The sequence below is a fragment of the Roseateles sp. UC29_93 genome, assembly GCF_042695725.1.
GTDB classification, from domain to species: Bacteria; Pseudomonadota; Gammaproteobacteria; order Burkholderiales; family Burkholderiaceae_C; genus Roseateles; species Roseateles noduli_A.
Genome location: NZ_CP170545.1, coordinates 3,749,682 through 3,858,348 on the forward strand (window position 1 = coordinate 3,749,682; position 108,667 = coordinate 3,858,348).

Below are 108,667 nucleotides of genomic sequence, written 5' to 3' on the forward strand. Positions count from 1 at the left end.
TCCAGTACGACGATCCCAACGGCAACCGGAGCTGCTCGAGCTTCGACCTCTCGCGCAATGTGGAGACCGTTCGCGTCGAGGGACTGAGCGCCTCGATCACCTGCGCGGCGGTACTTGCCGGCACGGTACCGGCCGGTGCGCGGAAGGTCTCGTCGCAATGGCATCCAGACTGGCGTCTGGCGAGCAAGACGGCGGAACCCCGTCGCATCACGACCTTGGTCTTCAATGGCCAGCAGGATCCGTTCAACGGCAATGCCGTGGCCAGCTGCGCGCCCGCGGATGCGAAGCTGCCGGACAACAAGCCCATCGTCGTGCTGTGCAAGCGCGTCGAGCAGGCGACGACTGACGAGACAGGAGCGCTCGGCTTCAACGCGACGCTCCAATCGGGAGTTCCGGCACGCGCGACGAGCTGGACCTACAACGCCACGGGTCAGGTCTTGATCGAGACTGATCCGCTCAACCGGGTGGTCGTCACCAACGAGTACTACGCCGACACGACGGGCGATCACACGAAGGGCGATTTGAAATCCTCGAAGAACGCCGCAGGGCATCTCACGACCTTCACGCGCTACGACGCCTATGGCAAGCCGCTCGAGCTTGTCGATGCCAACACGAGCACGACGACTTACGCCTATGACCTGCGCCAGCGGCTGACGTCGGTGACGACTGCAGGCTCGACGACCAGCTACGAATACTGGCCCACCGGTCTGCTCAAGAAATCGTCTCAGCCCGACGGCAGTGCCGTGAACTACGAGTACGACGACGCGCATCGGCTTGTCGCCGCCTCTGACACGCAGGGCAACCGAATCGAATACACGCTCGACCAGAGCGGCAATCGGACCAACGAGGTCGCCAAGGATCCGCAAGGAGCGCTCAAGCGGACGATGAGCCGCGCGTTCGATGCGCTGGGTCGTGCACAACAGACGACGGGGAGGGAGTAAGCCATGAACGTGATCAAGAGGCACGTGAAGTGCCGGTGCACACTCGCGCCCATCGTGGCTGCATTCATCGGCGCGATCGGGCTCAACGCGCATGCCGCGACGCTGCCGCCTCCGCCCGTGTCACCCGCACCGGTCACCGACTACGAGTACGACGCCAAGGGCAATCCGACCAAGGTCATCAAGGCCAAGGGCGTGAGCGGCTTCGGCTTCGCGACCACCAACGCGTACGACCCGCTGGACCGGGTCAAGACGAGCACGGATGCGCGCAATGGCGTGACGCAGCTCGGCTACGACGGCATCGATCAGCTCAAGCAGGTCACCGATCCGCGCAACCTCATCACGAGCTACCAGCGCAACGGCCTGGGTGATCTCAACCAGCTCGTCAGCCCGGACACCGGCACGGCCAACAGCACCTACGACGCGGTGGGCAACCTGCTGACTCGCACCGACAGCCGCGGCGTGCTGGCGACCTACACCTACGACAACCTGGACCGCCTCAAGACGGCTGTCTATTCCAAGGCGGGCCAGGCCAGCGTGAGCTACGGCTGGACCTACGACGAGACTGGCGGCACCTTCACCAACGGCATCGGCCGCCTCACGACCGCCAGCTTCCCCGGTGGTTCGACCAAGTACGCCTACGACGCACTGGGCCGGGTGACCACGGTGACCCAGGCGGTCAGCACGGTCGTCAGTACCACGCGCTACGGCTACGACGGCGCCGGCAACATCACCAGCATCACGTATCCCTCGGGTCGTGTGCTGACGATCAGCTACGACCATGGCCAACCTACCGGACTGAGCCTGGCCAAGGACGCGAGCAGCGCTGCCAAGCCGCTGATCAGCCAGGTCCAATGGGAGCCCTTCGGCCCGGCACGGGCGTGGCTGTTCCACCTGAACAGCGCAACGAAGAGCTACGAACGGGTCTTCGACACCTACGGTCGGCTCGTGCGTTATCCGCTGAACGGGGTGGTGCGCGACATCACCTACGACGCAGCGGATCGCATCGTCAGCTACACGCACCTGGACGCGACGACCGGCGAGGTGACGGCGGAAGCGCAGGCGATGAACCAGAGCTTCGGCTATGACGAGCTCGGCCGGCTGACAGGCATCGTCACCCCGGCCAACGCCTGGAACATCGGCTACGACGCCAATGGCAACCGCACCGCGGTCACGCTCAACGGCGCGGCGCGGAGCTATGCCACGGAGACGACGAGCAACCGGCTCACCGGCATCGACAACCCGACGCGCAGCTTCGGCTACGACGCCGCAGGCAACACGCTGAGCGACACGGGGCTGGGCTACACGACCACGTACGGGCTCGACAACCGGCTGGCCTCGCTCACGAGCGCGGGCGTCACGACGACCTACAACTACGACGCCGGCGGACAGCGCGTGCGCAAGGTGACGGGCACGTCCCGCCCGCACTACGTCTACGACCAGAACGGGCAACTGCTCGGGGAATACAACAGCTCAGGCGGTGCGTTGCAGGAGTTCGTGTGGCTGGGCAACACGCTGATCGCGGTGTTGACCAACTCGACGACGACGGAGCCACGGGTCTACTACGCGTACTCGGACCACCTCAATACGCCGCGCGTGATCGTGAATGCTGCCGGCGACGTCCGCTGGCGCTGGATTGCGGAGCCCTTCGGCACCACGGCAGCGGAGACGATCCCCAACTCGCTCGAGAACCTCGTCGTCAACCTGCGCTTCCCCGGTCAGTATTTCGACAAGGAGTCGGGGCTGAGCTACAACTACTTCCGGGACTATGACGGGACGACGGGACGCTATGCGCAGAGCGATCCGATCGGGCTCACGGGGGGCGCGAATACCTACTCCTATGTGGAGAACCAGCCGACCCAACTCGTTGATCCGAACGGGAAGGTGGCCGTTCCAGTGCCGTTTGCTCCAATGCCGGCTCTTCCAGCATTGGCGGTGCCGGCTGCGTCTGCGGCTGGCCTGGCCTTGTCGGGTTGGATCGGATGGGAAATCGGCAATGTCGCCAATCCATACATTCAACCGTATCTGGGAAAGATTTCAGATGCCGTGGTCGAATGGGATTACGAGCGTAAGCAGAAACAAATCGACAATGAAAACTACCATCGAACTTGTGATCGTCCCCTCCGCCGAACCTAACGCCCTGCGAAGAAGCACGCTGGGCGTATCGACAAGCGCGCAGCTGTCAGCGCAAGCGCCAGGACTGGGAGGACCGCTGGGGTACTGAAGAGAGCAAGGCACCTCATGACAGGGCGTTGGCGAATGTGAAGAATCGACTGAAGAATGCCGCCGATGCCATCAAGAACTTTTGCAAGTGCGAGAACTAATGACCTTGGCTGAAGTGCTTCTCCGATGCAGCAAGACAGGCGCATGGGCGGGCGAAGAGATTCAGGACCTGTCGCAGCGAAACTTCTTGAACGACACGCCGCTCCATACGGTGTGTTCATGGGGAGAGCTGGAGCCGGTGGCCGTCCTTTTGGATCATGGCGCCGATGTGAATGCGCTAGGCGATCACGGAAACACTGTGCTGTTCAATGCGATTGGCGGGCGCAATCCGGAAGTGATCAAAGTCTTGATTCAGCACGGCGCAGATCCACGAATCAAGAATGACTGGGGTTCGGATGCCGTCCTGTGCGCCAAGGATGTATCGGCGCCACCTGCCATCGTGGCGGCGTTGATGGAGACCAAGAAGGGACGGGCGAAGCGTTGAAATCCCTCCGGCGAATCAGCATGGCGAGCGCGCTACTTGGCGGCGTAGGTCAGGGTATGTCGATCGCCGCGGCATGCACGAGCTATCTGGTCCTGAGGAAAGCCCTCGCGCGAGGCTCGTGCATCAGCCCATGAGCCCGTCGCCGCGCCGCGCCCTCATCGGCATCGTGTTCGGCGTGGCCCCGTTGCTTTCGGCCTATGGGCAGCAATCGGGTCTTCCCGCCGAGCGGGAGATCCCTTCAGGCCAGGCGGCCAATTGTTCGATGGTGCAGGTACCCACGGACGCCGCCGTGAACATGAGTCACGGCGCGTATCTGTTCATCTATCCCAAGACGCTGGGCTCCGCCTACTCCGGTTGTCAGATGGTCTGGGACGAGCAGGGGCAGATCATCTTCGTCCTGCGCTTCCAGGCCGGAAAGTTGGCGCGAATGCAGGCGCGGGAGGAAGAGGGGGCGAGCAGGCGCCTGGAATGCCGGTATCGAAACGAAGCGCTGCTCCGCGGTGAATCCGAGGATTGCCCGGACTATGAGGCGTTGGCGACAGGCTTTCACACGGTGAGCGCAGACACGCTCAAAGTACCCAACGAGCGAGATCCGCGACGCAAGTGAATCACCGCGAGGTGACGGCAAAACCTGACCCCGCGCAGGGCGGGTTAGCTCCCGCGCGATTCGCCAGAGTCCGGTTGGATGTTCACCATTCTGGACAAGATGGGCCGGAAATGTCTGGAATGGTGAACATGCCGAGCAAGCGGCGAGGTCACCAAGGTTGCGTTCTCAGCACGTGCGTAGCGCTTGGTGCCACGGTGACGCGCAGGCTTCTCAGCCCTTCACCCCACCCGCCGTCAGCCCCGACACGATCCACCGCTGCGCCAGCAGGAACACCGCCGTGATCGGCAGTCCCGACAGGACCGCCGCGGCCGCGAAGTCGCCCCACAGGAAGCGCTGGTCGTGCAGGAAGTACTTCGACCCGACCGCCAGCGTGAGGTTCGATTCCTCGCGCAGCAGCACCGACGCCACCGGGTACTCGATGATGCAGCCGATGAAGGCCAGCACGAACACCACCATCAGGATCGGCACCGCCATCGGCAGCAGCACCAGCCGGAACGCCTGCCAGTGCGACGCGCCGTCGACCTTGGCGTTCTCCTCGATCTCCACGGGGATGGTCTCGAAGTAGCCCTTGATCGTCCAGATGTGCGTTGCCACGCCGCCCAGGTAGGCGACGATCACGCCCGCGTGCGTCTCGATGCCCAGCCACGGCACGAAGGTGCCGATGGTCTCGAAGATCGCGTAGATCGCCACCAGCGCCAGCACCGCCGGGAACATCTGCAGCAGCAGCATGCTGTTCAGGATGCTGGCCTTGAACGGGAACTTCAGCCGCGCGAAACCGTAGGCCGCCGTCGTCGAGATCGCCACGATCAGCACCGCCGAGATCGTCGCCACCTTGATCGAGTTCCACAGCCAGGTCAGCACCGGGAAGGGCGGCTGCACCAGCGAGCCGTCCGCCGCCTGGTACGGAATGCCCAGCGCCAGCTGCCAGTGCTCCAGGCTGATCGTCGTCGGGATCAGGCTGCCGGTGGCGAAGTTGCCCGGCCGCAGCGAGATCGACACCACCGCCAGCAGCGGGAACAGCGTGATCGCCAGGAACACCCACAGCAGCACATGCGCCGCGATGACGCGCCAGCGCGCCTGTTTGCCTCGAACGATGGCCATGTCGTGTCCTTGTCCTTCGGCCGCGTCAGCGGTTGGCGTTGCGCATCAGGCGCAGGTTGAGCAGCGACATCCCCGCGACCAGCACGAAGATCAGCGTCGAGATGGCCGCGGCCAGGCCGAAGTCCGTGCCCGAATCGCGGAAGGCGATGCGGTACGTGTAGCTGACCAGGATGTCGGTCTGCCCCGCGGGGATCTTGGTGGACAGGTAATCCGGCCGCCCGTCGGTCAGCAGCGCGATCAGCACGAAGTTGTTGAAGTTGAAGGCAAAGGCCGAGACCAGCAGCGGCGACAGCGGCTTGATGATCAGCGGCGCCGTGATCTTGAAGAAGTTGGTCAGCGGCCCCGCGCCCGCGAGCGCCGAGGCCTCGTACAGGTCCGAGGGGATCGCCTTCAGCAGCCCCGTGCACAGGATCATCACGTACGGATAACCCAGCCACACGTTGACGATCAGCAGCATCGTCCGCGCCAGCGACGGGTCCGCGAACCACGCCGGCCGCACGCCGAAGAGCGCGTCCAGGATCGCGTTGATCTCGCCGAAGTTCTGGTTGAACAGGCCCTTGAACACGAGGATCGAGATGAAGCCCGGCACCGCGTAGGGCAGGAACAGCAGCGTGCGGTAGGTCGTGCGGTAGCGCAGGTCCTCCCAGTTCAGCAGCACCGCCAGCATCATGCCGATCGCCGTCGCGAAGACCACCGTCAGCAGCGAGAACACCACCGTCCAGCCGAAGATCGACAGGAAGGGACCGCGGAACTCCGCGTCGAACAGCATGCGCTTGTAGTTCTGCGCGCCGACCATGACCTTGTAGCCGGGCGCCAGGTGCGTGCCCGCCGCCGCGCCCTGGCCTTCGTAGTAGCCGGTGGTCGCGTCCGGGCGGAAGAGGGCGCCGTCGGCGACACGCTTCAAGCTGCCGTCGGACTGCTCCTCGAAGTGGGGGCGGATCGGGCCGAACTCGCGCAGGCCGAGGTAGCGCAGCGTCGAGGCGTCGCCCGCGCCGCCGGTGGCCGCCGTGCCGCCGCTTTCGCCGGGCAGCCGCAGCCGCAGTTGCGCCAGCGCCTGGCGGTGCTCGACCAGTTCCTTCAGCGTGAGCGCGGTGCCCAGCGTCGCGTCCGCGGGTCCGGTCGCCTGCATCGCGACGTCGACCGGCTTCGTGCCCTGACGCAGCGCCAGCGGCGGAGAGACGAATTGCGCCGTGCCGTTCGACGGGTCGCGCAGCACCACGCGGAAGTCGCTGCCGGCGCCGTGCACGCTGTAGTCGCGCACGGCCTCGAGCGCCGTGTCGTGCTGGTCGAGCAGGAACTCGCGCACGCGTTCCTGGCTCAGCAGGTGGGCCGACGAGTAGTTGGTGAAGCCGATCTGCGTCGTGTAGGCGAGCGGGAACGCGATGAACAGCAGCATCCCGGCCACGCCGGGAAGAGGTAGCGGTAGGCGAAGCCGGCCTTCGACAGATAAACCGCGAAGCCCGTGCCGAAGAGCAGCAGCACGCCCAGCGCCCAGCTCGTCAGCCCGGCCGCGTACAGCATGAAGACGAGGTACAGCGCCGCCAGCGCGATCACGGCCATCGTCGGCCAGTACAGCGCCTGGGTGATCCGGTCGAGCGCGCCGGGCGCCTGGCGCGTGTAGGCCTCGGACAGCGGCGAGCCGGGCAGGGCGGCGGCCCTGGAACTGGACAGGGCGCCTGACGGTGCCGGAGTCGATGCGGTCGTGGCGTTCATTGCTTCAGCAGCATCCGGCCCGACGCGCCGTCCAGCGCGTCCTTGGGGCTTTGCAGGCCGTTGGTGATCGCCTCCAGCGCCGCGTCCATCGCGGTCCAGAAGCGTCCCACCTCGGGGATGTTGGGAATGGCCTCGCCGGCGCGCGCGTTCTCCATGCTCGCGCGGATCAGCGGGTTCACCGACAGCTGCTGGTAGAAGGCCTTGTTGGCCGGCACGCCGATCGGCACGTCGGCGTCGAGGACCTTCAGCGAGGCGGGGCGCATCAGGTGGTGCTCGATGAACTCGCGCGCGAGGTCCTTGTTCTTCGACGGCGCCGAGATCATGCAGCCCAGCACCCCGACGAAGGGCTTGGACGGCTTGCCCGCCACCACCGCCGGGATCGGCGCGACGCCGATGTCGATGCCGGCCTTGCGTGCGTTCTCCCAGGCCCAGGGACCGGAGATCATCATCGCGACCTCGCCGCGCGCGAAGCCCGATTCCATCTCGGAGTAACGCGCGCCGCGCGGCATCACGCCCTCGGTGATCAGTCGCTCCAGCATTTGGCCCGCGGCCAGCGCACCGTCGTTGTTGACCTTGACCTGGCGCGCATCGAAGTCGCCTTGCGCATCACGTCCGAAGATGACGCCGCCGGCGCCCGCGAACATCGGCCAGGTGAAGAAGCTCTTGTTGTAGTCCCACAGGATCGCGTGCTTGCCGCGCTGGCGCAGCTGCTTGTCGACGGCGATCAGTTCATCCCAGGTCGCGGGCGGCTTGCTCACCAGTGCCTTGTTGTAGATCAGGCCGGTCGTCTCGATCGCGATCGGGTAGCCCCACAGGCGGCCCTGGTAGCGGAAAGCCTGCCACGCGGCGGGCTCCACCTCATCCTGCAGCGCCTTGCGCGGCTGGACCGGCGTCAGCAGCCCGGCCTTGGCCCATTCGCCCACGCGGTCGTGCGGCCAGCAGAAGACGTCCGGCCCCTTGCCGGCGCCCGCGGCCTGCGTGTATTTCTCGGGCGCGTCGACCGGGTGCTCGACGACGACCTTCACGCCGGACTCGCGCTCGAAGGCGTCACCGACCTTCTGCAGCCCGTTGTAGGCTTTGTCGCCATTGATCCAGACCAGCAGCTTCGGTGCGGTCTGCGCGGCGACCTTCTCGCAGCCGCCAAGCAGCGCGATGGCGGCCACCGCTGCAAATGCGCCGCGTGCCAGCGCCGAGCGCGCGGTCGCGCTCTTCACGGAACGCGTCATGCCGGCGCTCCGAGCCGCTTGAACGCCAGGCCCTGCGCGTCGAAGAGATAGCAGAGGTCCGGCGGCAGGTGCAGCTGCAGGGTGTCGCCGGCGCGCACGCGCGTCCTGCCGTCGAATTCGCAGGTCAGCGCGTCCTCGACGCCCGGATAGGCGCAGTACGCATGCGTCACGCCGCCCAGCGATTCGACGAAGGTCACCGTGCTGGCGATCAGGTTGGCGTCGCCGCCGACCTCGAAGTGTTCCGGTCGCAGGCCCAGCGTGACCTTGTCGCCGGCCTTCGCGCGCGACGCGTCGACGCGCGTGCGGATCGTCGCGCCGTCGCCGAGCCGCAGCGTCGCGTGGTCGGCGCCGGCGCTCACCACCTCGGCCTCGATGAAGTTCATCTTCGGGCTGCCGATGAAACCGGCCACGAAGAGGTTGTCCGGATGCTCGTAGAGTTCCAGCGGCGTGCCGACCTGCTCGATGGTGCCGGCGCTCAGCACGACGATGCGGTCCGCCAGCGTCATCGCCTCGACCTGGTCGTGGGTGACGTAGACCATCGTGGTCTTCAGGTCCTCGTGCAGCTTCGCGAACTCGTAGCGCATGCGCACGCGCAGCGCGGCGTCGAGGTTGGACAGCGGCTCGTCGAAGAGGAAGACCTCGGGCTTGCGCACGATCGCGCGGCCGATGGCCACGCGCTGGCGCTGCCCGCCGGACAGGTCCTTGGGCTTGCGCTCCAGCAGGTGCTCGATGTGCAGGATCGCGCGCGGCGTAGCGCACCGCGCGGTCGATCTCGTCCTTGGGCACCTTCGCCAGCTTCAACCCGAACGCCATGTTGTCGTACAGGTTCATGTGGGGGTAGAGCGCGTAGCTCTGGAACACCATCGCGATGCCGCGCTCGGCCGGCGGCACGTCGTTGACCAGCCGGCCGCCGATGCGCAGCTCGCCGCCGGTGATGTCCTCCAGGCCCGCGATGGTGCGCAGCAGCGTCGACTTGCCGCAGCCCGACGGACCGACGAAGACCATGAATTCACCGTCCCGGATCTCCAGGTCGATGCCATGCAGGATCTTGGTCTCGCCATAGGCCTTGGCCACGGCTTGCAGCTTCACATCCGCCACGGGGTGTCTCCTTGTTTGTAGAGAATATACATGCCAGACCAGCAATTCACAACGCGGACTCGCCCCGCGTTGAATCGATGAATCTCATTAAATCAACAGCTTGCGATTGAATTCGGGATTACCCGATGTAGTGAAACTACATTCCTGTGAACGCCTGAGAGATACTTCGAACCATGATGACCGTCTTCCCAGAGGCCTTGTCAGCGGGCCGCCATGAGCCGCTGGGCGCCACCGTCCGCGACGGGGGCGTCAACGTCGCGGTGTTCTCGGCCCACGCGACGGGCGTCGACCTGTGCCTCTATGACGAGACCGGGACTGTCGAGCTGAAACGGTATGCGCTGGACGAGCCGGTCGACGGCGTGTGGACCGGCTTCCTGCCCGGCGCGCGGGCGGGCCAACTCTACGGCCTGCGCGCGCACGGCCCGCACGCGCCGCGCGAGGGGCACCGCTTCAACGCCGGCAAGCTGCTGCTGGATCCCTACGCGCGCGAGATCGTCGGCGAGTTCCGCAACCTGCCCGAGGACCACGGTTATCCCTTCGGCCATCCGGACGGCCCGCTCGCGCTGGACGAGCGCGACAACGGCGCGACCGCGCTGAAGGCGCGTGTCGCCGCGCCGCCCGCCGGCTCGAGTCCGCGCGCCAATGCGCCGCGTCATGCGCCGCGCGAGGTGGTGCTGTACGAGGTCCATGTGAAGGGCTTCTCGATGCGCCATCCGCAGATCCCGCAGGCGCTGCGAGGCAGCTATGCCGCGCTCGCGCATCCGGTGGCGATCGCGCACTTCAAGCGACTCGGCGTGACCACGCTGTCGCTGCTGCCGGTGCAGTTCGCCGTCGACGAGCCGCACCTCTTCGGCACCGGCCTGCGCAACTACTGGGGCTACAACACGCTGGGCTTCTTCGCGCCCGATCCGCGGCTGGCCTCCGCCGCCGTGCGTCACGACCCGACCGCCGTCGCCGCCGAGTTCCGCGGGATGGTCCGGGCGCTGCACGAGGCCGGGCTGGAAGTCGTGCTCGACGTCGTCTACAACCACACGCCCGAGGGCAATGAGTGGGGCCCGACGCTGTCGCTGCGCGGGCTCGACCAGAAGAGCTACTACCGGCTGCAGGCCGACGATCCCTCGCGGATGGAGAACCTGACCGCCTGCGGCAACACCGTCAACGTGGAGCACCCGCGCGTCGCGCAGCTCGTGCTGGACTCGCTGCGCTTCTGGGTCGGCGAGATGGGCGTGGACGGCTTCCGCTTCGACCTCGCGCCGGTGCTGGGCCGCACGGCGGCGGGGCACGATCCGCAGGCGTCGTTCTACACGGCGCTGCGGCAGGATCCGCTGCTCTCCCAGGTGCACCTGATCGCCGAGCCCTGGGACGTCGGGCCGGACGGTTATCAGCTCGGACGATTCCCGGGCCGCTTCATGGAATGGAACGACAAGTTCCGCGATGCGGCGCGCGGCTTCTGGCTCGGCCACGGGCCGGACGGCACGATGATCGGCCGCGCCGAATTCGCGCGGCGCTTCAGCGCGTCGGGCGATGTGTTCCATCCGCAAGGGCAGGGCGGCGAGCGGGCGGCACGTTCGCCGCTGGCCTCGATCAACTTCCTGGCGGTGCACGACGGCTACACGCTGAACGACCTCGTCAGCTACAGCCGCAAGCACAACCAGGCCAACGGCGAAGACAACCGCGACGGCCGCGACGGCGAGCTGTGCGGCAACTTCGGCGTGGAAGGGCCGACCGACGATCCCCACATCCGCGAGGCCCGTGAACGCGCCCGGCGCGCGATGCTCGCGACGCTGCTGCTGTCGCAGGGCACGCCGATGCTGTACTCGGGCGACGAGTTCGGCAACGGGCAGGGCGGCAACAACAACGCGTACTGCCAGGACAACGAGATCGGCTGGCTGGACTGGCCGAACGCCGACGAGGCGCTGATCGCGTTCACCGCTGAGCTCGCGCGGCTGCGCCGCACGTACCCCTTGCTTCATCACGCGCGCTGGTTTGCCGTGCCGCAGGCCGATGAGACCGATAAGGCCGATGAGGCCGAGGCCGCACCGTACACAGGCACAGGCGCGATCGACCGCCCGGCGTTGCGCTGGTTCCATCCCGATGGACATGCGATGCGCGATCCGGACTGGCGCGATGACGAAGCGCCGGCGCTCGCCGCCCTGCTGAGCGATGGCCGCGAGCGCCTGCTGCTGATCGCCAATCCCTCGGCGACGCCCCGCCGCTTCACGCTGCCGGCCGCCGCGGCCCATGCAGCCCATGCGGCCCATGCAGCCGGCGCGATCGTGTCTGCCGGCGCGTGGCGCCTGCTGCTGGACAGCAGCGGCGAACTCACGGCCGCACCCTTGGGCGACGATGCCTTCACCGCGCTCACGGCGCCCGCGCGCAGCCTGCTGCTGTGCATCGAGAATTCCGCAGAACCCCTCAGAGCGACACCATGACGATCGACCTCCACAAGCGCCAATCCGGCGTGCTGCTGCACGTCACATCGCTGCCCGGCCCGAACGGCGCCGGCGACTTCGGGCCCGGGGCCTACCACTTCGTCGACTGGTTGCAGTCGGCCGGCCAGTCGATCTGGCAGTGGCTGCCCAGCACCCCGATCGGCCCGGGCGAGAGTCCCTATCAGGGCGTGTCGGCCTTCGCCGGCAATCCGTGGCTGGTGGCCCTGGAGCCGCTGGTGGCCAAGGGCTGGCTTGCACAGCCGGTGCCGCCCGAAGGCGGCTTCGATGCGGCACGCGTCGATTACGGCCGCGTGCTGCCGTGGCGCGAGCAGCAGCTGCGCGCCGCCGCGCAAGGCTTCTTCACGACGGGCGCCGCCACCGACCGCGCCGCCTATGAACTCTGGTGCGTGTCGCAGCGCGACTGGCTGCAGGACTACGCGCTGTTCATGGCGATCCGCTCGCGACGCGACGGGCAGGGCTGGTGGGACTGGCCGCGCGACCTGGCCGCGCGCGAGCCGCGCGCGCTCGTGGCCGCCCGCGAGCAGTACGCGGACGAGGTCGCGTTCTGGCAGTTCGTGCAATGGTGCTTCGACGTCCAGGTCGGCGCGCTGAAGGCCTACGCGAATGAACGCGGCGTCCACATCATGGGCGACCTGCCGATTTTCGTCGCCCACGACAGCGCCGATTGCTGGGCCCGTCCCGACCTGTACGAGTTCGACGAGCACTTCCAGCCCACCGTCGTCGCCGGCGTGCCGCCGGACGCGATGGCCGCGACCGGTCAGCGCTGGGGCAATCCGATGTACCGCTGGGACAAGATGGCCCACGAGCACTTCGCGTGGTGGACCGCGCGCGTCAAGCGCATGCTGAGCTCGGCGGACGTGTTCCGCATCGACCACTTCCGCGGCTTCGCGGCCTACTACGAGATCCCCGCCGACAGCCCCGACGCCACGCGCGGTGTCTGGAAGACCGGTCCGGGCAAGGCGCTGTTCGACGCGATCGCGAAGTCGCTGGGCCAACTGCCCATCGTGGCCGAGGACCTGGGATTCATCACGCCCGACGTGCATGAGCTGCGCGACGCGCTGGCCTATCCCGGGATGAAGATCCTCCAGTTCGGTTTCGGCGGCGACGGCGGGCACGAGTTCCTGCCGCACAACTGGCCGCGCGCGGCCGTCTGCTACACCGGCACGCACGACAACGACACGGTGCGCGGCTGGTGGAACCAGGCCAGTGCCCACGAACGCGCCTACGTCGCCGCCTACCTGGCCTGCGGCGACCACGACATCCACTGGGCCATGATCCGCGCCTGCGCGAATTCGGTGGCCAACGTGGCGGTCTATCCGCTGCAGGATGTGCTGGGCCTGGACAGCGCCCATCGCATGAACATCCCCGGCACCCTCGGCGGCAACTGGGAATGGCGCTTCACCTGGGACATGGTCGGCGCCGAGCCGGGCCGCGTGCTCGGCCTGATCGCCGCGACCAGCGGGAGAGCCCCTATTGCCGGCGCCGGGCTGCCGGAGTGAAATCCTCTGAAACCGCTTTCATGAGAGCCTAGGGAAAGCGAGGGCGGTGATTGCGGGGGCTTGACCCTCACAATCCAATTCCCGAGAGACAACGTTGTCATCGATTGCCTGGGCGCTGTGGCGCACCGGGCGGCGGACAGCGCAGAGGAGCCGCCGATGAGCACGACCGAGATCTTCCTGATCGCCATGGCGATCATCTTCACCGTCCCCTACCTGGTGTGGCGACTGGGGGGCACGGACTACTTCGCGCCGTTGGTCGTGGTGCAGATCATCACCGGCATCCTGCTCGGCCCGGGCGTGCTCGGCCGGGCCTTTCCCGAGTACTACCAGTTCGTCTTCAACCCGTCGGTCGTGCAGTCGCTCAACGGCGTGGCCTGGTGGGCGGTGATGCTGTTCGTGTGGATCGCCGGCATCGAGCTCGACCTGAAGAAGGCCTGGGCGCATCGCGTCGAGAGCGGCATCACCGCCGGCCTGGCGCTGGGCGTGCCGATGGCCTTCGGCTCGGCAGCCGCGGTGGTGCTGCTGGGCATGGGATCGCAGTGGATGGGCGCGCAGGCGCAGACCTGGCAGTTCATCGTCGGCGTCGGCATGGCGTGCGCGGTGACGGCCCTGCCCATCCTCATCCTGCTGATGGAGAAACTCGAGATCCTGCGCCAGCCGATCGGGCAGCGCATCCTCCGTTACGCCAGCCTGGACGACATCCTGATCTGGGCCGTGCTCGCGATCATCCTGATGGACTGGTCGCGGGTCGGCAAGCAGGTGTTGTTCCTGGCGGCATTCGCCATCGCGACCGTGCTGTTCCGGCGCCTGATGCGCGCCATCCCCGCGCGGGACCGCTGGTACGTGGGGCTGATCTGGCTGGCGGTGATCGCGTTCGGCGCGGACTGGTCGGGGCTGCACTACATGGTCGGGGCGTTCCTGGCCGGTGTCGTGATGGATGCCGAATGGTTCGACCAGGCGCAGATGGACGCGCTGCGCCATCACGTGCTGCTGGTGATCATGCCGGTCTTCTTCCTCAGCACGGGCCTGCGCACGCAGTGGGGACTGGAGGGCGGCGCGGTGTTCGCGGCGGCGGCGCTGCTGCTGGCGGCGTCGGTCAGCGGCAAGCTGCTGGGCACGCACGTGGCGGGGCGCATCCTGCGATGGGCGCCGGGCGAGGCCGGCATCATCGGCTGGCTGCTGCAGACCAAGGCGCTGATCATGATCATCTTTGCCAACGTGCTGCTGGACAAGCAGATCATCACCAGCGAGACCTTCACCGCGCTGCTGCTGATGGCCGTCGGGTCGACGATGCTGACGGTGCCCGTGGTGGCGCCGCGGCTGGCGCGGATCAAGGAGCTGGTGTTCCGCGCCAGTTGAGGAAGGCAGGCAGAATCCCGGCGTTGTCGCCTGACGAGAGTCTGCCTTGATCGATCACCTCGACCACCTGGTCCTCACGACCGCCCATGAGGCGGACTGCATCCGCTTCTATACCGAGGTGCTGGGCATGCGGCTGGAGCGCTTCGTCGGCGGCACGCCGCCGGTCACGCGCCAGGCCCTCCTCTTCGGCCAGCAGAAGATCAACCTGCATGTGAAGGGCCGGGAGTTCGAGCCCAAGGCGCACACGCCGGTGCCGGGCGCGCTGGACCTCTGCTTCATCGCATCGATCCCGCTGGATCAGGTCATCGAACGCTTGAACGCGCTGCAGGTGGCCATCATCGAAGGGCCGGTGATGCGCACCGGCGCGACGGGAAAGATCCGCTCGGTCTACCTGCGGGATCCCGACCTCAACCTCATCGAGATCTCGGAACTGGCGGAACCTGCGCCGAGCTCCTGAAGCGCTTGGCGCTTTCGGCGCTCTCTGCGCTGTGGGCGTTCCCGGCGCGGGCCTTGCGGCTCGCGGCGCTTCAGTGGGCCATCATCGCCGCGTGCGCCAGGGTCGGCATGTGCGTCAGCATCGAGGCCGGCGGCACCATCGCGGCCTGGGCCGCGGCGCTGACGACCACCGCGGCCGTCGCCGACCACGGCAGTCCGACGCGGGCCTCGGCCAGCAGGCGGGCCGGCACCTCCATCAGGTGCGGGACGATGCTGAGGGACTCGTCCGCGCGGGCGAGCTCGATCTCCTGCGCCGACATGCCCACGAACACGTGCGCGAAGCCCTGCTCGATGGCATCCAGCGCCGCTTCCGTGGCGCGGCGCCAGCGCTTCACCGCGGCGACGTCCGCGCGGGACGCGGCTTCCGGGATGGACCACCGCGTGTCCCCGCCCGTCACCGCACGCGCGGCGTTGAACGCGTCCACCACGCCCGCCGGTCCGCCCAGGCGGGCGTCCAGCACCTGCATGGCGATGACGCACGCCAGCTCGCGCTGGTGATAGGGGACCATGACTCGTTCCAGGATGACTTCGTAGCGACGCATGACGGGTTCCTCGGTGGCTCGGCTGCTGAATGGGAAGGATGAGAATACTGGATGAACGTACAGTATTCAATCGCGATCCTGGGGGTAGCTGCCACGCGCTGGCAGGATGGAGCGCAGGAGGGCCGCAGGAGGGGGAACCGCAGCACGCCCGGGGGGAGGCAGGATGAAAAAAGCCCCCGCGCGGAGGACCGCGCGGGGGGCTCTTGGCGCCCTGTCGGGGGGAGCGGCCGGGGCCGCTCCGGAGGGCTCCAGGCCTTACTTCAGGCCCGCGCCCATCGCCTTGGACAGCGAGGCCGTCGGATCGTCCCCGAGAACTCCCAGAAGAACGCGCCGCCGAAGCCCCTGGACTTCACGTAGGCCATCTTGATGGCGATCGTGGCGGGCGTGTCGAAGCTCCAGAAGGTCGAGCCGTTGTAGATCCACTGCGCCTTGCTGACGTCGTCGATCCGGCTGGTGTAGCCCTGCAGGTTCTTCAGGACCTTGTAGTCCTCGTTGCCCGCCTCGTAGGTGCCGGGGGCCGGCGTGCCGCTCTGGTACAGGCCGTTGTTGACGTTGGGGACGTTGGTCCAGCCGCGGCCGTAGAAGCCGATGCCGACGTTCAGCTTCGAGGCCGGGACGCCCTTGTCCAGGAAGGCCTGCATCGCGTCGTTGGTGTTGTACTTCTTCACGTCACCGGTCGACGGATCGTTGGCCGGCGCGTACAGCGCCGAGTGGAACCCGGTGATCGTGTCCCAGCCGCCGTGGAAGTCGTACGTCATCACGTTGATGAAGTTCAGGTACGGATGGATCTGGTCCGGGTCATAGGCCCGCACCTTGTCCACGCCCGCGCCCGACGCGATCGACAGCAGCAGGCCCGGACGCACCGCGTCCAGCTGCTTGCGGAACTCGGCCAGCAGGCCGGTGAAGTTGGCGCGATCCTCGGCCGTGCCGCAGGCCAGGCCGCAGGCGTTCGGGTACTCCCAGTCGAGGTCGATGCCGTCGAACACGCCGGCCGCCGCGCCCGGGCCGCCCGCGCCGTCCGTCACCGGCACGTTGCCCTTGATGTAGGCGTCCACGCAGCTCTTGACGAAGTTGACCCGGTTCTCCGGACGCGCCGCGCTCGAGAAGCCGCGCGACCAGGTCCAGCCGCCCAGCGAGATCAGCACCTTGATCTTCGGATACTTGGCCTTGAGCTTCTTGAGCTGGTTCCAGCTGCCGCGCAGCGGCTGGTCCCAGGTGTCGGCCACGCCGTCGACGCTGAGGTCGGCGCCGTAGGACTTGCCGTAGTCGGCGAAGGCGTCGCCGCCTTCCCCGGTGGACTCGTTGCTCGGGATGATCTTGCCGACTTCGCAGACGTTGTTGCGGACGTTGCCGAACGCGTAGTTGATGTGCGTCAGGTTGGCCGCCGAGCCGCTCGTGTCGATGTTCTTGACGTGGTAGTTGCGGCCGTAGATGCCCCACTGCGCGAAGTAGCCGAGCAGCACCTTGTCGCCGGCGGTCTGCGTGTCGGTCTTCACCGTGATCGGCGCCGACGGCTGCGACGAGCCGGCCTGGTTGAAGGCCGAGACCGTGAAGGTGTAGTTCGTGTTGGCCGTCAGGTTGGTGACGCTGGCGCTGGTGGCCGCGCCCTGCGCGACCTGCGTCGAACCCTGGTTGACGCGGTACTGCACCGTGCAGTTCGGGCCCGCGGCGACGGCGTTCCAGGCCAGGTTGACGCTGGTGGCCGTCTTGGACGGCGAGCTCAGGCCCGAGGGCGTGGCCGGCGCCGCGGCGCAGGTGCCGTTGCTGGCGGTGCTGGTCAACAGCGTGCTGCTGAGGCCGGAGACATTGCCCGCCTTGTCCTTCGCGCGGACCTGGTAGCTGTACGAGGTCCCCGCCGACAGGCCGGAGTCGGTGTAGCTGGTCGCCGTGGGCGACGCGATCAGGGAGCCGCCGCGCAGCAGCTCGTAGTTGTTGACGCCGCTGCCGGCGTCGGTGGACGCGCCCCAGCTCAGCGTGATGCTGCTGCTGGTGATGCCGCTGGAGGTCAGGCCCGAGGGCACGGTCGGCGGCGTGGTGTCGGTGCCGCCGCCGGTGCAGGCGCCCAGCGACTTCCACACGTCCCACTGGCCGGAGTGGGTGGCGGGCGCTTCGTTCTGCGTCCACCACTTGGCCTGGTAGGCGATGTTGTTCTGCTTGGCGAAGCTGTTGGAGGTGCCGGTGTAGATGCCGGACGCCGACCATTCGGGCACGTTGGTGCAGTCGTAGGCGTGCGCGGTGCCGGCGGCCATCGCGGCGGCCAGGGCGATGCCGCCGAGGCGGACCATCTGTCTCTTCATGTCGATCTCCTGTGGGTCAAAGGGTGGTGGTGGGGAGGTCCGGGAGGCCGGCGCCGATGTCGTTCATCGCGTGGCCGAAGTCTTGGCGGAGGTCTTCGCCGCCGCCGCCGCCGGTGCTGCGGCAGGCACCGCGCCGCGGCGCGCTTCCTGCGCCAGCGCATAGCTGCGGCCGTTCACGGTGACGGTCCAGTTGCTGGGCATCGTCGACGGCAGGAAGTAATTGATCGTCAGCGTCACGCTGGCGCCGGGGGTCAGGCTTTGCCACGACGGCAGCTTGAAGCTGGCGCGGTGGAAGTCGTTCTTCAGCCCGCCGATGTTGTTGCCCGCGGGGTTCGAGCCGTTGCTGATCACCGTGAGGCCGAATCCGCTCTGGTCCGTCACCGTCGACGGGATCGCGGTGGGGACGTCGAACTGGAACTCCGTGCCGCCGGGCAGCGTCGTCGTGCTGTTGTTGGTCAGCGTGAGCTTGGGCGTGATCGGGTAGTTGCTGTCGCCGAGTGCGAAGCCGCCGAGCGCGTACGCGATGTCCAGCGTCTCCGCCGGCAGCGCCGCCGAGCTGAGGCGGTTGCCGTAGGCCGGTGCCGTCTTCAGCTTGTTGTAGAGCGCGCTCGTCAGCGTGTTGCCGATGAAGTACTCGTTGCGTGCCGTGTCGAAGGCGTAATCGCCGGCGAACTCCCAGAACATCACGCCGCCGATGCCGCGATCGGCCACGTACTGCGCCTTCACGCCGAGCGACTGCTCGTCCTCGGTGCTGATGAAGACCTTCTTCTGCGCGTTCCACAGCCACGGCGCCACCAGCGTCGCGTCGTAGTTGCGGACGTAGGTGCCGGTCAGCTGGTCGGCCGGGTTCGTGGCCGGGTTCAGGCCGTAGGCGGCGAGGTAGCTGCCCGGGCGGCCCGACGCGAGGTTCATCGCATGCCACATCGGGTTGGAGCCGGCGGGCACTTCCTTGCTGGAGACGTCGAGGTCGTGCCAGAGGTTGTCGATGCCGACGGCGCCGTTGCCGCACTTCTGCACGGTGCCGCCGCCGGTGCCGGCGGGGCACTTGCTCTGGTCGGGCAGGGCCGCCTGGCCCCACAGGCCGTTGGTGCCGCCGGTCACGCCCTGCCAGCCGCGGGTGTAGTACGGCACGCCGATGTTGATGCGGCCGGCCGGCATCGCGCCGCGGAAGTAGTGGTAGGCCCAGTCGGTGTTGAGGTAGCCGATGCGCGCGTACTGCGTGGCGGTGTAGTAGCTCCACGCGGTGAGCTCGCCGTCCTTGCCGTCGTCATACAGCGCCGCGTTGGGACCGACGAATTGATTCCACGCCCCGTGCAGGTCGTAGCTCATGATGTTCACGTAGTCCAGGTACTGCGTGACCTGGAAGGCCTCCATCCCGCGCAGCAGGTAGGCGGAGGAAGGCGCCGCGATCGTGAGCAGGTAATGGCGCTGATCGGACTGGCTGGCCGCGTCGAGCTTCGCGCGCAGCGTGCGCATCAGCACGACGTAGTTCTTCATCAGCGCGCCGCGCCGCGCGTTGCTGATGGCGAAGTCCACCGGGTTGCCGGCGTTGTTCATGCTGGTCGGGTACTCGTAGTCGATGTCGACGCCGTCGAACCCGTACTGCCGCAGGAAGGCCACCGCCGAATCCGCGAACGCGTTGATGCCGGCCGTGTTGGTCGAGCCGTCCGCGTTCGTCGTCATCGTGTAGAAGCCGCCCCGTCTCGGCCCAGCCGCCGACCGAGATCAGCGTCTTGACGTTGGGGTACTGCTTCTTGAACTTGTTGAGCAGGTTGAAGTGGCCCTTGTACGCATAGGCCGGGTCCATCTCCGCGCCCGCGATGCCGGGCCAGGTGAGGCCGGTGGCGGGGTTGGTCGCGTCGGCGGTGTTGCCGACGGAAAGCTTGTTGGCCGCGTCCACATGCGCGAACGCGTAGTTGATGTGCGTGACCTGACCCCACGGGATCTGGTGCGCCAGGAACGCGGGCTGACCGGTCTTGCCGGTGCGCCAGCTGGTGAAGTAGCCGATGATGCGGCGCGGCTTGTCCGCGCCCATCTTCTCGCGGCCCTGGTCGTCGTAGACCTTGCAGTAGGCGGGCGCCGTGCCGGCGGTGGTGGCGAGGCCCTCGGGGCGGCAGCGCTCGTCGCCGGTGACCTGGCCTTGCACGGTGATGCGCAGCGCGGCGGTGTCGGTGGTCGCGCCCTTGTCGTCGGTGGCGCGGGCGGTGATGTCGGCCACGCCGGCACGCGCGGTCCAGCTCACGCTGAACGGCGCGGTGGTGTCCTCGGCGACCAGCGCGCCGTTGACGTAGAAGCCGACCTTGGCGACGGTGCCGTCGCTGTCCCCGGCCGTCGCGGCCAGCGTCACGGTGTCACCGGCGGTCGGCGAGGTGCCCGCGGTCGGCGCGCTCAACGCCACCGTCGGCGGCTTGTTCGTGCCGCCGCCGCCGCCCTCGCAGGCGCCCAGCACCTTCCACACATCCCATTGCCCGGAGTTCGTCGCCGGCGGGTTGTTCTGCGTCCACCACTTGGCCTGGTAGGCGGTGCTGCTCTGCTTGACGATCGCATTGCCGCTGTACGCGGTGGCGGCATTCCAATCGGCGACGCCGGTGCAGTCGTAGGCCATCGCCGAGGTGCTGGCGACGGCCAGCACCATCGGCATCAGCCACGGCAGCATCGGGTGGGGACGGGCGCAGGGACGTTGTCTCATCGGGGGGGCTCCTGACGGGTGGTCGTTATGGACGTCTTGCGGACGTCTTGTGGTCGTCTTCGCGAACTGCAGGGATGAGCGCCGCCGCGCCGGGCGACTGCGGACGCAGCGCGGCGGAAACGGTCAGGGCTCGGAAGAAAAAGCGCCGGTCGGTTCAACCGGCGAAGGCGGCGGCCGCTCGGGCCCGGCCGCCGGGGACCGGCCTCAGGCGGCTGTCAGGCCGGCCACTCGGGGGCGGCGGGGCGGATCAGCGGCGCCGCGGCCGGAACGGGTCCGGCGGCGCGGTCGGCGGTACGAAGAAAGGCGCGTGCAGACATGGCAGTCACTCCCTGGCTTGTCGACGTGCGGTCCGCGGGCTGATCCCGGCGGACGGCGTGCGGTTTGCAACCGCGGCGTCTAGGAGACCAATACCGCTGCTGATCTCATAGTGGTATGCAATGTAGATACCACTAACGTCTGCATCATTCAGGTTAACCCTCAAGACCTGCGTAACGTGTCGTAATGGTGTCGTCAAGAACGTGTATGGACGTCAATTCAGGCAAATCAAAGGGAAAACCGGTACGACCGGAGAGGTCGACAGGAAAAACCAGTGTGGGACCAATTCTTGCCACGCGCGGTCTCCCGACCGGCTGCTAGGGAGGCAAAGGGGGACGCGCCGAGGAGGCGCGATAGCGTCGGAACTCAGCGCTCGACGCGCGACCACAACCCGTCGCGCAGCAACTCGTGCGGCAGGAAGCGGGCCTTGTAGGCCATCTTGTCGCTCTGCGCGATCCAGTAGCCCAGGTAGAGGTGGGGCAGGCTCAGGTCGCGGGTCTGACGCAGCTGCCACAGCACGTTGTAGGTGCCGTAGCTGACGTTGGGCTCGGGCTCGTAGAAGGTGTAGACCGCCGACAGCCCGTCACCCAGGATGTCGAGGATGGAGACCATCTTCAGCGCGCCATCGGGCTCGCGGAACTCCACCAGCCGCGAGTTCACCCGGCTCTGCAGCAGGAACTGCGTGTACTGGTCGACGCTGTCGTGGTCCATGCCGCCGCCGCTGTGACGGCCGGCCTGGTAGCGCAGGTAGAGCTGGTAGTGCTCGTCGCTGTAGCCCAGCCGCATGACGCGGGCCTGCAGCGCCTGGTGCTGCGTCCAGGCGCGGCGCTGGCTGCGGTTGGGCTGGAAGTCCGCCACCGGGATGCGCATCGGCACGCAGGCCTTGCAGCCGTCGCAGTAGGGACGGTAAGTGAACATGCCGCTGCGCCGGAAGCCGGCGGCGACCAGGCTCGAATACGCGTCGGCGTGGATCAGATGGCTCGGCGTGGCGACCTGCGAGCGCGCCTGGCGGTCGCTGAGGTAGCTGCAGGGGTAGGGCGCAGTCGCGTAGAACTGCAGCTCGGCCAGCGGGAGTTCCTTGGGGTGCGTCACGGGCTCTGGGGCTCGGGGGCTTGGTGGCTCAGGGCGGGTCGTTCTGGGAGTCGCTCAAAGAGTCGCTCAGGCCCAGGTGGGCCCACAGGCGCGGATGATAGGACCAATCCCCGGGCGCAGGCAGGCCGGCGTGCGCGGCGAGGTGCGCCTCGAACGCATCGCGGGTGACCGGCGCCGCGCCCAGCGAGGCGAGATGCGCCGTCTGCTGCTGGCAGTCGATCCAGGGGATGTCGAATTCCCGGCACAGGCAGATCAGCGCCGCGAGGGCGATCTTGGACGCGTCGGTCCTGCGCATGAACATCGATTCGCCGAAGAACATCCGGCCAAGGTTGACGCCATACAGGCCGCCGACCAGTTCGCCGTCCATCCAGGTCTCGACCGAATGCACCGTGCCTTCGCGCGCCAGCTGCAGGTAGGCCTGCTGCATCTCCGGCACGATCCAGGTGCCGTCCTGGCCGTTGCGCGAGGTGCTGGCGCAGGCCTTGAGCACGGTCTCGGCGGCGTGGTCGACGCGGATCTCGCAGCCCGGCGTGCGGATGAACTTCGCCACCGTCTTGCGCAGCGAGCGCGAGAGCTTGAAATCCTCCGTCCGCAGGACCATGCGCGGGTCGGTGGTCCACCACAGGATGGGCTGGCCTTCCCCATACCAGGGGAAGATCCCCCGGGCGTAGGCCGCGCGCAGGCGGGCGGGCCTCAGGTCGCCGCCGGCCGCGAGCAGCCCCGGAGCGTCGCTGCGCGGCCCCAGCGCGCGGCGGGTCGGCGGGAAGTCCAGAGAGTCATCGTCGAGCCAGGGGATCATCCGCTTCATGGTAGCGTGCCGCCTTCGTTCCACGCCCGTCGGCGCCCCCCTCGTTCCCATGATCACCCTCTACGGCATCCCCAACTGCGACACCGTCAAGCGCGCCCGCGCCTGGCTCGACGAGCAGGGCCTCGCTTACCAGTTCCACGACTACAAGAAGCAGGGCGTGCCCGCGGCGAAGCTGCCGCAGTGGATGGCCGAGCTCGGCTGGGACAAGGTGCTGAACCGCGCCGGGACCACCTGGCGCAAGCTGGATGACGGCGCCAAGGCCGGCGTGACGGATGCGACCAGCGCCGCCGCGCTGATGGTCGAGCAGCCGAGCGTGATCAAGCGCCCGGTCGTCGAATGGAACGACGGCCGGCTGAGCCTGGGCTTCTCGCCCGAGCTGTTCGCGTCGCACGCTGCTGAAGCGGCGAAGACGGCGAAAACGGCGAAAACGGCGAAACGCTGATCGGAGGCCCGCCATGTTCACCGGTATCGTCCAAGGCATCGCGCAGGTCGCCGCCATCACTGACAGGGAAGGCCTGCGCAGCTTCACGCTCGACTTCCCCGAGGGCTTCTGCCAGGACCTGGAGATCGGCGCGTCCGTCGCCTGCGACGGGGTCTGCCTGACCGTCACCGCCCTGAAGGGCGATCACGAGGCCGACTTCGACGTGATGCTCCAGAGCCTGAACCTCACGGCGCTGGGGCAACTCGGCGTCGGCGGCCGGCTCAACGTCGAGCGCGCCGCCAAGGAGGGCGCCGAGATCGGCGGCCACCCGCTGTCGGGCCACGTCGATTTCATGGCGAAGGTCGAGTCGATCCGCCGCCCCGCCAACAACCACGTGATCCGCATCGCCGTGCCGGCGCCGTGGATGCGCTACATCTTCGCCAAGGGCTACATCGCGGTGAACGGCGCCAGCCTGACGGTGGCCGAGGCCGGCCGCAACGCCGACGGCTCGGGCTGGTTCGAGGTCTGGCTCATCCCCGAGACGCTGCGCATGACCACCTTCGCCGACAAGGGCGAGGGCGCGCCGCTGCACATCGAGATCGAGCGCCAGACGCAGGTGATGGTGGATACCGTCCGGGACGCCGTCGCCGAGAAGATCGGCGCGCTGATGCCGGCGCTGAAGCTGTTCGCGCAGGAGCGGGGCCTGGACCTCGACGCATAGCCCGCGCGGTCGGCGGCACGGTCGGCGGGCTCGCCATCGCGAGGTCGACGCATAGTCGATGTCCCCGCATTCGCCATCCCTACAACACCAGATGACCTAAGTCATGCGCGCGGCGCGGAGCGCCCGCGCGTCGACTGAACGGAAGTCCCCGCGGCCCCCTCCGGCCGCGCGCGGACCGCGGCCCCCGGGAGGGGCTCCGCCGACTTTTCCCGTGTCCATCGGCCCTCGCGACGCTCCCCGCCAAGCCGCGCCGTTGCTCGCTTTGCCGGGGGCAGGCCTTGCCGTGCGGTGTGCGTCGACAGCAGGCCGTGCGACGTGTGGAACGCGGGCGTGGCGGATTGCGCAATCCGCCATCCCATCAACGTGGGAGGCGCCCGTACCACCACGATGGGGGCCTCGCTTTTTCGCCGGGAGGCGCCTAACAATCCGCGACATTCCTTTGAAATCGTTGGATTTCGGTACACACGCGTTAGGGGAAACGAATGTTGGCCAGAGGCCTGATGGTTGCCGGATTGCTTGCCGCCTCGATCGCGGCGCTTGCCCAGGTGCCTTACGTGTTCAGCTACAACCCGGGCCCGTCCCGCGGCACGAAATGGATGGCCAAGGCCTCCGACGGCAACGCCGAAGGCGCGGCCTCGGTGGTCTCGTCCTCGCCGCGTCCGGTGTGGGCGCGGGTCTGCTACACGATCGGCCCCTCGGACAGCACCGTGTCGGTCTACACCCAGACCCGCAATGAAGAGGCGCGCGCGTTCGAGATCGCCTGGGGCGGGTGCAGCGACGTGTTCGGTACCAGCATCTGGATCGGCAATCCGCACGGCCAGCCGGTCGGCGGCTATTACGGCGTCGCGCCGGCCACGCCCCTCGATTGATCCCTGAGTTCCCGGCTCCGTCCGGTCGGGTCCGGGCGGGGCATTGCGTCCGTTGCCCGCGTCCTTGTCGTCGCCAGCAGTCGCTCGCTGTTGCTTGTTGTCGCTCGTTCTTGTTGCTCGTTGTGAGACGTCGTCCCGGACGTCGTTAGAAAACCTGGAGGATTCCATGCTTGCCACTTCCCCTCTCGTCTCCTCGTCCAGCCTCGTGCTGAAGTCCGCCCTGATGCTGTCCCCGCTGCTGCTGGCCGGTTGCCTGGCTACCGCGCCGACGATGGGCGAGAACAAGGGCACCGTCTCCGGCGCCGCCGGCGGCGCGACCGCCGAGAACCAGAACAGCAAGCTCGAGCATTGCGACGAGACGCTGGGCACGCTGGCCATCTTCGAAGACACCAACGCCCCGTGGTGGTCGCAGCTGCGCGACCGCCAGCTGGGTTCGACCACGCCGGTGCTGCGCCTGATGGTCCAGCAGTCCAACTGCTTCGTGATCGTGGAACGCGGCCGCGCCTTCGCCAACATGGAACGTGAGCGCGCGCTGATGCAATCCGGCGAAGTCCGCTCGGGCAGCAACTTCGGCCAGGGCCAGATGGTCGCCGCCGACTACACGATGAGCCCCGAGATCCAGTTCTCCGGCAAGACCGGCGGCGGTGGCGGCGGCATCGGGACCGGCGCGATCGGCCTGCTCACCGCGGTGGCGGCCAACGTCAGCACCAACGAGGCGTCCACGACGCTGCTGCTGGTGGACAACCGCTCCGGCGTGCAGATCTCCGCCGCGGAAGGCACGGCCAAGAACTTCGACTTCGGCTTCGGCGGCGCGAGCTTCTTCGGCAATGCGGCGATCGCCGGCGGCGCCTACGGCAAGACGCCGCAGGGCAAGGTCATCGTGACCGCGTTCGCGGACTCGTACAACCAGATGGTCAAGGCGCTGCGCAACTACAAGGCGCAGCAGGTCAAGGGCGGGCTGGGGACCGGCGGCCGCCTGGGCGTGCAGGGCGGTTCGACCGCGGCGTCCAAGGAAGTCGACCAGGCCGCCACGCCCGCGAAGGCGGCACCGAAGCCGGCCGCCAAGCCGGCGGCGAAGAAGCCCGCAACCACCACGACGCCGCCGACGACGAAGTGATGCGTTGAGGGAGTGCGGGGGGGTCGGGAGACCGGCCAACTGCGCTACGCCAAGCGCGGGCTCTCCACGCAGCAGGGGGCGTCCCTCCGGGAACCCCCAGCAGCATTCCGGCCCCACCTGCAGCGGCTGACGGCCCCGTTTTTGGGGCCGTGGCGAGCGGGGTGGGGCTTTGCTTTTGCCTCTATTGCTTCTGGATGTCGGCGCGCAGGCGCTCTTCCTGCTCGCGCAGTTCAGGCGTGAAGGCGTCGCCGAAATCCTCGGCTTCGAAGATCTGGCGGATCTCGATGTCGGACTCGGTCATCTGCGGGTTGGGGCACTTCTTGACCCACTCGATGGCCTCCTGCAACGAGGCGCATTGCCAGATCCAGTAGCCGGCGATCAGCTCCTTCGTTTCTGCGAAGGGACCGTCGATGACCTGGCGTGCCTTCCCGGAGAAACGCACCCGCGCGCCCTTGCTTGTCGGATGCAGCCCTTCGCCGGCCAGCATCACGCCGGCCTTCACCAGCTCCTCGTTGTACGCGCCCATCGCGGCAAGCAGTTCGGTGCTGGGCATCTCGCCCGCTTCGCTGTGCTCGTCCGCCTTGACGATGACCATGAATCGCATGTCGGTCTCCTGATGCAGTCCTGAAAATGAAAGAGGGTGGACGAACCATTGAACGAATGGCGCGTCTCACCCTCATGACGTTCGGCGGGCCCCGCTTTCGACATGGTCGACAGCGGCCCCGCCGTTCTTTTCAGTGGCGGATCGATGGGTTCCGCAGTCGCCCGATCACGCGGCCAGCAGTTGGCGCAGCACGTAGGGCAGGATGCCGCCGTGGCGGTAGTACTCGACCTCGATCGGCGTGTCGATGCGCAGGATCAGCGGGACGCGGCGCTCCGGCGCGACGCCGTCGGCCGCACGGATCACCAGCGTCGCCTCGGACTGCGGCTTGATCTCGTCGCCGAGCTGGATGTCGATGACCTCGTCGCCCTTCAGTCCCAGCGATTCCCAGGAGTCGCCCGGGCGGAACTGCAGCGGCAGCACGCCCATGCCGACCAGGTTGGAGCGGTGGATGCGCTCGAAGCTCTTGGCCACGACCGCGCCGATGCCCAGCAGCTGCGTCCCCTTGGCCGCCCAGTCGCGGCTGGAGCCGGTGCCGTATTCCTCGCCGGCGAAGATCACCGTCGGCGTGCCGGCGGCGATGTAGCGCATCGCGGCGTCGTAGATGAACATCTTCTCGCCGCCCGGCTGGAACAGCGTCAGGCCGCCTTCCTCGCGCGCGCCGTCGAGCTTGGCCGGGATCATCAGGTTCTTGATCCGGACGTTGGCGAAGGTGCCGCGCATCATGACTTCATGGTTGCCGCGGCGCGAGCCGTAGCTGTTGAAGTCGGCCTTGAGCACGCCCTGCGCCTTGAGGTAGGCGCCGGCGGGCGAGACCTCCTTGATCGAGCCGGCCGGGGAGATGTGGTCGGTGGTGATGGAGTCGCCGAACAGCGCCATGATCCGCGCGCCCTTGACGCCGACTTCCTGTGCCTCGGGGATCTGCGTGAACTTGCCGAAGAAGGGCGGCTGCGCGATGTAGGTGCTCTTGGGCCAGCCGTAGACCTGGCCGGTGCTGCCCTTGATCTTCTCCCACAGCTTGCCGGGCTCCGACTTGACCTTGCCGTAGTTGGACCGGAAGGCGTCGGGGTTGAGCGCCAGCTTGAGCAGCGCATGGATCTCGTCGCTGGTCGGCCAGATGTCGCCCAGGTAGACCGGCTTGCCGCCCGTGCCCAGACCGACCGGCTCGGTCATCAGGTCGCGCGTCACGTTGCCGGCGATGGCATATGCGACCACCAGCGGCGGGCTGGCCAGGAAGTTGGCCTTGATGTTGGGGTGGATGCGGGCCTCGAAGTTGCGGTTGCCCGACAGCACCGCGGCGCAGACGAGGTCGTTGCCGGTGATCGCCTCGTTGATCTCGGGCGTCAGATCGCCGGCGTTGCCGATGCAGGTCGTGCAGCCGTAGGCGGCCACGGAGAAGCCCAGCTTCTCCAGGTAGGGCAGCAGGCCGGCGTTCTGCAGGTATTCGGTGACGATGCGCGAGCCCGGCGCCAGCGAAGTCTTGATGTGCGGCTGGACCTTCAGGCCCGCCTCGACCGCCTTCTTGGCCAGCAGGCCGGCGGCGAGCATCACGCTCGGGTTGGACGTGTTGGTACAGGACGTGATCGCGGCGATCAGCACGTCGCCGTTGAAGATGTCCAGCCCCTTCTGCGTGCCGCCGAGCGGGAAGGACTTCGGCAGCTTGTCGACGGGTTGGTTGAACCCGTTCTCCGCGACCGGCTTGGTGAACAGCGAGGCGAAGGTCTTGGCCAGGTCGGTGATGACGATGCGGTCCTGCGGGCGCTTCGGGCCGGCCAGCGACGGCACCACGGTGCCCAGGTCCAGCGAGACCACCTGGCTGAAGCGGATGTCGCCCGCCTTGGGGACGCCGAACAGGCCCTGCGCGCGGAAGTAGCTCTCGAAGGCCTCGATCTCGTCGGCCGTGCGGCCGGTGCCCTTGAAGTAGTCGATGGTGCGCTCGTCGACGGGGAAGAAGCCCATCGTCGCGCCGTACTCGGGCGCCATGTTGCCGATGGTGGCGCGGTCCGGGACGGTCAGCGAGGCGGTGCCCTCGCCGAAGAACTCGACGAACTTGCCCACGACCTTGGCCTTGCGCAGGATCTCGGTCACGGTCAGCACCAGGTCGGTGGCGGTGACGCCCTCGCGCAGGCGGCCCGACAGCTCGAAGCCGACGACGTCCGGCGTCAGGAAGTAGACCGGCTGGCCGAGCATGCCGGCCTCGGCCTCGATGCCGCCGACGCCCCAGCCCACCACGCCGACGCCGTTGATCATCGTCGTGTGGCTGTCGGTGCCGACCAGCGTGTCGGGGTAGTAGACGGTGTCCGCGCCGCTGCCGGTCTTGTGCACGCCGCGGGCCAGGTACTCGAGGTTGACCTGGTGGACGATGCCGAAGCCGGGCGGCACGACGCCGAAGGTGTCGAAGGCCTGCATGCCCCACTTCATGAACTCGTAGCGCTCGCGGTTGCGCTCGAACTCCAGCTTCATGTTCAGGTCCAGCGCCTTCGGGCTGCCGAAGTGGTCGATCATGATCGAGTGGTCGACGACCAGGTCGACCGGCACCAGCGGCTCGATCGTCTTGGGATCCTTGCCCTGGGCCTTGGCGACGTTGCGCATCGCGGCCAGGTCGGCCAGCAGGGGCACGCCGGTGAAGTCCTGCAGCACCACGCGGGCGACGACGAAGGGGATCTCCTCGTTGCGGGGCGCGTTGGGCTGCCAGTTGGCGAGCTGCTCGACATGCTCCGCGGTCACGCGCTTGCCGTCGCAGTTGCGCAGCACCGATTCGAGCACCAGCCGGATCGAGACCGGCAGCTGGTTCACGTTGGGGAAGCGCTCGGCCAGCTTGGGCAGCGAGTAGTACTTGCCGCTCTTGCCGGACGCGGTCTTGAAGCTGGCGACGGTGTTGGCGAATGCATGGGGCATGGCTGACTCCTTGGCTTGGGGGTCCTGGCGCGCTCCTGGCCGTCGAGGAGGCGGGACGGTTTCTCTTCGGTCGGATGGGGATGGGATATCGGGGCTGATTGTGGCCTCGGGCGGCGGGCTTGTGATGACTCCTTCGGGCGAGCTTGTGCGAGGGCGCAACGACCCCTCGCGAGGCCCCCGCCGGAGGGGAGCGGGCATGCGGCTTGCATCAATGTCCCCAGTCCGGGCGGGGGGTGAGGCATTGGCTAACATCGCCGGGGACTTCCAGGCCGCCGGCACCCTGGCCGACAAGAACTGACCCCGGGGCGCTTCCGACCAACATTCTTTCGTAGCTTTCCGGACGAGGAATCCATGGATCAGGAACTGTTGTCGCCCACCGCCAGCGCCGCCCCCCGCGCGGCCGAGGTGATCCCGGAGGTCGCCGGCGCGCCGCCGCTGCCGCCGGCGGGGCTGACGCTGCTGCAGCGTCTGTTTTCCGCCTACCCCGGCAGCATGGGGCTGCGACTCGGGCACTGGTCGACGCGGCTGGGCCGGCAGGCGCAGCAGCCGGCCGAGTTCACGCTGGTGCTGAACGACCCCACCGCGCTGCGGCGCCTGCTGCTCGGCCGCGACCCCTTGCGGTTCGCCGAGGCCTACTTCACCAGCCAGATCGACGTCGAAGGCGATTTCTTCGCCGCGCTCCAGCTCAAGGACCACCTGCCGGACCTGACGCTTTCCTGGAGCGACCGCCTGCGCCTGGCCGTGCGGCTGCTGGCCCCGCCGCCGCCCGCGACCGACGCCGAGCTGCGTTCGGGCGGTGTGCGCCGCCACACGCGCGCCGAGAACAAGGCGGCGATCGCCTTCCATTACGACCTGTCCAACGACTTCTATGCGTTGTGGCTGGATCCGGCGATGGTCTATTCCTGCGCCTACTACGAGACCGACGACACGGCGCTGGCCCAGGCCCAGTGGTCCAAGCTGGATCACATCTGCCGCAAGCTGCGGCTGCAGCCCGGCGAGGAACTGCTGGACATCGGTTGCGGCTGGGGCGCGCTGGTGATGCATGCGGCGCGACATTACGGCGTGAAGGCCACGGGCATCACGCTGTCGGAACGCCAGCTGGCGCTGGCCCAGGAGCGCATCGCCGCGGCCGGGCTGCAGGGGCAGGTGGAGGTCCGCCTGTGCGATTACCGCGACATGACGGGACAGTTCGACAAGATCTCCAGCGTCGGCATGTTCGAGCATGTCGGGCTGAAGAACCTGCCGACCTATTTCGCGAGTGTGAACCGGCTGCTCAGGCCGGCGGGCCTCTTCCTCAACCATGGCATCACCCATGAGGAGGAGGGGTGGGGGCAGGCCTTGTCGTCGAAGTTCATCAACCGCTATGTGTTCCCCGATGGCGAGCTGGACCGGGCGAGCAACGTGATGCGGGTGATGGAGCAGGAGCAGTTCGAGCTCCACGACGTCGAGGCCCTGCGCATGCACTACGCGAAGACGCTGCGTGCCTGGGTCGCGAAGCTGGAGGAGGGCCACGACCAGGCGCTCCAGTACGTGGACGAAGCGCACTACCGGATCTGGCGTCTCTACATGGCGGCATCGGCGCTGGAGTTCGAGACCGGCGAGCTGGGCCTGTACCAGATCCTGGCGAGCAAGCGTGATGGCGGCCCGGCCCCCGTGCCGTTGACGCGCCGCTACATGTACGACGCCCGCTGACCGCATTCCCAAGGCCCGAGGTCAACGTGCGCTTGTGGGGCCGGAATGGTGCTGGGGGTCCCTGGAGGGGCGCCCCCTGCACCGTGGAGTGCCCGCGCCAGGCCTCCCGAAGTTTTCCCGGAGCTCGACCAGGTGCCCGCGCTTGGCCTGCCGAAGTTTTTTTCGGACCGCATTTAAGTCGCCCCGCCGACCGGTCGTCCTGTGAGTGGGAGGGCAGCTCAAGCCCTTCGATCAACGAAGCGCCCCCGCGCTTGCCCACACTCTCAAGGAGCGAACACCATGTTGAGCCTGCACACCAATGCCTCGGCCCTGTCGACCCAGAACTCGCTGAGCTCGACGCAGAAGAGCCTGGCCACGTCGATGACCCGTCTGGGGACCGGCTTCCGCGTCAACTCCGCGATGGACGATGCCGCCGGCCTGCAGATCGCCACGCGTCTGGATGCCCAGACCCGCGGCATGGCCGTGGCCCAGCGCAACACGCAGAACGGCATCTCGATGCTGCAGACCGGTGAAGGCGCGCTGAACGAAGTCAGCAACATCCTGCTGCGCATGAAGGACCTGGCCACGGAAGCCTTCTCGGCCTCCTCGACCGCGACCGACAAGACTGCAATGCAGGGCGAGTACGACGCGCTCGGCACCGAGCTGACCAACATCGTCAAGAACACGTCCTTCGGCGGCACGCAGCTGTTCTCGGACGGCACGACCATCGACGGCACGCTGGGCAAGATGTCGGCTGCGATGAGCTTCCAGATCGGCGCCTCGGCCGGCGAATCGATGTCGGTGGACGTCAGCACGCAGCTGACCGCGCTGACGACCGCGCTGGGCACCGTCTCGACCCAGTACAACGCCACGCCGGCTGCCGGCACGGAACTGTCGGCCACGACGAACACGCTGCTGACCACCATCGGCGGCGCGATCGACAAGGTCGGTGAACTGCGCGCCTCCTTCGGCGCCGCGGCCAACCGCCTGGACCACGTCTACAACAACCTGCAGAACATGAGCACCAACACGGCCGCCGCCAAGGGCCGGATCATGGACACGGACTACGCGGCCGAGTCGTCGACGATGACGACCAAGCAGATGCTGATGCAGTCGGGCACGGCGATGCTCAAGCAGAGCAACAGCATGTCCGGCCTGGTCATGTCGCTGCTGGGCTGATGACCGCGGGGCGCGCCGCGCGGCGCGCCCGACGACATCGACGCGAGGGCTGGACGGCAACGTCCGGCCCTTTCCTTTTTCAACGGCAGCCGGAACGGCCGCACGAGGCGGGGGCACATGGCGGGATCGACATCGAATGCCGGCGCGGTCGGCGGCGTGAGCGGCATCGGCGCCGTCGGGCGGCTGCAGGCGTCGCTGCGCGATGTCGGCGGACTGACGCCCGGCGCGGTGCTGCGTCTGTCCGGCGGCGGCGACCGCAACGGTGGCGGATCTGGATGGCGGCTGGAGTCGCTCGACAGCGGCGAGATCATGACGCTGATCGAGCCGCCGTTGGACGACCTGCTGCCGGGCGACCAGGTGCTGCTGCGCGTGCGGGCGGTGGTGCCGCGGATGGAGCTCGAAGTGATCGAGCGCCGGCGGGATCCCGCCAACGTCGGTGCAGGTCCCCCCACGCCGGGCCTGCCGGGGTGCGTGGCGATGGTGCAATCCCCAGCGCCTGGGGGCAGCTGTCCGCCTTGCGGGTGGACCTGGCGCAATGGCGGCGGCAGCTCTTGACCGCGATCGTCGAGACCCCGCCGGCGCGCACGCCGGCCGGATTGGTGTCGGCCTGGACCCTGGCGCTGGCGCACGGCCAGGTGCCCGTGGGACCGGGCGGTGAGCCGCTGTGGCTGCTGCCGATTCCCTATTGGATCCGGCGAGAGGGCCGGGACCCTGGCGACCCGCCAGCGCGGCCTGCCGGCACCGGATCGTCGGCCCGCCATGACGACGCGCTGCATGCGCCTGCCGCATCCGCGCCCGGCGAGGAGCCCGCGCTGAGTCTCCTGCTGCGCTGGCGCGGAGAGGCGGTCGGCCTGCAGCTCCAGGGCACGCGCGCGGCGCTGGCGCTGACGGTCCTGGCCGAGCACGAGCACGTGCTGACGGCGCTGCGCGGCGAGTTGCCGCGCGTGGTCGCGGCGCTGGTGCGGGCGGGCTTCCGTCTGCGCCGCCTGGGCTGGCGCAGGCAGCCCCTGTGGGTGCCGGTGGATCCGTCGCCGCCGATGCGTTCTGACGCGACCTTGCTGACGGCGGCGGCCGAACTGGTGACGGCGCTCGGATAGACCGATGGGCTGTCAAGGCTGGCCTGGGCGGTGTGGCGCGCCGGCAGCGTTACCCGCCTTGAGGGGGAACGTGCGTTGACCGGCCTCCGGTCGGCGCGCAAGATGCCTCGTCATGGGGATCCGTCATGACGAAGTCAGGAACTGGCGGACGGCGGTCGAGCAGGGCGCCTTCGGCGTCTGGGACTTGAACCCGCCGCTGGAACTGGTGCATTACTCGCCGCGCTGGAAGGAGCACCTGGGCTTTCCGCATCCGGACCAGCCCGACAGCACGGCGTTCTGGCGCTGTCGCGTCCATCCCGAGGACCTCGAGCCGATGATGCTGTCCTTGCGGGCGCACTTCGACGGCTTCACCGACACCTACGAGCAGCGCTTCCGCCTGCGCAGCAACGGCTCCGGCTACCGCAGCGTGCTGTCGCGTGGCCGGGTGGTGCAGCGCGATCACCGCGGCAACGTGCAGCGGATGCTGGGCACGATGGTGGACCTGACGGTGCGGCCGTTCACGCCGTATCAGGATCGCTCCCTGGGTGAGCATCAACCGATCGGCGCGCTGGGCTGCACGCCGTTCCATGCGCTGCTCGCGTTGAGCCGCGCGGAGGCCGCGGCGCATGAGCCGCTGCCGGACGATGACACGGGACAGCTGCTGGACCAGTTGGCGGAGATCCTGGCGGTGTCGTTCAGGCAGGTAACGACGGTGCCCTGAGTCGACCCTCGCCCGAGCCTCTCCCGCAAGCAAGAGAGGGAGAACCCACCTCAAGTCACCGGCGCCGGATTGAACAGCACCAGCGCGTTGTGCAGCTTGTGATGTTCCGCCCAGGTCTTGCGGCCTGAGGCCACATCGAGCATCAGCCGGAACATCTCCCAGCCCATTTCCTGGATGGACTTCTCGCCATCGGCGATCTGGCCGGCGTTGATGTCCATCAGGTCGTGCCAGCGGCGCGCCAGGTCGCTGCGCGTCGCGACCTTGATCACCGGGCATTCCGCCAGGCCGTAGGGCGTGCCGCGGCCCGTCGTGAAGACGTGCAGGTTCATGCCCGCGGCCAGCTGCAGCGTGCCGCAGATGAAGTCGCTGGCCGGCGTGGCCGCGTAGATCAGCCCGCGCTGCTCGCGCGTCAGCTTGTTGCCCGGCGACAGCACGCCCGAGATCGCCGAGCTGCCGCTCTTCACGATCGAGCCCATCGCCTTCTCGACGATGTTGGACAGCCCGCCCTTCTTGTTGCCCGGCGTCGTGTTGGCGCTGCGGTCGACGCTGCCGCGCTCCAGATACGCGTCGTACCAGGCCATCTCGCGCACCATCGCCTCGGCCACCTCCGGCGTGCTCGCGCGCGAGGTCAGCTGCGCGATGCCGTCGCGGACCTCGGTGTTCTCGCTGAACATCACCGTCGCGCCCGCGCGCACCAGCAGGTCGGCGCAGAAGCCCACCGTCGGATTCGCGGTCACGCCGGAGAACGCATCGCTGCCGCCGCACTGCACGCCGACCACCAGCTCCGACGCCGGCACCGTCTCGCGGCGACGCTGGTTGAGGCGCTCCAGATGGACGGTCGCCTGCGTCATCACCGAATCGATCATCGACATGAAGCCGACGTGCTTCGCATCCTGCAGGCAGACGACGTCGAGCGCCTCGGGAGTCGCGGACTCGCCGCGCTGATCCGCGATCGGGATCACGCCCGGCGGCATCAACCGCTCGGGCTGCAGCTTCTCGCAGCCGAGGCTGACGACCATCACCTCGCCGCCGAAGTTCGGGTTGAGGCTGATGTTGCGCACCGTGCGGATCGGGATCACCGCGTCCGGCGCATCGATGGCGACGCCGCAGCCGTAGGTGTGCTCCAGGCCGACGACGTCGTCGACATTCGGGTACTTCGGCAGCAGCTCACGCTTGATGCGGTCCACCGCGAACTCGACCACCCCCGACACGCATTGCACCGTCTGCGTGATCGCCAGGATGTTGCGCGTGCCCACCGAGCCGTCCGCGTTGCGGTAGCCCTGGAAGGTGTAGCCCTCGAGCGGCGCCTGCGCGGGCGCCTTCACCGTGGCCATCGGCAGGCCCTCGAGTTCACGCGCCGGCGGCATGCGCAGCAGGCGCTCGTGCACCCAGCTGCCGGCCGGGATGTCCTGCAGCGCGTAGCCGATCGGCACGTTGTAGCGCAGCACCGCCGCGTCGGCGGGCAGGTCGACCAGCGCGACCTTGTGGCCCTGCGGCACGTGGTTGCGCAGCACCAGCCCGGAGGCCAGCACCGTGCCCTCGGGCAGTCCGCCGTCGTTGGCCACGATGGCGACGTTGTCGGCCTCGTGGATCTGGATGGTCAGCGGGGAGGTGATCATGGCGGTGTCCTGGGTCGATTCAACCTGGGGAAATGGGGAAAGGGCGAGGGCGCGGTGCTCGGCGCCCTCGCGTCCGGACGTTCAGACGGGCTTCAATTCGACGCGCTTGATCTCGCCGACGATGAGCAGATAGCTTGCCACCGCGATCAGCGCATGCGCGCCGACGAACACCAGCGCGCCGTTGAACGACTTCGTCGTCTGCACGATGTAGCCGATCACGATCGGCGTCACGATGCCGGCGACATTGCCGAAGGTGTTGAACAGCGCGCCCGACAGGCCGGCGATCTCCTTGGGCGAAGTGTCCGACACCACCGCCCAGCCCAGCGCGCCCAGGCCCTTGCCGAAGAAGGCCAGCGCCATGATGCCGACGACGACGGCCTCGATGCCCACGTAGTTGCACGCGATCATCGACGTCGACAGCAGCATGCCGACCACGATCGGCAGCTTGCGGGCAAAGGTCAGCGAATGGCCGCGGCGCAGCAGCCAGTCCGAGATCACGCCGCCCAGCACGCCGCCGGCGAAGCCGCAGATCGCGGGCAGCGCCGCGACGATGCCGGCGTTCAGCAGCGACATGCCGCGCTCCTTGACCAGGTAGATCGGGAACCAGGTCAGGAAGAAATAGGTCAGCACGTTCACGCAGTACTGCGCGATGTAGACGCCCATCAGCATGCGGTTGCCCAGCAGTTGCTTCAGGTAGCCGAGCTTGGGTCCCGACGCGGTCTTGGCCTTGCCGCCGCCGGACAGCAGCGCGCCGCCGGACTCGATGTGCTCGCGCTCCGCGGCCGTGATGGTCGGGTGGTCGGCGGGACTGTTGTGCATCGTGCGCATCCACACCACGCTCATCACGATGCCCAGCGCGCCCATGAAGTAGAAGACCTCGGACCAGCCGATCGCGTGCACGATCCACGCCATGATCGGCGCGAACAGCACGGTGGCGAAGTACTGCGCGGAGTTGAAGATCGCCGACGCCGTGCCGCGTTCCTTCACCGGGAACCAGGCGGCGACCATGCGGCCGTTGGCGGGGAAGGAGGGCGACTCGGCCAGGCCGACCATCAGCCGCATCAGGAACAGCGCCGACACCGCCAGCGGCAGGCCGAACAGCATCGCGTCCATGCCCATGTGGTGCACGCTGCCCTGCAGCATGGTGAACAGCGACCAGAGCAGGATGCTCCAGGCGTAGACCTGCTTGGCGCCGAACTTGTCGAGCAGCCAGCCGCCGGGCAGTTGACCCAGCACGTAGGACCAGCTGAAGGCCGAGAAGATGAAGCCCATCTGGACCGCGTCGATGCCCAGTTCCTTGGACAGGACGGGGCCGGCGACGCCGACCGTGGCGCGGTCCGCGTAGTTCAGGACGGTCACGGCGAAGATCATCGCCAGCACGCCGAAGCGCGCGCGGCCGATGCCGGTCGTGGCCGAGGAGGAGAGGGATAACTGCATGTTGTCTCCGGATCGTATCGAGGGCCGGTCTGCGCCGGCTTGCCTGTCGGAAAAGCCCGGGGTCGGGCTTGGAATCAGGGGAGTACTCAGGCTTGCGTGTAGGCCGTCTTCACCGTCGTGTAGAACTCGGCGGCGTAGCGGCCCTGTTCGCGCGGGCCGTAGCTCGACGACTTGCGACCGCCGAAGGGCACGTGATAGTCGACGCCCGCCGTCGGCAGGTTGACCATCACCATGCCGGCCTGCGCGTGACGCTTGAAGTGCGTCGCGTGTTTCAGCGAGGTCGTCGCGATGCCGGTGGCCAGGCCGAACGGCGTGTCGTTGGCCAGGTGCAGCGCTTCGTCGTAGTTCCTGGCCTTGATCACGCTGACCACCGGGCCGAAGACCTCTTCGCGGTTGATGCGCATAGACGGCGCGGTCTCGGTGAACAGCGCCGGCGTCAGGTAGAAGCCGGGCGCGCCCGCGCTGCTGCTGGCCTGCGCTTGGCCGCCGGCGGCGAGCGTCGCGCCTTCCGCCTTGGCGATGGCGATGTACTCGAGGTCCTGCGCGAGCTGGCGCTCGTCGACGACGGGACCGATGTCGGTGCCGGCCTTGCGGGCGTCGTCGACCTTCAGTGTCTTCATGCGCTCGACCATCGCGGCGACGAAGCGGTCGTGAATGCCTTCGGTCACGATCAGGCGCGAGGACGCGGTGCAACGCTGGCCGGTCGAGAAGAAACCGCTGTTGATCGCGGCCGCGACGGCGACGTCGAGGTCCGCGTCGTCCAGCACGACGAACGGATTCTTGCCGCCCATCTCCAGCTGGAACTTGGCGCCGCGCGCGACGCAGGCCGCCGCGACGCGCTGGCCGGTGGCGACGCTGCCGGTGAAGCTGATGGCGTCGACGCCGGTGTTCTCCAGCAGTTCGGCGCCGACCTCGGAGCCGCGGCCCATGACGAGGTTGAAGACGCCGTCGGGCAGACCCGCGCGCTTGAGGATGTCGGCGATGGACCAGGCCGAGCCGGGCACCAGGTCGGCCGGCTTGAGCACGACGCTGTTGCCGAAGGCGAGGGCGGGCGCGATCTTCCACGCGGGGATCGCGATGGGGAAGTTCCACGGCGTGATCAGGCCGACGACGCCGATGGGCTCGCGCGTCACCTCGACGCCGACGCCGGGTCGCACGGAGGGCACGACCTCGCCGCCGACGCGCAGCGCCTCGCCGGCGAAGAACTTGAAGATGTTGCCGGCGCGCACGACTTCGCCGATCGCTTCGGGCAGCGTCTTGCCTTCCTCGCGGGCGAGGAGGTCGCCGAGTTCGGCGCGGCGCGCGAGGATCTCGGCGCCGGCCGCGTCCAGCACGTCGAAGCGCTGCTGCGGCGTGGCCAGGCTCCACTTGCCGAAGGCGTTGCGCGCGGCGGCGATGGCGGCGCGGGTCTGCGTCACGTCGGCCTGGGCGTATTCGCCGACCACGTCGCGCGTGTCGCTCGGATTGATGTTGCGGGAGGCGCGGGGGCCGTCGACCCACTCGCCGTTGATGAGGTTCTTGAACATGCGGACTGCTCTTTCTTGGACTGCGCTCGCGTCGGGATCCTGGGCGCGCGCCGACACAGCGTCGGTGCGCGCCGCGGGGCTTACTGCGGGCCGAGCTTGGAGATCAGTGCGCCCAGCTCGTCGACTTCGGCGGGCTTGAGGTCCGACAGCGGCGGACGCACCGGACCGGCGGTGTGGCCGACCAGGGTCGCGCCGGCCTTGACGATGGAGACCGCGTAGCCGTGGCCCTTGTTGCGCAGGGCGATGTAGGGCAGGAAGAACTCCTTGATCAGGCGGTCCGTCGTGGCGGTGTCGCCGGCGGCGTGGGCGTTGTAGAAGTCGATGGCGGTCTTCGGGATGAAGTTGAAGACGGCGGACGAATACACCGGGCAGCCCATGGCGCGGTAGGCGCCGGCGAAGACCTCGGCGGTGGGCAGGCCGCCCAGGTAGCTGAAGCGGTCGCCGAGGGTCTGGCGGATGGAGACGAAGGACTCGATGTCGCCGAAGCCGTCCTTGAAGCCGATCAGGTTGGGGCAGGTGTCGGCGAGCTTGAGCAGCGACTCGGGCGTCAGGCGGCAGGCGCCGCGGTTGTAGACGATGACGCCGAACTTGACGCTGCGGCACACGGCCTGGACGTGGGCGACGAGGCCTTCCTGCGAGGCTTCGGTCAGGTAGTGCGGCAGCAGCAGGATGCCCTGGGCGCCGAGGCGTTCGGCTTCCTGCGCGTACTGGATGGCGACGCGGGTGGGGCCGCCGGCGCCGGCGATGATGGGCATGCGGCCCTTGCAGGTCTCGACGGCGACGCGGATGACGTCGCTGTATTCCTTGGGCTCGAGCGAGAAGAACTCGCCGGTGCCGCCGGCGGCGAACAGGGCGGTGGCGCCGTAAGGCATCAGCCATTCCAGGCGCTCGGCGTAGGGCTTGGGCGCGAAGTTCAACTGGGCGTCGAAGTCGGTCAGCGGGAACGACAGCAGGCCGTGGGAAATCGTCTCTTTGAGGGCTTGGGGCGAGGTCATGAGGGGGCTTGTCTCCGTGGCTACAACAGCGCTGGACCCTTCATCGCACCTGAATTGGTACCGGTACCAGCGTGAGCCGGATGGTAGCGAGCACGACCTCACGGTTCAAGAGGGAGGTCGTACAACTGCGGGTAATCACCTAATCATTCTTCGCGCAGGACATGGGGCCGACATCGAGCAGGTTTGGCGATGGCGGGCAGTCGCCGGAATCGATGCGGCGGTGCTTCTGATGTCCCCCAATGGGGGGCGCTCATTCGCGGGCGCCCATTGGAGGGACCACTTCAGAGGGGGGAGAGCTAGGGGTAGTGGGTCGCCGGAGCGGCATCTACAACCGGTAGGCGATCGAGGGGAAGCAGTCCGCTTTGTTCCCGATGCGCCGAGGCCGTACGCAGGCCTCTTCACGGCATTACCAAGGAGTCAGCCATGAGAACCGAAGCGAGAACCGCATTCCAGCAGCAAGTCATCGAAGCGCTCGTCGAGAGCAAGGCCATCAACATCGACGCGGTCAGCGCGACCTTCGCCAAGTTCGGCGAGCGCGCCCTGCTGCAGGGCGAACCGCTGGTGACCATCATCAACCGCCACGCCATCTGGAACTGCGGCTGGCCGGGACCGGAACTGGACATCCTGCGCAACGTCCCTCAACTGCGCGAGTGACGCCATGAGCGCGGTCGTCTCGATGCCCAGTGTCCGGCCGATGGTTGGCAGGCGGTCGGTCGCGACCCGGCGTCGGGACGACCTGCTGGGCCGCGTGCACCTCGCGGTGCGCCTGGCCCGGAGAACCTTGAAGGCGGCCGTGGCCGCGGAGGAGGAGGTCCTCGCCAAAGGCGGCACGGAGGCGCCGGCCGCGCTCGTGCTGGGCAAGGTCGTCGGCGAGGCCGCCATGCTGCTGCGCACGACGGCGCCCTTGCGCGGGGAGGACGAGACGCTCGATGTCGAGGCGCGCCTGCTCGCGGTGCAGCTCGTGGCGCAGGCGCGCGGGGCGAGGGTGCGGGAGCGCCTGTGCAACGACGCGGGTTGCGCGCTGGAGCACGCGTCGGCGCATCTGTTCTTGGGCGACGCGGGGTATCCGGACGAGGCGTTCGATCGCCTGCTCGGCGACATCCTCGATGGCAACGAGGCCTGCGGGCCGGAGCGGCTGCCGAATCACCAGCTCGAATGCGCGTGGCTCGATCAGATCCGGCGCGGTCGCGTCGACGTCGAGCCCATCGATGAAGAGCTGCTGATGAGCACCTGCATCGCCTGGCCGCTCGACGTGCTGGGGTGCTCGACGCTGGACCTCTACATGTTCACGCACGTGGTGATGTATGCCTCCGACATGGGGCGGCGTCCGGTGCACCTGCCGCGACCGGTGGAGGAGATCCTCGCCGAGGCGGAGGCGGGACTGGCCGCGGCACTCGACGCGGACAACTTCGACCTCGCGGCGGAGTTGCTGTGGACCTGGCCGATGCTGCAGCAGCCCTGGAGCCCGGTGGCGGTCTTCGCCTTCGACGTGCTGGCGAGCGCGCAGGACGCGCAGGGTTTCCTGCCCGGGCCGGACCATGCGCGATGGATGGCGGCGACTGGACACGGCCTCGCGCATGAGGACGTCGTGCAGCGCACCTCGTATCACGCGAACCTCGTGATGGGCATGCTGTGCGCTGTCGCGCTGCAGGCGGGCAGGGAGCCGCCCGCGGAGCCGCTGATGGCGGAGCAGGCCCTGAACATGCGGCATCGGCTCGATGGCGACCTGTTGCGGCGCCTGCCGCCGAGGCCGCTCGTGCCGCGTTGGCAACGGGCTTTCCTCGCGCTGGAGGAGCGCGAGCAGGCGGCGCTGTCCTCGCTGTGCTTCAGCGTCTGGTTCCGACGGGCCGCTGCTGCGAATGACATCGCGCGACTGCGCGACGCCTTGGCCGCCACGCTGGAATACGACGACGGCGACGGGCCGTCAGCCCATCAGGCCTTGAAGCGACTGCAGCGGGTGACGGCCATCGGTCGGCTGCACGCGGTGGCGGTGGCTGCGCGCTGATCGAAGATCCTCGCCCGCAAGCGGGAGAGGGAGACGAGCGCGTCACTTCACGTCGACGACGGTGCCAAGCGAGAAGGCGCCCAGCGTCGTATCCCAGCGCTGACCCGAGGCGGCGTTGTCTGCATTCGCCCAGCGGATGGCGAAGCGCGCATCACCGCTCAGACGGGCGTCGCCGTCCGGCAGCGCCACGCTGACCTGATAGCGGCCAAGCGGCAGGTCGGCCGGCACGGACGCGGTGAGCGTCGCGGCTTGTTCGACGCCGCCGGGCAGCCACGTGCGCGGGTCGGCGCCCGACGCATCGATGCAGCGCACCTCGCCGTTCGCGGCGTTCTTGAGCACGAGCTGCACGCCGCGCGGATTGAACACGCGCGCCCATCCGTCGTTGCGCAGGTCCAGACGCACACTCAAGGCCTGACCCCGTGTGACCGACGCCGCGTGCGAGGCCTTCACCAGCGCCAGTCGATAACCCATCTTCCGTCTCACCTCGGCCATGCAGCCGCCTTGCACCCATTTGTCGTGGAAGGCGGTGCGGTAGTACTCGTCGTTGAGGTAGGTCAGGTTGTAGCGGGCGCCCTCGGCGAGGATGTCGGCACATTGGCTGCGCGGCACGGCGCCGGCTTCGTCGGCCGGGTTGCAGGTCTCGCCGCCGAAGGGCGCGAGGTCGCCCAACCGGTCGACGTAGTCGCGCTGCTTCGCAGCGGTGGCCGTGTCCTCGTCGTAGGTGCCGACGTCGGTCTTGCTGGCGAGGAAGCAGTCGTTGTGAACGCCGACACGCAGACCGCCGGTCAGCACGGCGCTCAAGGGCGGCAGCGTCGGCGTCCCGTCCATCACATACGGCGGATAACGCAGCTGGATGAAGCGGCTTGCCGGCAGCGCTGCGAGCAGCGCATCGCGGATCTGATTGCGGCTGGCCGGGGCGGTCAGGTTGTTGGAGGAGGTGTGCCACTCGCCCCACGCGCCGATGAAGCCCGCCTGCATGAACGCGATGACGTCGGCGTTGCGCTGCAGGACCGGCTTGAACTGCGTGATGTGGGCGAGCACGCGTGACAGCGGCGCGTCCTTGGCGTTCTGGTAGTCGACTTCCGATTCCGGATAGTTGTAGACCACGCGGATCACGAGCTTGACGCCGGCGGCGCGCGCATGGCCGAGCGCCGTCTCCACTTGAGCGAGCAGCGCCGGGGTCAGGTCTGAACCGCGATAGGCCGACAGGTCCAGCTTGGAAAAGAGCAGGCGATAGCCGGCCTTGTAGGCGTCATCGGCGTCGGCGCGGGTGAAGGTGTCGAGGTTGGCCCAGGTCCAGCGGTAGAAGCCGCGCTCGGGGTTGGGGAGCTCGGTGTCGGTGGCGGTGAAGGTGGCGGCCGTCTGGGGCTCGTCCGTCCCGGCAGGAGGCACGGGAGCAGGTGTCGGCGTGGTGGTCGGCGTTTCCGGATTCGGCGGAGTCGTCGGCGTAGTTGGCGTAGTCGGCGTTGTTGGTGTCGTCGGTGTGGACGGCGTTTCCGGCGTAGTCGGCGAGCTGGCCCCAGTCGGTGGCGGAGTGGTTGCCACCGGCGGCGGCGAGGCCTCGCTCGACCCCGATCCGCCTCCGCAGGCCGTGAGGATCGCCAGCGAGAACGCCGCGGCGATCGGGCTCATGCCCGTGAACGGACGGCGGAGGAGGTGTTGCTTCTGCATGGAGGCGGCTCATTGGCGGGTTTGTTGCCAATGTATTTCTGCGGAAGCCGCGACGGCCGTTGCGCCACGCAACAGAGTGCTTCGCGGGCGACCGTTGGAAAAAGTCTTTCGAGGTTTCAAGGGGCGAAAGCTGGATGGCGGAGGCCCGGGAGAGACACACCCGAAGGTGGGTTGTCATCCGTGTTTGGTCAAAGGACGCGCGTCAAAACGCGTCCGTTCGTTTTTGCGAGGAACCAGCGGCTCCAGACTTTCCGTCCTGTTGTTGTGCTGGAGCAGTGCGGATGGATGAGATCACGAAGAAGTGGTTCGATGTGTCGATGGTTCGGGTCACTCGTGCGCGCGAGTTGCACGGGTGGTACTCGGACGAAGAATTGATTCGGCTGTCTGGCGCGCCGAAGGGAAGTCATCTCGACGTTGTACCGAACTCTGATGGACAGATTGAGCTGCGGGTCACCAATCAGGATCTGCTGTGTGAGCCGCTGGTTCGACGTGTCAGTCAGGCGATCGATGGCGGATACGTCTTCGAGATTGAAAATGCGGCCTTCGTCCTGCGGTCGAAATTTCGACGCCAAGGCATCGGCACGCGAAGCGTGGCGATCGAACTGCACGAGGCGAAGCGGCTTTCACACTTCACGAAGGTGGTTGTCAACGCGGTAGGAGATTCGAGTTCGATGACTGGGCCCATGGCCATGGTTGGCTACTACGCGTGGGCTAGCATGGGATTCAACGCGCCGCTGCCTGCGGACTTGTTGCAGCATCCAGCTTTGCCGGATTGCTGTCGGGACTGCATGGACTTGATTGAGCTGATGCGTACCGATGCAGGTCAGGAATTCTGGCTAAGCTTTGGGCGCTCGATCCACTTGGAGTTCCAGTTGAAAGAATCTTCGCGGAGCTGGGACCACTTCCATCGATATGCGACGAAGCGAAACATTGAGGTGACGTCATGAAACCCTGGGAGATTGCTGCACGTGTGTGTCGACCGATGTCGACCGAGGAAGCTCTTCGTCTGTCGGCGGAGAAGCACGGATTTCGAGAGTTCGGTGATATCGATCCGGAGATCGAGGACAAGTTCCGGAAGATGCTGGAGAAGATTGAGCGCGAGAAGGCGGCCGCAATGGGTAAGGATCACCCGTCCGGAAAGACCTGATGACTCAGAGATCATCGGCAGACGCAGGGGCGTCTAACACTCACCCCAGCGTCCCCACCACCGCAATCTCCTTCTGATCCGGCACCTCGTTGTACGACAGCACCGCCAGCCCGGGCGCGAAGAGCCGGGCGTATCGCGCCAGCAGCGGTCGCACCTGCGGCATGACGAGCAGCGCCGGCGGCGCGCCGAGCGACTTCATCTGGTCCCGCGCCCCAGGCATGTGCTGCTGCAGCTGCGACAGCAGCTGCGGATCCACCGGGTAGCTGTCCAGCTGCACCTTCGCGCCGCCCGCGCGCGCCTGGTTCAGCGCGTTCAAGAGGTGGTTCTCCAGATCGCTGCCGAGGTTGAACACCTTCAGCGCACCCAGCGCGCCCTGCGGCCCCTGCAGCTGCCAGACGATCTGCCGCTTCAGCGCGCAGCGCACCTCCGCCGCCAGCAGCACCGGATCCTTCGTCGCCTCCGCGTTCTCGACCAGCGTCGACGCGATGCTCTGGATGTCCTTCACCGCCACGCCCTCGGCCAGCAGCAGGCGCATCACCTTCAGCAGCTGCGCGTGCGTGTACGCCTTGTCCAGCGCACCGCCGAGCTTGGGCGCGATCGCGTTCAGGCGCTCCATCAGCGCCGCGATGTCGTCGAACTTCAGCAGCTCCGGCAACTGCTCGCGCAGCACCTTCGACACGTGCGTCGCGACCACGCTCGCCACGTCCACCACCTGGTAACCGAGCCCCAGCGCGTGCGCCTTGTGTTCGGTGTCGATCCACGTGATCGGCATCGCGTACGCCGGATCGAAACCCGGGATGCCGTCCACGTCGCCCCACACCTGGCCCGACGCGATCGCCATCAGGCGGTCCGGATAGACCTCCGCCTGCGCCACCACCGCGCCGCTCAGCGAGATCGCGTACTGGCTCGGCTTCAGCGAGAGATCGTCCCGCACCGACAGCGTCGGCAGCAGCACGCCCAGCGACTCGCTCAGCGACTGCCGCATCCCGCGCACCCGCGCCTGCAGCGGCGCGCCCTGCGCCGGATCGATCAGCCCGACCAGCTTGTAGCCCAGGCTCACCGACACCGCTTCCACCACGGGCAGCGCGCGCCAGTCGATCTCCGGCGGTGTGCCGGCGACCAGCGCGCTCTCCACCGGCGCCGCCGGCTGGATGCGGTCGCGCGACCGGTCCCCCCATCCGCCACGCCGCATAGGCCAGCGCCACCGCGAACGCACCGAACGCCAGCCACGGCATGCCGGGGATCAGCGCCAGCACGCCCATCACGCCCGCCGCGCTGTACAGCACCTGCGGCGACGCCAGCATCTGGTCGCTGACCTGCTGCTCGAACTCGCCCGAGTCGCTGACCCGCGTCACGATGATCGCGGCCGCGGCCGACAGCAGCAACGCCGGGATCTGCGCGACCAGGCCGTCGCCGATCGTCAGCAGGCCGTACTGGCGGATCGCCTCGCCCAGCGACAGGCCGTGCATCAGCGCGCCGATCGCGACACCCCCCACCAGGTTGATCAGCAGGATCAGGATCGACGCGATCGCGTCGCCGCGCACGAACTTGCTCGCACCGTCCATCGCGCCGTAGAAGTCGGCCTCGGTGCCGACCTCCTGCCGCCGCTTCTGCGCCTGCTCCTGGTTGATCAGGCCGGCGTTGAGGTCGGCGTCGATCGCCATCTGCTTGCCGGGCAGCGCGTCCAGCGTGAAACGCGCCGACACCTCCGAGATCCGCTCCGCGCCCTTGGTGACGACGATGAAGTTCACCACCATCAGGATCACGAACACCACCAGGCCGACGATGAAGTTGCCGCCGATGACGACGTTGCCGAAGGCCTCGATCACCTTGCCCGCCGCGTGCGTGCCCTCGTGGCCGTGCAGCAGCACCACGCGCGTGGACGCGACGTTCAGCGACAGCCGCATCAGCGTCGTCGCCAGGATCACGCTGGGGAAGATCGAGAAGTCCAGCGGCCGCCTGCTGTTCACGCTGACCAGGATCACCACCAGCGACAGCACGATGTTGAACGTGAACAGCACGTCCAGCAGCACCGGCGGCAGCGGCAGGATCACCATCGCCAGGATGGCCAGCAGGAACAGCGGCGCCGCCACGCGCAGGTCGCGCAGTTGCTGGCCGAGGCGGCCGAAACGGCCGAAGCGGGCGGGCCCGGCGGACGATGCAGAAGAGGAGGGCGGGGAGGACTTCATTCGGACTCCGGATCGGAGAGATGACGCGGCACCGGCAGGTCGCCCGCCAGGCTCGGTTCGGTCGGACGGCGACCCGCGTGGAAGGCCTTCAGCTGCATCACGTAGCTGAGCACCTGCGCGACCGCCTGGTACAGCGACGCGGGAATCTGCTGCTGCACCTGCGCGCTGTTGTAGAGCGCGCGCGCCAGCGGCGGCAGCTCCAGCAGCTGCACGCGGTGCTCGCGCGCGAGGGAGCGGATGTAGAGCGCCATCTCGTCGACGCCTTTTGGCGACGACGTAGGGCGCCTCCGCCTTGGTGCTGTCGTAGCGCAGCGCGACCGCGTAGTGCGACGGGTTGACGATGACGACGTCGGCCTCGGGCACGGACTTGCGCACGCTGCGCCGGGCCAGTTGCTGCTGCAGCTGCCGGATGCGCTGGCGCACCTCGGGCCGGCCTTCGTTCTGCTTGTATTCCTCCTTGACCTCCTGCTTGCTCATGCGCTGGTTGCGCAGGAACAGCAGGCGCTGCAAGGGCACGTCCACCAGCGCATAGAAGGCGAGCACCGCCGCCAGCGTCAGCAGGCCGTCCATCACCAGCGAGGCCGCGCGCGCTAGCGCCAGCGGCAGGCTCAGCGCCTGCAACTGCACGTACTGCGCCGCGTAGGCCGTGGTCACCCAGTACAGCACGGCCAGCACGCCGCCGGTCTTCATCAGCGTCGCGGCGAGCTCGGTGTAATGCTTGGCGCTGAAGAGCCGGCCGAGGTTGCCCAGCGGATTCAGCTTCGAGAACTTCGGCGCCCACTGCGACGGCGAGAACACGATGCCGCCGCCGAGCTGCGTCGCGAGGATCACCGCCGCCGGCAAGGCCAGCAGCGGCATCAGCATCTTCGCCAGCAGCCACAGCGACTCATGCGCCGCCTCGCCCCAGAGCGCGTCCAATCCCTGCAGCGCATCGTTGCCGTCCAGCGGCGCGAGCGCCAGCCGGAACAGCCGCGCGAAGTCCTCGAGGTAGGACGGCGCGATCATCATCAACAGCTTCAAGCCGGCCAGCAGGCCGATCGCCGCGCCGATGTCCTTGCTCCGCGCGACCTGGCCCTGCTCGCGCGCCTTGCGCAGCTTCTGCTCGGAGGCCTTCTCGGTCTTGTCGGCGGTGTCGGACTCAGCCATGAACGCCTCCAGGTCCGATCAGTCCCGCCACCTCGGGCACGCCGCGCATGCCTTGCTCCAGCATCCGCAGCAGCTGTTGCGTCATGCGCAGGTAGTGCGCCGGCACGTGCGCCAGCATCTGCGTCAGCATGAACAGCCCGAAGAGCGTGACCAGCGAGTAGCCCAGAGAGAACAGATTGAGCGCCGGCGCCACGCGGTTCAGGAAGCCCATGCCCAGCTGCACGACCAGCGTCGCCGCCACCACCGGCAGCGCCAGCAGCAGCGCCGCGGAGAACACCCACGCCAGGTTGTAGGCCAGGTTCTGCAGCGTCAGCAGCGAGAGCCCGGCGCCCAGCGGCCAGGCGCGGAAGCTCTCTCCCAGCACCGCGGTGAACAGCAGATGGCCGTCCATGCCGAAGAAGGCGAGCACGCACAGGATGTTGAGCAGCGCGCCGACGACGTCCGAGGAGCTGCCGTTGATCGGATCGTTCATCACCGCCATCGCCAGGCCCAGCTGCGACGACAGCAGGAAGCCCAGCACCCCGATCACGGCGATCGCCAGGTGGAAGGTCAGGCCCATGGCCAGGCCGAGGACGGCCTGCTCGGCGGCGGCCAGCACGCCCTGCATCGAGAAGACCGGGATGTGCACCGCCGTCGACTGCGCGACCGGCATCATCACCACCGCCAGCACCAGCGACAGCAGCACGCGCGCGGACATCGGCATGCCGGCGTCGCCCATCGTCGGCGCCGCGGCCAGCATCGCCAGGATGCGGCAGAACGGCCACCACAGCGCGCTGAGCCAGGCGGTGAGCTGGCTGAAGTCGATGTCCACGGCGCGCTTTCCCTGCAAGTGCGGCGACGAGTGCGGCTCAGAGTGCGACGGCGCGTCCGGCTACGAGGCCAGTTGCGCCGCGCGCTCGAAGATCGAGACGCAGTAGTCCATCAGCAGGCCCACCATCCAGCGGCCCGCCAGCCCGAGTACCAGCAGCGTCACCAGCAGCCGCGGCAGGAAGGCCAGCGTCTGCTCGTTGATCTGCGTCGCGGCCTGGAACAGCGCCACGATCAGGCCCGTCACCAGCCCCGGCAGGATCAGCACCAGCACCAGCAGCATCGTCAGGTGCAGGCTCTCGCCGATCAGGTCGGCGGCGATCTCGGGCGTCATCCCGCCACCCCGCGCACGCTCGACACCAGCGTGTTCACCGTCAGCGTCCAGCCGTCGACCAGCACGAACAGCAGCAGCTTGAGCGGCAGCGAGATCACCAGCGGCGACAGCATCATCATCCCCATCGCCATCAGCACCGAGGACACCACCAGGTCGATCACCAGGAAGGGGATGAACAGCATGCAGCCGATCTGGAAGGCGGTCTTCAGCTCGGACAGCGTGAAGGCGGCGAGCTTCACCGCGAAGCTGTGGTCCTCGGGCTTGGCCACGTTCGTCTCGCCCGACAGCTGCGCGATCTGCGCCAGCGCGCTCTTGCCGGTCTGCGCCAGCATGAAGCGCGAGATCGGCTTCTCCGCGATGGACAGCGCCTGCATCAGCGTGATCCTGTCGCTGTCGTAGGGCACCATCGCCTGCTCGTAGATCTGCGCGCCGATCGGGCGCATCACCAGGATCGTCAGGATCAGCGCGATGCCGGTCACCAGCCGGTTCGGCAGGCCCTGCTGCAGGCCCAGCGCCTGGCGCAGCAGCGACAGCACGATCACGAAGCGCGTGAAGCTCGTCATCATCAGCACCAGCACGGGCAGCAGCCCGAGCAGCGTCATGATGACCAGCACCTGCGTCTTCAGCGTGAAGTCGCCGCCCCCCGCGCCGGCACCGGCGATGCGGATCGCCGCCATCGCCGGGTCGGCCGCGATCGACGCGAGCGTGATCGCGCCCGCGCCCAAGGCGATCGCGCGTGCAGTCCTCATGAACCCAGCCGGTCCAGGTCCAGCCCGTCGATGTCGAGCACGCGCAGCGCGTGGCTGTCGCCGCTGACGACGACCTCGGCATGCCCGATCGGCGTGCCGTTCACCTTGATCACCAACGGCGCGCCGGCCAGCGTGTCGAGCTCGACGACGCTGTCGGCCTGCAACTGCGCCAGGTCGTGCAGCGACAGGCGCGCCTCGCCGACCTCCAGCGTCAGCGTCACCGGGATCTTGCGCATCAGCGCGGGCAGGTCGCGGCCGGCCGGTCGGCTCTCGACCACACGGGCGTCCTCCGCCATCGGTTCGTCGAGCAGGCCGGCGATCAGATCGGTATCGCTCATCATCAATCACTCCAGGTCTTGGAAAGAGGTCAGGCACAACTTGCCCTGGTGTTCGGCCACGGCCGCGCTCATCAGCGCCGAGCCCTCGACCATCACGGTCGCATCGGTCAGCCGGATCGGGATCAGCGCGCCCGGACGCAGGTCCAGCACGCTGCCGAGGTCCAGTTCGCGCTCCAGCAGGCGCGCCTGCACGGTCAGCGCCAGGCGGCGGTCCAGCGGCTGCTGCTGCGCCGGGGGCCGCGACGGACGGTGCTGCGCGGACAGTTGACGCAGCAGCGGCAACAGATAGGCGCCGGCCAGGGCGAGCGAGATCGAGGCCTCCTGGTCGCCGTCGCGCAGCGAGGCGATCAACTCCCAGCCGTCGGGGCCGAAGGCGGGCAGGGCGCCGCCCTGCAGCGGCGGCAGATCGCTGGCGGGGGTCAGGTCTTGCGTGGCGCCGCCATCGGGACGGGAGGCCTGCGCCAACCAGTGCACGCACAGCCCGGCGAACTGGCCGGCGAGCAGGTGCAGCAGGCGGTCCTCGGTTGCGGTGGGCGGCGTGTCGGCGGTGGCCAGCGCGGTGTCCGCGCCCAGGCCGAGCCGCTTGGCCATCAGCGCCAGCACCAGCGGCCGGTCGATGCGGCAGGCCAGCAGGCCCGACGGCCCCGTGGTGCGCAGCCAGCGGGGGCGAGTCCCCCGCCGGGCCGGCTTCGCCGAGGTCGCCGACGTCGCCGACCTGGAGCCCCGCGCCGTCCAGCGGCCGCAGCGTCAGCGCGTGCAGTTCATGGCGGCTGTGATAGCGGCGATTCCACGGCTGCACGAGCAGGCGCTGCAGCGCCTCGCGCAGGCGCTGCGCCACCTGCGGCAGCAGATGCACGGGGCGGCCCAGGCTGCGCGGATCGAGCGCGGCGGGCCGGTGCGGCTGGGCGGAGCGTGGCTGGTTCATCCGTGGTTCCAGAGAAGAAGGGAGGCGTTCTGAATGAAACTGTTGTACGACAACAGTCGGGACAACCATCGGTCGGCCAATGCATTTCACGCCATAACCAGCGAATTCTAGGAATCGATGGTGATTTCGGCCAGCATTGGAACTGCTGGTTCGGAACATGCGGGGAATAAATCACAAACCGCCGATCGCGAATCGCACATCGCGGAAGCTGCGCGTTTAAGTCGCTCGCCGGTCCGGTCGTTAATATCCCGACGAGCGCAGGGTGGATTGCATTTTTCATATTTATCAATCCCGAAACAAAACCGACTTATTTCGAGGCAAATGCGCGAGTAGCGGATCACCATCCTGGGAGTATCGGCGCCGGTTCGTGACATCCGTCACACCGGCGAACGCTGTTTTGGTGCGGTGCAAAAAGGGTTCTTGTTGCGCACGCTCACATTGACTACAGTCCGGACACATCAGGGCACACCCGAGCGAAAGCCGGGGTCGCAAAGCCTCCGGTCTACCGTCGGGCGCCAGCTGAAACTCTTTCAGCCAGGCGCCGGATCACGATAGCGGGGTTGCCAGACCTGAGTCTGCGAGCCGCGTGACGCGTGGTTCACAGGCGCTCGCCTGCCAGGCCCCACCCGGGCCTGTTGTGACCCTGCCTGCCCTCTCGCCGAGGTGCGCCCGTCTTGCAGAGAGAGGACGGACATGGTCATTCACAGACACCTTTTCATTCCCTGACCCGGCCCGCGACGGCACTGTCGGATGGCTTCCGCCAGCGTCGACCGGCCGAATGCGGTCCGCCGCCGCATGGGTTCCGGATATTCCCCGGAGATTCCCCGGAAATTTGCAGAATCGATATCGCGGCCAATCCGGCGCGAGGGGGTTTCTTCGTCCGAATTTCCGTGAATGAAACGGTCTGTAAATATCGAGGAAATGTCGCAACAAAAATACGCGCAGCCAACGCGATGACAAGAAGAAGAGCGACATTCCATCCGTCATGAATCTCCAGCCCGGAGATTGAAAGATATCGATGCCAAAACCGCGCCATTAACCAGAAGGAATGGGCGGATGAGGTGAATGAATGGTCACGGGAAAACCCGCGCCGTCCGGCGTGGCAAGGCCCCTTTTTGCCCGGAGCAAAGGTATGTCGGCTTTGACGCTCAATGCGGCCATCGGTCAATCGACGATGGAATCCCTGCTGAAACAGGACAGCGTGCGGCTGCAGCAGGACGCCCAGGCGCTGTCACAAGGTGCCGGCGATAACCTGTCCACACCGGGTTTCGAGCAGATGCTGCGGCGCGTGGACGACCGCGACCAGGCCGCCGCGGCGCGCATGGAAGCGGTCGAGCGCGGGGAGAGCGACGACCTGGTCGGCGCGATGCTCGCCAGCCAGGAAGCCAGCCTGTCGTTCTCGATGCTGATGCAGGTCCGCAACAAGGTCGTCGGCGCCGTGGACGAGCTGATCAAGATGCAGCTCTGAGGCCTGCGGGACGCACAAGATGAACGAGCTGCAGACCCTTCAGAACGCGACCGGCACCGCCGGCGACAGCGGCATGCCGGCGTGGCGCCGCCGCCTCGGCCAGGCGCTGGGCGGCTTCAACAGGGCCGCGCCCGCCCCTGGCGCCGGCTTGCCCCTGCTCCGGTCGGCCGCGCCGCTGCTGATCCTGGCCGCCGTCGTCACCGCGCTCGTGCTGATGCTGCTGTGGCGCGACCAGGCCGGCTACAAGCCGGTCTTCGGCCAGCGCGAGCACGTGCCGACCGCCGACGTGCTGTCGGTGCTCGACGCCGAACACATCGCCTACCGCCTGCATCCCGAGAGCGGCCAGGTGCTGGTGCCCGATGCGGACCTGGGTCGCGCGCGCATGCTGCTCGCCGCCAAGGGCGTCGTGGCCAAGCTGCCGGCCGGCCTGGAGCTGATGGACCAGAACGATCCGCTGGGCGTGAGCCAGTTCGTGCAGGACATCCGCTTCCGCCGCGGCCTCGAGGGCGAGCTCGCCCAGAGCATGATGGCGCTCGACGCCGTCGAGGGCGCGCGCGTGCATCTGTCCGTCGCCAAGAGCAGCTCCTTCGTGCTCAACGACGGGCAGAAGAGCTCGGCCTCGGTCGTGCTGACGCTCAAGCCGGGCCGTTCGCTCAACCACGAGCAGATCGCCGCGGCGATCAACCTGGTCGCGGGCTCGGTGGCCAACCTCGATCCGTCGCGGGTCAGCCTGGTCGACCAGCAAGGCAACCTGCTGTCGGCGCGCGTCGACCTGAGTGAAGGCTTCGACGGCGGCGCGCAGGGCAACGAGGCGCAGCGCCGCATCCAGGACGACATCCGCCGCAACGTGCATGAACTGCTGGCCCCGGTGCTGGGCGAGCAGAACTATCGCCTGAGCGTCACCGCCGACGTCAACAACGATCGCATCCAGGAAACCCGCGAGCAGTACGGCGACTCGCCCAAGCTGACCAACGAGGCGATGCGCGAGGAGCAGGACCGCGAGCGCATCGCGCTGGGCGTGCCGGGCTCGCTGAGCAACCGTCCGCCGGCCGCGCTGGCGGCGGCCGCCGCGTCCGCGGCGCAGGGCGAGGATCCCAACGGCGCGAACGCCAACAGCAACACCGCGCGCAAGAACGCCTCCACGCGCCAGTACGCCTATGACCGCTCGATCACGCAGGTGAAGAAGAGTCGCGGCCGGCTGGAGCGCCTGAGCGTGGCCGTGCTGCTCAACACCGCCGCCGCGCCGGGCGGCGCGAAGGACTGGACGCCGGCCGACCTGCAGAAGGTCGAGCGCCTGCTCAACGGCGGCCTGGGCATCGATACGCAGCGGGGCGACAAGCTGAGCGTCTCCACGCTCGCCTTCCCGGCGCCGCCGGTCGTCGAGCCCTGGTACCAGCAGCGCGACACGATCGTCGAGTTTGGCGGCTGGGGCGCGTACGCGTTGGCCGCGCTGCTCGGCTACCTGCTGCTGGCGCGTCCGCTGCTGCGCATGGGCCAGCACGCGCTGGGCATGGGCGGTGCGCGTCGCAAGGAACGTGGCAACGACGGCCGCGCCGATCGCCGCGCCGACGGTCCCGGGATCACGCCGCTGGAGCCGCTGTCCGGCGCCGCCGGCCTGAGCGCTCAGCCGGCGATGGCGCCGGCGGGCGAGGGCGTTCCGGCGCTGGGCGGCCCGATCGGTGCCGGCATGGGCGCCGGCATGGGCGCTTCGGCCGGTGCCGGGCAGTCCGGCTCGGCGGTGACGCCGCTCCTCGAGAACTACGAACTGCCGCCGCCGGGCTCCCCGGTGGACGTGCTGGTGGACCACCTGAAGGTGCTCGCGGCCAAGGAGCCGGAGCGGGTGGCGGAAGTCGTCAAGCAATGGGTGCAGAAGAAAAATGGCCGAAGCGAGTGATTTCATTCCGCCCCGGCAGCGCATCGTCGCTGAGCCCGGTCGAGCGTGCCGCCATCGTGCTGCTGAGCATGGGCGAGGAGCCCGCGGCCGCGGTGCTGCGCTGCCTGTCGCGCGACGAGCTGCTGGACGTCACGCAGGTGATGTCGCGGCTGTCGGGCATCAAGGTCGACTGGGTGCGCACCTCGCTGCAGACCTTCTTCGACGACTATCGCGAACAGAGCGGCGTGCACGGCGCGTCGCGCACCTACCTGAAGCGATCGCTGGACCTCGCGCTGGGCGGGCAGATCGCGGCCAGCGTGCTCAACAGCATCTACGGCGACGCGATCCGGCCCAAGATGCAGCGCCTGCAATGGGCCTCGCCGAAGTGGCTGGCCGAGCAGATCAGCCATGAGCACCAGCGCATGCAGGCGGTCTTCCTGGCCTTCCTGCCGAGCGCGCTGGCCGGCGACGTCGTCGCCGCGCTGCCCGAAGGACCGGCCGGCGGCCGCGACCGCGTGCTGCTGCAGATGGCGCGCCTGTCGGAGGTCGACGCCGAATTGCTGGTCGAGCTCGAGGAACTGGTCGAGCGCTGCCTCTCCGGCCTGGGCCAGCAGGGCGCGACCGTCGAAGGCGTCAAGCAGGTCGCCGAGATCCTCAACCGCATGCCCGGCCAGCGCCAGCAGATGGTGGAGCTGCTGCGCGCGCACGACCCGGGCGTGGTCGGCGAGATCGAGTCGTCGATGTACGAGTTCTTCATGCTCTCGCGCCAGAGCGAGGCGACGCTGACGCGCCTCATCGAGGAAGTGCCGCTGGAGCTGTGGGCCGTCGCGCTCAAGGGCGCCGAGCCGCCGGTGCGCGATGCGCTGCTGGCCGCGATGCCGCGCCGCCAGGCGCAGAGCTTCGAGGACCTGATGCGCCGCGGCGGTCCGATGCCGATGAGCCGCGTCGAGCAGGCGCGCGCCGAGATCATGGCGCAGGTCAAGGCGCTGGTGGACGTCGGCGAGATCCAGGTCCAGCTGTTCGCCGAGGACGTCGTCGAATGAAGACGCTGCGCCCGCATCGCTTCCCGCCGCTGGCCCAGGTCGGCCGCGCATCCTCGCTGCTCGACGGGCAGTCCGGCGCGCAGCTGCAGGCCAGCCTGGCGCAGGGCTTCCAGGAAGGCCTGGCCAAGGGCTACGAGGAAGGCTATGCGAGCGGCCTGCAGACCGGCATCGACGAGGCGCGCAGCGCCGCCGAGGCGGCCGGCCATGCCGAAGGACTGGCCGCCGGCCGCGAGGACGCGCGGGCGCTGCTGGTCAGCCCCGTGGCCGCGGTCGACACGCTGCTCACCCACCTCTGCCAGCTGCAGCAGGACTACCAGTCCGCGATGCGGCGCGAGGTCGTCGAGCTGGTGGAGCGCGTCGCGCGCCAGGTCATCCGTGCCGAGTTGACGCTGCGGCCGACGCAGCTGATGGCGCTGGTCGACGAGACGCTGTCGGCGATGCCGCCGGCGCGCGACGGCGTCGAGGTCTTCCTGAATCCCGAGGATCGCCAGCGGCTGCTGGAGCTGGGTCCCGAACGCGTGCACGAGTGGACGCTGCATGCCGACGCCTCGCTGGACCCGGGCGAGTGCCGCGTCATCGCCGGCGGTCGCGAGGCCGATGCCGGCTGCCGCCAGCGCCTGGCGGCCTGCATGGATCAGGTGCGGGGTCAGTTGATGCCCGAGACCACGATCGATGGCCACGGGTCCGACGGCGGTTCCGCGCCCTCGCATTCGCACACGGCGGCCGGCGAGCTCGATGCGCTCGGCGCGGCCGGGGAGGGCGCCCGATGATCAGCAACGCGCTGCGTCGCGTCGAGCTTGGCGACGTGCCGGTGTCGACCCCCACCGGCCGTCTGGTCGGCGCCTCGGGCCTGCTGCTCGAGGCGAGCGGCTGCACGCTGCGCACCGGTCAGCGCTGCCTGATCGAACAGCGGCTCGAAGGCGCGAGCGAGCATGCGCCCGACGGCTGGCTGGCGGCGCAGGTCGTGGGCTTCCGCGACCAGGTCGCCTACCTGATGCCCTTCAAGAAACCCGACGGCCTGGCCGCCGGCGCGCGCGTGCTGCCGGCGCCGGAGCGCTCGTCGCTGATGATCGGTCCGCAGTGGCTGGGCCGCATCGTCAACGGCCTGGGCGAGCCCATCGACGGCCGCGGCCGTCTCGGCGGCGACCTGCCGCTGCAGATGGTGCCGCCCAAGGTCAATCCGCTGCGCAAGAAGCCGGTGCACGAGCCGCTCGACGTCGGCGTGCGCGCCATCAACGGCCTGCTGACGCTGGGCCGCGGTCAGCGCGTCGGCCTGATGGCCGGCTCCGGCGTCGGCAAGAGCGTGCTGCTGGGCCTGATCACGCGCAACACGGTCGCCGACGTCGTCGTCGTCGGCCTGATCGGCGAACGCGGCCGCGAGGTGCGCGAGTTCATCGACCTGTCCCTCGGCGCCGAGGGCCTGGCGCGCGCGGTCGTCGTCGTGGCGCCGGCCGACGAGTCGCCGCTGATGCGCCTGCGCGCCACCGAGCTGTGCCACAGCATCGCCGCCCACTACCGCGACCAGGGCCAGCACGTGCTGCTGCTGGTCGATTCGCTGACGCGATATCGCGATGGCGCGCCGCGAAGTCGCGCTGGCGCTGGGCGAGCCGCCGGCCACGCGCGGGTATCCGCCGTCGGTCTTCAGCCTGCTGCCGGAGCTCGTCGAGAGCGCCGGCAACGGCGAGGGCGACGGCAGCATGAGCGCGATCTACACGGTCCTCGCCGAGGGCGACGACCAGCAGGACCCGGTCGTCGACACGGCCCGCGCGATCCTGGACGGCCACATCGTGCTGACGCGCGCGCTGGCCGAGCGCGGGCATTACCCCGCCATCGACGTCGCGCAGTCGATCAGCCGCTGCATGGCGCTGGTCGCCGATCGCGGCCAGCAGCAGGCCGCACGCGAGATCAAGCAGCTGATGGCCCGCTTCGAGCAGGTCCGCGAGTTGATGCCGCTGGGCGCCTACGTGCCCGGCGCCGACCCGGCCACCGACCGCGCCGTCGCGCTGTGGCCGCGCATCGAGGCCTTTCTCCACCAGGGCACCCACGAGGGCGCGCCGCTGCGTTTCCACGCAAGCCCAACTGATGGAGGTGCTCGCATGAGCGGCAGCCAGGATTCGCTGCGTCGCAGCCTCGGCAAGCTGGCCGAGCTGCAGCAGCTCCAGCTCGATCGTCAGCAGGCGAAGCTGGTCGCGCAGCAGCAGCTGTGCCAGCGGGTGCAGGGCACGGTCGACCGGCTGGACGCGCTCGGCGCGCAGGCGACGCTGAGCGGCGTCGCGCTGCCCGGCCTGGCGCAGAACAGCGCCGCCTACAAGCAGGCGATGCGCGGCTGGGCCGACCAGCAGCGCGCCGAGCTGGCGCGCCGCCAGGCCGAGCTGGAGCTGGCCCGCGCCGACACGCTGGCCGCCGCCCGCAAGCAGGAGACCTTGCGTCAACTGGTCGACCGCGCCGACGCGCGCGTCCGCACCGAGCAGGCCCGCCGCGACCAGAAGGGGCAGGACGAGATCGCGTCGCAGAGCGCCCAGAACGATAGCGCCTACGGCGGCTTGAGCGCCTACGGCGGCTTGAGCGCCTTCGGCGCCCTCGGTTCCTGGGGCGGCTCGGGTCCGATGACCCGCCTCAACGATCGGGGGAACCGTGGCTGACCGCGCGCCGCTTAAGTTCCGGCCGCTGCCGGTCGCCTACCACCAGGGAAGTCTCAACCCCGGACCTTGTGGAGGAGCCCGCCATGGCGACTAGTTTCGATCCGACCTCGACGGCCACCAGCCTGGCCACCGCGTACACGCAGCCGGCGCAGACGCTGCTGGACGCCCAGACCAAGGCCGCGCAGACCGCGTCCAGCGGACTGACCAAGCTGCAGAGCGCGCTGAGCGCGTTCAAGACGGCGCTGGCCGCCTTGTCGTCCAAGCCCGGCCAGTCGGTCACGCAGTACAGCGCCACGCCCAGCGACAGCGCGGTCATGACCGCGACCGCCGCGTCCGGGGCGCAGCCGACCAGCACGCCGCTGTTCGTCGAGCAGCTCGCGACGACCAACCAGGTCGCCTTCCAGGATCTGCCGGCGGTGCCGGCCGGCCCGGGCAGCATGTCCGTGCAACTGGCCAACGGCACCAGCTTCAACGTCGACCTCGCCAGTGCCGACGGCGACGGCGACGGCACGTTGTCGCAGACCGAGATCGCTCGTGCGATCAACACCGCGGCCAGCGGCAACGCCACCGCGATGGTCGTGACCGTCGGCGGCGCGACGCAGCTGGTGCTGACCTCCGGGGTCAGCGGCGCGGGCGGCAAGCTGACGATCGACACCTCGGGCCTGTCCGGCCCGTTGAAGACCGCGCTGGACGACACGAGCAAGCGCAAGGAGCTGGTCGGCGCGCAGGACGCCGTCGTCTGGCTGGGCGCGCAGGGCACCGGCGTGCGGCTGCAGCAGGCCAGCAACACGGTCACCGCGATCCAGGGCGCGTCCATCACGCTGAAGAAGGCGCAGGCCACCGGCGAGTCGCCGGTGACGCTGACCGTCGCGCGCGACGACACGGCCACCAGCGCCAAGCTGCAGAGCTTCGTCGACGCGTACAACACGCTGGAGAAGGCGCTCGACGACCTGACCGTCGTCGGCAAGGAAGGCACGGCCAACGGCGCCTTCGCCAGCGACGCCGGCGTGCGCGCGCTGCGCGACCGCATCGGCAACGTGCTGCGCAACGACTACGGCGGCGCCAACCTGCGCACATTGGGCGTATCCATCGGCCGCGACGGCAGCGCCACGCTCGACAGCGCCAAGCTGGGCAAGGCGCTGTCGGCCACGCCCGACGCGCTGGACAAGGTGCTGGGCTCGACCGCGCTGTCCAACTCGTCGGGCCTGCTCGGCGCGATGGACAAGCTCGCCGACACCTGGACCAACAGTGCCAACGGCCAGATCAAGCAGCGCCAGACCACGATCCAGTCGCAGCAGAAGAGCATCAGCGACCGCCAGCTGCGTCTGGACCAGCAATACAACCAGGCGTACACGCGCTACCTCCAACAGTTCACGCAGCTGCAGAACCTGCAGACGCAACTGGGTGGCACGGGCAGCCTGTTCGACGCCGTCGCGGCCTGAGCGCCGCGCACCTCCTCGACGACACGCCCACGACGACCCCATGAGCTACGACGCCTACCAGAGCTACCAGTCCGTCCATCTGCAGGCGCAGACCGCGCAGGCCTCGCCGCTCCAGCTGGTGCTGGTGCTGATGGACGGCCTGCTGGACGAGCTCGCCCGCGCCCGCGCCCACATCGAGGCGCGGCGCTTCGAGCTCAAGGCCGCCAGCCTGGACAAGTGCGTCGCCATCATCAACGGGCTGTCCAGCGCGCTGGACCTGGACACGGGCGGGGAGGTCGTGGCCAGCCTGGCGCGGCTCTACGACTACTGCGCGGAGCGGCTGTACCGCGCCGGGGTCGAGCTGGACGTCGCGCTGGTCGACGAGGTCCGCGGCCTGCTCGCGCAGATCCGCGGCGGCTGGCAGGGCGTGCTCGCCCGCCACGGGTGAGGAGGACATGGCGATGCCCCAGACCCTCCGCCGGTGCCGATCACCGCGCGCCTGCAGATGCTCGGCGAGCGCCTGCGCGACGCCTGTGCCCAACGCAACTGGACCGCGCTGGCCCGCGGCGACGCGGAACTGGCCAGCTGCTGGGCGGCCTCGACGCCGCGGCGCTGACGCCCGGCGAGCGCGCCGCGCTGCGGCGGCTGCGCCGGCTGCCATCAGCAGGATCAGCGGCGAATGCCAGCGCGAGCTCGAGCGCATCGGGCAGACGCTGGAACAGATGCGGCAGCAGCGCGGGGTGGTCCGCGTATGCGGAGTCCGCCGACTGGGGCACGGAGGCGCAGAGCATGACGATGACGATGACTCCGATGGCCGCCGCGGCCAACGCCGCCGCCTCGCCGTCCGCCGCGACGGCGCCGGGACTTCCTTCTGGCAACGCGGCGGGCGGCAAGGCGGACCGTGCGGGCACGGCGGACGGGACTGCCGCGCCGGCCGTGGTGCTGCCCTTCGCGCCGCTGATGGCACCCGCGGGGGAGCGTGACACGGCGCAGGTCCAGGGGGCTGACGCGCCGGGCGGCAGCGCCGATGGGAACGTCGACGTGCTCGACGCCGCGCTGATGCAGGCCCTTGATGAACTGCTGGGTCGCGGCCCGGCAGGCACCGCGGGCCAGGACGCGATCGGCGTCGTCGGCAGGGGGGGCGCGGGCCGGCGGGCGACGGCACCGATGGTGAGGCCTCCGCCGCGCAGGATGACGCTGCGCTGCCCGCGAGCGCGCCGCTGATGGCGATGCTGATGCCGACGCTGATCCCCGTGGTGATGCCGCCGGCCCCGGTGGCGCGCGATGCGGCCGGCGCGTCGGGAAACCTGGCCGGTGCGGCGTCGAACTCGCCGGCCTCGCCGTCTTCGCGGGCCTCGCAAGACGCGACGCCCCTGCCATCGGCACTGACGACCGACGCGGCGCGTCTGCTCGCGATGCAAGGCGCGGACGTCGCGGTGCCGGCGGGCGCGACCGACGCCGGCGCCTGGCAAGGGCTGCAGCGCTGGAGCGCCGACCTGATGACGGCGATGACGCCGGGCGCGATGTCGGGCGGCACCGACGTCGGAGCCTCGGTGTCCTCGACGCTCACGCTGCCCGCCTCGCGCGAGGCCTGGCAGCAGCCGCTGATGCAGGCGCTGGGCGACCGGCTGCAACTGCAGATCGCGCAGCGCGCGGACAGTGCTCGCCTCCATTTGGAGCCGCCGCAGCTGGGCCGCATCGAGATCGACATCCGCCAGCAAGGCGGCGCGCTGCAGGTGCAGCTCTCCGCCAGCAATGACGACGTGCGCCAGCAACTGCGCCAGATCGCCGAGCCGCTGCGCCATGAACTGGTGCAGCGCCACTCCGGCGATGTGTCGGTGCAGGTCGCCTCGGGCGCGCAGGCGGCCGGCGACGGCCGTGGTCGCGACGGCGCCGCCGCGGGCGGCCAGCCGCAATCGGGCGGTCAGCAACGCGATGCGCAACGCCAGCCCGGTCGCGCGCTGCAGGACGACGACCACGGCACGTCGGGCGCTTCCGCCGCCTTCGGCTTCGCGGACGCGTTGGCGGGCAACGCCGCGGGGGCGGTCGGTGTGGGCGCCATGGGCTTCACGGGCGGCATCACGGTCGGCAACACGAGGACCACGCGATGAAGAACAGGACCAAGTTGATCGGCGTGATCGCCGTCGTCGCGCTGCTGGCCGCCGGTGGTGCCGGCGCCGCCGTGTGGTGGCTGAAGGCCGACGGCATCAAGACGGCGGCGACCGCCGCCGGCGCCGACGCCGCGCATGGCGGCAAGGACGCCAAGGATCCCAAGGACGACGGCAAGCCGGCGCCCGACTACAAGTACGTGACGCTGGACAAGGTGCTGGTGATGCTGCGCGGCCCGAACGGCTCGGCGGTGTCGCACTACATGGCGGTGGACATCGTCTTCAAGACCTTGCCCGAGCAGGAAAAGCGCACCAAGGACCACCTGCCGCTGCTGCGCACGGTGGCGGTGAAGGCGCTGTCCACGCACACGGTCGAGAGCGCGCAGGCGATGAGCGTCGAGCAGTTCGCGCAGCTGCTCAACCAGGCCTATGCCGAGAGCTATGCGGCGGACCGGCGCGACGCGCCGTTCGCCGAGGCGCTGATCGGCAAGCTGATCATCGAGTGACGGTCCCGTCCGCGCGCGATCACCAGCACGACCAGAACCACCAGCACCACCGGGACAGAGCACCGTGCAGCATGCCTACGCCGAATGGGGCGCCGTCGCGACGGCGGGCCTCAGCGCCGCGCAAAGCGCCGAGCTCGAGCAGCGCGCGCTGCGCGAGTACGCGCCGCTGGTCAAGCGCGTGGTGCGGCAGCTGTCGGCGCAGGCCAGCGCGGTGATGGACCGCGAGGACATGGAGCAGATCGGCCTGATGGGCCTGCTGGAGGCGCTGCGCCGCTACGGACAACCGGACGGCGGTTTCGGCGCCTTCGCCGCGCTGCGGGTGCGCGGCGCGATCCTGGACGAGCTGCGCCGCCAGGACTGGCGTCCCGCGCACCGTGCGCCAGGACAGCCACAAGCAGCGCGATGCGCTGCGCGCGCTCACCCGGCAACTCGGCCGCGAGCCGGCCGAGGCCGAGATCCTGCGCCACCTGAAGCTCACGCCGCAGCAGTACCAGGACTTCCTCCAGGCCGAGGTGGCCGAGGAGATGGCCAGCTTCGACGAACTGGTCGAGGAACTGGCGCAGATGCCCAGCGAGCATCGCAACCCGGAAGCGCAGCTGATGGTCACGCGCTCGATCGCGCAGGCGCTGACGGCGCTCAACGAGCGCGAGCAGCGGGTGATCCAGCTCTATTACGAATTCGACGCCAGCCTCAAGGAGATCGCCGCCGTGCTCGATCTCACCGAGGCGCGCGTCTCCCAGATCAACAAGGCCGCGCTCGCCAAGATGCGCGCCTTTCTGCAGCAAGTCTGAAGACCGGCGGAACAGGAAAAAGGAACGGACATGCAGGCACTCATCGGAATCGGGATCGTCCTGGGCTGCGTCTTCGGCGGCTTCATGCTGCACGGCGGCCAGTTCAAGGTCATCTGGCAGCCGGTGGAGCTGCTGATCATCGTCGGCGCCGGCGTGGGCGCGATCGTGCTGGGCAACCCGCGCCACGTGCTGTCGGAGATGCTGCTGCAACTGCGCAAGCTGGTGCGCCGCAGCGACCACGGCCAGGAGTTCCAGCGCCAGCTGCTGCTGCTGATGTACGAGCTGCTGCAGACGGCCGCCGGCGGCCTGAAGGCGCTGGACGCGCACGTCGAGGCGCCGCACGAGAGCGCGCTGTTCCAGCGTTATCCGCTGATCCTCGACAACCGCAAGCTGCTGCACTTCATCGTCGACAACTTCCGCCTGATGGCGATGGGCAAGATCAACGCGCATGAGCTCGAGGGCGTGCTGGAGCAGGAGCTCGAGGCCATCCACGACGAGCTGATGCAGCCGTCCAAGTCGCTGCACAAGATCGCCGAGGCGATGCCCGGCTTCGGCATCCTGGCCGCGGTGCTGGGCATCGTGATGGCGATGAACCACGTCGCCGAAGGCGCGGGCACCGGCGAGATCGCCGTGATGGTCGCCGCCGCGATGGTCGGGACCTTCATCGGCATCTTCTTCTGCTACGGCGTGATGGACCCGCTGTCCAACATGATGAAGCAGCTGGTGCATGAGGAGCTGGCGTCGCTGGAGTCCGTCAAGGTCGTGCTGGTGACGCATGTGTCGGGCAAGCCGCCGCTGCTGGCGATCGACGCCGGACGCCGTCTGGTGCAGCTCAACATCAAGCCCAGCTTCGCGCTGCTCGAAAGCTGGATCGACGCCCTCAACGGCGATGAGCCGGCCGCCACGCCGCGCCGCCGCGCGGGCGATCGCCCGGCGGGAGAAGGAGAGCGCCGTGCAGCCTGAGGTCGTGTCCATCGGTCCCGGCGGCCTGGCAGGTGCTGGCGGCAAGGGCGCGCGCGATCACCACCCGACCGTGGTGAAGCGCGTCTCGCGCCGTGCCGACGACGAAGGCCACGGCGGCGCGTGGAAGGTCGCGTTCGCCGACTTCTGCCTGGCGCTGCTGTGCCTGTTCCTGGTGCTGTGGCTGCTGGCCTCGCGCAACGCCGAGCGCATGCAGGTCGTGCTGCAGAACGCGGGCGCCAACCTGATCGAGGACGGGCAGGGGCTGACGAACTCGCTGGCCGCCGGCTCGCGCGGCAGCATGATCGAGCGCCATCCGGTGCCCGCGCGCAGCGAGGAGCCCAGCCCCGGCGATCCGCAGCACGGCTCGACGGATTCGCGCATGGGTCGGCCCAGCCTGGATTCGCCGGAGCAGTTGCAGGCGCTCGCGCGTCGCATCGCCGCGCTGGCCAAGGAAGAGGGCTGGAGGGCCATCTGCGCAGCGCCGTCACGCCGCAGGGTCTGCGGCTGCAGTTGCACGACACCGAGGCCAGCGGCATGTTCGAGCGCGGCAGCGCGCAGCCGGCCGCGCCGCTGCGCGCGCTGCTGCGCAAGCTGGGCCCGCTGCTGGCGGAGATCCGCAACCAGTTGCTGATCGTCGGTCACACCGATGCGACGGCCTATCAGGACAAGGGGCCGGGCGCCTTCACCAACTGGGCGCTGTCCAGCCATCGCGCGATGGCGGCCCGCCAGGAACTGCTGGTCGGCGGCATGCCCGAGTCCAGCGTGCTGCAGGTCACCGGCATGGCCGACGCCGCGCCGCTGGACCCGCTGGCGCCGACCGCGGCGGCCAACCGCCGCATCGAGCTGATGCTGCTGACCGCCAAGCAGGCGCAGGCGATCGCCGGGATGTTCGGCCCGGCCGGGCTGCGCGACCCGGCGCGCGACGGCGATGCCGCCGAGCAGGTTCGCGGCGCGTTGATGAAGCCGCAGCCGGCGGCCTCCCGCTGACGGAGGCCGCATGCGCACCAGATCCAAGGGTGAACGAATGAAGATCACTGGCACCAACCCGTTGAATCCCGCCGCCGGCACGACGTCGTCGGCGTCCGTCGAGTCGACCGACCGCGCGCTCGGCGCCGGCCCGTCGTCCGGTCCCGCGATGCTCGCCGGCGAGCTGGCGAGCGAGGTCCTCAAGCCCGCGCAGGCGACGCTCGCCGCGATGCCGGAAGTCGACGAGGTGAAGGTCGCCGCGCTGCGCGACGCGCTGGCCAAGGGCGAGATCAAGTTCGACGCGAACCGGCTGTCGCAGCTCATCCAGCGTTATCACGGAGGCCGCGCGTGACCGCGACGCTGACCCGCACGGCGCGCCGCGCCGACAGCACCGCCGCGGTGATGCTGCAGCAGCTCGTCGACGGACTCTCGCAGGACCTGCGCGGCTACGAGACCTTGCGCGAGCTGCTGGACCGCCAGTTCCACGCCGCGCTGCGGCACGAGGCCGAGGCGATGGCGGCGCTGTCCGCGGAGATCCTCGCGCAGGCCGCGGAGATGGAGGCGCAACGCGCGCGTCGCCGCGAGCTGCTGGTCGGCCTGCTCGGCCGCGCGGCGCAGCCCAGCCTGCGCGCGCTGCTGGAGCGCCTGCCGGCCGCGACGGCCGAGCCGATCGCCGCGCTGCGCCGCGCGATCGAACGCGCGCTGGCGGAGTGCAAGGCGATGAACCTGCGCAACGCGCAACTGATCGGCGAGCAGCAGGCGCTGATGCAGCAACTGCTGGGCCGCGAGGAGCACATCTATGCGGAACGTTGAGCTCCGCGCGGGCGAGTTTCCGTCGCTGGCGAGCGCTCAAGTCGCGCCGGCGCGCGCCGCCAGCGCGGGTGCCATCGGTGGGGTGGGCGCGGTCAGCCCGATTGGCGCCACGAGCACTGCCGGCGCGGGCGCCTTCGGCACGCCGCGCTTCGACGCGCTGTTCAATGAACTGCACCGTGATGTGGTCCGCTACATCGAGCAGGGTGACGGCGGTGCCGATGGCGGCGCCGCGCGTGGCCTGAGCCCGGAAGGCGCGTGGGGCCGCGCGCGGGTGCTCTCGGTGGCCGGCATGGATTCGGCGCCCGGCACCGGTGGTTCGGCGGACGACGCCGTCGGCGACGCGCAGCGCCAGGCCTTCATCGACGAGGTGCTGCCGCTGGCGCGCGGCGCCGGCGCGAAGCTGGGCGTCGCGCCCGAGGTGCTGACCGCGCAGGCCGCGCTGGAAACGGGCTGGGGCCGCTCGCCGATCCGCGCGGCGGATGGCTCGAGCAGCCACAACTACTTCGGCATCAAGGCCACCGGCTGGCAGGGTGCCGTCGCGCAGGCGATGACGACGGAGGTCGAGGGCGGCGCGCCCGTCGCGCGCAGCGAGGCGTTCCGTGCCTATGCGTCGCCGTCGCAGTCCTTCGACGATCTGGCCCGGCTGGTCGGCACGAGCCCGCGTTATCAGGGCGCCCTCAACGCCGGCGCCGATGCACGCGCCTACGGTGTCGCGCTGCAGCGCGGGGGCTACGCCACCGATCCGGCGTATGCGGAGAAGCTCACGCAGGTGGCGGCGCGCGTGACGACGCAACTCGACACCGCTCAGAAATCGACCTCGACGGGCGCCGCCGCGCGCGCGGCTGGAGTTGCGAAATGAAGCCGGTCTTCGCGGCGATCGACTCAGCGCAGTTCGGCGGGCTCGACCAGTCCGGCGTCCAGCACGCGGGCCTGGATCACGCGGCCGCTGGCGCTGTTGCGCACGCGGATCAGGCCCTGGCGCGCGCCGCTGTCGAGCGCCTCGCCGGCGCCTTCGACGCTGACGCCGCCGCGGCTGGCCTGGATGCGCACGGCGTCGCCGCGCTTGACCACGATGGCCGCGGCCAGCAGACGCTTCTGCAGCAGCTGGCCCGGGCGCAGTGTGGTGCGTGCGGCGAAGCCGGGCTCCAGCGTGGACAGCGCGTCGGGCGTCTGGCTGATGTCGCGGCGCTGCAGCTGGAGTTGATCGTCGCTGACCGGCTGACCGCTGGCCACGCCCTGCGTGACGACGAGCACCTCGGCGCTCAGCGTCGCGCGCAGCAGGAAGTCCTGCGGCGGCACGCGGGCGGCGTCGTCGGTGCAGCGGGCCACCAGGCGCAGGCGCATCAGGCTGCGGCTGTCCTGCAGCGCGACGTCCCAGCCGGCCGGGCAGGCCGGACGCGGACGCGGCGCGGGCTGCTGAAGCTGCAGTTCGGGCGAGATCAGGCCGGCCTGCTGCGCCTGGTCGAGCAAGGCGGTACGGGCGGTGTCCAGCACCTGCTCGTCGAGCGTGGCGGCAAGGCCGGCCAACGGCCAGGACAGCGCTGAGATCGCCAGAGCGATCGACAGCGGACGACAGACAGCAACGGATTCGGAAACGAACGGAAAGAGGGAGTCGCGCATGAGCATCGATTTCAGCAAGGCGGCCGGGGTGCATGACGACGCGCTGCGTCTGCGCGCGGAGCGGACCAAGGTCCTGGCCTCCAACATCGCCAACGTCAGCACGCCGGGGTTTCAGGCGCGCGACATTGATTTTGCCGCGTCCTTGCGCAGCGCACTGGGTTCCGGCGACGGATCGGGCGACGGGTTCAACGGCGAGCTCGCGCTCGACACCGGCGACCAGGACATGAAGTACCGCGTCCCGTACCACCCGGCGCAGGACGGCAACACCGTCGAGCTCGGCGTGGAGCAGGCCGCCTTCGCGCAGAACGCGCTCGATTTCCAGACCAGCCTGAGCTTCGTGAACATGAAGCTCAAGGGCGTGGCCAAGGCCATCAGCGGTCAATGAGCGACAAAACGGGAGCTGTCATGTCCTTCAAGCAGATCAGCCAGATCGCCGGTTCGGCGATGTCCGCGCAGACGGTGCGCCTGAACACGATCGCCAGCAACCTGGCCAACGCGCAGTCGGCCGCCGGCAGCGAGACCGCCACGTACCACGCCCGCAAGCCGGTGTTCGCCGCGCTCGCCGCGCGCGAAGGGCTGGGCGACCAGCAACTCGCCGGCACGCGCGTGCAGGTGCTGGACGTCGTCGAGAGCCAGGAGCCGCTGCGCAAGGCCTACGAGCCCGAGAACCCGCTGGCCAACGAGAACGGCGAGGTCTTCTACCCCAACGTCAACCCGGTGGCCGAGATGACCGACATGTTGTCCGCCTCGCGCGCCTTCGAGACCAACGTCGAGGTGCTGTCGCGCGTGAAGTCGATGCAGCAGTCGCTGCTGCGCCTCGGCGAAGGCTGATCCATGCCTGAACCGACCCTGATCAAGACCTGACCCCGATCCTCCACGGAGCACCGACATGACCACTTCCGTCAACAACAACTCGAGCGGCAACGGCACTTCGTCGTCCAGCGCGATCGCCGGCAACGGCGACAGCGGCGGCCTGAGCAACCTGTTCACCACGCTGCTCGTCGCGCAGATCAAGAACCAGGACCCGCTGTCGCCCCAGGACCCGTCGCAATTCGTCAGCCAGCTCACGCAGTTGAGCCAGGTCGAATCGATGCAGAAGCTCACCTCGCAGGGCCAGACCAACGCCAGCATGCTGGCGAGCCTGCAGCTGATGACGCTGGGCGCGCAGGTCGGCTCGACGCTGCAGGCCACCGTCTCGCAGGTGCAGCTGCAGGGCGATCCGGTCGAGCTGCGCTACACGCTGGATTCGAGCAGCCCCGCCAACACGCTGGTGGTGACGGCCGGCGACGGCACCGAGCAGCGCATCGATCTCGGCTCGCTCGGCAAGGGCGAGCACGGCTACACGCTGGACCCGGCCAAGCTGGGCCTGCGCGACGGCCAGTACAGCCTGAAGTTCGAGGCCAAGGACAAGCGCGAGGTGAGCCTGGAGACCGTCGCCCGCCTGGACGGCGTGCGCCTGTCCGCCGACGGCAGCGTGATGCTGCAGCTCGCCGGCGTCGGCGAGGTCACCAGCCAGGCCATCACCCAGTTCAAGGGCCGCGCCGCGTCCTGACGGGCGCGTCCTTCCCAGGTTCTTCAGAGTCTTCCCCAGTTCCCAGCATCCAACGCCTTCGGAGGCCCCCATGAGTTTCGAAATCGCACGTTCGGGCATCAACGCGGTCAACGCCAGCCTGGAGACCATCAGCAACAACATCGCCAACTCCGGCACCTACGGCTTCAAGTCCAGCCGCAGCAACTTCTCGTCCATGTACGCCGACAGCGCGCCCACCGGCGTGGAAGTGGGCTCGATCTCGCAAAGCATCCAGACCGGCGGCGGCCTGTTCAACACCGGACGCGGCATGGACGCGATGATCCAGGGCCGCGGCTTCTTCGCGGTCAAGGGCGACGACGGCCAGACCGTGTTCACCCGCGTGGGCCTGTTCGACGTCGACAAGGACGGCAACGTCATCGACAGCCTGGGCCGCAAGGCGCAGGGCTACGCCGCGGTGCTGGACGCCAACGGCCGGCCGGTGCCGGGTGCCGGCCTGGGTGCCTTCGGCGACCTGCGCGTCAACGCCGGCACGATCCCGGCGCAGGCCAGCGACGTGCTGACCTACAACGGCAACCTCAGCGCCGACTGGACCGTGCCCGCGCTCGCGCCCTTCGACAAGGACGACTCGCGCAGCTACAACAGCTCGGTGACCTCGGTCGTGTACGACTCGCTGGGCACCAAGCACAGCGTGACGCAGTACTTCGTGAAGACCGGCGTCGGCGCCGTCAACGCGTACTACAGCTTCGACGGCGCGGCCCCGGCCGGCGTCGGCGCGACGATGAACTTCGACGCACTGGGCCAGCTCACCGCCGTGCCCGCCGTGACGTTGAACGCCGCGCCGGCCAACGGCGCCGCGCCGATCGCCATGCGCATCGACTACACCACCACCACGCAATACGCCGGCGACACGACGACCCGCACCAACGAGTCCAACGGCTATGCCGCCGGCACGCTGACCGGCACCAGCCTGTCGGAGGACGGCTCGCTGGTGGCCAACTACAGCAACGGCGAGAAGCAGACCGTCGGCACCATCGCGCTGGCCACCTTCGCCAACGAGACGCGCGCTCAAGCCGATGAGCGACACGAGCTGGACGTCGACCATCGACAGCGGCGTGGCGCTGTACTCGCGCCCGGGCGCGGGCACGGCGTCCAAGCTCAGCGCCGGCGCGATCGAGCAGTCCAACGTCGACGTGACCGGCGAGCTCGTCAGCCTGATGAGCGCGCAGCGCAACTACCAGGCCAACACCAAGCTCATCTCGACCGAGAACGAGATGATGCAGGCGCTGATGCAGGCCGTCTGACGCGAGTTCTCCGCGAGTTCTCCGCGAGTTCTTCCCGACCACCCGGACTGAAGCGAGCCCCCGATGGACGCCCTGATCTACACCGTCATGAGCGGCGCCGAGCGCATCCAGCGCGCGCAGGCCGTGCATGCCAACAACCTGGCCAACATGGAGACGGCCGGCTTCCGCGCCAACCTCGAGCAGGCCGGCGCCGCGCAGGTGAAGGGCTACGGCTACGACGCGCGGCACCTGGCGCAGGCGCGTTCGGACGTCGTCACGCGCGCGCGCCGGCAGCCAGCGCGACACGGGCCGCGATCTCGACCTGGCGGTCGAGGGCGAGGGCCTGTTCGCCGTGGCGCAGGACGGACCGGCGGGCCGCGAGGCCTACACCCGCAGCGGCAACTTCACCGTCGACGCCGACGGCACGCTGCGCCTGGGCCGTCACGCGGTGCTGGGCGAGGGCGGTCCGATCGTGCTGCCGCCGCACGACAGGCTCGAAGTACAGGCCGACGGCACGATCTCGGTCCTGGCCAACGGCCAGCCCGAGCTGCAGACGGTGGACCGCCTCAAGCTCGTCAAGCCGCCGTTCTCGCAGCTGACCAAGAACGAGGCCGGCCTGCTGGTGACGCGCGACGGCAGCACGCCGGCCGCCGATCCGGCCGTGCAGGTCGCCAAGGGCAAGCTCGAATCGAGCAACGTCTCGGCCGTCGAGGAGATGGTCGCCACGATGAACCTGGCCCGCGACTTCGAGCTGCAGATGCGCCTCTACAAGGCCGCCGACGGCATGGCCGATACCGGCAACCGGCTGGTCCGCGAGTGACGCGGCCGTCCGTTCACTCGACCTCGACCTCGGCCTCGACCTCGACCTCGACCTCGACCTCGATCCCGTTCCCCCGACATTCCCGCATTTCCCCAAGGAGCCCCCGATGAACCCCGCCATGTGGATCAGCAAGACCGGCGTGCAGGCGCAGGACGCCAAGCTGCAAGCGATCGCCAACAACCTGGCCAACGTCAACACGGTCGGCTTCAAGCGCGACCGGGTGATGTTCGAGGACCTTTTCTACCAGGTCGAGCGCCAGCCCGGCGCGCAGGCCGAGGATGGCACCGCCGCGCCGACCGGCGTGCAGCTGGGCAACGGCACGCGCATGGTGGGCACGCAGAAGGTGTTCACCAACGGCAACCTGCAGACGACCGGCCAGAGCATGGACGTGGCCATCGTCGGCAACGGCTTCCTGCAGGTCGAGGGACCGAACGGCCGGCCGGCCTACACGCGCGCCGGCCAGCTCAACGTCAGCCCGGAAGGCCGGCTGACGACGGCGCAGGGCCAGCGCCTGCAGCCGGAGATCACCATCCCCGTCAACGCCAAGTCGCTGACGATCGGCGAGAACGGCGTCGTGTCGATCACCGTCGCCGACAACGCCGCGCCGCAGGAGATCGGGCAGCTGCGCCTGACGCAGTTCGTCAACCCGGCCGGCCTGCTGGCGCTGGGCGGCAACCTGTACCAGGAGACCGGCGCCAGCGGCGCGCCGACCGAGGGGGTGCCGGGCGAGAACGGCCTGGGCAAGCTCAAGCAGGGCGCGCTGGAAGGCTCGAACGTCCAGGTCGTCGAGGAGATGGTCGACATGATCGCGGCGCAGCGCACCTACGAGATGAACACCAAGGTGCTCTCCGCCGCCGACAACATGCTGCAGGTGCTGGCGCAGGCCGCACGCTGAGGAGACGTCGATGAACGCTGCTGCCCGTCTTCTTCCACTCGCTGCTGCCGCGATCCTCGCGGCGAGCCTGGGCGGCTGCGCGATCATCGCGCCGCCGGAACTGCCGAGCGCCGATCCCGGCGGCCTGCCGCTGCCGATCGCGGAGACGGTCCGGCCGTCGGGGGGCGGCGTGTTCGCCGCGGGCCGCAGCGCCAGCCTGATTGCCGACACGCGTGCCTTCCGCTCCGGCGACGTGCTGACCATCGTGCTCGAAGAAGCGACGCAGGCCAGCAAGAGCGCCAACACGCAGAGCGGCAAGACCAGCGGCGGCAGCTTCGGCCTGGACCTGAACGGCAAGCAGCGCTCGTACGGCATCAACGCGGGGCGCGACTTCAACGGCAGCGGCAGCAGCACGCAGCAGAACACGCTGCAGGGCGCGATCACCGTGGTCGTGCAGGAGGTGACCTCCAACGGCCTGCTGCGCGTGCACGGCGAGAAGAGCCTGACGCTGAACCAGGGCGAGGAGCTGATGCGCGTGGCCGGCTACGTCCGTCCGGCGGATGTGGACAGCGAGAACCGCGTGTCCTCGCAGCGCGTGGCCAACGCCCGCATCGCCTACAGCGGCCGGGGCGTCCTGGCCGATGCCGCCACGCCCGGCTGGTTCACGCGCTGGTTCAACAGCCCGTGGAATCCGATCTGAGATCCGGTCAGATGTCCGTCCATCGCGAGACCTCCATGAAGAAGCGCCTGCTCTCCCTGTCCTTCGGCCTGGTCCTCGGCCTCGTGCTCGGCCTGGGCGCGGCGATGCCGACCTTCGCGGCGCAGCCGCTGCGCCAGCTCGTCGACATCGAGGGCGTGCGCGAGAACCAGCTGCTGGGCTACGGCCTGGTCGTCGGGCTGAACGGCAGCGGCGACAGCACGCAGGTGAAGTTCGCCGGCCAGTCGGTGGCCAACCTGCTGAAGCAGTTCGGCGTGAAGCTGCCCGAGAAGACCGAGGCCAAGTCGCGCAACGCGGCGGCCGTGATGGTGAGCGCGAGTTTCCCGTCGGGCTATCGCCGCGGGCAGTCCATCGACATCACCGTGTCCTCGCTGGGCGATGCGAAGAGCCTGCGCGGCGGCACGCTGCTGCTGACCGAGCTGCACGCCGCCGACGGCGAGGTCTATGCGCTGGCGCAAGGCAACCTGGTCGTGACCGGCCTGAACGCGCAGGGGCAGAGCGGCTCCAGCGTGACGGTGAACACGCCGACGACCGGCCGCGTGCCCAACGGCGCGTCGATCGAGCGCGAGATCGCGAGCGACTTCGACTCCCGGCCGGACGTGGTGCTGAACCTCAAGCGCCCCGCCTTTCAGACCGCGACGCAGATCGTCGACGCGCTGAACCAGCGCTTCGGCAGCGGCACGGCGTCGACGCGCGACGGGACCAGCGTGTCGGTGCGCGCCCCGATGGAATCGACGCAGCGCGTGGCCTTCGTCGCGCAGCTGCAGGGCTTGTCCATCGACGCCGCGCCGGCGCTGCCGCGCGTGATCTTCAATTCCCGCACCGGCACCGTCGTCATCGCCGACGGCGTCAAGGTGCGCCCGGCGGCGGTGTCGCACGGCTCGCTGAAGGTCGTCATCAGCGAGAGCCCGCAGGTCAGCCAGCCCAACGCGTTCAGCCAGGGCCGCACGCAGACGGTGCCGCAGTCGCAGCTGCGCGTGGACCAGGGCGACGGCCGGATGTTCCGCTGGCCGGCGGGCACCTCGCTGCAGGCGATCGTCGACATGGTCAACAGCATCGGCGCGAATCCGGACGACCTGATGGCGATCCTTCAGGCGCTCGATCAGGCCGGCGCGATCGAGGGCGAGCTGCAGGTGATCTGATGAGCGACTTCCCGACTTCCTCTCCGATGCCGTCGGTCGCCGCGCTGGACGGCGCCAAGGATCCCGATGCGCGCATCAAGGCGCAGGCCACCGACGCCGCCGTCAAGTTCGAAGCTTTCTTCATCAAGCAGATGATCAGCCAGATGCGCGCCGGCACGCGCGCGCTGGCCGACGACGACAGCGTCGAACACAAGCGCGCCAACCAGGACATGCTGGACCTGGCCGACGGGATGGTCGCCGACGCGCTCGCCCAGCAGCGCGCCTTCGGCATCGCCGACCTGATGCTCAAGCAGGTCCTTCCCGCAGCGGGCTTAAGTTCCGGCGCCGGCGCGTCGCCTTCCGGAGGGAAGACCCCTGCGGACTTCCCCGCGGGCGCCCCCGCATCCTCAGGAACCTCGACCCCATGAGCATCCTCCTCAACGGCCTCACCGGCGCGCAGGCCGCCCAGGCCGCGCTGGGCACCACCAGCCAGAACGTCGCCAACGCGATGACGCCGGGCTACACCCGCACCGGCGTGCTGCTGGGCTCGCTGCAGACGCCGCAGGGCGGGGCCGGCGTGCAGGTGTCCAAGCTGCTGCGCTTCGCCGACAGCTTCAAGAACGTGCAGCTGTGGCAGGCGACCAGCCAGCTCGGCCAGTACAGCGCCGGGCAGTCCTACATGACCCAGCTCGAGCAGGTCATGTCCGACGACACGGCCAACATCAACAACGGCATCGACCAGTTCTTCGCCGCGCTGAACGCGGCCAGCGTCCAGCCGGAATCCGGCCCGCTGCGCGAGGCCGTGCTGACCGCCGCCGACGGCCTGGTCAAGCGCTTCGACAGCCTGCAGCAGCTGTTCGCCAACCAGCAGACGGCGATCGCGACGCAGCGCGACGGCGTGGTCAACCAGGTCAACGCGCTGACGCAGGACATCGCGCTGCTGAACAAGCAGATCGCCGGCGGCCGCGCCACCGGCATGAACGACGCCGGGCTGCAGGACGCCCGCGACGAGAAGATCAAGGCGCTGTCCGCGCTGGTCGGCCTGCAGGTCGTCGACACGCCCGACGGCGCCAAGAGCGTGTCGCTCAAGGGCGGCCAGCCGCTGGTCGTCGGCGCGGACGCGGCGGTGATGTCCACGTCCGGCCCGGGCGCGCTGAAGATCCAGTTCGCCAACACCTCGTTCACCTTGTCGGACGTGGGGCAGGGCGGTCAGCTCGGCGGCCTGGCCGATCTGCAGAAGCAGGTGCTGGGACCGATGCGCACGACGATCTCGGAGCTCGCGCTAGGCATCGGCAACGCGTTCAACGCGCAGCTGGCGCTGGGCTTCGCCCCGCCGGCCGCCACGCCGGGCGCGCCGCTGTTCGACACCAGCGGCGGCACGCTCAAGATGACCGGCATCACCGCGGCGCAGCTGGCGTTCTCCAGCAGCGCCACGGTCAGCGGCGACAGCGGCAACCTGACCGCGCTGATCGGCCTGAAGAACCGGCCGATGACCATCACCACCTTCGATGCGGCCGGCAACGCCGCCGGCACGACGCAGATCATCACCGGCGACGTGTTCACGCAGCTGGTGGGCAAGCTGGGCGTGGCGAGCTCGCTGAACCAGGGCTCGCAGAAGACCGCGACGACGGTGCGCGACCAGTCCGAGGAGGACTGGAAGTCCAGCGCCGGCGTCAACACCGACGAGGAAGCCATCAACCTCATGCAGTACCAGCAGATGTACCAGGCCAACATGAAGGTCGTGGCGGTGGCGAACCAGCTGTTCGACAGCACGCTGCAGATGCTGGGCTGAGCCCGGCGTCGTCCATTCCCCTCAGTCCCCGTTCAGATCGTCGATTTCCGGAGAAGCCGCCATGCGCATCGCCAGCAACCAGTACCACACGACGATGAACAGCGCGCTGCAGGCCGCCAACGAGGGCCTGACGCACGTGATGCAGCAGATGGCGTCGGGCCAGCGCGTGCTCAAGCCGTCCGACGACAGCATCGCGGCGCTGCGCCTGGCGCGGCTGTCGCGCGAGGAGGCCTCGCTCGACCAGTACCGCGACAACATCGGCGCGCTGCAGAGCCGGCTCAAGACCAGCGAGGTGTCGCTGGACAGCATCCGCGAGGACCTGCAGGCGACGCGCGACCTGCTGGTCTGGGCGGCCGACGCGGGCAACACCGGCGACGACCTGAACGCGATGTCGGGCTCGGTGAAGACGCTGCACGACAGCCTGCTCTTCCTGGCCAACAGCAAGAACGCGGAAGGCCGCTACCTGTTCTCCGGCACGGCCAGCGACCAGCCGACCGTCGACGCGGGCTACAACTTCCTGGGCAACTCGCAGACGCAGCAGGTCGCCGTGGCGGACAACATGGCCATCGGCGGCAACGTGTCGCTCGAGGGCATGGGCGCCTTCCTGCGCCAGCTCAACACGCTGGGGCGGCCAGCTGGCCACGCCGGGTGTCACCGCCGAAGGCGTGCACGCGGACGTGACCGCGATGATCGCCGCGCTCGACCAGACGCTGGGCGACGTGGCGGGCAAGATCGGCCAGCTCGGCGGACGGCAGAACATCCTGGACACGATCGACACGAACCATGCGTCGGTCAGCCTGGCCAACCGGCAGACCGCGCTGGACCTCGGCCAGATCGACTACGGCGAGGCCGCCACGCGCCTCAACAGCTACACGCTGGCGCTGCAGGCGACGCAGAAGGCCTATGCGAAGGTCAGCCAGCTGAGCCTGTTCGATGCGATCTGACGCGCTCACCGCGCCGGTCTTCGGCGGGGATCGCGCGTCGCGGTCCGCCGATGGCGCTCGCATGGCGGCGTTGCCGACCGCGCCCGCCTTGGCGACGAGCGGTGCCGGCGTTGCCGCGGCACGGTCCGCGCCCCTCGATGCGCCGGGCACGCGGCCCGCGCTGAGCGCGCCGGCCGGAGAGAAGCCCGTCCTCATCGATGTCGCCGCCGCGCCGCTGCGCGCGGGCGACGGCGCTTCACCCGCACGCGAACCGGGCGCCCAACTTCAGCTCGGCAAACTCCAGCAGGGGCTGGACTACCTCGATCGGCTGGCCGCGGCGATGCAGCAGCTCAAGGGCGGTCTCAGCGAGACGCTGGCGCGCCAGACCCCCCCGTCGGCGACGCTGGGCGGGCAGGTCGACCAGTTGCGTCAGCTCTGGTCGCAGCGCAGCCGCGAGGCCGGCGGGCGCGTCGATGCCGAATTGCAGGCCGCGCCCGAGGACGGCGCGGCGCGCCAGCGCTTCAAGTTGCGCGGCCTGGATCTGGCCGTGCTGCAGCAAGGGGGCAAGGAGACGCTGAGACTCCAGCTGCCGGGCCAGCCGCAGGAGAGCGGCGCGCCGGGCAAGGCGACGGTGATTGCCGTGTCGCTGGACGGCGAGGGCACGCAGCAGCAGTTGCAGGCGCTGACCAAGGCGTTGTCGCCGGCGGGGCTGTCGGTGCAGGCACAGGGCACGGAGATCGTGTTCAGCGTGACCGAGTCGCAGTGGCCCGCGTTGCGCGACGGCCTGACCCTGCGCGGCGAAGGCAAGCGCTTCCCCAGCGGCCAGCCGGTGCGCGCGCTGCTGGAGCCGGCACCGGACGCGCTGCAGCCGCAGCGCTGGGACCTGAAGGAAGCGACCGGCCAGCGCCAGGCGCTGGGACAGTTGCTGCAGGCGCAGCCCAAGGTCGCGCAGGCGCGGGCCCGCCTGCATGAGCAGCTCGAGTCGGCCGCGCGGCCGGCGCCGTCGATGGCGCCGGAGCAGGCTGGCGCGCTCGCCGGCGCGTTGGCGGGCGCGCTGTCCGGCGCCGAGTACAGCGACGTCGGCGCGCTGCTGCCGGCGCTGCGCGGCATGCACCGGCAGCGCGTGCGTCAGTTGCTGTCGCCCTGACGGGACCTGACGCTCGACGCCCGACGGGGCCGCTCAGGAGGACGGCAGGCGGCCGATGAAATCGTCGATCTGGAACGGCAGGCAGATCGTGTGCGGCAGCGACTTGCTGTGGCTGAACTCGAGCAGCGTCTTCACGAGCAGCGAGTCTTCGCGACAGTCGCCCCGCTCGACGCTGGCGACGCGCTGACCCTCGGTCTTCAATCGCGCGATCATGTCCTCGGTGTTGCGCGCCGGGATCAGGGAGTCCTTGCTGTTGTGGAACATCCTGAACTCGGCCAGGGGCAGGTCGTAGCGCTGCGAACCGGACGCCAGGCTGTTCAACAGGAGATGCGGCGTCAGGCCGCTGAGCTTCCCGGCCCGGTAGTCGGCGAGGAAGGCCGGCAGCACCTGGCCATCGGCGCCAAAGACCGTCTTGGGGTCGTAAGACAGGTGCTGGTAGTCGCGCAGTGCCGCCAGCGTGCGACCCAGGTAGTCCGGGATGCGGCTCAGATCGGCCTTGTCCGAATACTCGTCGCGCGGTTCTCCGGCGGCCGCTCGCAGGGACGAATCCAGCGTCCGGCGGATCTCGAAGGGACCGTCGCCGGTCGACACCAGCCGGATCGTCGTCTGGCGCGCCAGGTGCGGGATCGAGGCCATGGCGGAGAACGCCCCCTGCGACGGACCGATCATGCGCAGGTCCTTCCCGGGCTGCGCGCGGTGGACCTGCATGAAGTACTCGTTGACGGCGCTGAGCATGTCCACGGTGTGCGCGGCCGTGTCCGCGGCGATCAGGAAGGCCTGCGGCGAGGCCGCCGTGTCGCCCTTGCCGATCAGGTCGGGGGTGAAGTAGATGTGGCCCTTGCCCGCCGCGCCCAGGCCGATCAGGACCATGGCGTTCCTGCCCGATGAGGGGGCGTCGGACTCGTTGGATTCGGCACCGCGCTGCCCGATCACCACGGGCCGGCCGTTGTAGTCGACCGGCGGCCCGCCTGCCGACGGCACGGGATAGACCAGCAGGCCGCTGAGCGTGATGGGCGCGCCGGACGCGTCGATGCTTCGATAACGCACCCGCTTGACCTGAGCGTCGAAGGCGGCGTTCGGCGAGGCGATGTGAGGCAGTTCGTGGCGCAGGAGCGGCTTGAGCACCGCGGCGGTCACGGGGTTGCCCCTGGCGTAGTCCTCCACCAGGACGCTGATCAGATCGTTGATCTGCGAACGGGCGATCCGCGACGAGCCCGTCAGGCCGCCGAACTCCACCGGGAGGTCCGCGACCTCGCCGTCCAGGGCCCCACGGCGTTGCTGGCCGATGCTGAAGACGGACACGGCCTTGCCGTTCAGCTGGAGCCCGTAGGCCGTGTCCGGCTGCAGCGTCTGTCGCGGCTCGATCGTGCGCGAGCCGGCGACCCCCCCATTCGGGTTCGCCCATTCGCTGGACGCGACGACGGTGGTCGGAACCGTCGCCTGGGTCTTGTCGACCAGCTTGAAGTCGTCGCACGCGCCCGCGGTGGCGGCGGTGTAGTCGAGGGTCACCGACGGATCGATGAACCCGGCCGTGACGGAGGCTTCGGGCGTGACGCGCAGCACCGTGCAGGCGGGCGCGACGATGTCCGGGCTCTTGTCGCCCTTGCCGCCGCCGCAGGCGGTGACCAGGACGGACAGGCTGAGCACGGTGAACAGCGAGGGGGGTGAAGGGCGCATGGGGAGTCGGGGAGGAGGGAAGAGGGGAATGAGGAAGGGGGAGAGGAGACGGGCCGCGGGAGTCGAAGAAGCGATCGTCGATGCCGCGTCGCTCCGGCTCAATGCGGCGGACGGGGGGAAACAGCGGCCCCGACTGGCCGATCGAGGGGAGGGAACCACCCGGATGCGGGGGGTGCCCTGGAGTCGGCGGTCGATTGCCGGACGGGCGTCATCGCGCGGTCCGGCGGCTTATGTAGACTGTTTCCCCGATGAATCCGCCGGCCCGCTTCCCGACCGCAACGCCTGACCCCGGCCTGGACGCCGTGGCGCGCGACTTCCCGACGACCCCGCGCTTCGACCGTCTCGATGCGCTGCGGGGCCTGGCCATGGTCTGGATGACCGTCTTCCACTTCTGCTTCGACCTGAGCTACTACAAGATCGTGGTGGAGGACTTCTACCGCGATCCGTTCTGGACCTGGCAACGCAGCGGCATCGTCAGCCTGTTCCTGCTGTGCGCCGGCATGGGCCAGGCGGTGGCGCTGGCGCAGGGCCAGACGGCCTACCGCTTCTGGCGCCGCTGGGGCCAGGTCATGGCCTGCGCGCTGCTGGTGTCGATCGGGTCGTGGTGGATGTTCCCGCGCTCCTTCATCAGCTTCGGCGTGCTGCACGGCATGGCGCTGATGCTGATCCTGGTGCGCTTCGGCTTCTCGAGACTGCCTACCGCGGCGTTGTGGCTGCTGGGCGCGGTCGCGATCGCGCTGCCGTTCTTCGTCGCGCATCCCTTCTTCGACACCCGCACCACCAACTGGCTCGGCCTGGTCACGCGCAAGCCGCTGACCGAGGACTACGTCCCGCTGCTGCCGTGGCTCGGCCCGATGCTGTGGGGCTGCGCGCTGATGCGCGTCGAGGCGGTGCGGACCTGGATGCAGCGTCCGGTGCTGCCGGCGGCGCGTCCGCTGTCGGTGATGGGGCGGTGGTCGCTGTCGTACTACATGCTCCACCAGCCGGTCATGATCGGCCTGCTGGCGGCGGCGCGCACGCTGGGCTGGCTGTCAGGCAGGCCGTGACGGGTGCGCGACAATCGCGCCCATGAGCTCCTCCCCTTCTTCTCCTTCCAAGACCCAGATCCTGTTCGGCTTCCACGCCGTCACCGTGCGGCTGAAGACCGCGCCCGCCTCGGTGCAGGAGATCCTGTTCGACGCCACCCGCAAGGATCAGCGCATGCGGGGCTTCCTCGAGAAGGCCGAGGCGGCGGGCGCGAAGCTCGTCGAGAGCGACGACGACCGGTTGAAGGCGCTGTGCGGCACGCACCGCCACCAGGGCGTCGTGGCGCGGGTGAAGGCGGTGGCGCAGTCGCATTCGCTGGATGAGGTGCTGGAGCAGGTCGAGGGACCGCCGCTGGTGCTGGTGCTGGACGGCGTCACCGATCCGCACAACCTCGGCGCCTGCCTGCGCGTGGCCGACGGTGCCGGCGCCCACGCGGTGGTCGCGCCCAAGGACCATGCGGTGGGACTGAACGCGACGGTGGCCAAGGTCGCCAGCGGCGCCGCGGAGACCGTGCCCTACCTGATGGTGACCAACCTGGCGCGTTCGCTCAATGAGCTCAAGGAACGCGACATCTGGGTGATCGGCACCTCGGACCAGGCGGAGAAGACGCTGTACGACCTGGACCTGACGGGTCCGGTGGCGCTGGTGCTGGGCGCCGAAGGCGACGGCATGCGCCAGCTGACCGCGAAGACCTGCGACGAGCTCGTGCGCATCCCGATGCAGGGCGCGGTGGAAAGCCTGAATGTCTCCGTGGCCGCCGGCGTGTGCCTGTACGAGGCGCTGCGCCAACGTCAGAAGAAGGCCTGAGCACCCGACGCGAGATAATCGCGTCCATTCCGGCGCCCACGAGGCGCCGTTCCACACTCCGCATCCCGGTAGCGCCATGCCAGTCATCGAAGTCAAGCATCCCCTCGTCAAGCACAAGATCGGCCTGATGCGGGAGGGCGACATGTCCACCAAGAAGTTCCGCGAACTGACCGGCGAGGTCGCGCGGCTGCTGGCCTACGAGGCGACGGCGGACTTCCCGCTCGAGAAGACGACGATCGAGGGCTGGTGCGGCCGGGTCGAGATCGACCAGATCGCGGGCCGCAAGGTGACGGTGGTGCCGATCCTGCGCGCGGGCCTGGGCATGCTGGACGGCGTGCTGGACATGATGCCCAACGCCAAGGTGAGCGTGGTCGGCCTGGCGCGCGACCATGAGACGCTGCAGCCGGTGAACTACTTCGAGAAGTTCGTCGGCAAGCTGGACGAGCGCACCGCGCTGATCGTGGATCCGATGCTGGCGACGGCCGGGTCGATGATCGCAACGGTCGACCTGCTCAAGCAGCGCGGCTGCAAGGACATCCGCGCGCTGGTGCTGGTCGCGGCGCCGGAAGGCGTGGCGGCGCTGAACAAGGCGCATCCGGACATCCGCTGCTGGACCGCGGCGATCGACTCGCACCTCAACGAGAACGGCTACATCATCCCGGGCCTCGGCGACGCCGGGGACAAGATCTTCGGGACGAAGGACGTCTGAGGTTCTTGCTCACTGGATGAGCGGCGGGGTCTCCCATCGCGTTCATGTCTCGTTTCCTAGAAGTCACTGACACCACCGTCGTCATCCGGCCCACGCCGTCGACGATGTGGCTGTGGGTGCTCGCCTTCACGACCGCCTTGAGCTGGATGTTTTGGAAGTTCAGCCTCTACGACACCAGTCTGAAGGCGCTCTGGTTCCTGTTGTTTCCGTCGCTGGCCCTGATGGGCGCAGCGCTGGATTTCATCCATGCGCGCATCTCCGTCACGACCATCGATCGGGCGCGCGATCTGGTGCTGATCGAGCGCCTGCCTCGGTTCGGGCTCTCCGCAAAGCAGCGCCGCTATGCGCTGTCAGACTTTGCCGCCGTCGAGTCGCATTCAGCCGGTGTTGGTCGCTCCCTGATGTGCCGAGTGTCCCTGGTCACGACCGGTCTGCGCTCGCTGGTGCTGCTGAACGGCAGCGGCGGTTTCAGCGCCAAGTCGTTCTGGCACGCGCCGATGCCCGCTGAAACGGAGGAGGCGGCGTCAGTTCGAACCGCAGTAGCGCAGGTGACCGGACTGACCGACATGGGCTATCGAGGCACGCTCGGGATGAGCGTTGTGTCGTATGAGCCAATTGATTCCTAGGGACAGGACGCGCGCGGTTGAGAACGTGGGACAGCCCGCTTTCCAAGTTCGATCTCAGTGAACTAGCTAGTCGCGGTGAAGCTCTGAAGCCAACGCCGACTGCAGGTAGCATTTCCTGCGCAAAAGAGCTCGGTCCAGGGAGGGCATCTTGATTGATCCCATCAATTCGCTCGCGTTTTCGATGCACGCGAACAAGGGCGTGTACGCGATTCTGGTTGGGTCAGGCATCTCCCGTGCGGCCCGGATTCCGACCGGTTGGGAAGTGACCATCGAGCTCGTGCGCAAGGCCGCAGCAATTCAGAAGGCTGACTGCGAACCTGACCCGGCTGCTTGGTACCGCGGCTTCGCCGGCCGAGAGCCCGACTACTCAGTTCTGCTGGATGCGGTCGCAAAGACTCCGGCAGAGCGTCAGCAGCTGCTGCGGCCTTACTTCGAGCCTACCGAGGCGGAACGAGAGGAAGGCGCAAAGCAACCGACGAAAGCGCACCGCGCCATCGCTCGACTGGTCAAGATGGGCTATGTCCGCGTCGTCATCACGACGAACTTCGACCGGCTGCTTGAGGTAGCCCTACAAGACGAAGGCATCCAGCCCACGGTGCTCAGCACATCAGACCAGATTGCCGGCGCGATGCCACTAGTTCACACGGCGTGCACAGTCATCAAGGTTCATGGCGATTATCTGGACACTCGGATCCTGAACACTCCGGAGGAGCTCGCGAAGTATCCCAAGGCCTTCAACACGCTTCTTGACCGAGTGTTCGACGAGTTCGGTCCCGTCCCTGTAGCTGCCGCTCGTTGAGCCCATCGAGCTCGTACTGAGTCCAGCTCTTCTCGAAGAATGACGGGCTAAGGACAACAACGCCAAAGCGACTCTGTCGAAGGCCCCTATCGATTGACTGCCGGATGCTGTCTCCGAGCCGCAAAGAGAACTCGTCGTACCAGACCTCTACCCGCTCCTTCCGAAGAGCCTCCGCCAGAGGACGCACGAAGCTGTCCTTGTCCTCCGAAGCGTGGCAGATGAAGACGTCATAGAGCATCAAGTTTGTCCAGATGTCGAGTTGCGTCATTGTGGCGCCTGCGCCGAGCGGCGGCCGGGCGCGCTCTACCGCCGGCAGCGCGGCACTACGTCACCTCAGGATAAAACACCAAACTAGACGACCCCGAGTGCCCCCAGTACGCCACTCGCCAGGACCATCCACACGATCCCGATCTTGGTCCGTATCGTGAGCATCACAGTCGCGACGATCATCGCCAGTGCGGCCAGGAGCCAGCCCGTTGCGATCATCGGCCCCGACCTCTGCGACGCGATGCCGACCGTGAACGCGCGAGGCCCACGTGCTCGCGGTTGTTGCGAGCCCAGCGTGTGGCCGCCATGCGTCGACGGCAGCAGGATGCCGACCATCGGCGCGGCCGCGCCCAGCAGGTCCGACACGTTGAACCCCAGCACCACGACGAACAGGATGTTCAGACCCGACGCGGCCTGCGCCAGCTGATCGAACTGGTGAAGCTCCGAACAGTCAGTCAGTGGCGCTCATGAACAAGGCGCATCCGGACATCCGCTGCTGGACCGCGGCGATCGACTCGCACCTCAACGAGAACGGCTACATCATCCCGGGCCTCGGCGACGCCGGGGACAAGATCTTCGGGACGAAGGACGTCTGAGGTCCTTGCCCGGCGAAGGGATGATCGATACGACCGGTCGTTGATCAGTCGATCGGTGCCTCGGTCGGTCCCTCGGTCGGTCCCTCGGTCGGTCCGTCTGTCGGCCGGGACCACTGCGCCAACAGGCGCTTGCGCACCGCATAGATGTTGTTGCGCAGCGCGTAGAGCTCTTCGGCATAGGACAGCGGCACCGCAATGCGGTGTGTGACGCGGTCCAGCTCGTCCAGCTCGTCGAGCAAAGCCTCGCGCTCGCCGGTGCCGGTTTCCAGCTTGGCTTCCACCTCGCGCAGCCGCGCATACCAGCGGAAGACGCGCGAGCGCACGCGGAAGGTGTAGAGCGGCGGCACCACGCGCGACAGCGGCAGCATCAGCACCAGCAGGCCGCCGACCACCAGCCACATGCGTTCCAGCAGATTGCCGGCCCAGAAGGGCAGGTAGCGCGCCCAGGCCGGCGGCGTGCCGTTGATCGCGCGGTCGCCCTCGGCGCTGACCGGCAACTCGCTGGTGCGGGTGTTGGGGAAGTCGCGCGCGCCGTTGAACCAGCCGGCCCCGCTGTGCTGGCCCAGGGCCGCCTGCGCGAACAGCTGGCGCAGGGCAGGGTGCGTCTGCTCGCGCGCCAGCAGTGCGGTGGTGGTGGCCAGCAGCGGCACGTCGTGCGGCGGCAGATCGGCCGCCAGGTCCACCACGCCGCGCGGTAGCGTGACGGTGGAGAGGAAGGGCAGGTGGCGCGAATAGGCCTCGTTCTGCTCGAAGGCCATCAGCGCCATGGCCGGGTCGCGCAGCAGCGCGCGGATCAGGCCGGACTGCGGCGCCGAGATCAGCACCGCGGCGTCCAGCCGGCCCTGGCGCAGCGCCGCGCCGGCGTCGTCGGGCGCCAGATTGGACAGCTGCAGATCGGTCGGCTTCAGCTGGTTCAGCGCCAGCAGCTTCTCGACGATCTGCGGGACACCGCTGCCGTCCTGGTCCACATTGACCCGCAGGCCGCGCAGCTGGGTCAGGTGCTGCAGTTTGCCGCCGGGCTGGCGGCGCGCGATGCCGAGATCGCGGCGATAGAAGATCCAGATCGGCTCGTAGAACAGGCTGCCCAGCGAGACGATGCCGGCCTCGGTATCGGCCACCGGATCGGCCATGCCGCCGCGGACGAAGCCCACATCGGCCGTGCCCGCGCGCAGATGGGCCAGATCGTCCTGCGCGCCTTCGCTGGCGATCAGCGCCACCTGGATGCGCTCGCGCGCCAGCGCCTTCGCATATCCCTCCCCGAAGCCGGCGTAGGCACTGCCGGCCGGGCCGGTGGCCAGGCGCACCTGGCGCGGCGGCTGCGGATCCAGCCACCAGTAGGCCGCGACCAGCAGGCCGCCGCCGAGCAGCAGCAACGGCCCCATCGAGACCAGCATGTCGCGCACCGTCTGCACCAGCAGGCGCAGGCTGCGGGTGGCATGCCATTGCTGGATCGGGGTCATGGCTTGCCGTCCTGAGCGGGCAGGGGCCGGGCCTGCGCGTTGCAGAGTCGCTCGCAGTCCTGGGCATCCGCATGAGTGGTGGCCGCAAGGGGGAGCGTGATCGTGATGCCGAGGCGTCGCATGGGCTGGGTCTTTGCCGATGGGGGATCGGTCCATCGTATTCGAGGCGTGCTGGCCGGACTGTTACGTCCGCGCCCGCGGCAGAACTGCAGCCGCTAGACCACCCCGAGTGCTCCCAGCACGCCACCCGCAAGCACCAACCACACGATGCCGATCTTGGTCCGCATCGTGAGGACCACGGTCGCGACGATCATGGCCAGCGTGGCCCATCGGTGGTCGGGCTCCACCAGGTAGGGCGCGGCCAGCAGCCAGCCCGTTGCGATCATCAGGCCCAATGTCAGCGGCGCCATGCCGACGGTGAAGGCGCGTACGCCCAGGTGCTCGCGGTTGTTGCGCGCCCAGCGCGTGGCCGCGACCACCAGCGTCGTCGACGGCAGCAGGATGCCGGCCATCGCCGCCGCCGCACCCAGCAGTCCTGACACGTTGAAGCCGAGCACCGCGACGAACAGGATGTTCGGACCCGGCGCCGCCTGCGCCAGGGCGATCGAACTCGTGAAGCTCTGGTCCGTCAGCCAGTGCCGCTCATCCACCAGGTAGCGATGCATGTCCGGCGCCGTCGTGATCGCACCGCCGATCGACAGCAGCGACAGCATCAGGAAGTGCAGCATCAGCGCGCCGAGTTCGGGCCAGCTCAGCGTACCGACGAGCATCTGCGTCCAGCCGACGTGCGCGACGACATGGGGACTGACCTGCGCGCCGACGCTCACGTGCGCACTCCCGCGCGGCTACGTTTGAGTGCGATCAGCGCCAGCGACATGCCCAGTCCGCCGACGCTCAGCACGATCCAGAACAAGGGCAGCTTGAGCCAGACCGTCGCGCCGAAGACCAGCGCGGCGAGCGCCAGTCCGGGCATCAGACCGATCGGGTTCTTCCTCAGCGAGGGCAGCAGCTTGAAGCCCGTGGCCAGGATCAGTCCGGCCGACACCGCCCCCATGCCGCGCAGCGCGCCGGTCATGCGCGGCGAGGCCAGCCAGGTCGTGGACAGGGCCGCCAGGATCAGCACGATCACGGCCGGGAAGAGCATCATTCCCGCCAGCGCGACCATCGCACCGCGCAGGCCGAAGAAGCGGTCGCCGATCATCAGCGAGATGTTCACGATGTTCGGCCCCGGCAGCACCTGCGCGACGGCGAGCGTCTCGACGAACTCCTCGCGCGTCATCCAGTTCAGGCGCTCGACCAGTTCCCGCTGCGCCACGGCCAGCACGCCGCCGAAGCCCTGCAGCGCCAGCCAGGTGAAGGCCCAGAACAGCTGGGAGAGGGATTCGGGTTGCGCGAGCGCGGGTTCGGGCGTGAAGGCAGCAGCGCCTGGCTCGGCGCCTTCAGGGGACGGTGGCGGCGTGGAGGAGGGCCCCGCGCTCACCGGTGCCCCTTCAGCACATCCGGATTGACGATGTTGGTCGGCTTGCCGGCCATGTAGTTCAGGACGTTGTCGAACGCCGCGTCGAAGTACATCTGGTAGCTGTCCTGCTCGACGTAGCCGATGTGCGGCGTGCACACGGCGTTCTCGAGCCTGAGCAGCGGGTGGCCTTGCAGGATCGGTTCGGACTCGAACACGTCGACCGCGGCCATGCCGGGTCGTCCGCGGTTCAGCCCGGAGACCAGCGCGCCGTCGGCGACCAGTTCCGCGCGCGAGGTGTTCACGAACAGCGAGGTCGGTTTCATCCGCGCCAGGTCTTCGGTGCTCACGATGCCGGTGGTTTCGTCCGACAGCCGCAGGTGCAGCGTCAGTACGTCCGCCTGTTCGAAGAAGGCTTCGCGGCTGTCCGCGGCCTGGTGACCGTCGGCCTGCGCGCGCAGCCGCGAGGCCTCGCTGCCCCAGACCAGCACCTGCATGCCGAAGGCCTTGCCGTAGCCGGCGATCAGCTGGCCGATCTTGCCGTAGCCCCAGATGCCCAGTGTCTTGCCGCGCAGCACCATGCCCAGGCCGAAGTTCGGCGGCATCGAGCCGGACTTCAGGCCCGACTGCTGCCACACGCCGTGCTTGAGCGTGGAGATGTACTGCGGCAGCCGCCGCATCGCGGCCATGATCAGCGCCCAGGTCAGCTCCGCGGGGGCGATCGGTGAACCGCCGCCTTCCGCCACCGCGATGCCCAGCCGCGTGCAGGCGTCGACGTCGATGTGCTTGCCGACGCGGCCGGTCTGCGAGATCAGCTTCAGCTTGGGCAGCTTCTCCAGCAGTTGGCGAGGGAAGTGGGTGCGTTCGCGGATCGTCACCAGCACTTCGGCGTCGCGCAGCCGGACCGACAGCTGCCCGATGCCCTTGACGGTGTTGGTGAAGACCTTGGCGTTCAGCGCGTCCAGCTTGGCGGCGCAAGGCAGCTTGCGCACGGCGTCCTGGTAGTCGTCGAGGATGATTATATTCAACTCAATTCGACCTTTCATAACCCCTTGATTTAGCTAGCAGACTGACCTTAATGCGTTGATTGGTATAGGAAATCAACCATCTATGCCGTCGCTCGGCGTCATCAACGAACTTCAATGCACACCATCTCACTTGACTTGGTGGTGTAGCTTTGGTGTAGGTTTTCACTGAAACTACGCGCCTCCAACTCAGAGGTGTAGGTATGTTCTTCGACGCCCGCGCGGCAAAGGCCCTGGCGCCTGGAAAGCACATTGTTATACAGGGTTGTCCAGGACTGCGGCTCATTGCCTCTCAGACGCGTAAGACCTGGACCTATCGGTATCGCAGCCCGCACGACGGGTCCCTGAAGCAGATCAAAATTGGGTATTGGCCAGATCTTCAGCCAGTGCAGGCAGCTACTCGTTGGCAGGAGTTGCGCGGCCTGCGGGACAGTGGCACGGACCCTGTTGAGGCGCGAAAGGTAGAGCGCGCCACGACCAGAGCGCGGCCAGCAAAGGTGGCTGCCGAGGCGTACACGCTCTCCCAGATGGTTGAGGACTACGCGACCGGCTACCTCTCTGTCCATCGAGAGCCGCGCGGTGCTGGCGTCATCGCCCAGCGCCTGCGGAAGGCCATGGTCGTTTATGGCGCCACGCGCGCGGCCGACGTGAACCGGGCGTTCGTGTTTCAGTTCATCGAGGAAAGGATCTCGACGCCGGTCCTGGCGAAATCGGTGAAGACCGAAATGGCGGCGGCATGGCGCTACGCGATGGAGGCCGGCAGGGTGCCGGAGAACCTCCCGAACTGGTGGAGTGAGAAGACCTCGCACAAGTTCCGCAGCAAGGGGGCCATGAGAGACGGGAAGCGCAAGGGCACCGGCAAGCGCGTGCTGAGCCTGGCTGAACTCAGGATCCTACTGACCGAGGACCTCGCGCTGTTCAGTCCCCAGGTCTCACGGTTCCTCGAGATGCAGCTGTGGACCTGCACCCGCGGCGCGGAGATCTGCCAGATGCAGCGCCACCAGATCACACAGGAGGCGACTGGTTGGTGGTGGACCATCCCGAAGTCCGAGATGAAGGGGCGCAACGTGGACGACGCCTTCGACCTTCGGGTGCCGCTACTGGGGCGCGCACGCGCGATCGTGGAAACGCTTCTGACCGGCGTTCCGGCGGAGATCCCGTGGCTGTTTTGGAGCCGATCGCGCGACGGCGAGATCAAAGGCCAGACGCAGGCCTATATGCAGAGCAAGGTCCACTACATGCAGCCGTACAGCCGCAGCAGGCCGGATCACGTTCGGCGCCGGCTGCAGGTCTCGCATTGGTCGCCCCACGACCTGCGTCGTACGGGCCGAACGCGGCTGGCGGCCATGGGGTGCCCGCACGAGGTGGGCGAGGCGATCCTCGGTCACGTTCTGCCCGGCGTGGCCGGCGACTACAACCTTTACCAGTACGACGCCGAGCGAGTCCTCTGGCTGAGCCGATGGGCTACCCAGCTTGCCGAACTGGCGGCGCCGGATCATTCGCTGCCTGGCGACGCCGCGGCTTAGGCGCCCCGGTGTTCTCCGGTGGCAGCAGGTCGGACACCGGCAGTGCCGCCGCCGCTTCGAGCAGCTCGGACCACAGCCAGCCGACGCGGGCGCCGGAGAGCTTTCGCGGCTTGGGCAGGTTGCCCAAAGTCACCTCGCGCTCGAAGGTGCTCACGCTCAGCGCCAACGCGGCGGCGGCAGTAACTCGATCGACGAAGATGGGTGTCGTGGTGATCGAGTTGGCGCGACGCCCGCGCGTTCCCTTCCTCGGCTGGTCATCCATGGTCGGTCTCCTCTTCAGTCTCCGGCGGGTTCACGCGCTCGGCCAAGCGGCGCAGGCGCTGGATCTCACGGCTCAGCGCGAACTCGACGCTGCCGTAATGCCCCTTGTCTCGCTGGTACTCCATGGAGAAGGTCGCGATTTCGTTCGAGCGCCGTGTCAGGATCTCTTCGATCTGCTTGCGCTCAGACGGGGTGAGTTGTTGCGGATCAGCTGGCATTGGTGCTCCACGGTGTGAGGGGTGTGTCGTAGCCCAGCATGAGCGGGTGCTTCGGATCGCCGCCCTTCGTCAGGCCGAAGTGCATGACCGGCTTGCCCGTGCCACGAAGCAGCGCGAGCAACTCGTCCAGCTCGTTGTGCATCACGCGCGGAACCTTGCCACGGTCACCCCAGCAGGGAACGAGAATTTCGGCCTCGGCGGCCATCGCCAGGATGTGGCGCTGGTTTTCGCGTCCGATGTCGAGCCATCGCGTCGCCCTGGAGAGCGCGCGGACGTCCGTGGACCGGAGCGGCCAGACGTTGCCGACGACGAACCGGCTTCCTCCCCACACCTTGGTGAAGCCGATCCACTTGCGCACTGTCGCGTCATCGAGGCTGGCGTCAGCGGTGCTCGGGTTGATCCCGAAGAACGCGTAGACTGGTCCCGTCATCGCGACGGTGCGCTCCAGGCGGTACCGGTAGAGGCCGCAGGGGCTGAGGACGGCGCTCATGCTCCGCCTCCCTGGGACAGCGCGGCGCTGGTCGATTGACGAAGTTTCATGCGGCCTCCAGAAGAGATTGGGTAATCGGTTGCCGCACCCAGCGGCGAGGGCTTTGGTTCGGCTCCAGGCGCGCGCGCATCGCGCGGGCTCGCCATTCCTTGTCTGGAAGCGGGTAGGCGTGCCTCCAGTTCGAGTCGATACCGACGTTGCGTCCGATGTTGGTGCTGTCGGCGCTGGCGAACGGAAACCGCGTGAAGACCTCCGGGTCCAGCATCCGCAGGCCGTGCACCTTGCAGACCGGCCGGCCTTCGCGGTCGCAGATGACGTTGAAGGCCTCGGCCATGCGGTTCCACCACGCGCTGGTACCGATCTTGGCGAACTGGCCGGAGCTGCCAAGGCAAACGCGCGGGTAGCGCAGCGCCAAGCGCTCCAGTCGTTCGAGGCTCTCGTGCAGATGCCAGACTGGCGCCCCAATCCACGGCGCTCGATCGCGCCACGGCCACTCGGCCAGCAGGGCGTCGTTCGCCTCTTCGTCGCCGTCGATCACGTCGGGAATCACCGCGAAGTCGAAGACCGGGTCACGATGCAGAGCGGCAACCCATTCGTAGTATGGGCTCCAGTCCGTGACCGGCTTGCCCTTCGTCCACGCGCTGAACGCGCCGTTGTCCAACGCGATCGACTGGCAGACCTCGACGGCTAGGTCCAGTTGTTCCGGATGAGCGAAGCTGACGAAAGCATGGCCCCACTCAACGGCGGCCACCGCCACTGGCGCGGGGGTAATGGGGAGTCCGACGTATGGGATCACGCCACCCCCTTCGGGGCCAGAGCCCTAAGGCGCTGGCTGATGATCCCGGCGATCGGCTTGATGCGCTCGTCATCTACTCCTCCGCCTAGGTAGGCGACCACCATCCCAGCGACGTACTCAGCCCAGGAGGCCGCATCCTTGCCCTCTTCTGGCGCGGGAGGGCGGGCGGCCCGGAGGTCTTCTACTTGAACGCTCAGCTTCGTGAGCAATTCCTCAACGTCGGTCACGGACTCGGCATAGACCTCGTGGCCCATGCCATCCACGCCGGGGACGACGTCGATCAGGATCTTGCGGACGTCGTACTCGGGCGCCACAGGCTCAGCCACCGGCGCATCGGCCTGGGCGGCGAAAGCTGTACAAGCCTGCCTCCTGAGGCATTCCATCACCTCGCCTTGAAGGGCGAGCCAAAGCTCTGCCGGGACAACATACCCCTCGTGGCATTCTTTCAGCGGCGTCGACCCTGCAACCATTTCGCGAGCCGCGACCAGCAGCGGCCCCTGCTCTGCGTTGATCTCGGCTTCCGCCTCGGCCTCACGGCGCGCTTGGGCGGATGGCTCCACTGGAGCGCCCATGGCATCCTTGCCGTCATGGACTCGATGGCATTTGCGGCAGACGCGGCCCGTGTTGGCTATGTAGTTGCATCGCGAGTCATGAGCGAATGGGGGCGCCTTCTCCGCGCTCGTCTCTGCTTCGGGCTGGACGGCGGGGAGGGTGGCGCGTTCGCGGTAGCCGGCCCAATAGGCGTCACGCAGATCCTGCTTGTGGTACAGCGGGAGCTTGGCGCCTGACACGTCGCTGATCTGGTGCCCGCTCAACCAGCCCTCAAAGCCGGTATCGCCTACGTGGGCGGCAGAGGTCGCCGAAGGGGCGGGCGGGGCGGCGTTGAGGTCGAGGCAATGGATCACGTTGTAGACGCGATCAGTCGCCACCTTCGCGATCTTGGCTGCATCGTTGATCGTGCGCACCGGTTCGATCACGTCGCCCATCTGACGCTGCTTTACTGCGATGGCTCGCATGCCGATTTCTGCCTGCTCAAGCGCGACGACCTGCTGCTGCGAGATGAGCATGAACCCCTCCGGCAGCCCCACCGGCTCTGCCGCAGATGGTGCGGCGGATTCGAGGGCGGCGCGGATGACGGCGAGCTGTGGGCGCTTCGACATCACAAAAGCGCCGCTGTACTGCTCGATCTGGTTCAGCGCTTCCAGCGCCTGCTCCTGTGCGTTCTTGTCGGTCATGTCAGTCCTTCAGGTAGTCCTCGGTCTTGAAGTAAAGATCGCCCGTCATAAGCTCGGCATCCGTGTTGGTGACGATCACGGCAGCGTGCGGATTGCAGTTGTCGTTCAGCCACTTGATGGCAGGACGAATTGCGTTTTCGAACGTCGCCGGCTCAGCCGTCACCGCCCAGTCCAGCAGCGATGCCGCCTGGGAGTCGCCGTGATCCAGAAACTGCTTCTGCGCGGTCAGGACGGTGGCGAGTTGCTCGCCAGTGATGGTGTAGGTGGTCATGTCAGGCTCCATTGCGCTTGAATTCGACGACCCAGACGAAAGGGTTGGCGTTCCAAGAGCCATCGCCGTTGATGGACTCCCAGAGCCGGCGGAAAGAACCGGCGGCGGTGTCGGATGCGCATCCAGGTCCGGGGCCAGGGACCCAGAAGACGCCACCCTCTCCGGGATCGAAGTCGATTCCTTCGGCTCGCGCGTCTTCCTCGCTGATCGACATCAGCCGCTCGACGCGAACGTCGGTGATCTCCAACATCAGGCGGCAGGCGTAGCGCGGCATGTGGATGCTTGGCTTCCACTTTTCGCCGAGGCGCTGTTCGACTCGATGGGTGGCCGCGTAGACAAATGGCCCGTCCTCGTCGCTTTTGGCGGCCATCGCGTGGATGCTGTGCGCCCAGGTCTCGCGTACCCACAGGCGGTCGCCGGGCGCGCCGTAGGGGCAGGCCGTGGCGATGTGAGGTGCCTCGACAGCGATCGCGCGCGGGCCACTCTTCTTGCCTTCCAGGTAGAAGCCGCCGGCCCAGCGCGAGTCGGCAACAGGTGTCGGCTTCACGATGCGGCGCGTCTGTGTCTTCGTGCCGGCGAGCAGGGCGCGCACCATCGGCGCGCTGAATAGGATTGGTCGCTCTTTCACAGGGGGACTCCCATTTATTGACTGACGCCAACCGTCTTCGTTAGGTCAGCGACGATGGCCTTGCCGCGCTTACGAAGCGCATTGGCAAGGCGGACTCGGTCCATGTGGCTCTTCGGCGCCTGACGCAGCAAGCCGAAGTAGCTATTCCCCAGCGTGCCCAGTTCTTCCGCAGGTGCAGCTTCGATGCGCCGGAGAGCAGCCCTGACCGAGCGGCGGCGCGTCGTTTGTGACCAGGGCTTGATCACGTTGCCGACGAAGTCGATGCCGCGGCTGACCGGCTGAATGATGGTCTTGCGAGGATTGAGACTGGCGTGAAGCGTGGCCGGCAGCCACAGCCCGATGTCATCGTGCGCCTGGCGGAGAACGGCAGGGTCGCGGTGGATCAGGACGAAGTCGTCAACGTAGCGCACGTAGTGCTTGATCCGCAGATCGTGTTTGACGTGCTGGTCCAGCGCGTTGAGATACACGTTGGCGAAGAATTGGCTGCTGAGATTGCCGATGGGCAAGCCGCAATGGGCCGGCGCGTTGAACAGGCTCTTGTGCGGCGGAACGACCCGCATCAGCGCCTGAGGACTGTGCATCAACACATCGCTGCGCGGGTCGTGCAGCAGGATCAGATCGGCCAAGTCGCGCCACCATCCAGGCTCGATGTGTCGGTGGAGCTCACCACGCAAGACGACCTTGTCGATGGCGACAAAGAAGTTGGCGAGGTCGCACTTCAGGTAGTGCGCGTGGTACTGCCAGTTCTCTGTCGCGCTGCGGACGTGCTGCGCCAGGCGGCTCGCAGCGTAGAGCGTGCCCCGGCCCGGGATGCATGCGCAGCTATCCGCGATGAAGCGTGCATGGAACCGGTCGGCGATGCGGTTGTACAGAAGGTGGTGGACGATGCGGTCGCGGAAGTCCGCCGCCCAAACCTCGCGGGGCTTCGGGCGCGTCACCACGGAGCAGATCGAGCGGCCGGGCCGATAGCTGTCGTCGACCAACTCGCGATGGAGACGCACGAGCTGGCGCTCACGGTCCCCTTCGAATGCGAGGGCACTCGCGGTATTGCGCTTGTGTCTGCGGCAGTCCATGTATGCCACCACGAGTTCCTCAAGAGTAGGTGCAGCGTCTTGGTCTGCGGACGGCGCGAGCCCGGTTCTCGTTGTCCTTGTCGTCGTTGTTCTGGTTGCCATCGTCGAAGCTCTGGTTCCAGGCGTTGTGGGCCGAGTACTGCGTCGTGTCGTGCAATCCACGCGGTGCTGCCGAGGCTCTCGCTTCAGCGGCATCGCTGCGCCGGGCAGGGCGGAACAAGTCCGCTGGTTCCCGTGATGCGCATATCGGTGGCTTTACCGGCCAGCGGCACGACCAGATTCAAGAAAAGTCGCACGGGCCTGAGAGGCGTGCCCCTCAGACAACAGGCGGCGCTGCGTTGAACAAACCGACCTGCTGCGGGTCGGCAGCAATCGGGGTGAATGACCGTGCGGCCATGGCCTTCTTCCACCCACCGACTTGTGCGCCGACCGAGTCGGTGACCTCCACCGAGCGCGCGTACTGCTTGTGGCTGATGAACTGTTTGTCATGCGCCAGGCGCAGCAGCAGCTCAGCGACTTGCAGGTGCTCCAGCAGCTTGGTGAGGTGGGGCGTCTTGTCGAGCGCGGCATTGGCGCGAGCGACGAGGACTAGCACCTCCAGGCACTCATCCCGGAGCCGGCTTCCGACGCTGGCCTTGACGTCGCGCGGCAGGTTGCGCACGAGATCGGTGGCAAGGCTCAGCAGGTCGTATGCCAGCTTGTAGACGGGGAGATCCTTATGCAGGGCCATTTTTCGCGCGACCGGCGCTGCGCGCCGGGCTCAAGTCATTGGGTGGTGAAGGACTGAATCACTGAATGAGGAATCTGCGGACGGCGCGAGCCCGGTACTCGAAGTCCTTGTCGCCGCCGTCCTGGTAGCCATCGTCGAAGCTCTGGTTCCAGGCGTAGTGGGCCGAGAACTGCGTGCTGGACCAGTACCACGCGTTCGTCTTGAACAGCTCGGGGACGTTGATCCACAGCAGACGCAACTCGCGGCGGCTCGGCAGATACCAGTCCTTGTGCCCGTCGACGTCGAGGCTCGCGGCCCATTCGGCGGCGGGGTAGCTGTCCGGGCTCTCGACGAGGACATGTGTGTTCCTCGCGCCATCGAACGTGCTCAGCGCGGGAGACTCCTTGCCGTAGCCACCGAACGCCACGCGTTCCTTGTCCGTCGCGACGTCGGCTGAGACGAAGAGGTGGTAGTCGGGAAGCCCCGGTTCGCCGCGCACGATGCCGGCATAGATGCCCTGGCCGGGCCAGATGTCGCCGATGCGCGGGAACCAGCCCTGCGGCATTGCGACGATGGGTTGAGAGATCTTCTTGCTCATGCGGTCCTCCGAAAATTCGACCGGCCCGCGCTGCGCGCGGGGCAATCAATGCGTGGTTGAAGTGGTGAAGGACTCAAGCACTGAGCTTGAATCTGCGGACGGCGCGAGCCCGGCCCTCGCCGTCCTTGCCGACGCTGACCTGGCTGCCAACGTCGAAGCTCTGGCCCCAGGCGGTGTGGGCCGAGTACTGCGTGCTGGACCAGTACCAGCGCTCCTCCATCGCCTGCGAGCCACCGTCCTTGAATTCGGCGGAGTGCGTCTGTCCGGGAAGCGCCAGCGTGTAGGCATGCGTCGGCGGCAGGGCGCTGGGGTTCTCGCCGTTGCGATAGGTGTAGTTCTCGCCTTCGACCGGCTTGAGATGCCGATAGATCAGTTCCAGCTCGTCGCGGCTGGGGATGTACCAGTCGCTGAAGCCATTGATCACCAGCCCCTTGATCCAGGTCGCGAGCGGGAGTTCCGCGGCGAGCATCGCTTCCGTGTTGGCGCGGCCGTCGTTGAACGAGTCGGCGCCCGAGATCTCCGTGCCGTACTTTCCCCAGGCCAAGTCGTTGGCCGGCTCGCCGACGTCCTTGGGGGCGATGATCAGCGCGAAGTGTTCGTCGCCGATGCGGAACTTGCCGACGTAGAAGCCGCCTTCGAAGGGCGTGCCGGGCTCGGTGGGGACGAGCGTGTCGCTCGTGATCTGGATCGCAGCGTTCATGGATTTGCTCCTGGTTGTGAACGAAGGTGCCGGTGTCCCGGCGATGGGAAACGGATGGGCAGGCTTGCTCAGCCGCCCTTGGGGAATGGCCACGGCTCGACGCCGCCGTCCGGGTTGTTGCCGTCGTCGTCCCGGAACATCTCCTGCGTGCGCGTGTCACGCACGGGCTCGTCCAGGCCGTTGAGCACCCATTCGAGTGCGGCGCGCCGCTCGCCCGTGGATGCGTCGCGCTCAGAAACGATTTCCTTGCGCGTGCGCAGCTTGGGCTTGGGGTTGCCCATCACGGCACGTTGCGCGCGGGCCTTGGCGTGGCCGGTGACTCCGGCGCCGGCCTGCTTCAGTTCGGCCACCTTGACGCGCTGCTCGGCCGGCGTGAGCTTGGCGAGCTGGTAGGCAGCGGTCGCGTTGACCGTGCCTGCCTCCACAGCGGCGCGGACCTCGGGCACGCACTCAAGCAGCGACAGCGTCTGCTTGACCGTCTTGGCGTTGCAGCCGAAGAAGATGGCGACTTGCGTCTCCGAGATGCCCTGGTCCATGAGCCGGACCATCTTGCGGGCGCGACCCAGCGGTGTGTCGTCCTCGCGCATCTCGTTCTCGGCCACCATGAGGCCGCCCAGCACCACGGTGTCGCTGCGGCGCGGAATGGCGGGCACCTGGATGAGCATCTCGCCGCGCTCGCGCAGGCGCTTGTTGGCCTCTCGGGCGTGCTTCACCCGCTGCCGGCCCGCGACCACCAGCGTCTTGCCTGTCTCCGGGCACTTGGTCACCACGATGGGCTGCCCAACGCCGAGGGCCATGATGTTGAGGACCATCGCCTCCTTCAGCGGGAGGTGGACCCGTTCGTCATACAGGTAGTGCTTCGGATCGGTGACGAGCACCAGGTCGTCGGGGTCGAAGGCGAGCACGTTGGACTTGCCTTTGGCGCCGTAGGCGTCAATGCTGTTCTTTGCCATGTCGGAATCTCCAGGCGGATGAAGGGTGTCGCGGCAGCGCTTCAGCCGCGTGGAAAGGGGTGGTGGCGGATCAGGCGGCCTTGCGGGCCGTCTCGGCGGCGGCGACCTGTTCGAGGTCCCAGGCGCGCAGGCGCTTCGGTCCTACGGCGGGCCACGGGCCTTCTGCTGGCATCGGCTCGACGCGGCCGTCCGGATACACCAGCTCGTCGCCGCGACGGCTGGGGTGTTGGCGATAAGTCAGTCCGTCCGCGCGCTCAATGGCCGGCAGACTGGCCGCGCCGCCGGCCACGTATCCGTGGCAGCAGCTCCGCACGCCGTTGGCCTGCAGCGGCCATACGAACGGTTCCACCGGCCCGGCGACCTTCGTGCTGCGGTCGATCGTGGCAGGCTGGTGCGGCAGGCGTTCGAGGGAGACGCGCCCCAGCTTGTGTAGCAGCTTGAGTGTTTCGACGCCGTCTTCGGTGAGGTATGCGCGCGCCTTGTGGCTCGCCAACATGGTCGCGACCAGGCCGCCCTGCTTGGCGTGCTGAACGAATTTCGGGGAGAAGTTCGTTCCGGCCTCGATGCCCATGTGCACCCGCACCTCTTCGAAGGTGACGCTCGTGGCTGGTGAGTCGCCGCCCAGCTCCCAGAGGGCGATGAGAAAGTTCATCCGGTTCGACGCGGCGTTGGGGATCCGGTCGCGCTTGTTTGGGCCGTTGCTGGGCATGGTGTACTCCCTTCGTGACGGCGTCAGGCCGCGTGGACCTGGTCGGCTTGGACCTGTTGGATGATGGAAAAGTCGAGCAACGCGCCCACGAGCTTTTGTCGCAGCGCACCCAACGTGCCGTCGTTGTTGATCTCGGCATCGGCGGCCAGGTCGAGCCACTCGCGCTCACTCACGTGGCTTCGGGTGTTCGCGGCCTCGGCGCGCTGCAGTCGGATCACGTGGCCACCGTGCTGGTGAATCCACGTGGACTCGCTGACGAAACGCACGTCAGGGATGAGCACCAAGTGGTGCCGGCCAAGGCGGCCGAACTGGCTCTCATCGGCGAAGATGGCCTGCTCCATGATGCGGACCCAGATGTCGCCGAAATGCCGACGGCCCCAGTCCGTGCCGAGCGTCTGCGCCAGCTCGCGGTAGCTTGCGCCGATGCCCGGCACCGGCAGTTCCTTCTTCGCCGGCTCGTGCATGTAGCTGTGAGGAATGATGGCGCTGAGCATCTCGCGCATCGGAAACGCGAACGCCCGAACGGTCACATCCATGTAGGGACGTGCCAGATCGGCCAGCATGCCGGCGGCCGTGTCCTTGCCCGCATAGGCGTGACCGGCCAGGCCGATCAGGAAGATGCGCTGCTTGGCGCGTGTGTGGTTGGCAGTCATGCGGATTCCTCCTGTTGATGGGGCTCGTCGTACCGACGGGGCGGAACGAGCGGCTCCAGGGCAGTCACTTCGCGCAGCAGCAATTCGCTGCCATCGCGGCCACGGTGCTTGATGCGCATGCCGTTCGCTTCGATGCGGACCATCGACCGAACGACGAGGTTGCGGGCCTTGCTGCCGGCTGCGACAGCGGCGCTCGGCCCGAATCCGAGTGAGAACTCCGCCTCCGTCGTGACGCCTGCGACGTCCACGATCGCGAAGACGATCCACTCGGGCTCAGTCACACCGGCGACGCCGCGGGGACGGCACCGGCTCTGGGCGGGCGAGAGCAGGCGCCCGATGAGGGTGACGGGGCTTCTCATGGCGGCCTCAGGCGATGCGGTGGAACTGAGGGTCGTTGGCAGCCACACGCACGCCGATGGCAGCGAGGCGGTGCTCGACGAGGGTGAGCTGAGCCCGAACGCGACCCAGCTCGGCGCGTTCGTGTGTGATCCGGCTCAGCAGGATCGGGTCGGCGGATCGACGCATGGAGCGCATGTACGACACGGCTTGCTCGTCCTGACGCAGCCCCGCATCCAGGCTGCGCGCGTCGGCGGCCAGCCGGTGATGACGATGGAGCAGCCAGGCGCGCCTGACCCACTCGATCGCCCGGGCAATCGCGCTCGTGTGGGTGCGGACCTCGTGGGGCTCGGTGAACACGTGCGATAGCCACGACGCGCCATGCGACACCGGCAGACGCGGAATGCGATTGGGCCGGCTCACGATGCATCCCCCTCTGCCGGCGTTGCCACTAGCTTCAGCTTCGCCACCCGGGTGGTGATGCTGCCGTCGTCGCCGACGATGCTTTCACGCTGGCGCACGTAGTAGGTGGCGATCACCGTCGGCAACGCGTTGGGCCGCAGGCGGATCGTCGCCTCGGCGAGGTCCTTCGTGTCGAGGCCGAGCGCGATCGCAAGGTCTCGGGCGAGGTTCTCCCCGGCGCTCACGACATCACCTCGGCGAAGTGTTCGTCGTTGGCGGCGGCCCGGCCGTTGGCGACGGTGCCGACGATGCCCGGGGCTCGCAGCGCGCGTGCGCTGCCTCCACGAAGCGCATCGCCGTACGTGGCTTGCGCGAGTGCCAACGCGGCACCAGTGCTGTCGGCCAGCATCTGCATCATCCGGCGCGAGCCGTCAGACAGGCGCAGAGAGAGGTGGATTGCCTTCATGAAGTCCTCCCGAAAATTCGGCGCGACCGCGCTGCGCGCGGCAGGGGTCAGGTCATGTGCGAAGGATTGAAGGACTCAAGCAATGAGCTTGAATCTGCGGACGGCGCGAGCCCGGTACTCGTAGCCCTTGCCGCCGTTGTACTGGTAGCCATCGTCGAAGCTCTGGTACCAGGCGTAGAGGGCCGAGTACTGCTCGCGAGTCCAGTACCAGTCGCGCTCGAACCGGTCCTTGGCATTGGCGTAGAGCAGGGCGCTCTCGACGCGGTTGGGCAGCTCGCCGCCGACGCCTTCCGCCCAGGCCATTGCCTCGGCCCAGGTCAGCTCCTGGCCGGGTTGGGCATTCAGCAGGACGAGCGCGAACAGGCCGCCATCGGGTGACGTCGTCACGCCGAAGTAGCGGCCAATGGAAACGGATTCGGGGTCAGCGGGCCATTCAGCGCCCAGGGCGGGCAGGCTCGCGAGAGTGATGGTGTCGGTCGACATGGGGCCTCCGTGGTGATGTGAAGGCAGTATAAGCATGCTTGTGGTTGTTATGCAAGCATACTTGTGTCGACTCGCGAGATCCTTTCCCCAACGCGGAGGGATGGATGAAGAAGATTGTTTTCTGCGGGGCTCTACTCGTCTCAACGGCGCAGGTCCACGCGGCTTGGCGCTACCAAGCTTGGGAGGATCCGATAGACGGCTCTAGGATGAGGCGGGCGGGCGTCGAGTCGACCGTAGCGGCTGACCCTGCGACCTTGGTGTTGCAGCGCGCCGAGGGCGGAGAGACGACCGTGATGATCACGATCAGGCGGGGCCAGTTCTGGTGCCCGCAACGATGCGACGTGAAAATGCGCTTCGACGACAAGTTGCCGCCGCTAACGGTTTCGGCGAGGCCCGCAGAGGATGGCTCGTCGGATGTGCTCTTCCTTGGTGGAGAGCGATTCGTGCTTGAAGAGCTACTTGCCGCGAAGCGCGTTCGCGTGGAGCTGCCGCTCTTTAGGGCGGGTCTTCGGATCTACACCTTTGAAGTCAAGGGGTTGCGTTGGGAGCTTCCGGCCCCGTCGGCGGTGTATTCATTGCCTGAGCAATCCAGTCCGCGGGAAGATTGGGGGGGAGAGTCCCGCCGATGACAATTACACATTGGTGTGGTCGATTGATGACCACTGGGGGTGAAGCACGCTGGGGGCGTGGCTGTTCGTTGAGGGCACGGGCGCTGGACATACGCATGCGGTCGAGCAGCCTTTGAGCTGCCTCCTTGTAATCGTCGGACATCAATATTCCTCCTTGGACCCCAATTCTTCGGGCCAGGTTACATATTGATGCGCGGATCACCGGTGCTTTCATGTCCTAAACCAAATCGCAGCCGCGAACCCTGCGAAAAAGACACAGGTACCAGCCGCAACTCTGAGTGCGCGCGCCCAACGGGGTCCGACCTCTACCCCTGGTGCAAAGATAACGCAGCGGACTGGATCGTTGATCTGGATCACGACGGTGCCTAGTGCTGTTGTTCCGGAACCGACCCGGATTTGATGTTCAGGTTGGCTCGCTCGACCAGCTTGTCCACTTCGTTGACGAAAAGCCCATAACGTTGACCGCGCTCGGCGGCGTCCATCGCCGTCGCGAGACTGCGCGCGACGTCGCGCCAGGTCGTCGGAGATACGGCTGCCATCTCGCCTTCGCCGGCAGCAAGCCACAGCGCACTTACGTCGAGGAGCGCCGCTGCCTTGACTGCATTCGCAGCCGTGAGGGCTTTGGTCTGCCCATTGATCACCAATCCGATGGCGGACTCGGACACCCCAAGCTTCTGCGCCAACCAGGCGCGACTCTTGTGCGCGTGCTTTAGCGCCACTTGCAGACGTTCTCCAAACATAGGAAGCAAGTCTGCTTGCGGTCGATATGAGCATGCTTGTATGTTGAACCTAAGCATGCTTATACTGCCGCCATGAAGAAGGCAGAAGGCATTGGGCTGCTGGGTGGTGTGGCAAGGGCGGCGATCGACATTGGAATTTCGGAGTCAGCAGTACGGCTGTGGCCGGACCCGCTAACACCGGCCATTCGCGATCGCGTGCAAGCGGCGCTGTACCGCCGCCAGCTTGCTGAGCAAGAGCGCAACGTGAGCGATGTGGATCGCTCGGTACGACGGCTCGTCGCATAGCCCGCGCGCAACGCAAACACGCAAATCATCAAGAGTCGTCGATTGGAGTGGTTGTGGCTGCTCATAGCCGCAGTGTCGGAACTCGTCGGTGGTTCGTAATCCTCAATCCGACTGGAGAAATCAAATGACCAAGCGTCTAGACCCAGTGCACCCGCAGGACGCGCTCTACGCAGCGGCGCGCATGTATCCGGGCGGTGTTAAAGCGTTGGCCATTGTGCGAGACGTCAGCACCGAGACCATGTATCAGAAGCTCGATCGTCAAAATCCGAAGAACCGAATCGGCTTCGACGATGAGCTGTTCAGCCTGCTCGACCAACTCCGCGCGGCCGGCGTTCCGCCTTGGGACGACGCAGTAGCGGCGTTGGCGCACCAGTGCGGCGGCGTGTACGTGCGCCTGCCTGATTCCTCGTCCGACATGGATGCCCCCGCGGCCAGTCTGGCCGTTTCGGCGATCCGGGAATTCAGCGAGCTGATGACCGAGTTCACGGCGGACGCTAACGCAGGCATCAACGATGCCGCGCTCGCACGGCTGGAGAAAGAGGGTAATGAGGCTCTGAGGGCCATCCAGCGCATGCTTAGTTGGGCCCGGCAGGAGCACGATCGCCGCCAGACTGAGCGGGCTTCCCTCAAGGCCGTCGCCTGACCGGATGCACGACAACTACCGCTCAGTGATCCACCAAATGGAAGCATTCGGCATCGAGTTCAACGCGCGGAAAGACCTCCCGCTGCAGATCGACTTGCCGAAGCGAAAGACGTGTGGGCTGAAAGGTAAGTTCTGGTATCGCCTGCACTCGTTCCAGCCTGACGCGGGCGGCAACTACATCGTCGGTTCGTTCGGCAGCTACAAGACGGGCGACTACGCCAAGGTCGAGGTGGACTGGAAGCCATTGAGCGAGGCGGAGTGGCGCCGGCTCAAGGCCGAGCGCGAAGCTGCCAAGCAGCGAGGAATCCGGGAGCGGGAGAAGGACGCCAGGCGTGCGGCAGCACGTGGAGCCGAGCTGTGGGCTGAAGCGGCGACGCAGGGCCAAAGCGCCTACCTGACTCGCAAACGCGTCGAGCCCGAGGCATGCCGGTTTCTCGACGACGGATCAATCGTCGTGCCGCTGATTCGATACGACCGACCGCGTGCGGACGCCTTTAGAGGTGTGCAGAGAATCTTCGGCGAGAAGCGGACGGATAAGCACTCCGGCGCCGAACTCCCAGACAAGACATTCAGCAAGGGCTTCGATCCGACAGGGGCGGCCTGCCGCCTTGGTCCCGTTCCCCCGGATGTACGAGTCCTTGCGGTGTGCGAGGGCTACGCCACGGGGCTGTCCATTCGAATGGCCACATCACGGCTGGTGCCGGTGTATGTGGCGCTCAACGCGGGGAACCTGGAGCACGTCGTTCCTATCCTGCTCGACCTCTTCCAGTCGGCACGCGTGCTGATCTGTGCCGACGACGACTGGCGCACGAGGAACTTCCAGACCAAGCAGCTCGAGAACGTTGGGCGCATCAAGGCGCTCAAGCTCTCGCGCAAGTACGACCGTGTCCACGTTGTCTCACCGGCCTTCGATCGAAGAAGCCGCGGCGACAAGGACACCGACTTCAATGACCTGCACGTCCGCGAAGGGCTTGCGGTCGTCACTGAGCAACTAATGCCTGTGCTCCGGGCATTGGGGCTCTTGGAGCAAAACCCATGAATGACCAGGGAGCAGAGAATGTCGTCCCACTACGCGGCGGCGCCGCTGGCGGAGATCCGCCTCCTTCCTCCAGCGGCGGTTCACCCGCGACTGGGGGGAAGGGTGCGCGCCCGAAGAAGAAGCTGGATTGGGGCTCGATTAATCGCCTGTTCAAAAGCTTCGTACTGATCTACCCCACCGACACGGTGTGGGACGAGGAAACGCGTTCCATCGTCAAGATCAACGCACTCCGACTGGCCTTCGGCAGCGATACCGTCAAGGTGTGGCTGGCCGACAAGGAGCGGCGCCGCATGGTGCACGTGGATAACCTGGTCTTTGAGCCGGGGCAGAATCTCGGGCCCGACTACATCAACCTCTTCGATGGGCTCCCGACGGAGCCGGAGGAAGGGGACTGCGCCGTCATGATTGAGCTGCTGCACTACCTGTGCAGCACCAGTGACGCGCCTGGTCTTGGGCCCGAGGAAATCGCGGACTGGGTGCTGCGATGGTGTGCACTCCCGCTGCAGCGGCCGGGCGCGAAGCTCGACACGGCGTTGGTCTTCCACGGGTCGCAAGGCACCGGCAAGAACCTGTTCTTCGACGTGCTCCGCGACCTGTACGGCGAGTATGGCGTCATGGTCGGACAGACCGAAATCGAGGACAAGTACAACACGTGGTTGTCGAGGCGCCTTCTCATCGTAGGCGACGAGGTCGTCAGCCGACAGGAGATGTACCACGCCAAGAATCGCTTGAAGTGGATCGTCACGCAGAAGACAAAGATCCCCATCCGTGCGATGCACCAGGACACACGCTGGGAGAGTAATCACGCGAACTTGGTGTTCCTGTCCAACGAGGCTCAGCCGCTAGCATTGGAGGACGGCGACCGGCGATACTGCGTAATCTATACGCCGACGAAGCATCTGGGCGACCTTTACCAGCGGGTGAGCGAGTTCCTCGACGCGGGCGGCGCAGCCAAGTTCCTGCACTTCCTGATCAACCTCGATCTGCAGGACTTCGGCGAGCACACGAAGCCACCATTGACCACGGCCAAGCAGACACTCATCGAGTTAGGGTTCAAGCCCGCCGAGCGCTTCATGCACGAGTGGATCTCGGGCTTCCTTCCCCTACCCATGCGGGTGTGTGGCGTTGAGCAGCTCTATCAAGCATTCCAGCGGTGGGCGCATCAGAACGGCGAGCGATACCCGCCCAAGCAGGCCGACTTCACTCAGCAGGCGCGCAAGTTCGTCGATGAGCGCATTGAGGTGAGCGCGGATGGCGTGCGCCAGGCACCACTCTTCGACTACAAGGTGATCCAGACCCGCGCCGGCCCCAGTTCCCCCAGGAAGGCCATGCGCTGCTGGATCCCGCGAGGCTGTCGACCTCCTGAGGGAACGACAGAGGGGGAGTGGGCCGGTAGCTCGATCGACTCGTTCCAGACGGTCGTTCGCAACTTCCTGCGTGCTGCGGACGGGGAAGATTCATGAGCCGTGTTTCGCCTGTTTCGTTGCCCGTTACGCCGCAAACCCGCGTGGTTACGCGAGTTACGCGGTTACGCGCACCTTCTACGTATGTGCGTGTGCGCATGCGTGAGACGCTTCAAACATGCATTCATGTATGCGCGACCACGCGTAACCGCGTAACTCACGTAACCACAACACATTTACGCGAAACAGGGGTCGTAACAGGTGAAACGGGGAAGGAGGAAAAGGGATGCTGAAGATCTCGACGGATTTCAGCAGCGTCACCCGCTCCATCGGGACGTTGATGAGCGACATCGAGCGTGAGGGAACGCGCCTTGGCATCAACCGGACACTGCAGCGGGCCAAGACGGAAGCCGCCCGAGCGATCACGTCAGAGTTCGCCATCAAGTCCAACGAGGCCAGGGCCCAGCTCAAGGTCACAAGCATCTCGCGCAAAGCTGGTGGGTTCGTGCTGCAGGGATCGCTGGAGGCATTCGGTCGGCGCGGTGGGCGCAGCTCACGCAACGTCATGCTGTTCGGTGCCAAGGCTGCACCGGGCCGCGAGCGCAAGCAGGTCCGCTTCTCCACGCCTCAGGGATGGCGCACGCGCACCGTGGCTGTTGGTGGTGGCGTGTCCGTGAAGATCAAGAAGACCGGACCGCGCAAGGTCATTGAGGGCGCGTTCATCGGCAACCGAGGGCGCACGGTCTTCATCCGAGAGGGCCAAGCACGCCTGCCGATCAAGGCTGTCGAGACGATTGATCTGCCTCAGATGTTCAACACGCAGACCGTCAACCGCCGTCTGCTCAAGCGCGTCGCCGAGATCCTCGACGTCGAGGTGCAGCGCGGCATCGCGCTGGCGACTGCGAGGTTCAGCCGTGGGTGAGGGCAGGGCCTCGGGCCTGCACCAGGTCAGGGCGGCCATGGGTCCTTCCCAGGGTCAAGGCTATACGGCGCGAAACGGCGCGAGATTTCTCTAGGCACAGGACGGGCGGATGGTTAAGGACATCGTTAAGTCTGGTGGTGGGATGGTTAAGCCGGCTGAGTACGCCCGCATGCGCAACGTCAGCGAGGCCGCCATCAGCAAGGCGGTCAGCGCGGGCAAGATCACCGTCGTCAATGGCCTCATCCATCCTGACTTGGCGGATGCCCAGTGGTACACGACGAGCCGCGCGGCCAAGGCTGCGGGCTTGGCCGGCGTTACCGCACCCACGCCGCCCGCGGCTTCCGTGATGGCGATGCCGACGCCTGAAGGGGATGGGAAGCGTCAGCGCGTTGACGACGAGTTGTGGAAGGAAATGAAGCGCGACGATGCCCGTCGTGCGAAGGCGGAGGCGGACAAGGCCGAGATGCAGGCCGCCCAGATGGCCGGGCGTCTGCTGGAGGCTGACGGCTTCCTCCAGGCACTGACGGACGTCGCGGCGGCGCTGGGCGCGGCCTTGGAGCGCGTGCCAGACAAGCTGTCCGAACGCTTGGCCGCGCAGTCAAGCGCGATTGACTGTCACCGGCTGCTGTCCCAAGAGTTGCTCACGGTCCGCGAGGACGTGGTGAAGGCGCTGGAGCGCATGGCCGCCGACGTGGGCCGGCTGCGCGGAGATGAGATGCCGGAGGCTGCCTGATGCTGCTGCGCCGAGGGCCCGTCATGTACCGAGTCTCGGACGGCTACGCCGGGGGGATGGGAGCCTTCGCGGCGGGCCTGCGGCCAGCACCGAAGATGGACGTTGACGAATGGGCCGACAAGCATCGTCGCCTGCCGACGAAGGGCGCTAGCGAGCCAGGGCAGTGGCGCACCGATCGGATTCCGTTTCTGAGGGAGCTCATGCGCGAGCTGTCGCCCAGCTCGCCAACGCAGCGCGTGGTCTTCATCAAGTCGGCGCAGACCGGTGGTACGGAGGTGTTGCTCAACGCGGTCGGCCATGCCGTCGACACCATGAAGCAGCCGGTGATGCTGGTGCAACCGACGATCGATCTCGCCGAGCGCTTCAGCAAGCAGCGCCTGGCCGCCATGATCGAGGACTGCCACAGCCTGCGACAGAAGATTGCGCCGAGCCGCAGTCGTGACAGCGGCAACACCACGCTGACGAAGGAATGGCCTGGGGGCGTGCTGGTCATCAGCGGTGCCAACAGCGCTGCATCCTTGCGCAGCATGCCGGTGGCGAAGCTGCTGTTGGACGAGGTCGACGCCTACCCGAAGGATCTGGACGGCGAAGGCGATCCGATTGAGCTGGTGGAGGCTCGTACACGAACGTTCCCACGTCGCAAGATCGGGCTGATCAGCACGCCGACGATCAAGAGCCTTTCGGCGATCTACAAGGAGTGGCTCGCGTCGGACATGCGCCGGTATCACGTGCCGTGCCCGCATTGCCAGCACCTGCAGGTCTTGAAGTGGGAGCGGCTGCAGTGGCCCGACGGGGAACCGGACCAGGCGTTGTACCGTTGCGAGGCGTGCGATCAACCCATCCCGGAGCACGCAAAGACGGACATGCTGGAACGCGGTGTCTGGATCGCCGGCTTGCCCGGTGCCAAGGTGGCAGGATTTCACATCAACGCGCTGTACACGCCGATCGGGCTGGGGCTGTCGTGGGTGGAGATGGCCACGAAGTGGGAGACGATCAAGCGGATTCCGGAGAAAGTGAAGACCTTCGTCAACACGCTGCTGGGTGAATGCTTCGACGACCCAAACGAAAAGCTCGATGCGGAGGAGCTGCGTCAGCGCGCCGAGCCGCACAAGGTCCGAGACATCCCGCCCGGTTGCCTTCTCCTCACGGGCGGCGTGGATGTGCAGAAGCGCTACTTCGCCGTGCAGGTCTGGGGCTTTGGCGCCAACAGCCAGGCGTGGCCCGTGGACTACGTCGAGATCCCGGCCGATCCGACCCGCCCGGAGGAATGGAAAAAGATCGACGACTACATGGCCCAGACCTTCGTCAACAGCGCCGGGCAAAGCATGCGGGTGCACTGCTACGCGGTCGACAGCGGCTTCCTGACCGACGACGTTCTGAACTTCGTGCGTACCCGCCGCGGCCGTGCGATTGCGATCAAGGGGGCGAGCACGCCCAACCGACCAATCATTGGTCGCAGCAATCCGGTGGACTTCACCTGGCACGGCAAGGTCATCAAGAAGGGTGCGGAGATCTACAGCGTCGGCGTGGACACCGCCAAGCACATGCTCTTCGCCCGGCTCGCCGCCGACCGCGAGCGACTTGCGCATGAGCGGCTGATCCACTTCCCGAGCGGGCTGGACGAGTCGTACTACAGCCAGCTCACGGCAGAGATCTGGGACCCCAACAAGCGCCGTTGGGTGAAGACGCAGCCTCGCAACGAAGCCCTGGACACGGCGGTGTACTGCATCGCCGCCGCCTACCAACCCGCCGTCCGCGTCCAGGCATGGAAAGAGCCTCAGTGGGCCAAGCTGCGCT

At 67.9% G+C, this 108,667-nt stretch carries 115 protein-coding genes, 10 pseudogenes and 1 riboswitch (2 of these 126 only partly in view); of the genes and pseudogenes, 70 read left to right on the forward strand and 55 right to left on the reverse strand.

The window, feature by feature from the left end; all coding sequences use genetic code 11:
- The 4 genes from ACFJIX_RS17335 to ACFJIX_RS17350 all read left to right on the forward strand — a co-directional run.
- Window positions 1-941, forward strand: the 3' portion of a protein-coding gene (locus ACFJIX_RS17335; protein WP_377153112.1) for an RHS repeat domain-containing protein. It extends 1,447 nt beyond the left edge of the window; only the last 941 of its 2,388 coding nucleotides appear in the window; the start codon falls outside the window, past its left edge; its stop codon occupies window positions 939-941.
- 3 nt (window positions 942-944) lie between these two features.
- Window positions 945-3,074 (forward strand): RHS repeat-associated core domain-containing protein, encoded by a 2,130-nt coding sequence (locus ACFJIX_RS17340; RefSeq protein ID WP_377153114.1) that lies wholly within the window; start codon window positions 945-947, stop codon window positions 3,072-3,074.
- A 202-nt stretch (window positions 3,075-3,276) separates the two neighbouring features.
- Window positions 3,277-3,645, forward strand: coding sequence for an ankyrin repeat domain-containing protein (locus tag ACFJIX_RS17345; RefSeq protein WP_377161827.1), 369 nt, complete (start codon window positions 3,277-3,279; stop codon window positions 3,643-3,645).
- Window positions 3,646-3,775: 130 nt separating this feature from the next.
- Window positions 3,776-4,252: a hypothetical protein gene (locus ACFJIX_RS17350; protein ID WP_377153116.1), complete on the forward strand. Its 477-nt coding sequence runs from the start codon at window positions 3,776-3,778 to the stop codon at window positions 4,250-4,252.
- Between the two features lie 210 nt (window positions 4,253-4,462).
- On the opposite strand, the gene malG is transcribed toward ACFJIX_RS17350, so the two are convergent.
- The 5 genes and pseudogenes from malG to ACFJIX_RS17375 all read right to left on the reverse strand — a co-directional run bounded on the left by malG (window position 4,463) and on the right by ACFJIX_RS17375 (window position 9,390).
- Window positions 4,463-5,353 carry a maltose ABC transporter permease MalG gene (malG, locus tag ACFJIX_RS17355; protein ID WP_377153118.1) on the reverse strand — a complete coding sequence of 297 codons (891 nt, stop codon included), beginning with the start codon at window positions 5,351-5,353 and terminating at the stop codon, window positions 4,463-4,465.
- Window positions 5,354-5,378: 25 nt separating this feature from the next.
- Complete coding sequence (gene malF, locus ACFJIX_RS17360; RefSeq protein WP_377153121.1) at window positions 5,379-6,749, reverse strand: maltose ABC transporter permease MalF; 1,371 nt, start codon at window positions 6,747-6,749, stop codon at window positions 5,379-5,381.
- Complete coding sequence (locus ACFJIX_RS17365; protein ID WP_377153124.1) at window positions 6,671-7,066, reverse strand: hypothetical protein; 396 nt, start codon at window positions 7,064-7,066, stop codon at window positions 6,671-6,673. The genes malF and ACFJIX_RS17365 overlap by 79 nt, the downstream gene beginning before the upstream one ends.
- Complete coding sequence (gene malE, locus ACFJIX_RS17370; RefSeq protein ID WP_377153126.1) at window positions 7,063-8,292, reverse strand: maltose/maltodextrin ABC transporter substrate-binding protein MalE; 1,230 nt, start codon at window positions 8,290-8,292, stop codon at window positions 7,063-7,065. The genes ACFJIX_RS17365 and malE overlap by 4 nt, the downstream gene beginning before the upstream one ends.
- Window positions 8,289-9,390, reverse strand: a pseudogene (locus ACFJIX_RS17375) (ABC transporter ATP-binding protein). The gene malE and the pseudogene ACFJIX_RS17375 overlap by 4 nt, the downstream one beginning before the upstream one ends.
- Before the next feature lie 173 nt (window positions 9,391-9,563).
- On the opposite strand from ACFJIX_RS17375, the gene glgX reads away from it, so the two are divergent.
- The 4 genes from glgX (at window position 9,564) to ACFJIX_RS17395 (ending at window position 15,158) form a co-directional block, all read left to right on the forward strand.
- Complete coding sequence (gene glgX, locus ACFJIX_RS17380) at window positions 9,564-11,822, forward strand: glycogen debranching protein GlgX (protein ID WP_377153128.1); 2,259 nt, start codon at window positions 9,564-9,566, stop codon at window positions 11,820-11,822.
- Window positions 11,819-13,342 carry a 4-alpha-glucanotransferase gene (malQ, locus tag ACFJIX_RS17385; RefSeq protein ID WP_377153130.1) on the forward strand — a complete coding sequence of 508 codons (1,524 nt, stop codon included), beginning with the start codon at window positions 11,819-11,821 and terminating at the stop codon, window positions 13,340-13,342. Before glgX ends, malQ begins: the two co-directional genes overlap by 4 nt.
- A gap of 156 nt (window positions 13,343-13,498) precedes the next feature.
- A complete protein-coding gene (locus tag ACFJIX_RS17390) occupies window positions 13,499-14,701 on the forward strand; it encodes a cation:proton antiporter (protein ID WP_377153132.1) in 1,203 nt (400 codons plus the stop codon).
- Between the two features lie 46 nt (window positions 14,702-14,747).
- Window positions 14,748-15,158, forward strand: coding sequence for a VOC family protein (locus ACFJIX_RS17395; RefSeq protein WP_377153134.1), 411 nt, complete (start codon window positions 14,748-14,750; stop codon window positions 15,156-15,158).
- A 70-nt stretch (window positions 15,159-15,228) separates the two neighbouring features.
- On the opposite strand, the gene ACFJIX_RS17400 is transcribed toward ACFJIX_RS17395, so the two are convergent.
- From ACFJIX_RS17400 to aat, 6 genes and pseudogenes are all read right to left on the reverse strand, one after another.
- Complete coding sequence (locus ACFJIX_RS17400) at window positions 15,229-15,738, reverse strand: hypothetical protein (protein ID WP_377153136.1); 510 nt, start codon at window positions 15,736-15,738, stop codon at window positions 15,229-15,231.
- A gap of 260 nt (window positions 15,739-15,998) precedes the next feature.
- On the reverse strand, window positions 15,999-18,035 hold the full coding sequence (locus ACFJIX_RS17405) for a glycosyl hydrolase family 18 protein (RefSeq protein ID WP_377153138.1): 2,037 nt from the start codon (window positions 18,033-18,035) through the stop codon (window positions 15,999-16,001).
- A 63-nt stretch (window positions 18,036-18,098) separates the two neighbouring features.
- A complete protein-coding gene (locus ACFJIX_RS17410) occupies window positions 18,099-19,718 on the reverse strand; it encodes a chitinase C-terminal domain-containing protein (protein WP_377153140.1) in 1,620 nt (539 codons plus the stop codon).
- A gap of 73 nt (window positions 19,719-19,791) precedes the next feature.
- Window positions 19,792-20,724, reverse strand: a pseudogene (locus ACFJIX_RS17415) (Ig-like domain-containing protein); the annotation flags it as partial.
- A gap of 681 nt (window positions 20,725-21,405) precedes the next feature.
- Window positions 21,406-22,131, reverse strand: coding sequence for an arginyltransferase (locus ACFJIX_RS17420; RefSeq protein WP_377153142.1), 726 nt, complete (start codon window positions 22,129-22,131; stop codon window positions 21,406-21,408).
- A 28-nt stretch (window positions 22,132-22,159) separates the two neighbouring features.
- The gene (gene aat, locus ACFJIX_RS17425; RefSeq protein WP_377161829.1) at window positions 22,160-22,930 is read right to left on the reverse strand and encodes a leucyl/phenylalanyl-tRNA--protein transferase; all 771 of its coding nucleotides are present in this window, start codon (window positions 22,928-22,930) and stop codon (window positions 22,160-22,162) included.
- 58 nt (window positions 22,931-22,988) lie between these two features.
- Here aat and ACFJIX_RS17430 point away from each other — a divergent pair, with 58 nt between their 5' ends.
- The 4 genes from ACFJIX_RS17430 to ACFJIX_RS17445 all read left to right on the forward strand — a co-directional run bounded on the left by ACFJIX_RS17430 (window position 22,989) and on the right by ACFJIX_RS17445 (window position 26,067).
- Window positions 22,989-23,381 carry an ArsC family reductase gene (locus tag ACFJIX_RS17430; RefSeq protein ID WP_377153144.1) on the forward strand — a complete coding sequence of 131 codons (393 nt, stop codon included), beginning with the start codon at window positions 22,989-22,991 and terminating at the stop codon, window positions 23,379-23,381.
- 13 nt (window positions 23,382-23,394) lie between these two features.
- Window positions 23,395-24,081 carry a riboflavin synthase subunit alpha gene (locus tag ACFJIX_RS17435; RefSeq protein ID WP_377153146.1) on the forward strand — a complete coding sequence of 229 codons (687 nt, stop codon included), beginning with the start codon at window positions 23,395-23,397 and terminating at the stop codon, window positions 24,079-24,081.
- A 482-nt stretch (window positions 24,082-24,563) separates the two neighbouring features.
- Window positions 24,564-24,950: a hypothetical protein gene (locus ACFJIX_RS17440; protein WP_377153148.1), complete on the forward strand. Its 387-nt coding sequence runs from the start codon at window positions 24,564-24,566 to the stop codon at window positions 24,948-24,950.
- Between the two features lie 166 nt (window positions 24,951-25,116).
- Window positions 25,117-26,067, forward strand: a complete 951-nt coding sequence (locus tag ACFJIX_RS17445) for a CsgG/HfaB family protein (RefSeq protein WP_377153150.1) — start codon at window positions 25,117-25,119, stop codon at window positions 26,065-26,067.
- A gap of 181 nt (window positions 26,068-26,248) precedes the next feature.
- On the opposite strand, the gene ACFJIX_RS17450 is transcribed toward ACFJIX_RS17445, so the two are convergent.
- Complete coding sequence (locus ACFJIX_RS17450; protein WP_377153152.1) at window positions 26,249-26,671, reverse strand: YciI family protein; 423 nt, start codon at window positions 26,669-26,671, stop codon at window positions 26,249-26,251.
- 165 nt (window positions 26,672-26,836) lie between these two features.
- The gene (gene acnA / locus ACFJIX_RS17455) at window positions 26,837-29,566 is read right to left on the reverse strand and encodes an aconitate hydratase AcnA (RefSeq protein WP_377153154.1); all 2,730 of its coding nucleotides are present in this window, start codon (window positions 29,564-29,566) and stop codon (window positions 26,837-26,839) included.
- A 351-nt stretch (window positions 29,567-29,917) separates the two neighbouring features.
- Between acnA and ACFJIX_RS17460 the strand changes: the two genes are divergently transcribed.
- From ACFJIX_RS17460 to ACFJIX_RS17480, 5 genes are all read left to right on the forward strand, one after another.
- On the forward strand, window positions 29,918-31,258 hold the full coding sequence (locus tag ACFJIX_RS17460; protein WP_377153156.1) for a class I SAM-dependent methyltransferase: 1,341 nt from the start codon (window positions 29,918-29,920) through the stop codon (window positions 31,256-31,258).
- A gap of 279 nt (window positions 31,259-31,537) precedes the next feature.
- Window positions 31,538-32,416: a flagellin gene (locus tag ACFJIX_RS17465; protein ID WP_377153158.1), complete on the forward strand. Its 879-nt coding sequence runs from the start codon at window positions 31,538-31,540 to the stop codon at window positions 32,414-32,416.
- Window positions 32,417-32,533: 117 nt separating this feature from the next.
- The gene (locus ACFJIX_RS17470; RefSeq protein WP_377153160.1) at window positions 32,534-32,971 is read left to right on the forward strand and encodes a hypothetical protein; all 438 of its coding nucleotides are present in this window, start codon (window positions 32,534-32,536) and stop codon (window positions 32,969-32,971) included.
- The gene (locus tag ACFJIX_RS17475) at window positions 32,968-33,513 is read left to right on the forward strand and encodes a hypothetical protein (RefSeq protein WP_377153162.1); all 546 of its coding nucleotides are present in this window, start codon (window positions 32,968-32,970) and stop codon (window positions 33,511-33,513) included. Before ACFJIX_RS17470 ends, ACFJIX_RS17475 begins: the two co-directional genes overlap by 4 nt.
- Window positions 33,514-33,625: 112 nt before the next feature.
- On the forward strand, window positions 33,626-34,213 hold the full coding sequence (locus ACFJIX_RS17480; protein ID WP_377153164.1) for a PAS domain-containing protein: 588 nt from the start codon (window positions 33,626-33,628) through the stop codon (window positions 34,211-34,213).
- Window positions 34,214-34,263: 50 nt separating this feature from the next.
- Here the strand turns inward: ACFJIX_RS17480 and garD are convergent, their stop codons facing one another.
- From garD to kdgD, 4 genes are all read right to left on the reverse strand, one after another.
- Window positions 34,264-35,832 (reverse strand): galactarate dehydratase, encoded by a 1,569-nt coding sequence (garD, locus tag ACFJIX_RS17485; protein WP_377153166.1) that lies wholly within the window; start codon window positions 35,830-35,832, stop codon window positions 34,264-34,266.
- Between the two features lie 81 nt (window positions 35,833-35,913).
- Window positions 35,914-37,269 (reverse strand): MFS transporter, encoded by a 1,356-nt coding sequence (locus tag ACFJIX_RS17490; RefSeq protein ID WP_377153168.1) that lies wholly within the window; start codon window positions 37,267-37,269, stop codon window positions 35,914-35,916.
- Between the two features lie 86 nt (window positions 37,270-37,355).
- Window positions 37,356-38,795, reverse strand: a complete 1,440-nt coding sequence (locus tag ACFJIX_RS17495) for an aldehyde dehydrogenase family protein (protein ID WP_377153171.1) — start codon at window positions 38,793-38,795, stop codon at window positions 37,356-37,358.
- A gap of 80 nt (window positions 38,796-38,875) precedes the next feature.
- On the reverse strand, window positions 38,876-39,790 hold the full coding sequence (gene kdgD, locus ACFJIX_RS17500; protein WP_377153173.1) for a 5-dehydro-4-deoxyglucarate dehydratase: 915 nt from the start codon (window positions 39,788-39,790) through the stop codon (window positions 38,876-38,878).
- A gap of 423 nt (window positions 39,791-40,213) precedes the next feature.
- On the opposite strand from kdgD, the gene ACFJIX_RS17505 reads away from it, so the two are divergent.
- Window positions 40,214-40,444, forward strand: coding sequence for a hypothetical protein (locus ACFJIX_RS17505; protein WP_377153175.1), 231 nt, complete (start codon window positions 40,214-40,216; stop codon window positions 40,442-40,444).
- Window positions 40,445-40,448: 4 nt separating this feature from the next.
- Window positions 40,449-41,795, forward strand: coding sequence for a DUF6895 family protein (locus ACFJIX_RS17510; protein ID WP_377153177.1), 1,347 nt, complete (start codon window positions 40,449-40,451; stop codon window positions 41,793-41,795).
- Window positions 41,796-41,837: 42 nt separating this feature from the next.
- Here ACFJIX_RS17510 and ACFJIX_RS17515 read toward each other — a convergent pair whose 3' ends face one another.
- A complete protein-coding gene (locus ACFJIX_RS17515; protein ID WP_377153179.1) occupies window positions 41,838-43,187 on the reverse strand; it encodes a DUF4832 domain-containing protein in 1,350 nt (449 codons plus the stop codon).
- A gap of 560 nt (window positions 43,188-43,747) precedes the next feature.
- Between ACFJIX_RS17515 and ACFJIX_RS17520 the strand changes: the two genes are divergently transcribed.
- Window positions 43,748-44,413 carry a hypothetical protein gene (locus ACFJIX_RS17520; protein WP_377153182.1) on the forward strand — a complete coding sequence of 222 codons (666 nt, stop codon included), beginning with the start codon at window positions 43,748-43,750 and terminating at the stop codon, window positions 44,411-44,413.
- Window positions 44,410-44,613, forward strand: a complete 204-nt coding sequence (locus ACFJIX_RS17525) for a hypothetical protein (RefSeq protein ID WP_377153185.1) — start codon at window positions 44,410-44,412, stop codon at window positions 44,611-44,613. Before ACFJIX_RS17520 ends, ACFJIX_RS17525 begins: the two co-directional genes overlap by 4 nt.
- Window positions 44,614-44,653: 40 nt before the next feature.
- Here ACFJIX_RS17525 and ACFJIX_RS17530 read toward each other — a convergent pair.
- The 8 genes and pseudogenes from ACFJIX_RS17530 to ACFJIX_RS17565 form a co-directional block, all read right to left on the reverse strand.
- Window positions 44,654-46,802: pseudogene (locus tag ACFJIX_RS17530) on the reverse strand (flagellar biosynthesis protein FlhA).
- Window positions 46,799-47,053: an EscU/YscU/HrcU family type III secretion system export apparatus switch protein gene (locus ACFJIX_RS17535; RefSeq protein ID WP_377161831.1), complete on the reverse strand. Its 255-nt coding sequence runs from the start codon at window positions 47,051-47,053 to the stop codon at window positions 46,799-46,801. The pseudogene ACFJIX_RS17530 and the gene ACFJIX_RS17535 overlap by 4 nt, the downstream one beginning before the upstream one ends.
- A 67-nt stretch (window positions 47,054-47,120) precedes the next feature.
- Window positions 47,121-47,948: pseudogene (locus ACFJIX_RS17540) on the reverse strand (flagellar biosynthesis protein FlhB); the annotation flags it as partial.
- Window positions 47,941-48,759: a flagellar biosynthetic protein FliR gene (locus tag ACFJIX_RS17545; protein ID WP_377153187.1), complete on the reverse strand. Its 819-nt coding sequence runs from the start codon at window positions 48,757-48,759 to the stop codon at window positions 47,941-47,943. The gene ACFJIX_RS17545 and the pseudogene ACFJIX_RS17540, both read right to left, overlap by 8 nt.
- Window positions 48,760-48,819: 60 nt before the next feature.
- Window positions 48,820-49,089: a flagellar biosynthesis protein FliQ gene (gene fliQ / locus ACFJIX_RS17550; RefSeq protein WP_377153189.1), complete on the reverse strand. Its 270-nt coding sequence runs from the start codon at window positions 49,087-49,089 to the stop codon at window positions 48,820-48,822.
- Window positions 49,086-49,838: a flagellar type III secretion system pore protein FliP gene (gene fliP, locus ACFJIX_RS17555; protein ID WP_377153191.1), complete on the reverse strand. Its 753-nt coding sequence runs from the start codon at window positions 49,836-49,838 to the stop codon at window positions 49,086-49,088. The genes fliQ and fliP overlap by 4 nt, the downstream gene beginning before the upstream one ends.
- Window positions 49,835-50,176 carry a FliM/FliN family flagellar motor switch protein gene (locus ACFJIX_RS17560; RefSeq protein ID WP_377153193.1) on the reverse strand — a complete coding sequence of 114 codons (342 nt, stop codon included), beginning with the start codon at window positions 50,174-50,176 and terminating at the stop codon, window positions 49,835-49,837. Before ACFJIX_RS17560 ends, fliP begins: the two co-directional genes overlap by 4 nt.
- Window positions 50,177-50,182: 6 nt before the next feature.
- The gene (locus ACFJIX_RS17565) at window positions 50,183-50,779 is read right to left on the reverse strand and encodes a FliM/FliN family flagellar motor switch protein (protein ID WP_377153196.1); all 597 of its coding nucleotides are present in this window, start codon (window positions 50,777-50,779) and stop codon (window positions 50,183-50,185) included.
- Here ACFJIX_RS17565 and ACFJIX_RS17570 point away from each other — a divergent pair.
- The 20 genes and pseudogenes from ACFJIX_RS17570 (at window position 50,760) to ACFJIX_RS17665 (ending at window position 66,554) form a co-directional block, all read left to right on the forward strand.
- Window positions 50,760-51,134 (forward strand): hypothetical protein, encoded by a 375-nt coding sequence (locus ACFJIX_RS17570; protein ID WP_377153198.1) that lies wholly within the window; start codon window positions 50,760-50,762, stop codon window positions 51,132-51,134. The genes ACFJIX_RS17565 and ACFJIX_RS17570 overlap by 20 nt on opposite strands.
- 419 nt (window positions 51,135-51,553) lie before the next feature.
- Window positions 51,554-51,669, forward strand: a riboswitch (cyclic di-GMP riboswitch).
- A gap of 501 nt (window positions 51,670-52,170) precedes the next feature.
- Window positions 52,171-52,569 (forward strand): flagellar hook-basal body complex protein FliE, encoded by a 399-nt coding sequence (locus ACFJIX_RS17575; RefSeq protein ID WP_377153200.1) that lies wholly within the window; start codon window positions 52,171-52,173, stop codon window positions 52,567-52,569.
- Between the two features lie 73 nt (window positions 52,570-52,642).
- On the forward strand, window positions 52,643-54,463 hold the full coding sequence (gene fliF / locus ACFJIX_RS17580; RefSeq protein ID WP_377161833.1) for a flagellar basal-body MS-ring/collar protein FliF: 1,821 nt from the start codon (window positions 52,643-52,645) through the stop codon (window positions 54,461-54,463).
- On the forward strand, window positions 54,430-55,485 hold the full coding sequence (locus tag ACFJIX_RS17585; RefSeq protein ID WP_377153202.1) for a FliG C-terminal domain-containing protein: 1,056 nt from the start codon (window positions 54,430-54,432) through the stop codon (window positions 55,483-55,485). The genes fliF and ACFJIX_RS17585 overlap by 34 nt, the downstream gene beginning before the upstream one ends.
- Entirely contained in the window at window positions 55,482-56,255 is a 774-nt protein-coding gene (gene fliH / locus ACFJIX_RS17590; RefSeq protein ID WP_377153204.1) for a flagellar assembly protein FliH, read from the forward strand. Before ACFJIX_RS17585 ends, fliH begins: the two co-directional genes overlap by 4 nt.
- Window positions 56,252-57,545: pseudogene (gene fliI, locus ACFJIX_RS17595) on the forward strand (flagellar protein export ATPase FliI); the annotation flags it as partial. The gene fliH and the pseudogene fliI, both read left to right, overlap by 4 nt.
- A 665-nt stretch (window positions 57,546-58,210) precedes the next feature.
- Entirely contained in the window at window positions 58,211-59,569 is a 1,359-nt protein-coding gene (gene fliD, locus ACFJIX_RS17600) for a flagellar filament capping protein FliD (protein ID WP_377153207.1), read from the forward strand.
- A 40-nt stretch (window positions 59,570-59,609) separates the two neighbouring features.
- Entirely contained in the window at window positions 59,610-59,996 is a 387-nt protein-coding gene (gene fliS / locus ACFJIX_RS17605; RefSeq protein ID WP_377153209.1) for a flagellar export chaperone FliS, read from the forward strand.
- A 33-nt stretch (window positions 59,997-60,029) separates the two neighbouring features.
- On the forward strand, window positions 60,030-60,164 hold the full coding sequence (locus ACFJIX_RS17610) for a hypothetical protein (protein WP_377153211.1): 135 nt from the start codon (window positions 60,030-60,032) through the stop codon (window positions 60,162-60,164).
- A gap of 173 nt (window positions 60,165-60,337) precedes the next feature.
- Window positions 60,338-60,772 (forward strand): hypothetical protein, encoded by a 435-nt coding sequence (locus ACFJIX_RS17615; RefSeq protein WP_377153213.1) that lies wholly within the window; start codon window positions 60,338-60,340, stop codon window positions 60,770-60,772.
- Window positions 60,772-61,659 carry a flagellar hook-length control protein FliK gene (locus ACFJIX_RS17620; protein ID WP_377153215.1) on the forward strand — a complete coding sequence of 296 codons (888 nt, stop codon included), beginning with the start codon at window positions 60,772-60,774 and terminating at the stop codon, window positions 61,657-61,659. Before ACFJIX_RS17615 ends, ACFJIX_RS17620 begins: the two co-directional genes overlap by 1 nt.
- Window positions 61,656-62,162 (forward strand): flagellar basal body-associated FliL family protein, encoded by a 507-nt coding sequence (locus ACFJIX_RS17625; protein ID WP_377153217.1) that lies wholly within the window; start codon window positions 61,656-61,658, stop codon window positions 62,160-62,162. Before ACFJIX_RS17620 ends, ACFJIX_RS17625 begins: the two co-directional genes overlap by 4 nt.
- A gap of 211 nt (window positions 62,163-62,373) precedes the next feature.
- Window positions 62,374-62,466: pseudogene (locus ACFJIX_RS17630) on the forward strand (RNA polymerase sigma factor FliA); the annotation flags it as partial.
- 70 nt (window positions 62,467-62,536) lie between these two features.
- Window positions 62,537-62,953, forward strand: a complete 417-nt coding sequence (locus tag ACFJIX_RS17635) for a sigma-70 family RNA polymerase sigma factor (RefSeq protein WP_377153219.1) — start codon at window positions 62,537-62,539, stop codon at window positions 62,951-62,953.
- 30 nt (window positions 62,954-62,983) lie between these two features.
- A complete protein-coding gene (gene motA, locus ACFJIX_RS17640; RefSeq protein ID WP_377153221.1) occupies window positions 62,984-63,916 on the forward strand; it encodes a flagellar motor stator protein MotA in 933 nt (310 codons plus the stop codon).
- Window positions 63,906-64,547 (forward strand): flagellar motor protein MotB, encoded by a 642-nt coding sequence (locus tag ACFJIX_RS17645; RefSeq protein WP_377153223.1) that lies wholly within the window; start codon window positions 63,906-63,908, stop codon window positions 64,545-64,547. The genes motA and ACFJIX_RS17645 overlap by 11 nt, the downstream gene beginning before the upstream one ends.
- Entirely contained in the window at window positions 64,451-64,903 is a 453-nt protein-coding gene (locus ACFJIX_RS17650) for an OmpA family protein (protein ID WP_377153225.1), read from the forward strand. Before ACFJIX_RS17645 ends, ACFJIX_RS17650 begins: the two co-directional genes overlap by 97 nt.
- 37 nt (window positions 64,904-64,940) lie before the next feature.
- Entirely contained in the window at window positions 64,941-65,234 is a 294-nt protein-coding gene (gene flgM, locus ACFJIX_RS17655) for a flagellar biosynthesis anti-sigma factor FlgM (RefSeq protein ID WP_377153227.1), read from the forward strand.
- Window positions 65,231-65,695, forward strand: a complete 465-nt coding sequence (locus ACFJIX_RS17660; RefSeq protein WP_377153229.1) for a flagellar protein FlgN — start codon at window positions 65,231-65,233, stop codon at window positions 65,693-65,695. The genes flgM and ACFJIX_RS17660 overlap by 4 nt, the downstream gene beginning before the upstream one ends.
- On the forward strand, window positions 65,682-66,554 hold the full coding sequence (locus ACFJIX_RS17665) for a glucosaminidase domain-containing protein (protein WP_377153231.1): 873 nt from the start codon (window positions 65,682-65,684) through the stop codon (window positions 66,552-66,554). Before ACFJIX_RS17660 ends, ACFJIX_RS17665 begins: the two co-directional genes overlap by 14 nt.
- 23 nt (window positions 66,555-66,577) lie before the next feature.
- Here ACFJIX_RS17665 and flgA read toward each other — a convergent pair whose 3' ends face one another.
- A complete protein-coding gene (gene flgA, locus ACFJIX_RS17670) occupies window positions 66,578-67,315 on the reverse strand; it encodes a flagellar basal body P-ring formation chaperone FlgA (protein WP_377153233.1) in 738 nt (245 codons plus the stop codon).
- Here flgA and flgB point away from each other — a divergent pair.
- The 14 genes and pseudogenes from flgB to ACFJIX_RS17740 all read left to right on the forward strand — a co-directional run bounded on the left by flgB (window position 67,314) and on the right by ACFJIX_RS17740 (window position 77,521).
- Window positions 67,314-67,700, forward strand: coding sequence for a flagellar basal body rod protein FlgB (gene flgB, locus ACFJIX_RS17675; RefSeq protein ID WP_377153235.1), 387 nt, complete (start codon window positions 67,314-67,316; stop codon window positions 67,698-67,700). The two genes, flgA and flgB, sit on opposite strands and share 2 nt — an antisense overlap.
- 20 nt (window positions 67,701-67,720) lie before the next feature.
- On the forward strand, window positions 67,721-68,146 hold the full coding sequence (gene flgC, locus ACFJIX_RS17680) for a flagellar basal body rod protein FlgC (RefSeq protein WP_331612753.1): 426 nt from the start codon (window positions 67,721-67,723) through the stop codon (window positions 68,144-68,146).
- 58 nt (window positions 68,147-68,204) lie between these two features.
- Window positions 68,205-68,867, forward strand: a complete 663-nt coding sequence (locus ACFJIX_RS17685; protein WP_377153236.1) for a flagellar hook capping FlgD N-terminal domain-containing protein — start codon at window positions 68,205-68,207, stop codon at window positions 68,865-68,867.
- A 70-nt stretch (window positions 68,868-68,937) separates the two neighbouring features.
- Window positions 68,938-69,855 (forward strand): annotated as a pseudogene (locus tag ACFJIX_RS17690) (flagellar hook protein FlgE); the annotation flags it as partial.
- Between the two features lie 205 nt (window positions 69,856-70,060).
- Entirely contained in the window at window positions 70,061-70,147 is an 87-nt protein-coding gene (locus ACFJIX_RS17695) for a flagellar basal body rod C-terminal domain-containing protein (RefSeq protein WP_377161835.1), read from the forward strand.
- 63 nt (window positions 70,148-70,210) lie between these two features.
- Window positions 70,211-70,946: pseudogene (locus tag ACFJIX_RS17700) on the forward strand (flagellar basal body rod protein FlgF).
- A 106-nt stretch (window positions 70,947-71,052) separates the two neighbouring features.
- Window positions 71,053-71,841, forward strand: coding sequence for a flagellar basal-body rod protein FlgG (gene flgG / locus ACFJIX_RS17705; protein WP_377153237.1), 789 nt, complete (start codon window positions 71,053-71,055; stop codon window positions 71,839-71,841).
- Between the two features lie 10 nt (window positions 71,842-71,851).
- Entirely contained in the window at window positions 71,852-72,520 is a 669-nt protein-coding gene (gene flgH / locus ACFJIX_RS17710) for a flagellar basal body L-ring protein FlgH (RefSeq protein ID WP_377153239.1), read from the forward strand.
- A gap of 35 nt (window positions 72,521-72,555) precedes the next feature.
- On the forward strand, window positions 72,556-73,680 hold the full coding sequence (locus ACFJIX_RS17715; protein WP_377153241.1) for a flagellar basal body P-ring protein FlgI: 1,125 nt from the start codon (window positions 72,556-72,558) through the stop codon (window positions 73,678-73,680).
- A complete protein-coding gene (locus ACFJIX_RS17720; RefSeq protein WP_377153243.1) occupies window positions 73,680-74,087 on the forward strand; it encodes a flagellar biosynthesis protein FlgJ in 408 nt (135 codons plus the stop codon). Before ACFJIX_RS17715 ends, ACFJIX_RS17720 begins: the two co-directional genes overlap by 1 nt.
- Window positions 74,084-75,451, forward strand: coding sequence for a flagellar hook-associated protein FlgK (gene flgK / locus ACFJIX_RS17725; RefSeq protein WP_377153245.1), 1,368 nt, complete (start codon window positions 74,084-74,086; stop codon window positions 75,449-75,451). Before ACFJIX_RS17720 ends, flgK begins: the two co-directional genes overlap by 4 nt.
- A 94-nt stretch (window positions 75,452-75,545) precedes the next feature.
- Window positions 75,546-75,959, forward strand: a pseudogene (locus ACFJIX_RS17730) (flagellar hook-associated protein 3); the annotation flags it as partial.
- 169 nt (window positions 75,960-76,128) lie between these two features.
- Window positions 76,129-76,395, forward strand: a complete 267-nt coding sequence (locus tag ACFJIX_RS17735; RefSeq protein ID WP_377162091.1) for a hypothetical protein — start codon at window positions 76,129-76,131, stop codon at window positions 76,393-76,395.
- Entirely contained in the window at window positions 76,385-77,521 is a 1,137-nt protein-coding gene (locus tag ACFJIX_RS17740) for a hypothetical protein (protein ID WP_377162094.1), read from the forward strand. The genes ACFJIX_RS17735 and ACFJIX_RS17740 overlap by 11 nt, the downstream gene beginning before the upstream one ends.
- A 33-nt stretch (window positions 77,522-77,554) precedes the next feature.
- Here the strand turns inward: ACFJIX_RS17740 and ACFJIX_RS17745 are convergent, their stop codons facing one another.
- Window positions 77,555-79,198, reverse strand: coding sequence for a hypothetical protein (locus tag ACFJIX_RS17745; RefSeq protein WP_377153247.1), 1,644 nt, complete (start codon window positions 79,196-79,198; stop codon window positions 77,555-77,557).
- A 248-nt stretch (window positions 79,199-79,446) separates the two neighbouring features.
- Here ACFJIX_RS17745 and ACFJIX_RS17750 point away from each other — a divergent pair, with 248 nt between their 5' ends.
- The 5 genes from ACFJIX_RS17750 to ACFJIX_RS17770 all read left to right on the forward strand — a co-directional run bounded on the left by ACFJIX_RS17750 (window position 79,447) and on the right by ACFJIX_RS17770 (window position 83,165).
- Entirely contained in the window at window positions 79,447-80,244 is a 798-nt protein-coding gene (locus tag ACFJIX_RS17750) for a DUF1624 domain-containing protein (RefSeq protein ID WP_377153249.1), read from the forward strand.
- Window positions 80,245-80,266: 22 nt separating this feature from the next.
- Window positions 80,267-81,031: a 23S rRNA (guanosine(2251)-2'-O)-methyltransferase RlmB gene (gene rlmB / locus ACFJIX_RS17755; protein WP_377153251.1), complete on the forward strand. Its 765-nt coding sequence runs from the start codon at window positions 80,267-80,269 to the stop codon at window positions 81,029-81,031.
- A gap of 76 nt (window positions 81,032-81,107) precedes the next feature.
- Window positions 81,108-81,740, forward strand: a complete 633-nt coding sequence (gene upp, locus ACFJIX_RS17760; RefSeq protein ID WP_377153253.1) for a uracil phosphoribosyltransferase — start codon at window positions 81,108-81,110, stop codon at window positions 81,738-81,740.
- A 44-nt stretch (window positions 81,741-81,784) separates the two neighbouring features.
- On the forward strand, window positions 81,785-82,366 hold the full coding sequence (locus ACFJIX_RS17765) for a hypothetical protein (RefSeq protein ID WP_377153256.1): 582 nt from the start codon (window positions 81,785-81,787) through the stop codon (window positions 82,364-82,366).
- A 148-nt stretch (window positions 82,367-82,514) separates the two neighbouring features.
- Window positions 82,515-83,165 carry an SIR2 family protein gene (locus tag ACFJIX_RS17770; RefSeq protein ID WP_377153258.1) on the forward strand — a complete coding sequence of 217 codons (651 nt, stop codon included), beginning with the start codon at window positions 82,515-82,517 and terminating at the stop codon, window positions 83,163-83,165.
- On the opposite strand, the gene ACFJIX_RS17775 is transcribed toward ACFJIX_RS17770, so the two are convergent.
- Window positions 83,101-83,433, reverse strand: coding sequence for a toll/interleukin-1 receptor domain-containing protein (locus ACFJIX_RS17775; RefSeq protein WP_377153260.1), 333 nt, complete (start codon window positions 83,431-83,433; stop codon window positions 83,101-83,103). The two genes, ACFJIX_RS17770 and ACFJIX_RS17775, sit on opposite strands and share 65 nt — an antisense overlap.
- 83 nt (window positions 83,434-83,516) lie before the next feature.
- On the reverse strand, window positions 83,517-83,813 hold the full coding sequence (locus ACFJIX_RS17780) for a hypothetical protein (RefSeq protein ID WP_377153262.1): 297 nt from the start codon (window positions 83,811-83,813) through the stop codon (window positions 83,517-83,519).
- Window positions 83,814-83,890: 77 nt separating this feature from the next.
- Here ACFJIX_RS17780 and ACFJIX_RS17785 point away from each other — a divergent pair.
- Window positions 83,891-84,028 (forward strand): annotated as a pseudogene (locus tag ACFJIX_RS17785) (uracil phosphoribosyltransferase); the annotation flags it as partial.
- A gap of 44 nt (window positions 84,029-84,072) precedes the next feature.
- Here ACFJIX_RS17785 and ACFJIX_RS17790 read toward each other — a convergent pair.
- From ACFJIX_RS17790 to ACFJIX_RS17805, 4 genes are all read right to left on the reverse strand, one after another.
- Window positions 84,073-85,488: a TAXI family TRAP transporter solute-binding subunit gene (locus ACFJIX_RS17790; RefSeq protein ID WP_377153264.1), complete on the reverse strand. Its 1,416-nt coding sequence runs from the start codon at window positions 85,486-85,488 to the stop codon at window positions 84,073-84,075.
- 215 nt (window positions 85,489-85,703) lie between these two features.
- On the reverse strand, window positions 85,704-86,315 hold the full coding sequence (locus tag ACFJIX_RS17795) for a chromate transporter (protein ID WP_377153266.1): 612 nt from the start codon (window positions 86,313-86,315) through the stop codon (window positions 85,704-85,706).
- Window positions 86,312-86,968, reverse strand: a complete 657-nt coding sequence (locus ACFJIX_RS17800) for a chromate transporter (protein WP_377153268.1) — start codon at window positions 86,966-86,968, stop codon at window positions 86,312-86,314. The genes ACFJIX_RS17795 and ACFJIX_RS17800 overlap by 4 nt, the downstream gene beginning before the upstream one ends.
- Window positions 86,965-87,972: a D-2-hydroxyacid dehydrogenase family protein gene (locus ACFJIX_RS17805; RefSeq protein WP_377161837.1), complete on the reverse strand. Its 1,008-nt coding sequence runs from the start codon at window positions 87,970-87,972 to the stop codon at window positions 86,965-86,967. The genes ACFJIX_RS17800 and ACFJIX_RS17805 overlap by 4 nt, the downstream gene beginning before the upstream one ends.
- 200 nt (window positions 87,973-88,172) lie before the next feature.
- Here ACFJIX_RS17805 and ACFJIX_RS17810 point away from each other — a divergent pair, with 200 nt between their 5' ends.
- Window positions 88,173-89,495: a tyrosine-type recombinase/integrase gene (locus ACFJIX_RS17810; protein ID WP_377153270.1), complete on the forward strand. Its 1,323-nt coding sequence runs from the start codon at window positions 88,173-88,175 to the stop codon at window positions 89,493-89,495.
- Here the strand turns inward: ACFJIX_RS17810 and ACFJIX_RS17815 are convergent.
- The 20 genes from ACFJIX_RS17815 to ACFJIX_RS17910 all read right to left on the reverse strand — a co-directional run bounded on the left by ACFJIX_RS17815 (window position 89,434) and on the right by ACFJIX_RS17910 (window position 100,476).
- Window positions 89,434-89,757, reverse strand: a complete 324-nt coding sequence (locus ACFJIX_RS17815; protein WP_377153272.1) for a helix-turn-helix transcriptional regulator — start codon at window positions 89,755-89,757, stop codon at window positions 89,434-89,436. The two genes, ACFJIX_RS17810 and ACFJIX_RS17815, sit on opposite strands and share 62 nt — an antisense overlap.
- On the reverse strand, window positions 89,750-89,974 hold the full coding sequence (locus tag ACFJIX_RS17820) for a hypothetical protein (RefSeq protein WP_377153274.1): 225 nt from the start codon (window positions 89,972-89,974) through the stop codon (window positions 89,750-89,752). Before ACFJIX_RS17820 ends, ACFJIX_RS17815 begins: the two co-directional genes overlap by 8 nt.
- Window positions 89,964-90,464, reverse strand: a complete 501-nt coding sequence (locus tag ACFJIX_RS17825) for a DUF1643 domain-containing protein (RefSeq protein ID WP_377153276.1) — start codon at window positions 90,462-90,464, stop codon at window positions 89,964-89,966. The genes ACFJIX_RS17820 and ACFJIX_RS17825 overlap by 11 nt, the downstream gene beginning before the upstream one ends.
- Window positions 90,465-90,510: 46 nt before the next feature.
- The gene (locus ACFJIX_RS17830; RefSeq protein WP_377153278.1) at window positions 90,511-91,221 is read right to left on the reverse strand and encodes a hypothetical protein; all 711 of its coding nucleotides are present in this window, start codon (window positions 91,219-91,221) and stop codon (window positions 90,511-90,513) included.
- A 35-nt stretch (window positions 91,222-91,256) separates the two neighbouring features.
- Entirely contained in the window at window positions 91,257-92,495 is a 1,239-nt protein-coding gene (locus ACFJIX_RS17835; RefSeq protein ID WP_377153280.1) for a hypothetical protein, read from the reverse strand.
- 1 nt (window position 92,496) lies between these two features.
- Entirely contained in the window at window positions 92,497-92,766 is a 270-nt protein-coding gene (locus tag ACFJIX_RS17840; protein WP_377153282.1) for a hypothetical protein, read from the reverse strand.
- Window position 92,767: 1 nt separating this feature from the next.
- Window positions 92,768-93,394: a hypothetical protein gene (locus ACFJIX_RS17845; RefSeq protein WP_377153284.1), complete on the reverse strand. Its 627-nt coding sequence runs from the start codon at window positions 93,392-93,394 to the stop codon at window positions 92,768-92,770.
- A 14-nt stretch (window positions 93,395-93,408) separates the two neighbouring features.
- Window positions 93,409-94,467, reverse strand: coding sequence for an RNA-directed DNA polymerase (locus tag ACFJIX_RS17850; protein WP_377161839.1), 1,059 nt, complete (start codon window positions 94,465-94,467; stop codon window positions 93,409-93,411).
- A gap of 19 nt (window positions 94,468-94,486) precedes the next feature.
- On the reverse strand, window positions 94,487-94,624 hold the full coding sequence (locus tag ACFJIX_RS17855) for a hypothetical protein (RefSeq protein ID WP_377153286.1): 138 nt from the start codon (window positions 94,622-94,624) through the stop codon (window positions 94,487-94,489).
- A 159-nt stretch (window positions 94,625-94,783) separates the two neighbouring features.
- Window positions 94,784-95,197, reverse strand: coding sequence for a four helix bundle protein (locus tag ACFJIX_RS17860; protein WP_377153288.1), 414 nt, complete (start codon window positions 95,195-95,197; stop codon window positions 94,784-94,786).
- Window positions 95,198-95,255: 58 nt separating this feature from the next.
- Window positions 95,256-95,774, reverse strand: coding sequence for a DUF1566 domain-containing protein (locus ACFJIX_RS17865; RefSeq protein ID WP_377153290.1), 519 nt, complete (start codon window positions 95,772-95,774; stop codon window positions 95,256-95,258).
- Between the two features lie 73 nt (window positions 95,775-95,847).
- Window positions 95,848-96,474: a DUF1566 domain-containing protein gene (locus ACFJIX_RS17870; RefSeq protein ID WP_377153292.1), complete on the reverse strand. Its 627-nt coding sequence runs from the start codon at window positions 96,472-96,474 to the stop codon at window positions 95,848-95,850.
- Window positions 96,475-96,542: 68 nt separating this feature from the next.
- On the reverse strand, window positions 96,543-97,427 hold the full coding sequence (locus ACFJIX_RS17875) for a ParB/RepB/Spo0J family partition protein (RefSeq protein WP_377153295.1): 885 nt from the start codon (window positions 97,425-97,427) through the stop codon (window positions 96,543-96,545).
- Window positions 97,428-97,497: 70 nt separating this feature from the next.
- The gene (locus tag ACFJIX_RS17880; protein ID WP_377153297.1) at window positions 97,498-98,136 is read right to left on the reverse strand and encodes a hypothetical protein; all 639 of its coding nucleotides are present in this window, start codon (window positions 98,134-98,136) and stop codon (window positions 97,498-97,500) included.
- Window positions 98,137-98,159: 23 nt separating this feature from the next.
- On the reverse strand, window positions 98,160-98,789 hold the full coding sequence (locus ACFJIX_RS17885) for a hypothetical protein (protein WP_377153299.1): 630 nt from the start codon (window positions 98,787-98,789) through the stop codon (window positions 98,160-98,162).
- Window positions 98,786-99,148 carry a hypothetical protein gene (locus ACFJIX_RS17890; RefSeq protein ID WP_377153301.1) on the reverse strand — a complete coding sequence of 121 codons (363 nt, stop codon included), beginning with the start codon at window positions 99,146-99,148 and terminating at the stop codon, window positions 98,786-98,788. Before ACFJIX_RS17890 ends, ACFJIX_RS17885 begins: the two co-directional genes overlap by 4 nt.
- A gap of 7 nt (window positions 99,149-99,155) precedes the next feature.
- The gene (locus ACFJIX_RS17895; protein WP_377153303.1) at window positions 99,156-99,548 is read right to left on the reverse strand and encodes a hypothetical protein; all 393 of its coding nucleotides are present in this window, start codon (window positions 99,546-99,548) and stop codon (window positions 99,156-99,158) included.
- A complete protein-coding gene (locus ACFJIX_RS17900; RefSeq protein WP_377153305.1) occupies window positions 99,545-99,772 on the reverse strand; it encodes a hypothetical protein in 228 nt (75 codons plus the stop codon). Before ACFJIX_RS17900 ends, ACFJIX_RS17895 begins: the two co-directional genes overlap by 4 nt.
- Window positions 99,769-99,993, reverse strand: a complete 225-nt coding sequence (locus ACFJIX_RS17905) for a hypothetical protein (RefSeq protein WP_377153307.1) — start codon at window positions 99,991-99,993, stop codon at window positions 99,769-99,771. Before ACFJIX_RS17905 ends, ACFJIX_RS17900 begins: the two co-directional genes overlap by 4 nt.
- Window positions 99,994-100,068: 75 nt before the next feature.
- Window positions 100,069-100,476, reverse strand: a complete 408-nt coding sequence (locus ACFJIX_RS17910; protein ID WP_377153309.1) for a DUF1566 domain-containing protein — start codon at window positions 100,474-100,476, stop codon at window positions 100,069-100,071.
- A 104-nt stretch (window positions 100,477-100,580) separates the two neighbouring features.
- Here ACFJIX_RS17910 and ACFJIX_RS17915 point away from each other — a divergent pair, with 104 nt between their 5' ends.
- Window positions 100,581-101,105, forward strand: coding sequence for a hypothetical protein (locus ACFJIX_RS17915; RefSeq protein WP_377153311.1), 525 nt, complete (start codon window positions 100,581-100,583; stop codon window positions 101,103-101,105).
- A 365-nt stretch (window positions 101,106-101,470) separates the two neighbouring features.
- Here the strand turns inward: ACFJIX_RS17915 and ACFJIX_RS17920 are convergent, their stop codons facing one another.
- Window positions 101,471-101,902 carry a helix-turn-helix domain-containing protein gene (locus ACFJIX_RS17920; protein ID WP_377153313.1) on the reverse strand — a complete coding sequence of 144 codons (432 nt, stop codon included), beginning with the start codon at window positions 101,900-101,902 and terminating at the stop codon, window positions 101,471-101,473.
- A gap of 15 nt (window positions 101,903-101,917) precedes the next feature.
- On the opposite strand from ACFJIX_RS17920, the gene ACFJIX_RS17925 reads away from it, so the two are divergent.
- The 7 genes from ACFJIX_RS17925 to ACFJIX_RS17955 all read left to right on the forward strand — a co-directional run.
- Window positions 101,918-102,130: a hypothetical protein gene (locus tag ACFJIX_RS17925; protein ID WP_377153315.1), complete on the forward strand. Its 213-nt coding sequence runs from the start codon at window positions 101,918-101,920 to the stop codon at window positions 102,128-102,130.
- Window positions 102,131-102,254: 124 nt separating this feature from the next.
- On the forward strand, window positions 102,255-102,773 hold the full coding sequence (locus ACFJIX_RS17930; protein WP_377153317.1) for a phage regulatory CII family protein: 519 nt from the start codon (window positions 102,255-102,257) through the stop codon (window positions 102,771-102,773).
- Window positions 102,774-102,777: 4 nt separating this feature from the next.
- A complete protein-coding gene (locus tag ACFJIX_RS17935) occupies window positions 102,778-103,812 on the forward strand; it encodes a toprim domain-containing protein (protein ID WP_377153320.1) in 1,035 nt (344 codons plus the stop codon).
- A complete protein-coding gene (locus tag ACFJIX_RS17940) occupies window positions 103,809-105,275 on the forward strand; it encodes a primase-helicase family protein (protein WP_377153323.1) in 1,467 nt (488 codons plus the stop codon). The genes ACFJIX_RS17935 and ACFJIX_RS17940 overlap by 4 nt, the downstream gene beginning before the upstream one ends.
- 226 nt (window positions 105,276-105,501) lie before the next feature.
- Window positions 105,502-106,137 (forward strand): hypothetical protein, encoded by a 636-nt coding sequence (locus tag ACFJIX_RS17945; protein WP_377153325.1) that lies wholly within the window; start codon window positions 105,502-105,504, stop codon window positions 106,135-106,137.
- A gap of 169 nt (window positions 106,138-106,306) precedes the next feature.
- Window positions 106,307-106,870 (forward strand): hypothetical protein, encoded by a 564-nt coding sequence (locus tag ACFJIX_RS17950; RefSeq protein ID WP_377153327.1) that lies wholly within the window; start codon window positions 106,307-106,309, stop codon window positions 106,868-106,870.
- Window positions 106,870-108,667, forward strand: partial view of a phage terminase large subunit family protein gene (locus ACFJIX_RS17955; RefSeq protein WP_377153329.1) — the 5' portion only. The gene runs 197 nt beyond the window's last position; the window shows 1,798 of its 1,995 coding nt (coding positions 1-1,798); the start codon lies at window positions 106,870-106,872; its stop codon lies beyond the right edge, outside the window. The genes ACFJIX_RS17950 and ACFJIX_RS17955 overlap by 1 nt, the downstream gene beginning before the upstream one ends.

Coding starts and splice junctions, on each gene's coding strand:
- ACFJIX_RS17340 (WP_377153114.1), top strand. CDS start 945: ATGAACGTGATCAAGAGGCACGTGAAGTGCCGGTGCACACTCGCGCCC.
- ACFJIX_RS17350 (WP_377153116.1), top strand. CDS start 3,776: ATGAGCCCGTCGCCGCGCCGCGCCCTCATCGGCATCGTGTTCGGCGTG.
- malG (WP_377153118.1), bottom strand. CDS start 5,353: ATGGCCATCGTTCGAGGCAAACAGGCGCGCTGGCGCGTCATCGCGGCG.
- malF (WP_377153121.1), bottom strand. CDS start 6,749: ATGCTGCTGTTCATCGCGTTCCCGCTCGCCTACACGACGCAGATCGGC.
- ACFJIX_RS17365 (WP_377153124.1), bottom strand. CDS start 7,066: ATGAACGCCACGACCGCATCGACTCCGGCACCGTCAGGCGCCCTGTCC.
- malE (WP_377153126.1), bottom strand. CDS start 8,292: ATGACGCGTTCCGTGAAGAGCGCGACCGCGCGCTCGGCGCTGGCACGC.
- glgX (WP_377153128.1), top strand. CDS start 9,564: ATGATGACCGTCTTCCCAGAGGCCTTGTCAGCGGGCCGCCATGAGCCG.
- malQ (WP_377153130.1), top strand. CDS start 11,819: ATGACGATCGACCTCCACAAGCGCCAATCCGGCGTGCTGCTGCACGTC.
- ACFJIX_RS17390 (WP_377153132.1), top strand. CDS start 13,499: ATGAGCACGACCGAGATCTTCCTGATCGCCATGGCGATCATCTTCACC.
- ACFJIX_RS17400 (WP_377153136.1), bottom strand. CDS start 15,738: ATGCGTCGCTACGAAGTCATCCTGGAACGAGTCATGGTCCCCTATCAC.
- ACFJIX_RS17405 (WP_377153138.1), bottom strand. CDS start 18,035: ATGAAGAGACAGATGGTCCGCCTCGGCGGCATCGCCCTGGCCGCCGCG.
- ACFJIX_RS17410 (WP_377153140.1), bottom strand. CDS start 19,718: ATGACGACGAACGCGGACGGCTCGACCAACACGGCCGGCATCAACGCG.
- aat (WP_377161829.1), bottom strand. CDS start 22,930: ATGATCCCCTGGCTCGACGATGACTCTCTGGACTTCCCGCCGACCCGC.
- ACFJIX_RS17430 (WP_377153144.1), top strand. CDS start 22,989: ATGATCACCCTCTACGGCATCCCCAACTGCGACACCGTCAAGCGCGCC.
- ACFJIX_RS17435 (WP_377153146.1), top strand. CDS start 23,395: ATGTTCACCGGTATCGTCCAAGGCATCGCGCAGGTCGCCGCCATCACT.
- ACFJIX_RS17440 (WP_377153148.1), top strand. CDS start 24,564: ATGTTGGCCAGAGGCCTGATGGTTGCCGGATTGCTTGCCGCCTCGATC.
- ACFJIX_RS17445 (WP_377153150.1), top strand. CDS start 25,117: ATGCTTGCCACTTCCCCTCTCGTCTCCTCGTCCAGCCTCGTGCTGAAG.
- ACFJIX_RS17450 (WP_377153152.1), bottom strand. CDS start 26,671: ATGCGATTCATGGTCATCGTCAAGGCGGACGAGCACAGCGAAGCGGGC.
- acnA (WP_377153154.1), bottom strand. CDS start 29,566: ATGCCCCATGCATTCGCCAACACCGTCGCCAGCTTCAAGACCGCGTCC.
- ACFJIX_RS17460 (WP_377153156.1), top strand. CDS start 29,918: ATGGATCAGGAACTGTTGTCGCCCACCGCCAGCGCCGCCCCCCGCGCG.
- ACFJIX_RS17465 (WP_377153158.1), top strand. CDS start 31,538: ATGTTGAGCCTGCACACCAATGCCTCGGCCCTGTCGACCCAGAACTCG.
- ACFJIX_RS17470 (WP_377153160.1), top strand. CDS start 32,534: ATGGCGGGATCGACATCGAATGCCGGCGCGGTCGGCGGCGTGAGCGGC.
- ACFJIX_RS17480 (WP_377153164.1), top strand. CDS start 33,626: ATGGGGATCCGTCATGACGAAGTCAGGAACTGGCGGACGGCGGTCGAG.
- garD (WP_377153166.1), bottom strand. CDS start 35,832: ATGATCACCTCCCCGCTGACCATCCAGATCCACGAGGCCGACAACGTC.
- ACFJIX_RS17490 (WP_377153168.1), bottom strand. CDS start 37,269: ATGCAGTTATCCCTCTCCTCCTCGGCCACGACCGGCATCGGCCGCGCG.
- ACFJIX_RS17495 (WP_377153171.1), bottom strand. CDS start 38,795: ATGTTCAAGAACCTCATCAACGGCGAGTGGGTCGACGGCCCCCGCGCC.
- kdgD (WP_377153173.1), bottom strand. CDS start 39,790: ATGACCTCGCCCCAAGCCCTCAAAGAGACGATTTCCCACGGCCTGCTG.
- ACFJIX_RS17505 (WP_377153175.1), top strand. CDS start 40,214: ATGAGAACCGAAGCGAGAACCGCATTCCAGCAGCAAGTCATCGAAGCG.
- ACFJIX_RS17510 (WP_377153177.1), top strand. CDS start 40,449: ATGAGCGCGGTCGTCTCGATGCCCAGTGTCCGGCCGATGGTTGGCAGG.
- ACFJIX_RS17520 (WP_377153182.1), top strand. CDS start 43,748: ATGGATGAGATCACGAAGAAGTGGTTCGATGTGTCGATGGTTCGGGTC.
- ACFJIX_RS17525 (WP_377153185.1), top strand. CDS start 44,410: ATGAAACCCTGGGAGATTGCTGCACGTGTGTGTCGACCGATGTCGACC.
- ACFJIX_RS17535 (WP_377161831.1), bottom strand. CDS start 47,053: ATGGCGCTCTACATCCGCTCCCTCGCGCGCGAGCACCGCGTGCAGCTG.
- fliQ (WP_377153189.1), bottom strand. CDS start 49,089: ATGACGCCCGAGATCGCCGCCGACCTGATCGGCGAGAGCCTGCACCTG.
- fliP (WP_377153191.1), bottom strand. CDS start 49,838: ATGAGGACTGCACGCGCGATCGCCTTGGGCGCGGGCGCGATCACGCTC.
- ACFJIX_RS17560 (WP_377153193.1), bottom strand. CDS start 50,176: ATGAGCGATACCGATCTGATCGCCGGCCTGCTCGACGAACCGATGGCG.
- ACFJIX_RS17575 (WP_377153200.1), top strand. CDS start 52,171: ATGGTCACGGGAAAACCCGCGCCGTCCGGCGTGGCAAGGCCCCTTTTT.
- fliF (WP_377161833.1), top strand. CDS start 52,643: ATGCCGGCGTGGCGCCGCCGCCTCGGCCAGGCGCTGGGCGGCTTCAAC.
- ACFJIX_RS17585 (WP_377153202.1), top strand. CDS start 54,430: ATGGGTGCAGAAGAAAAATGGCCGAAGCGAGTGATTTCATTCCGCCCC.
- fliH (WP_377153204.1), top strand. CDS start 55,482: ATGAAGACGCTGCGCCCGCATCGCTTCCCGCCGCTGGCCCAGGTCGGC.
- fliD (WP_377153207.1), top strand. CDS start 58,211: ATGGCGACTAGTTTCGATCCGACCTCGACGGCCACCAGCCTGGCCACC.
- fliS (WP_377153209.1), top strand. CDS start 59,610: ATGAGCTACGACGCCTACCAGAGCTACCAGTCCGTCCATCTGCAGGCG.
- ACFJIX_RS17615 (WP_377153213.1), top strand. CDS start 60,338: ATGACGATGACGATGACTCCGATGGCCGCCGCGGCCAACGCCGCCGCC.
- ACFJIX_RS17620 (WP_377153215.1), top strand. CDS start 60,772: ATGGCGATGCTGATGCCGACGCTGATCCCCGTGGTGATGCCGCCGGCC.
- ACFJIX_RS17625 (WP_377153217.1), top strand. CDS start 61,656: ATGAAGAACAGGACCAAGTTGATCGGCGTGATCGCCGTCGTCGCGCTG.
- motA (WP_377153221.1), top strand. CDS start 62,984: ATGCAGGCACTCATCGGAATCGGGATCGTCCTGGGCTGCGTCTTCGGC.
- ACFJIX_RS17650 (WP_377153225.1), top strand. CDS start 64,451: ATGTTCGAGCGCGGCAGCGCGCAGCCGGCCGCGCCGCTGCGCGCGCTG.
- flgM (WP_377153227.1), top strand. CDS start 64,941: ATGAAGATCACTGGCACCAACCCGTTGAATCCCGCCGCCGGCACGACG.
- ACFJIX_RS17665 (WP_377153231.1), top strand. CDS start 65,682: ATGCGGAACGTTGAGCTCCGCGCGGGCGAGTTTCCGTCGCTGGCGAGC.
- flgB (WP_377153235.1), top strand. CDS start 67,314: ATGAGCATCGATTTCAGCAAGGCGGCCGGGGTGCATGACGACGCGCTG.
- flgA (WP_377153233.1), bottom strand. CDS start 67,315: ATGCGCGACTCCCTCTTTCCGTTCGTTTCCGAATCCGTTGCTGTCTGT.
- flgC (WP_331612753.1), top strand. CDS start 67,721: ATGTCCTTCAAGCAGATCAGCCAGATCGCCGGTTCGGCGATGTCCGCG.
- ACFJIX_RS17685 (WP_377153236.1), top strand. CDS start 68,205: ATGACCACTTCCGTCAACAACAACTCGAGCGGCAACGGCACTTCGTCG.
- ACFJIX_RS17695 (WP_377161835.1), top strand. CDS start 70,061: ATGAGCGCGCAGCGCAACTACCAGGCCAACACCAAGCTCATCTCGACC.
- flgG (WP_377153237.1), top strand. CDS start 71,053: ATGAACCCCGCCATGTGGATCAGCAAGACCGGCGTGCAGGCGCAGGAC.
- flgH (WP_377153239.1), top strand. CDS start 71,852: ATGAACGCTGCTGCCCGTCTTCTTCCACTCGCTGCTGCCGCGATCCTC.
- ACFJIX_RS17715 (WP_377153241.1), top strand. CDS start 72,556: ATGAAGAAGCGCCTGCTCTCCCTGTCCTTCGGCCTGGTCCTCGGCCTC.
- ACFJIX_RS17720 (WP_377153243.1), top strand. CDS start 73,680: ATGAGCGACTTCCCGACTTCCTCTCCGATGCCGTCGGTCGCCGCGCTG.
- flgK (WP_377153245.1), top strand. CDS start 74,084: ATGAGCATCCTCCTCAACGGCCTCACCGGCGCGCAGGCCGCCCAGGCC.
- ACFJIX_RS17740 (WP_377162094.1), top strand. CDS start 76,385: ATGCGATCTGACGCGCTCACCGCGCCGGTCTTCGGCGGGGATCGCGCG.
- ACFJIX_RS17745 (WP_377153247.1), bottom strand. CDS start 79,198: ATGCGCCCTTCACCCCCCTCGCTGTTCACCGTGCTCAGCCTGTCCGTC.
- ACFJIX_RS17750 (WP_377153249.1), top strand. CDS start 79,447: ATGAATCCGCCGGCCCGCTTCCCGACCGCAACGCCTGACCCCGGCCTG.
- rlmB (WP_377153251.1), top strand. CDS start 80,267: ATGAGCTCCTCCCCTTCTTCTCCTTCCAAGACCCAGATCCTGTTCGGC.
- upp (WP_377153253.1), top strand. CDS start 81,108: ATGCCAGTCATCGAAGTCAAGCATCCCCTCGTCAAGCACAAGATCGGC.
- ACFJIX_RS17765 (WP_377153256.1), top strand. CDS start 81,785: ATGTCTCGTTTCCTAGAAGTCACTGACACCACCGTCGTCATCCGGCCC.
- ACFJIX_RS17775 (WP_377153260.1), bottom strand. CDS start 83,433: ATGACGCAACTCGACATCTGGACAAACTTGATGCTCTATGACGTCTTC.
- ACFJIX_RS17790 (WP_377153264.1), bottom strand. CDS start 85,488: ATGACCCCGATCCAGCAATGGCATGCCACCCGCAGCCTGCGCCTGCTG.
- ACFJIX_RS17810 (WP_377153270.1), top strand. CDS start 88,173: ATGTTCTTCGACGCCCGCGCGGCAAAGGCCCTGGCGCCTGGAAAGCAC.
- ACFJIX_RS17815 (WP_377153272.1), bottom strand. CDS start 89,757: ATGGATGACCAGCCGAGGAAGGGAACGCGCGGGCGTCGCGCCAACTCG.
- ACFJIX_RS17820 (WP_377153274.1), bottom strand. CDS start 89,974: ATGCCAGCTGATCCGCAACAACTCACCCCGTCTGAGCGCAAGCAGATC.
- ACFJIX_RS17825 (WP_377153276.1), bottom strand. CDS start 90,464: ATGAGCGCCGTCCTCAGCCCCTGCGGCCTCTACCGGTACCGCCTGGAG.
- ACFJIX_RS17835 (WP_377153280.1), bottom strand. CDS start 92,495: ATGACCGACAAGAACGCACAGGAGCAGGCGCTGGAAGCGCTGAACCAG.
- ACFJIX_RS17840 (WP_377153282.1), bottom strand. CDS start 92,766: ATGACCACCTACACCATCACTGGCGAGCAACTCGCCACCGTCCTGACC.
- ACFJIX_RS17850 (WP_377161839.1), bottom strand. CDS start 94,467: ATGGACTGCCGCAGACACAAGCGCAATACCGCGAGTGCCCTCGCATTC.
- ACFJIX_RS17860 (WP_377153288.1), bottom strand. CDS start 95,197: ATGGCCCTGCATAAGGATCTCCCCGTCTACAAGCTGGCATACGACCTG.
- ACFJIX_RS17865 (WP_377153290.1), bottom strand. CDS start 95,774: ATGAGCAAGAAGATCTCTCAACCCATCGTCGCAATGCCGCAGGGCTGG.
- ACFJIX_RS17870 (WP_377153292.1), bottom strand. CDS start 96,474: ATGAACGCTGCGATCCAGATCACGAGCGACACGCTCGTCCCCACCGAG.
- ACFJIX_RS17875 (WP_377153295.1), bottom strand. CDS start 97,427: ATGGCAAAGAACAGCATTGACGCCTACGGCGCCAAAGGCAAGTCCAAC.
- ACFJIX_RS17880 (WP_377153297.1), bottom strand. CDS start 98,136: ATGCCCAGCAACGGCCCAAACAAGCGCGACCGGATCCCCAACGCCGCG.
- ACFJIX_RS17885 (WP_377153299.1), bottom strand. CDS start 98,789: ATGACTGCCAACCACACACGCGCCAAGCAGCGCATCTTCCTGATCGGC.
- ACFJIX_RS17890 (WP_377153301.1), bottom strand. CDS start 99,148: ATGAGAAGCCCCGTCACCCTCATCGGGCGCCTGCTCTCGCCCGCCCAG.
- ACFJIX_RS17905 (WP_377153307.1), bottom strand. CDS start 99,993: ATGAAGGCAATCCACCTCTCTCTGCGCCTGTCTGACGGCTCGCGCCGG.
- ACFJIX_RS17910 (WP_377153309.1), bottom strand. CDS start 100,476: ATGTCGACCGACACCATCACTCTCGCGAGCCTGCCCGCCCTGGGCGCT.
- ACFJIX_RS17915 (WP_377153311.1), top strand. CDS start 100,581: ATGAAGAAGATTGTTTTCTGCGGGGCTCTACTCGTCTCAACGGCGCAG.
- ACFJIX_RS17920 (WP_377153313.1), bottom strand. CDS start 101,902: ATGCTTAGGTTCAACATACAAGCATGCTCATATCGACCGCAAGCAGAC.
- ACFJIX_RS17925 (WP_377153315.1), top strand. CDS start 101,918: ATGAAGAAGGCAGAAGGCATTGGGCTGCTGGGTGGTGTGGCAAGGGCG.
- ACFJIX_RS17930 (WP_377153317.1), top strand. CDS start 102,255: ATGACCAAGCGTCTAGACCCAGTGCACCCGCAGGACGCGCTCTACGCA.
- ACFJIX_RS17935 (WP_377153320.1), top strand. CDS start 102,778: ATGCACGACAACTACCGCTCAGTGATCCACCAAATGGAAGCATTCGGC.
- ACFJIX_RS17940 (WP_377153323.1), top strand. CDS start 103,809: ATGAATGACCAGGGAGCAGAGAATGTCGTCCCACTACGCGGCGGCGCC.
- ACFJIX_RS17945 (WP_377153325.1), top strand. CDS start 105,502: ATGCTGAAGATCTCGACGGATTTCAGCAGCGTCACCCGCTCCATCGGG.
- ACFJIX_RS17950 (WP_377153327.1), top strand. CDS start 106,307: ATGCGCAACGTCAGCGAGGCCGCCATCAGCAAGGCGGTCAGCGCGGGC.